Below are 115,343 nucleotides of genomic sequence, written 5' to 3'. Positions count from 1 at the left end.
CTATTCTTAAGGGTATATGCACCAACCGAAACAAGTTCATTCTTGGCCCATCGGGTTCAGGAAAAAGCTTTTTCACCAACCATATGGTGCGCAGCTATTACGAGCAGGGAACACACATCGTTCTTGTTGATGTAGGGCATAGCTATAAAGGTTTGTGTGATATGGTGGGCGGGTATTACTTCACCTATTCGGAGGAAAATCCGATCCGTTTCAATCCATTTTACATTGGCGCTGGTGATAACCTCGACACAGAGAAAAAAGAGAGTATCAAAACTTTATTATTGGCACTATGGAAAAAAGATGACGAAGAGTTCAAGCGCTCCGAGTATGTCGCCCTGTCCAATGCTATAGGCGGCTTCTATGCACATCTGGGAAAACGACCGGAACTATTTCCCTGCTTCGATACTTTCTATGAATTCTTAAAGGACGAATATGTCCAGGTGCTTACCGGTGATAAGGTGAAGGAGAAAGACTTTGATGTCAACAATTTTCTTTATGTACTCCAACCCTATTACAAGGGTGGTGAATTTGACTACCTGCTCAATGCCACAGAAAACCTAGACCTGTTGCAGGAAAGGTTTATTGTTTTTGAGTTGGACAATATTAAGGACCACCCTATTCTATTTCCAGTTGTCACCATCATAATCATGGAGGTCTTTATTAATAAGATGCGAAAGATGAAAGGCGTGCGCAAGATGATACTCATTGAAGAAGCCTGGAAAGCCTTGATGAAAGAGGGTTTCGCGGAATATATAAAGTATCTCTTTAAGACGGTACGTAAATTTTTTGGTGAAGCCATTGTAGTAACACAGGAAATAGAGGACATCATTTCATCGCCTGTAGTCAAACAGGCCATCATCAACAACAGCGATTGTAAGATACTGCTTGACCAGAGCAAATACCAGAACAAGTTCGATGCAATACAGGAATTGTTGGGGCTTACCGAAAAAGAAAAGGCCCTGGTACTATCCGTCAATAAAGCCAATGATCCAACAAAAAAATACAAGGAAGTTTTTATATCCCTGGGTGGTGTGTTGAGCAAGGTGTACCGCACAGAAGTCTCGCTGGAAGAATATTTGGCCTATACAACCGAACAGACAGAGAAAGTGAAGGTGGCAGAACATGCTGAAAAATTTGGGGGTGATATACAGAAAGGTATTGCTGCACTGGCTGCGGAACTGCGGGGCAAACATGAGTCAAAAAATGCATGATCTAGCTAGCATTGATAATCAACACACAAAAAGAAGGAGGTGAATATGAATTGGAGAAAAATGGGATTTATGGTTATGCTCTGTGCAGGTATGTTGGCTTTACCAACAAATAATGCCCATGCTGGCATTCTTGATATCATCAAAGCAGCTGTGGTCAAAGCTATCAAGGCTGCAGACCTGGCCATACAACGGCAACAGAACAAAGTTATATGGTTGCAGAATGCACAAAAGGTGTTGGAAAACACACTGTCCAAACTAAAGCTGGATGAGATAGCCGACTGGACGGAAAAGCAACGGGCGCAGTACGGCAAATACTTTGAAGAGCTGCAAAAAGTAAAGACGCTGATCAGCTATTATCAACGTGTCAAAGACATATCGGTAAAACAAAGTGCCCTGGTCAAAGAATACGGAAGGGTATGGCAACTGGTGAGTTCGGATAAACACTTCACGACTAAGGAGAAAGAATATATGGGTAAAGTTTACACCGGCATCCTACAGGAGACGCTAAAAAACATAGACCGAATCAGTATCGTGGTCAGCTCTTTTAAGACACAAATGACGGATGCAAAGCGGTTGGAGATCATCAATGAGGTGGCAGATAATGTGGATGAAAATTATGCGGACCTAAAGACTTTCAATTCTGAGAACGTGATGTTACGCCTACAAAGAGCAAAATCGGAATCAGAAATTTCAATGGTCAAAAAACTATACGGCCTACAATAAATCAATGCTTATGAAAACATGTATAACTATGGTGGTCGCTCTTCTGCTCTGCCAAGTATCGTTTGCCCAGTCCACCTGGTTCAATGAATGGTTCCGCCAGAAAGGCACACAAAGGAAGTACCTCATGAACCAGATTGCAGCACTGGAAGTATATATCGGATATGCCCGAAAGGGATACAGTATTTACAAATCAGGCTTATCAACCATCGGCGATATCAAGAACGGGGAGTTTAATCTGCACTACGATTTTTTCCTGTCACTAAAAGGCATAAACCCGGAGATAGCACGGTACGGTAAGGTTGCGGACATAATCAATCTCCAGTTGCAGACCCTTAAAATCCATAACAGCACATTAGGGTCTATCAGGACAGGCAACCATTTGAGGCAAAATGAAATAGCCTACGTAAGTCGTGTACTGGACAAAGTAGCCAGCGACTGTACCAATCTATTGGAAGACCTGATAGCCTTGACCACAGCAGGAAAGTTGGAAATGGAAGACGATGAGCGATTGCAGCGGATAGACAAGCTATACAGGGAGATGCTGGACAACTATAAATTTTCCAATGATTTCTCCAAGGGTACTTTGGACCTGGGACGTGCGCGGGAAAAAGACAAAAAGGAAATTATCGACAGCAGGATTCTTAACGATATAAAATAAAAGGTGATGAAAAGAATAGGAACAATACTGCTGGCTACTATTATGATAACATGCAGTTACAGCAAGGTTTCCGCCCAGGTTGACGAGATTGCGCAGCTGGTGCTGAACATAGAAAAATTAAGTCAGTTCAAGCGGATACTTAGCGACATGAAAAAGGGATACGAAATTTTGAACGGTGGCTATAATACCGTCAAAAATATTTCAGAAGGAAATTTCTCCATCCATAAAACTTTTTTGGACGGGCTGATGGCGGTAAGTCCCGAAGTAAGGAAGTACCGGAAAGTTGCCCTTATCATCGACCAGCAGGTTTTATTGGTCAAAGAGTATAAGGCAGCGTACGCACGCTTTTCATCCGCTGGTGCCTTCCATGTTTCAGAGCTTCGGTATATGGAAAGGGTGTACGGTAATCTTTTCAATAAGTCCCTCAAACATCTGGATGAACTGATGATGGTCATCACTGCCGGGAAGTTACGTATGGCCGATGATGAAAGGCTGCGTACCATAGACCGTATCCATGCCGATATGGAAGAAAAGTTACAGTTCCTCCGCGAGTTCAACAACAGTACCACCCTACTTTCTATCCAAAGGGAAAAGGAGTTGAAGGATGCCAATGTGGCCAGAAAAATTTATGGATTAGCTAACGATTAAACAAAAAAGCAATGAAAACAACACTAAAAGTAACAGCCATAATTACGCTGCTGATTATTGTACCGATACTTTCGCACGGGCAACAGATGGGCGACGGCATAGGTGGCTTGAATGCCGTACTGGACAACCTTTACGATGAAATGATGCCGCTATGTTCGCAACTTATAGGCGTGGCCAGGGGGCTGGCTGGATTTGGCGCCTTATGGTATATCGCGTCAAGGGTCTGGAAACATCTGTCCAATGCGGAACAGATAGATTTTTATCCCTTGCTACGTCCCTTTGCCATTGGCTTTTGCATCACCGTTTTCCCTTCTGTCCTTGGGCTTATCAATGGCGTGATGCAACCTACCGTAACGGCCACTGCTGCTATGGTACAGGGTTCTAATAAATCCATAGAAGTACTACTGGAACAAAAGGAGGAAGCTTTAAAACAGACCGATAAGTGGCAGATGTATGTGGGTGCGACCGGTGGTGGTGACCGGGACAAGTGGTATAAATATACGTACGACGAGGATGTATCCGACGAAGGGTTTACAGCTGGTCTGGGTAACGACATAAAATTTGCCATGGAAAAGGCCTCCTACAATTTCCGCAACTCGGTAAAGGAATGGATGAGTTCCGTACTGATTGTATTGTACCAGGCTGCGGCTTTATGCATCAACACCCTGCGGACATTCCAACTGGTGGTGCTCTCCATACTAGGCCCCTTAGTTTTTGGTCTGGCCGTATTCGATGGTTTTCAGCATACACTGACTGTCTGGTTGGCAAGGTATATAAACATTTTTTTGTGGCTTCCTGTAGCCAACATTTTCGGTGCCATCATAGGCAAAGTACAGGAGCAGATGCTCAAACTGGACCTGCAACAGATCGGGGGCACCGGCGATACTTTTTTCAGTCCTACAGATATTGGTTACCTCATCTTTCTGATCATCGGTATCGTCGGCTACTTCACTGTGCCCTCCGTGGCCAACTATATCGTCCATGCAGCTGGTGGTGGCGCATTGCAACAAAAAACGACAAACCTGATCGGGATGGGCAGCTCCGCTGCCAGCAGTGCGGTAGCCTTGGGAACCGGGGGTGTGCTGGCCGGTACGGCAATGGCTGCTGATGCCATGGGTAATGCAGCAGGAAAAATGAGCCGTGGAATGGATAGCCAGGGCACCAATGAACCCTACCTCAAAGATCAACTTAAAGGCAATTCTTAAACAGGCAAATTATGTTCAACAAACCCAAAAATATAGATACCGCTTTTCGGCAGATACGTCAGTTTACACTGGTGGTCGTTGCAGCTTCACTCCTGCTCTGCTGCTTCGTCACCTATAAAAGTTTTGATCTCGCACGAACGGTGCAGGAAAAAATATACGTGCTGGGTAACGGTAAGGCCCTGGAAGCATTCGCTTCCAGCCGTAAAGAGAATATACCCGTAGAAGCCCGCGAACATTTAAAGAGTTTCCATACCTACTTTTTTACCCATTCGCCCGATGAAAAGCTTATCCAGCAACAGATCCGTAAATCACTATACCTGGCCGACAACTCGGCAAAGCAGCAGTACGACAACTTGCGGGAATCAAACTATTACGTTTCGATCATCTCGGGCAATATCAACCAAACAGTGGTCATGGACAGCATACGCCTGGATATGGAAACCGAGCCCTTCCGTTTTATCTATTACGGAAGACAGGAAATCACACGTCCGACCAGTACCGTCGTACGCACCCTGACAACAGAAGGCAGATTGAGACAGGTGTCTCGTAGCGAGAACAACCCACATGGTTTTCTTATAGAACGCTGGAAAATTATTGACAACAAGGACCTGCAAATAAAAAACAGATAACATGAAAACAACGCATCGTAACAAAAGCAAAATTATTTCTGAAAAGCTCCATGAGCGGGCAGATAAAAAGCAAAGGGAACTGGCGACATGGATGCAGGCACAGAGCGGAAGACTCTCTGTGCCGATGCAAAAGAAGTTGTTCCTCCTATTTACCATTATGGCCTCCACCTTTTTTGTACTGATCATCGTTGGGGCTTTAAAGCAGAAAAATGTAGGAACCATAGGTAGTATCACAGCTCCAAATACAGAACACAATTTGCTACAGGACAGTAGCCGTGCAAATTTGAAAGCTCGTTGATGCAGCGCCATCTAACAGTAGCAGATAGTAAAGTACTTAAATTTTAAAAATCAAAACAACAAGAAAAATGGAACAGGAAAAGCAAAACAAACCAGTACGGGACAGGCGTAAATTCTTATTGGTACTTCCCCTACTCGTACTCCCATTTATATCCTTGGGATTTTACGCCCTAGGTGGTGGTAAAGGCATACAAGGTTTAAGCGGAAAAGACGCCATAGGCCTGAACGCTACGTTGCCCGATGCCCCCGGACAGGATAAGGAAATGCTGGACAAGATGTCGTTTTACGACCAGGCAGAAAAAGATTCCATCAGACGTATGGAGCTTGCAAGACAGGACCCCTATTACCTATCGTTCGAGCAGTCCAAGGAGCTGCAGGGACAGGATAATTTTGCGAACGACTATATGGGCATGAGAGGGATGAACACCAATAGCTACCAGAACCCCAATGAGGAAAAGGTATACAGCAAATTATCGCAACTGAACAAAGTGCTTGCCGATGCGGACAGGGAAGCATGGCAGCAGAATAATGAAGGTAGTAATACACAAAGCTACAGTAAAGCAGATCCTGAAATGAGGGGTGACATCGACCGTCTGGAACAGATGATGCAGTCCATGCAGTCTGGTCAAGGGCAGGCAGATCCTGAAATGGCGCATATCAATTCGGTATTGGAAAATGTGCTGGACATACAGCATCCCGAGCGGGTGCAGGAGCGGTTAAAGCAACAGTCCAAGGACAACACAGGTCAGGTCTTTGCCGTTGCTGCCACGCTTGCCCAGACGCCTATATCCTTACTGGACAATAGATCTGTTAAGGAATATAGCGAGGAGTATCAGGATGAAAAAAAGGTCGATAACAGATTCTTTGGATTGGACGGGATTACTGATATAGATGACGAGCTAACCAGCATTGCCGCTGTGGTACATGAAACGCAGACACTCGTTTCTGGGGCAACGGTAAAATTGCGATTGACACAGGATGTGTTTATCAGTGGTAGGCTGATTCCTAAAGATCATTTTATCTATGGCACGGTAGCCCTGCAAGGCGAACGTCTTCAGGTACAGGTGGAAAGTATAAGGTACGAACAGTCCCTATTCCCTGTCAAGCTCTTTGTCCATGATATGGATGGACTACCTGGCATCCATATTCCAGGTGCTATCACAAGGGATGTGGCCAAACAAAGTGGTGATCAGGCGATACAAGGAATTTCCTTGGGAACTATGAATCCATCCATTGGCGCACAGGCGGCAAGTGCGGGCATTGAACTGGGGCGCAACCTGTTGAGCAAGAAAATAAAACTAATCAAAGTGGAGGTAAAGGCAGGCTACAAAGTATTGCTAAGGGACGGCAAAAAGAAAGACCAATAATCCAATACTCTATTCAAACACAAAATATAAAACAAAAAAACAATGAAAACATTCAAAACCATATTCACAGTATTATTCTGTATGGCCCTGGCATCAGGACTTAACGCACAAGATGTAAAAACAGACATAAAGGGAAACATCGCTCCCTATACCATCGGTGTACCTTATGATAGAACCGTAAACCTCATATTCCCCTACTCCATCAAAAGTGTGGACAGGGGCAACAGCGGTGTCATGGTACAGAAAGCAAATGGTGTGGAAAATGTGCTGCAACTGAAAGCAGCCGACCAGCAGTTTGTTTCAACCAATCTTACGGTAATCACAGGTGAGGGCGCCTTGTACTCTTTTGAACTGCGCTACGACAACAACCAGCATAAGGTCAACTTTAAGGTTGCAGAAATGGCGCTACCCGTTCATCAAGAAGTACTGTTTAGTCCCGGTACGGAAAGTGAGGCAGCCATACAGGATTATGCCAGACGGATAGCCGTGAAACAAAAAAGCATGGCAGGCCTTGCCCACAGCAGGTTTGACATGGCACTGGTCATTAATGGAATCTACATTATGGGCGATGTGCTCTATTTTCAGATGAACATTGCCAACAACAGTATGGTGAGCTATGATACAGATCAGTTCCGAATGTACATAAGGGACAAGCGTAAAACAAAACGAACAGCTTCACAGGAAACCGAAATTACGCCGATATACATGGATGGCAACATTTCGAGGATTGCAGGAAAATCTGCGAATACCATTGTTGTGGCCATCGATAAGTTTACTATACCCGACAACAAATTTCTTATGGTGGAACTTATGGAAAAAAATGGTGGTAGAAACCTGAAAATAAAATTGAAGAACAAGCAATTGATAAAAGCCAAGGGGCTGTAGCTCTTGCTGGCATTGGCGTACATGTATAGCTTAGAAATAACAAACAGAAATTTAAAACAAAAAAACAGGAGGTTTGAGATGAACGAGAAAAATGTGGAGTACCTGGAAAAACAGCTACAGATGACCGGTTTCAGTGACGAGACCAAAGCTGAGCTTCGGACAAAGATTGCCGAGGAACAGGATAGTTTCCAGTTGACGGAAAAGAAGGATTATGGGCAGGACAAGGTGGAGGCCCGCCTGAACTTCAGTCGATCAGATCAGGGCAACTATTTCTTCAATAGCTACGATTTGATACTGCAAAAAGAAAAAGCCGATCAATCTAACATGCATCAGTTCAAGGTGAACTACGGCAATACCTTTACGCTTAAAGAGGCATACAACCTGCTCGATGGTCGTTCGGTGAACAAGAACTTTATCAAGGTGGACAAGGAGGACAGTAAGAACAACAAGGTGACCAATGCCTGGTCCTATATGGATTTCAAGAACACGGATGCCAAGGGTAATTTTATGATACAGCGTAAGTTCGGGTTCGACCTGGAAGCTGCACTGAACAAGCTGCCCTTGAAGAACGGACAGAACGCACAGGTAATGGAGAACCTGGTCGGTAGTCTGAACAAGGGCAACCGACAATATGTGGTGTTGGAAATAGAGGGCAAGGAGGAGAAACGTTATCTGGAGGCTGCACCCAAATATGGTAATATAAATATCTACAATGAGCAGATGGTACGACAGTATGCTTCGGTCGCCAAAGACCGGAGTCCACAACAGACGGAAGGGCAGGAAAAAAATGTTTCAGTTGACCAGAAACAGGGAAAGAAGGAACAGCAGGATGAGGAAGGTCCTGCCGGCAAAAAGAAACAGCGCACGGGACGTTCAAGAAAAGTAGTGTAAGCATCCCCTACCCTTAAAATTCAACAATTGTCATGGCTAACAGGATAAAACATTGGTGGAACGAGGTCAAGGATTGGCAGGGACGGTTTGAAAAACTGTTCCCTACCAATTTCTTAAACAGCATTGACTTCAAAAAGGAAAAACTCCGGATGTACGAGCAGGTGCTGTCACGCGATGCCCCCGGACTTACAGAAGACGAACGGGTGAGCAAAAAAGCCTTAAATCAGGAAAGAAGGGCGCTGGAAAAGGAAGTGTACCCCAATGTTTATGTACGTCTTTTTAGAAATATTTTACTCTTGGCTAAGGCTATGGTTAAAGCAACTGTTCCAGGTTTTAATAGTAGCAGTCCTTCAAAGAACCTTGGCAGTATCGATAACAAACTTGAGAAATCAGGGCTTTCGGATTGGAAAGAACCGGTACACCAAGCTATCAGAAAAGGAAAAACAGCAATGGATTTTTCAGAATCCAATACGCCTACGGAAAACATTGATTACCATTTTAAGATTGCACATGATGAGCGTAACCGTCCAATTTTGGACGGCTATACAGCAACACTTCGAGACGGCAACAATAAGCCTACAGCCAGTATCCACGTATCGGAAGAGGCTAATTTAACCAAGGAAAATGTAAGGGCGCTGTTGAGTGGCCGAGCCATAAACACAGAGGGTAATGTATGGAAAATGCCCGACCTGAACGACCGCGATGAACATGGACACATAAAGTTGAAGGAGGTGGTGGTAGCTGATTACAACGTTGAACAGGCATTAAGCAAACTGCCGATTAAAGGTATAAACGATAATACAAGAAGTGGACTAGTGGAGGCATTGCGTGCTGGGGGTCGTCCAGAAGTAACGCTGACTGTGAATGGGCAGGACAAGGTGGTTAGTCTGGAAGCCAACCCGATAAAACGGGACATCAACATGTATGCAGATGGCAGGAAAACAACTATGGACAAATTGAAGGATACTGTAATGCCTTCTAAGAAAGTGGTGCCTATTGTGCTCACTAAAAAAGAAAGGGTGGCAAATGCAAAACGGAGATAAGCTAATGGGATGTGCGGTACTGGAACGGTTTTTTGAAATGGCAAATCATGACCCTGTTATTGATGCAGGCCATATTGCTTTGTTTATGGCTTTGTATACGATATGGCAAAGTTCTGGTTCTACGAGTCCATTTACCATTACCAGTGCTGTTGTACTACCGCTTGCCAAGATATCGAGCAGGACAACCTACCACAGCAAAATGAGTGACTTGGCTGAACGTGGTTATATTGGTTACCAAGCTTCGTACTATGGCAAAACAGGGAGTAAGGTATTTATAGAAAATAGGCGTTTGGGCAATTATGATAACAATAAAGATCATGGAAGAGAGAAAGAAGTCGCAGAAAAGGAGGAACGACCTGCTGACCATCGGCGATTGGGAGGATTATAAGCTGGAACTTATTACAGAAATCAAGGAGCTTTTAAAAGAAAGAAATATAGCAAACAAAAAATGGCTCAAGACGCATGAGGTCTTGAAATTGCTTCGTATTTCTCCCGGAAACCTCCAACAGCTAAGGAGTAGGAAAATTATTCCTTACACCCCAATCGGTGGTTTGTTCTGTTACTATGAAGAGGACATGATGGGGCTACTTGAAAGGTATAAAACTTCTATTTAAGCAGCAAAGTAACTAAGTATAGATTTATAGATGGGACCGGTTTTACGGTCCCTCCTATTTATAAGCATGCCGAGTTCTACTTTATCCAGGCTGGCTCTAACTCGGTACAAGCTACCGAGTTCTATCAACTTAACAATGATAATTCTTGGCGAAAAAGCCTATAGTTTAGTTCGCCCTTGATGATATAGATAATTATGATATTTTCCGTTATCTTCCCATACTAGGAACATCTGGCAATCCTGATGATATATTTCCTTTGGATTTTCAACTTTTGCTTTTTGAAAAACGAAAACAGACCAAATCATTTTTAAACAATTATTTTTTAGCTTTGCACCAAGGATACTTTTGTCAACAATTAACATCCTCTGCTGCGCGTGATAGGCCTCTCCGATGTTACTACTGAATCCAACAATTTCATCATTATTGGCTAACAGAACTTTTCCATTACCTGTTTTTACGCCTAAGAAATCTCTTATTTCTCTTGATGGAAGCAAATAATATGTTTCTTGATTATCAACAGTTGTAACCACTTCGCAGGTTGTCGGTCTAATTCCTATCTCCTCATCTAGAGATGATGATTTGATTTCTTTAATCCAATCCATCCATATAACGTCTATAGGTGATATATAAATATCTACATCTGGCGAATAATGAAGATCAACAGGATCAAATTCTCGTTTGACTCTATTGTCTTTTTGGATCGTTTTTAATAATGAGGAAAAATTGGATTCTTCGATTAACAAAGCAGTACTTTTAATATGAACTTGTCCAATTTGTGTTTCCTCGACCATTGTTGTATAGTTATCCAACACGATCCATTCTTTTTTGTCAAAATCAGTATTAGTATATCTTTGTTCAATTTCAAGCCAAGCCCTGAAATCCCAATCTTGAATTGACTTCACCCAACTTTTCAATTTACCATCAGTTAAAGATTTAACATTACTAATTGGAGGGACCATATTCTGTGGTACAATCCAATATGAAAGTATTTCAGGGAAATTAAAACCACCTTTAATATCGTTGGCTGGGTTTTTTACTTTAAGTATCTTGGAGTATTCGTCTAAGAATTTATTGTCATCATAAGCGTCAAAAGGAACATTGTCTGCTAAATAGCCTTTTATATAATTCACTGCTAACCACGTATACTTTTCCTCGAAAGTTGAAATTTTACTTAAACTGCCATGGCTAGCTTCTGTATACCCAGCTCCTTCATCTTGATCATACCCTAGTTTTTTTATGTATGCAAGGGCAGCATACATAGCAAACTGAAATGGCTGCAGATTTTGGTCTGGATGGGTATTATACTTATTTAGAAAAACATCACTTTCATCAGAGTCATAATCTAAGAAACCATCATAACTTTCTTTAATTACGTACCATGCTAAATCGTGAACGATTGGAAATATCTCGCCTTCCCTTCCTGTAGTGTTTTTTGCGTATAGTGGAAGAGGCTCAAAATTTGTTGTCTTATAGGGCGGCCTTGCCTTATTAAGTAATGATTCACTAATTAAACCAAGATTAAAAGCTCGCTCTTGAAATGCACGGCAGCAATGTCTTACAACGGCATCCTTAATTATACTGATTTTATTTAAAGCAAAGACATTGACATCTATCCATTTAGAGAGTTTCTTGATTTCATCTGAGGGATTTAATTGTATCGAAGCTATTCCCAAAATCACTAATGACAGATCTTCGTCCATTTGGGCATCATATTTTCCGAAGAGTAAATTTAGCAATTTAATGAATTCTTCTATATCATTATATGCCCACGCCGTCAGCTGTGTTTTAGCATACTCCCTATAAATATTGTCGATTGTTGTTAGGCTCCAAGCAAATACCAGTGGCATGCCATTGAACTTTTGCCCATTTGATAATTTGTATGTGTAAAGAACATCACTTATTCTTCCTTGTTTGTGATTGTCCCCATAAGCAGGGCCTGACCAGATTTTATCCCGCTCATATTCATTTTTGAAACTTGAGAGTATCCTATGTAAGTATTCTCCATTGAATGGACTTCGAGTGTTATCAGCAGAAGGAAAAATCCATGAATCGAAAATCCTGTTTCGACCTTCGACGGAACTTTTAAATTCAAGAATACCTTTTTGCGAATAACTTCCAGCTTCTTTGGGATCTAATTCTCCTATACTCACAGTTAGAAGCTTTTCTATTTCTTTCTCTTCTATATTTCCCCACGATCCTCGGTCTCCGATTTCTATTCCATAATCTTTCAGAAGAATATTGGAAGCGATTTGTAAAACACCTAATCTACTTTGAAATTCGGCAGGCACTTCCGTCATTCCATTTTCTGATATTGATTTTGCGAGCCTTTGGGCGATCAAAAAATCTATATAGGATTGATTTGTTGACCTATAAATGATTTCATCGACTAAGGAATCATGACTTTCTATCTGTTCTGATTTTAACATTCCGTGACGCTCTAACTCACCAAGAATGTGTGAGATAAGGGAGTTGGAATATGTTCCATTCTGAGTTAATATTGTTTTTAGTTCTTCTTCAGTAACTGTTTCTTTGTACCACAAAATATCTGCAATGGTACCTACGATCTTTACAAAGATTTGTTTATCTGCACTTAATTCAATTAGAAATTCTTCACTAACCTCCCTTTGAATTTCATTCAGAATAGTTTTTATGAGACTTGTCAAAGATGTTTGGACATTGATTGCTTCATCGCGCTTATTCCTATAAATTGAACAAAATAATTTCAACGCTAATAAGCTTTTAATTGCCGTTTTAAGCCAAATATCATTAGGCGCATTGTAAAAATTCACATAATCATCAAATAGATCAACAACTTGAACATTTGATCCATGCGGAAGCTCGTAGATCATAGCCGGTAATTCCCTTTCTACGCTATTATCTAAAAAATACTCGCGACAAGTAACTATGAACTGAATTCTTGGAAATTTCTTACAATAAGTGGAAAGACCATTTATAAGATTCTTCCATTTTTCCCAATCGTTTCTTTTAGCTTCTTCTATTCCATCGATTGAAATTAAAACCTTCACGCTTTCTGATGGTTCATTATTTTTTCTTGCAACTTCATAAATGTGTGCTAATGATTCCAATGCCTGCAGTATTTCAATTTCCGACCAATTAGTAAATCCACCCAATGCACTTTGTAAAACTGTCCTTAAATCTTGTCCATCACGGTATTTAGCCTGAATAACTATTGCAGGATTTTCCTTTGATAATAATTGTTTGGTTACACTTGCAACTGCCTGAGTTTTACCTGATCCTGGCGGGCCACTAAAGATTATATACTTTGGATCTGTCTCTGAAGACAAATCTGAAAACCTTCGCTGTATACCGTTAACATCAATTTGATCGATTATTTTTGAGATTGCTACTATATTCCCATCAAATTCCTTCTCCAGAGATTTTAACTCTTCATATAATCCTGATTTATCAAATTTATATTTGGATTTAAATTCAAATGACCTTTCTCCATTCCGAACTTTATCATTCATAACATTCACTTCTAAAGTGAACTTTGTTATGAATGATAACAATTGATTTATATGAATAAATTCGCCCTTAGGCAACTTGAGAAGTAATTCTTCTAATTTAAATAGTGAACTATTGATAGTTCTCCATTCATGAACAAGTCCCTTTCGATATTCTACGGTATATAAATGTTTATTAATTTTTTCTTCGATAAATCCCTCTTTGTATAAATCTGATACATAACGAAGCCTCAGCCAACTATTAAATGATTTCTCATTGATCTCTTCGAGCGTTTTATAGTGAATTATAGAATCTTCAAACCAAAATTTTCTTATACCAATATTTTCATACTCTTGTAATTCACTGATGATTTTATGCTCCCCCCAAAACTCAATTGTTAAGTCTTTATGTTTATTTTGATAAAGAGTTTTGATAGCTTCTGTTTTGGAATAATCTGTGCTTTTGGCTTTTAACTGTTTTTCTTTATCTACAATTTTGACGTTAGTTAAATCACGAGGTATGAAAATAATATACTTAGTAATTTCTGGATGGTTGGCCATTGCAGCCTTTATTGAGTCTCCTATTTCTTTTGTTTGTGTGCTAGTAAAGCTCTTTACAAACCATTTTACTTGATTGGCAATTTTACTTCCATCCTTTAAAGTTGTATAAGCTTCTACTCCACCATCGCCTCCATCACCATTTACCACGATAAAATCTTTATATGAATTATGGTTTCTCTTTATCCAATTTTCAAATATCTGATTACAAAGAATTTCAAATGCTTTATCTTGATCAAGGTTATGGGTTTTAATACTTTTAATGTCCATGCTTTATAATATTCATAGTTTGTGAAGGAAAACCGGAAGCGATAAACCTTACTTTAAAAATTAAAGGATTTAGTTCAATATGGTTAGGCTACAAGATCAGAGCCAGGGAGTTTGATATATATCTTCGAAATTTTCAGCTTCTATCAATTCAAATCCAATAGTTTCCAGAAAATATCGTTTACCTAAATTGAATTCATCTGGCTCACTTACTTTTGGTAAGATATACCAACCCTTTTTCCTACGATTAGGGAATTTCTTGAAGTATCTCGCTCTTTCAATCAGTAACCACCTAATAAAGGTCTCATTCTCATCCATTCCCAAACCAAAAATGCAAAGGGATTTATTAAAAATTAAATGCAACCATGTTTTACAGCCCCTCCAGTTATTTACATCTTTTCCTGCGAACAATTTTCCTTCCTGTCCTTTATGGATAAGATTCCTCGCGCGCTCTACACTTCCCATATAATGCGAAAGTCCTAATCTGATACTCCTTGGATATCTGGTTAGTCCATTTATATACCAAACGCCAAAACCATCAGTTGGCAACTCTAGCTGCCTATCGCCATAATAAGTGGTCCAAGGATAAAAATCACTAAATCCTTTCGTATCGGTATAATATTGGTGAAGCGCGAGAGAGTCTGGTAGAACTGAGTCAAAATTTGTGGTTAAAACTGGTATTTCCAGTTCTCTGGCTTTCTCCATAAATATCTTGTGATGCGAAGCAAAAGGCCAATTTCCTAATAAGCTTGAAGCTTCTTTTTGAATCTGAAAATTTGAAGTAGATTCATTATCATTAGCTAAGTCTAATAAGTCATAGAACTCAGTAATAGTCATCCCTTTCGGAACCCTATTGAAAATATCAGGCGCGAACTTTTGCCATAATTTCACGAGTAGATCATCCCAAGAAATTGCACTTGGATTATTTGGATATCTATTTATACCATTTCCCACAATAAATGCAAGATCATTGGAATTATTATTAATAATATCAGTAAAAGACATTAGTCATGATTTTAGGACATTCAATTTTGGCAATATAATAAATTAAAGTATTATTTTCATTAAGTTTAAATCAATATTTATTAATGAAAAACAAGCTTGTTTAGTCCTAATAAAAAGAAAATAAATCTTATTCATTTTAAGATTAAACTTACAAGCATTAAGTGCTCTAATAAAGCAATTCTGAGATGCTAATAAAAGTTCTCATCAAATTACTCATAAAATCAATCTTTCATTGTTTTTAATTTAATTAAATCTTCCAACAATTGGTTCGAAGTAAGTCCAACGGGGAGCACTACTTAAAAAAATCCTCATCAAAAAATGAGGATTTTTCTTTTTTATAAAGCGTAATAAGTAAATAATCCTAAAAATTATCTCCATTAAACTCTGCGATATTTAGAATAATACAGGTCTTCTCATGGTTAATTATTTAAATACTTTCACCTTTAAGCAGTGATCAATTTCCAAAAATAAACTGTCGCAGAGAGACGGTAATCAAGTTTTCATCATTCAGAAGCGACTTCACATGAAGTAATAGCGACAACCTCAGTTTTTTCGTCTTTTAATTCTTTAACCATTAAATACCTCAATATACTCATAGCAACAATAGCGTAACCCGCCAAGATAGCTAAACTTAAATGATCCACGGCCAGTGTTGAGGGGAAAAGCTGACTCATTAAAGTCATAAATGACAATCCGATTCCTGCTCCCAAAAAATAGCTTGTACTGGTTAAACTTGAAGCAACACCATAATGAACGGCCTCTACATCACGAATACCTAAGATCGATAAACTTGTAAAACAAATCGTCATTCCAATCCCTGAAATACATGCTGCCCCAAATAAAACAGTTTGTAGGGGATGATCTAAATAAATGGATACCAGTAAAGATAAAGCTCCTAATAGCATAAAAGACCAGCCCAGGATACCCATTTGCGTAGGATAAAATTTTCGGCAAATATAAGGCAATATAAATTTAGCTACCAATGCAGACATAATACTGAAAGGAACCAGCATTAAACCTGCAGAAGCGGCGCTGTGATGCATATCTTTCTGAAGCATCAAAGAAATCAAAAATAAAAATCCTATAAAGAATGCGCCTAGTGTAAAAAATGCAAGATTTGAAGCCATTAATGATTTATACCTGAATAATTTGAGATCAATTAATGGCTGTGATACTGTTCTTAAACGATGGATCACAACACTCAGTAAAAGAATAGCTAACAGCAATGAACCAACTATTAATATTGGACTCTCTTTGATGTGTATGAGTTCATGTGTCCCATAGGTTAAACTTAAGAGTCCTAAGACAAGCAGTAATCCGGAAATACCGTCTGTCTTCTGAACATTTTGAGCCTTTTCATCTGTAGGTAAATAATAATATGCTAGAATTAATGTGATCAAAAGAATCGGTACATTAATCAGAAAAACCCAGTGCCAGCTTAAGTAGGTACTGATGAGCCCTCCCACTGATAATCCACTTCCCGATCCTATTGCTGCAAAAGAACTAAAAACTCCCAACGCACGGTTCCTTTCTTGGTTTTCGGTAAAAGTATTGGTGACAATTGATAAGGATGACGGCATAATAAAAGCAGCGCCAAGCCCTTGCAAAGCTCGGAATAAAGCCAGTACCTCAAAATTAGGTGAAAGCCCTGCTCCTAGTGAGGCTAACATAAAAATCATTCCCCCTAAAAGAAATAATTTTTTACGTCCTATCTCATCAGAAAGTTTACCTCCAATAATCAGAAAGCCTCCAAAAAACAACACATACAGGGTCTGTAACCACTGAACCTTTTCTGCTCCGATATTAAATTGCTCTTGAATAGAGGGAATAGTGAGATTAATAATTGCGATATCCAACGCTTCAACAAAAGTTCCTATCGATGCCAGTATTAATATTAAATTTCTCCTTGTTCCCATACCATTCAAATTTCCTGCAAAATTAAAATTATTGGAACATACTATAAAATTACTTCTTAAATTTGGAACAATTAATTAATTTAGATAAATTACAAAGAACAAATAAACTTTAAAAACTATTTAACCACCAAATATTAGAACAAATGCCCTCAGAAAATTATACTCTAGATGAAAAAGATCTTGCTATTCTGCGCTTATTACAAAAAGATGCCAAGCTTAGTGTGCGTGATCTTTCAGCACAGATCAATCTTAGCTCTACTCCAACACATGAACGAATTAAGCGCATGGAAAAATTGGGGATTATAAAAGAATACACCGCAGTATTAGATCGCAAAAAAGTTAATAAAGGAATGATGGTCATCTGTATGATTGCACTAAATGCCCACAATAAAAAAACAGCAACGAAATTTATAGAAGAAGTATGTAAATTGAATGAAGTTGTCGAATTTTACAACATCAGTGGTGATTTTGATTTTATGCTAAAAATATTGGCTCCAAATATGGATGAATTTCATGATTTTTTCGTTAATAAGCTATCTGAAATAGATGGTATCGGACAAACAAAAAGTATTTTTGTTATGAATAGTATTAAAGAGCGTACTCAGATTATCTATTAAAAGTCATTTGCATACGCACTAATTTTAGATAAAAATCTTTAAAATATCGTGTGCCATATGCGATAAGGTCATACCAAAAATATTTAGCAGTTCTATAAAATCTCAATTCCAAGTTCTCGGTATACCTGAAGCGCAGTATGATGAGGATCTGCCTCAGTAAGAATAGTATCCAGATCAGTCACAGGCCCTATACAAAAAGCTTCCGCTGTGCTGGTTTTTTCTATGGTAGACAATGCAACTGTTTTAAGAGCCTGTGCAATCATTATTTTTTTAATTTGTGCATCTTCATAATCTTTAGCTGTTATCCCAATGACATGGTGGATACTACATACGCCAAGGAAACAAATATCAGCTCGAACTGATTTCAATGTATTAATTGCATCTTCACCGATTGCGGTAAAAGAAACTTTACAGAGGCGGCCTCCGGCAAATATCACTTCAACGTTGGGATGATCTTCCAGTACACTAACTACCGGAAAACTATTGGTAACGACCGTTATTTTTAAATTTTTAGGCAGACAGGCTGCTAATGCCACAACAGAGGTCCCACCATCAAAAAATACCACATGCCCATCCCTTAAAAAGCTTAAGGCCTTTAAAGCAACAGCCTGCTTTTGTCCCAAATCGTATTTTTCACGATCCCTATAATGATGTGGACTAGGAGAATTAGCCAATGCCCCTCCTCTTACCTCTTTTAGAAGACCCTGAGATCCCAACACCTTAATATCGCGACGTACAGTATCTTCGGATACGTTTAATAGTATACTAAGCTGTTCGAGGCGAACTTTATTCTCCTTAGAAAGCTGCTTTAATATGAGCTGTAAACGTTCTTCTCTTACCATATCTCTTTATATTATATGCAAATATATAAAATAATACTTTGCAATATATTGCAAAGTATTGCAATATTTAGTATCTTTATTGCAAAACTTATTAAATATGAGAAAATCAATAGCTATTGATATGGACGGCGTCATCGCCGACACGGAACCCCATCTTATTGAATGGTACAAAAATGAAACGGGCATTTCTTTGACCCTTCAACTCATAAATGAATTAGGAGAAGATGCTGCTTTTGCTGATAAAACAGCACTGCACAAAGTACTTTATACCCAATCATTCTTTAGAACAGTACCTGTAATGGACAAAGCAATAGAAAATGTCACATTATTAATGGAAGATTATGAGATTTTTATTGTTTCTGCAGCTATGGAATTTCCCTTGTCTTTGTATGAAAAGAGAGAATGGCTACAAGAACATTTCCCTTTTATTAGCTGGAAGAATATTATCTTCTGTGGTGATAAAAGTATCATCGATACAGATTATATGATCGATGATTATTGCAAAAATCTTGATTTCTGCAAGGGAAAAGCGCTAATGTTTAACGCCTACCACAATGCGCATATCAATCATCATATCAGGATCAATCATTGGGATGAAGTGCCTAAACTGCTTAAAACACTCACTTATAGTACTGAAAATATACTGTAAAGTATATTTTCAGTTTTTGAATATCAATTAAAATTTAAGCGCTCAGCCCATTTTAATGAGGTTGGCAATACTACATTTGAAAATTCAATGTGTATTACACGCCTTTTCTTATTATTGACTGTTCTCTTCGAGCTATGTAGCAACAATGGCTTCATTAACATTACTCCACCTTGCTTAACAGAACAAGTCGTTTCAGTCTCAATATCCCAATTTATTTTTTCAGGTCGATAAATTCCCTTGACATGTGATTTAGGGATAACCTTTAAAGCGCCATTATTTTCATCGGTATCATCAAGATGAATTCTTATAGCTGTAATATTTTCTAATATGTCAATTGTCGGTTGCACTGCATATTGATTGTGTTTGGTTGTCCAAGGTCCAAAATTTTCAATTTCTATTTTCTTATCCACGGAAATAGTTAAATCTTGATGATAAGATACGTACCAGTTAGAAGTCTCAGGTTTATCAAAATAAATGCTCTTTACTACGAAAAAATTATTGCCGATCATTTTTTGCAAAAGTGACCTAAAATTATCAGTAAATATTAGTGAAATGGTTTCTGGAATTTCTTTCAGAAACTGTCTAATAGCAAATAAGTCCTTAGTTTTTCTGAATGTGTCTTTTGAAGTGTCAACTTTATTAATTGCATCAATAATATTATTTATTTCTTCTTTAGAATAGATATTGTTAATCACATTGAAACCATGATCTAAAAGATCTTGCCTATTTTTTTCAAGATCTTCCATATTACTAGCATTTTTCATTATTGAACTTTGAGATTACATAAACGCATAAAAAATTTTGCCAAATACAATTTACTAAAGATAATAAAAAACAATATCAAAGCTTTCTATTCTGGGTCTTTCGAATTTTGACCTTATACAATGAAAGCTAATAAGAAACTTTTCGATATCATATCTTAATTATTAAATAATGCACTACATCAAATTACTATTTTTTTAGTCACAATCACAGGGAGTAATAAGTTCAATTGTAGTAAAGCTTTTATTTAAATCTTGCTAGCAAAACTTGTAAAATCCAACATTCTTTTTGCTATAAGCTCAAACTCTTAAGCATTAATTTCATTTCTATAGGGATGATTAAAAAATGATCATTTTAATGAAACGTCGTTATTTATTTAAAAATCTACGGAAACTACTACGCATAAGTTAAGCTAAAAAATGCTATAATCCATTAGATTGTCACTGTTGGCATAAAGAGAAAGAGGTGATTGCTTAATTTCAGTGCAGTCTTTTTAACATGAGTTTTTCTGTCGGCAATCCTTCCTCGAAACCTTTAAAATAGGTCTTAAATCCTAACTTTTCTAATATTTTTTTTGAAGCCAGATTATGAGGATCAATAATTCCAATAATATCTAATTGGGGAAATAATCTATTTGCTGTATCTATTACCGCTTGACCAACAGCACATCCATAACCCTTCCCCCAAAACTCCTTATTTATGACATACCCGATTTCAAGGACGTTACAATCATTACTGCTATATGCTAACTTACAATATCCGATATACAGATTTCCGTTGTCAAATACTTTAAAATAACCCAGATCATCTTCATTACGATTGACTTCAATTATCGCCTCAAACTTTTCCTTAACCTGAACTTCTGTCCAGCCTTTTCCAGTTATATATTTCATAATCTCATCATCAAGGAGTAGCGGTTTAAATAGATCAAAATCATCCGATGTATACTTAACAAGTGTTATATTCATTGCAGTTTTTTCGTAAAATATACATGATCTTAACTAAATTTGACACTAAAAACTTTAAAAATCCATTCAATAAAAATTAAAGCACTTATTTTTAAAGAATTAATAGGCGTTTCCTGAGTCTTTAGTGGTGAGAAATTAGTAATCAATATCGCTTTGAATACCAATATTAAAATTTGAAATGGACTAAAAAATTTTAGAAGCGAACTTCTTAAATAATGTGAAAAAACTCGCAGATAAATTTGAGAAATCACCAGACTTTCTGCGGGATCGACCATTTGTCGATGAATAGTAAAGAATGTATTTTACGAAATACTGAAGAGATTATGGACTATAATAAGTACCCACTTGATCCAATTTTTTTTATCCGAAAAATAATCCTTGATTTTGTATAGCGTTTATATTGTATGGTAATGAAAAGCATAAGCTAAATCAATTATTAAAAAAAGGATAACGAGCTAAAAAAGTAGGAGCAACATTTTTTAATTTCCTATTTATGGTCTTCCAAAGCTTTCTTCAACAATGAGGTAAATGTTATAAGTTCATTGGCTGAAAGATTTGACGAAAATTGCTTAGTTAAATTTTTTCTAAAGGTTTCAGAATTGTCAACAATGAATTTTCCTTTATCAGTTGCAGTTAAAATATAATTTCGCCTGTCTACCTCACTCTGTATTTGTTTTAGCAACTCATTTTGAATTAAAAACTTCAACTGCTTAGAAATAGCGGCTTGACTAACATTCAATGCTACTGCAATCTGTTTAGCAGTAGCATCTTTTTTTCGATACACAAACTCTATGATGTTATAATGGGTTGCTGTAATACCAATATAATCGCCCTTATTCATGTTCGCCAAAATGAAACATTGGAAGTCTGTAAATACAGTAAAAAATTCTTTTTCAATCTTTTTCATAAAAAAACACTTAACTTAGTTAAGTAGTTGCAAAGTTAAGTAAATTAGTTATGAATAATATTATTATAACAAATGCTAGGCAGAATAATCTCAAAAATGTTTCTCTTCAAATTCCGAAGCATAAAATAACGGTATTTACGGGTATCTCGGGTTCAGGAAAATCATCACTCGTATTTGAAACAATTGGCGCAGAGGCACAACGTCAGATAAATGAAACACAGAATAGTTTTATACGTACACGAATGCAACATTATGGTATACCGGATGTCGATAAAATTGAAAATCTGAATGTCCCCATTATTATCAATCAAAAGAGAATAGGCGGAAATGCGCGTTCAACAGTTGGTACCATAACTGATATCTACGCGTCTTTACGATTGCTATTTTCTAGATTAGGTTCGCCATTTGTAGGTTATTCTAATGTTTTTTCATTTAACAATCCACTCGGCATGTGCCTAAACTGCGAAGGTTTGGGTTATGAGCAAACTATTAATATTAATACTTTAATCAATAAAGAAAAATCCCTAAATGAAGGCGGAATTCAGTTTCCCACTTTTCAACCTGGAGGATGGAGGTTAACTAGATATACCTTGTCAGGATATTTTGATAACGACAAGAAAATAAAAGATTATTCAGATAAAGAATGGGAAATATTACTTTATTCAAAAGAACATAAACCTAAAAACCCAAATAAAGATTGGGGAAAAACAGTGAAATATGAAGGGCTCATACCACGTATTGAAAAAGCATTTTTAAAAAAAGATTCAAAAGAAAATACAATCAGAAAAAATGACCTTCAACACATTACCACAAGCAGAATATGCGCAGTATGCAAAGGTAAAAGATTAAATAAAAAGGTACTCTCCTGTAAAATAAATGGTAAAAACATAGCCGATTGTACTGCTCTTTCAGTTGACGATTTAATGGAATTTATTCAATCGACAAACTCAAACACCTATGATATTATTGTAAAAGAGCTTATTAAGAAATTAAATAATATGATTAACATAGGCCTGCAGTACTTAACCCTCGATAGAAAAACAGATACGCTTTCGGGAGGAGAATCCCAACGGATTAAAATGGTAAAAAGTCTAGGCAATAGTTTAGTGGATCTACTGTATATTTTTGATGAACCGAGCATTGGGCTTCATCCAAAAGATTTACAAAATATTACTTCCATTATTGAACAAATTAGAGATAAAGGTAATACCATTCTGATTGTTGAGCATGATCCAGATTTAATCAAGATCGCAGATTTGATCATTGATATGGGACCCGGATCAGGAAAAAATGGCGGTGAAGTTATCTATAAAGGAACTTTTAAAGAACTTAAAAATTCATTAGGAAAAACGGGCTTATATTTTGCAAAGAAAACCAAAATTAAAACTGATCCAAAAATTGGAAAAGAATATCTAGAAATTAAGCAAGCGACCTTACATAACTTGAAGGGTATTGATTTAAAAATCCCTAAAAATATTATGACAGTAGTCACTGGCGTTGCAGGCTCAGGAAAAAGTACATTAATCAGCAAAGTTTTGCCGGATTACTATAAAGATGCAACAATTATCGACCAGTCCTTATTTACAGCTAGTCCCCGGTCAAATTTACTCACTTACTTGAATCTATCTGATAAGGTCAGAAAATCATTTGCTCGAGCCAATCAGGTTTCTGATAAAAAATTCAGTAGGAACAGTGAGGGCGCCTGTGAAAACTGTAAAGGACTGGGCATGGAGCGGATAGACTTAGCATTTATGGATGACATTGAGCAAGTCTGTGAAGTTTGCTGTGGTTCCGGATTTAATCCCCAGGTATTGGAATATAAATACAAGGGTAAAAATATATTTGATGTACTGAACTTTACTATACCGGAAGCTATACAATTTTTTGATGATCCGATATACCTTGAAAAGTTTGAAATACTTTTAAAATTAGGCTTAGATTATCTCACACTCGGACAACGTATGGATAGCTTTTCTGGGGGAGAAAGACAACGTTTAAAACTCACGAAAGAATTAAACAACACAAATAAAATCATCATTATGGATGAACCCAGTACAGGACTACATCCAAGTGATACGGAAAAGTTACTATCTCTTTTTGAGGAATTAATTGAAAGAAATAACACATTAATTATAGTAGAACATAATTTGGAAATTATTGCTCAGGCAGATTGGATTATCGATATCGGTCCGGGTGCTGGTAAATGTGGGGGTAATGTTATTTTTGAAGGTAACGTAGAACAACTTTTAAAAAATAAAAAATCGTACACTGCCGAATATCTCAAAAAACATTTAAAATGGAGATAAAAATAATCGACTATAATTCCCTTTTGTTTAACTCTTTGTATTGGTTAAAAACCAGATGAAATAGAAAAAATAAAAGCCGCAATAATACGGCTTTTATTTTTTGTTAAAATTTAATCCTTATTTCCCCTGTCTGCTTAGAATAGATTCCATCTCAGCCATGACTTTATTAATTTTTGCAATCGTCAAATCAAAAGGTTCAGAAGTATTCATATCCACACCTGCATCGACAAGAAGATCAACAGGATATTTTGTACTTCCCGAAGCTAAGAAATTCAGGTATTTCTTACGATCTGCATCCGTTCCACGCAGGACTTTTTCGGAAAGAGCTGTTGATGCAGTAAAAGATGTCGCATACTGATAAACGTAAAAGTTATAATAAAAATGTGGAATGTAAGACCATTCTGATTTCACATTGTCATCAACGACACAAATATTTTGATCATGACCATAATACTTTTTCGTTAGAGCCAGATACATCGTATCAAAGTCTTCTCCAGTGAGTGCCCCCCCCTTTGCTACTTTATCATGGATCATATATTCGAACTCAGCAAACTGAGTCTGACGGAACAATGTTCCTTTTGCGCCTTCAAGATAATTTCCAAGAATAGCAAGTCTAGTTTCATCGTCCTTTATCTGCTTCAGCATATAATCATTCAATAACTCTTCATTTAAAGTCGAAGCCACTTCTGCAACAAAAATTGAATAATCTGAGTTAGCATAATGTTGCTTCTTATTGGTCAAATAACTATGCATGGTATGTCCCAATTCATGAGTCAGCGTAGACATATCATTGTACTTGCCGTTATAATTCATGAGGATATACGGATGTACATCGTACCCAGAACCATTAGAATATGCACCTGACCTTTTTCCTTCGTTAGGATACATGTCAATCCATCTTTCTTCGAATGCTTTTTTGGAAACTTCTATATAATCAGTCCCTAAAGGCTTCAAAGATTTTAAAATATTCTCTTCAGCTTCTTCTACCGTATAAGATAAATCGACTTTCGCAACCAAAGGAGCATAAAGATCATAATAATGCAGTGTATCCACTCCCATCATGCGTTTACGGAGGTTTAAATAACGATGAAAGGTCTTCAAATTTCCATTTACATTTTTTATAAGATTATGAAAAACATCTGTCGGAATATTACCGCCATCTAATGCCATTTTTAAGGTACTGTCGTAGTTTCGGGCTTTTGTTGCAAACAATGCCGCATTGATATTTCCATATAACTGCGCTCCAAATGTTCTTTGAAACTCATTCAGTTTACCAAAATAAGTGGCAAATGCTTTACTGCGAACTCCCCGGTCTTCACTCGCTCTATATAATGCAAAATTAGCAGCGTTAAGCTTTACGCGTTCACCGTTCAAATCGACCTCTGGATATGGAAACTCAGCATTTATAAAGGTGCTATAGATATTGGCAGCATTACCGGACATTAAAGAAGAATATGCCAATACTTTTTCAACTTCCTCAGAACCTCTATGGGCGCGTTTGCGAAGTAAATCTGTCAGGTAAAACTTATAAGTTACCAACGCTTTTTCTTTTGCCAAAAATGCGCTAAGCTGATTTTCTTTTAAAGTCAGCAATTCCGGTTCCAGGTATGAAGTCAAAGCGCCATATTCTGAAAAAAGCTGTTGCAATTCTTGATTCATCCCTGCATACTTAGTTACTCGGGTATTTTGATCAGCTTTCATCGAAGCATAAGATGAGAGACGAGCCATATCCTTGATAAGCGAACTATTCAGCTCTAATGCTTGCAATAAAACGTTCGAAGATTGTGTAAGCTTACCTTTGTATGAAGCCGCTTCTTTCATCTTTTGTTGTAAACGTTCCTTTTCTGTTTTCCAAACGTCATCTGTAGCATAAAGATGAGACAAATCCCATTTATATTTTTCAGGTAATTCTTCGCGAACTTTCATCTGACTTACTGCAATTGTTGTTGAGAACAGCATCACCGTTGTGATCAATTGTGTTTTTTTACGCATAATGTATGTAAATAGTGTTCCCAATTTACAAAACATCTTTTAGATTTTTATAGCACCAACAAGATCAGTCCATAAATTTATAGTGTAAACCATATCAGATTATAAATAAAGACACATAACATTAGAAGACGAATAATAATTGGAAACCGTTTACTCCAGCACAGTTTTTTCAAAAACGACTTCATTACCTAGATTTCAATAAAATAAACAGATAAATTTTATTAAACCTGATTATCATCAATATGGTAGTAGATTATTTAATCAAAAGCAGTATAATTTCAGACTTGACACAAATCATCATTGTAAGTCCACGAATTTATTTTTTCTAACATAGAAGTGGGATTAGTTTTAGGAAATACGTGCACACCACCATTTCGTTTAAATTCTTTAATCTCGCAAAAATCTGTAGTAGCTGTATATCCAAAAAGCTTAATTGATGGAAATCTTGCCGATATTTCAATAGCAGCAGCTACGCCTCCCATATTTGGCATATGAAAGTCAATGATACAAACTTCAGGTAATTCATCCTCGAATTCCAATCTTTTAATCAAATCTAGTCCATCACCGCAGATAAAGAAAAGATCAAAAACAGTATCTCTTTCGATGAGTAATTGTATCATATTTTGTTGAAATATACTATCATCTGTAAAAGCGAGTTTAATTGGATGATTCCTCATGTTTGTTTTTATTTCTATTAACTTATTCACGACAAAATTACCAACGTTCCTCCAGCGATAATACCATTATATCTTCTTAAATTATCACATGAAGACCAATTTTAAATGGATTGATATTAAAAAGCTTGTGTTTTCATATCATCTTTTCAGTATAAAATATTCAGATTTAAAAAAGTGATCCTACTTTATCTGTATCTTAAACAAAGAGGGGCAGCATAGTTTTTAACTAAAAAATATTCTTTTGACCTTTTTTTAAAGACCAACTTTCCTTACCTCTGCCAACTGGGATATCAATTATAAAATGTACAAGTTTTCGCATAAATGGTACATTTTATTCAGAGCTTATTTGACTAACTTTGCTCATGAAACAATTGATTTTCAACACTTATCATCACTTATTTAATACCTATGCAACATCTTATCTTACTTTTTTCATTCATTTTCCTGAACTCCTGTAATAACGATATGAATACTCATCCACAAACGAACTTACTGGAGGCAGTCCAGAAAAATCAATTGCTATTCGTTGAAGAGGAATTGAAAAAGGGTGCAAACGTTAATTTAACTGATAAAAATGGAAAATCCTTATTACTGATCGCAACACATAATAATAACTTTGAGATGGCAAAGTTATTGGTATCTTACAAAGCAGATGTGAATCAACAAGATAAAATTCAAGATAGTCCTTTTTTATATGCAGGAGCGGCAGGACACCTAAAACTTGTACAGCTCTATCTATCTCATGGAGCTCGATTTGATATATTCAACAGGTATAATGGAACAGCCCTAATACCTGCCAGCGAACGCGGACATCTGGAGGTTGTGAAATTACTGGCCAACACAAAAGGATTTCCTATTGATCACGTCAATAGGTTAGGTTGGACCGCATTAATGGAAGCAGTAATCCTAGGTGATGGCAGTCAAAAATTTGTCAACGTAATCCAAACACTGATTGATGCAGGTTGCAATATAAATATTGCTGATCATGATAAAAAAACCCCATTAGCACATGCTAAAGCCAAAGGGTATTCGGACATTGTTCAGCTATTAGAGAAAACGTCCAAAAAATAAAAATCAGCTTATATCAAGTTTACTGAATATTAAAACAAAGAAGGGTTTGACTTTATAAATAGCCAAACCCTTCTTATATTTTACATATATAAATTGAAAAAATACGCATTAACTGTTTTTTAAATAATCCCTTAAGACGTATTGTAAAATACCATTATTTTTGTAATATTCAATTTCAATAGCCGAATCCATCCGGGCCTGAACCTTAAATTCGGTTATTTTCCCATTCCGATGTATTGCTTTCACATCCAAAAGCTTATGAGGTTTTAGATTATCCGCAATTCCTGTAATATCAAAAACTTCAGTACCATCCAAACCTAAAGTGGCGGTATTTTGTCCATCAATGAAAACTAATGGGGCAACCCCCATACCAACAAGATTGCTGCGGTGTATCCTTTCAAAACTCTCTGCAATAACAGCTTTTACACCTAATAAATAAGCACCTTTTGCCGCCCAGTCACGAGATGAGCCAGACCCGTACTCCTTTCCAGCCAATACAATCAGTGGTGTATGCGTTTTCTGATATTCCATAGCCGTTTCATAAACTGTCTTTACCTCACCACTTGGAAAGTATATACTGAAACCGCCTTCTTGATCTACAATTTTATTTTTAATACGCACATTGGCAAAGGTTCCGCGCATCATGACTTCATGATTACCACGACGGGAACCGTAAGAATTGAAATCAGCTTTATTCACACCATGTTCTGCTAAATATTTTCCTGCGGCACTATCTTCACGGAAAGAGCCTGCTGGCGAAATATGGTCAGTTGTAACCGAATCACCTAAATACAGTAATACACGAGCACCTGTAATATTAGCCACTGGATCAGGATTTACCTGAAGGTTTTCAAAAAAAGGAGCTTCTTTAATATAAGTCGAACTTTTATTCCATTCAAAACGCTCGGCTAGATTTACTTCTAAATTTTTCCAGTCTTCAGAGCCATCAAAGATCACATCATAGACTTCCTGAAAATCGCTTTGTTTGACACAGTCATTGACTGTCTGGACGATTTCCTCACGGCTTGGCCATATATCTTTCAGATACACGGGATTTCCGTTTGGATCGTACGACAATGGATCATTTATCAGATCAACATCGACCCTCCCTACTAAAGCGTAAGCAACCACTAACATTGGCGACATGAGAAAATTCATTTTTACCTGAGGGTGTACCCTAGCTTCAAAATTTCGGTTACCCGAAAGTACAGAGGCCACCACCAATTCTCCTTTATCTACGGCTTCCGCAATATGCGGAGGTAATGGACCAGAATTTCCAATACAAGAAGTACATCCATATCCCACAGTATGAAAGCGAAGAGCTTCCAGATCAGTACTCAAACCTGAACGCTCTAAGTACTGTGTCACGACTTTTGATCCTGGTGCTAGTGAAGTTTTTACCCATGATTTCGTACGCAATCCTTTTTCTATGGCATTTCTTGCCAACAATCCAGCGCCGATCATAACAGCTGGATTAGAAGTATTGGTACAGCTCGTAATAGCGGCAATAACAATACTACCATCGCTCAAAATAAATTCCTGATTTTTATATTTAATTCGAACAGCCTGCATTGTATCCTGAACAACCTCCATTGTAGAATCTGTATTTTTTGGAACTTTACCAAAAGTAAATTCTGTTCCAGAACCACCGTCAGCTAGCCATGCCGATTCTTTTCTCTGATTCGGAAGACTATAATTACGCTGGTATTCCTGTTGCAACAGATTAGCAAACTGGCTACCAAGATCCTTAGCCAAGATTTTATCCTGCGGCCGCTTTGGACCCGAAACCGTTGGTTCTAATGTCGATAAATCAAATTCAACAATTGAAGAAAAATTAATTTCTTCGTGACCAGTTCTCCACAATAGGTTTTCTTTGCTATATTCTTCTACGATCCTGATGTGTTCTGCTGTACGATTGGTTGTTTGCATGTACTCCAACGTCCTTTCGTCGATAGGAAAATAAGTAATCGTACACCCGAATTCTGGAGACATATTAGCAATAGTCGCTCTATCCGTAACTGTTAAATGGTCCAGACCATCTCCAAAAAGTTCAACAAACTTTCCTACTACACCTTTATCACGAAGTACTTTAGTAATCGATAATACCATATCGGTAGCCGTACAGATATCCGGTATTTTCCCGGTCAATTTTAATCCAATCACTTCCGGGCAAGTAAAAAATATAGGCTGTCCCAGCATAGCAGCCTCCGCTTCTATACCGCCGGCTCCCCATCCTACTACACCCAGACCATTCACCATAGGCGTGTGCGAATCCGTACCAACCAAGGTGTCCGGAAACAACCATCCCTCGCGTTCAATAATCCCCTTAGCAAGATATTCAAGATTGACCTGATGACAAATTCCCATCCCCGGAGGAACTACGGTAAAGTTTTTCAATCCATGCTGTGCCCATTTGAGCAATTCATAACGTTCCTGATTACGTTGGTATTCCAGTTCAACATTTTTTCCGTAAGAATAATCTGTTCCATAATAATCCACCTGCACAGAGTGGTCAATCACCAAGTCCACTGGAATTGCAGGGTTGATCTTTTGACCATCTTTTCCATGACGTACATATTCAGCCCGGAGCGAGGCCATATCGACTACAGCAGGAACACCAGTAAAATCTTGCATCAGAATACGAGCTGGCTTAAAAGGAATGTCCTTATCGACAGGAGCTGGTGTCCAGTTGATGAGTGTATGAATATGTTCGTCGGTAATGCTAAAACCATCGTAATTCCGCAGCACATTTTCAAGCAAAATGCGGATACTAAAAGGAAGATGACTTACAGAGCCTTCGGGAAGATTTTTAAGCGAACAATAATGATAGCTTTTCCCGTTTATACTTATTGACTTTAAAGATTTGGCGTTCGTTGTACTCATATTGACACGTTTTGTTGGTACATAAATTTACTTAATTAACTATTGAGAAGCAAAACAAATAACAATGAATAGAATATTAAGTTTTAATAGATTACTAAAGAGTAGAAATGTTACACTCATTATTTAAACTCACAGTCGCATTTTCAAAATGAATGAGAAAAATATAAGATCTAGCCGAGTAGTGAAAAACTAACGATAATGTATGTTACATACTAAAACTGTACATAGTTGGGGATAATAAGAACCAATAATCTATCCTATTCGAAATCAAGACATCAATGCTTTCAACATGATTACAACTATGAAAGGAAAATGCACGCGAATAAACCGTTAGATGTAGGACTAAAAACAGTGAAAATATTTTAATTAACCTTACACCTACAGAGAAGTCAAATACAAGTTATTATTTTATTCTTAACTTTCCGTTTTATTTGAATGACAAACCCACTTATAGATAGCTATATGACATTTGGACTATTTGAAACCCTAGCTTTTGCCTGTCTTGTTTTGATTTTAGGATTTTTTATTGTTAAAAAAATAAATTTCCTGAGAAACTACAATATACCAGAACCTGTTGTAGGAGGGTTTGTCGTTGCAATTGTCCTTTACATCTTGCATGCGACAATGGGTATCAATTTTACCTTTGAAGGTTCGCTTCAGACCACCATGATGCTTTTCTTTTTTACTTCAATTGGTTTAAGTGCAGAATTCGATAAATTAAAAAAAGGAGGAAAACCACTTTTGATATTCGTTTTTCTAACAGGATCTTTCATGATCGTTCAAAATGTTTTTGGGATATCCGTGGCATCTCTGCTAGGCATTGATCCTAGTTATGGACTTATTGCCGGATCTATTACCTTAACAGGGGGACATGGTACTGGTGCGGCATGGGCCCAAAATCTCACCGATATATTCCAAATAAATGGAGCGATGGAGCTCGCAATGGCATGTGCTACCTATGGTCTGGTCATGGGTGGTCTCATCGGTGGCCCCGTAGCAAAAGTGCTTTTAAAAAAGAAGAATATCCAACCTACAAAAATTATTCAAGAAAGAGGAGCGCCAATTGAAATGTTCGAAAACCCTGATTCAAACCGAAGAATCAATGTTCGCAATATGATTGAAACCCTGACTATGTTTACAATTTGTCTAGCATTGGGACATTTATTGTATGAATATTGCAAAGGTTCATGGTTGGAACTTCCAAATTTTGTATGGTGCCTTTTTGTAGGTGTTATTATTCGCAATACCATTAGCAGATCGTCCAGTTATATTGTAAATGATCATGCTGTAGATGTGCTTGGCAATACCGGTTTATATCTATTTTTGACCATTGCACTAATGTCCTTACAGCTTTGGCAATTACAGGGCCTTGCTTCACAAGTTTTAGTTATATTGATCTTACAAACAGTACTTATGATACTATTTGCAATGTTCATTACTTTCAGAGTAATGGGAAGCGATTATGACGCTATAGTGCTCAGTGCTGGACATTGTGGTTTTGGACTAGGCGCAACGCCGACGGCTGTTGCGAATATGCAATCGATCACCGACAAATATGGGCCGTCCCACAAAGCGTTTCTAATCGTACCCATGGTAGGTGCATTCTTTGTTGATATATTAAATAACTTGTTTATTAAATTATTTGTAAGTTACCTATCCTAAAAATTTTATTAATAATCTAACAATTCCATTCGAAGCAACATTAAATAATAATAAAAACGTAATTGCACATGATCCATGTTTTCAATTATTTATCTTCCAGTTTAGGGAAAACAGATGAGTCAGCCAATATTTCATTGGCAAAACAAATCGTCAGCGCAGAGGACAATGAAGCTATTAAAGAATTAATTCAATTACTACAAAGCAAAAACAAAAGGATCCAACACGATTGCATCAAAGTTCTTTACGAAATTGGGTACTTATCCCCTATTATGATAGCGGCATACTATTTGGATTTTATCACGCTGTTAACAAGTAAGGATAACCGTTTACAGTGGGGAACTATGACAGCACTGGATGCTATTCTTCTATTACAACATGAAGCTATTTTCCCGCTCCTACCACAACTAATTGCTATTGCTGAACAAGGTTCTGTTATCACAAGGGATAAATGTATTGCTATATTAATCAAATACTTATCACTGGAGCATGAAGATGTATTTCCGTTATTACATGAACAGTTACTAAAATGCCCGCCCAATCAGCTTCCAATGTACGCGGAACAGGCTTTAAAAGTTGTTCCAAGACAATATAAAACTGACCTAAGCAAAATGCTCACAAATCGCTTAGACGGTGTCGAAAAGGAATCCAAAAAAACAAGAATTAGAAAAGTAATCAAAAAACTCCAAGAGTAATCTAATAATACTTAACTTTCCGGACTATTTAATAATTTCAATTTATCCAACATATGAATAGTCCGGGTCAAATTCCTTTCAACAGCTTTATCAGCCTGAATAGACTGGATGAAACCTCCATTTATGTACAACTGGCACAACAAGTCATTCAGGCCATTCAGCGTGGTTTTATACCTATCGGAACAAAACTGCCCGGAAGTAGGCAGCTGGCGCAAACACTATCTATACATCGCAATACAGTAGTTGCTGCATTACAGGAGCTCGAATCACAGGGTTGGATTGAAACCAAACCAAATGTAGGATCATTTGTACTTCGAAATACGTCCAAAGCAAGGAAAAATAGTGAATTTTCGCAAACAATAATCCAGAATCAGTATGCAGACCAAACTGGTTATGATTTTGAAAAAAGTACCATATTAGAAAATCCTTTTGAAACCTCTAAATGTATCTTAAAATTTGATGACGGCATTCCTGATAGTAGACTATCTCCTTTGCAACAGCTTTCTAAGTTTTATACCGCAAATTTAAAACGAAAAAAGAACACTAAATACCTAGGATATTCAGATCAAAAGAGACCAGCCACATTTCGAGAACAGTTGTGCAATTTTTTAAATCAAAGTAGAGGTCTGCATATCCAACCTAAAAATCTATTGATCACACGGTCTGTTGAGATGAGTACCTATATCATTGCTCAAACTTTACTACAGGCAAACGATTTAGTCATTGTAGGACAACCAAGTTATTTTGCAATAAACATGATCTTCCAACAGGCCGGGGCTAGAATTAAATCCATTCCAGTAGATCATGAAGGAATTGTTGTCGAATCTCTTGAACAGATCTGTCTTACACAAAAGATCAGATTGCTTTATCTGACACCGCATCATCACTATCCCACGACAGTGACACTTAGTCAGCAAAGAAGAACGATCGTATTAGCACTCGCTTCAAAATATGGTTTTGCTATCATTGAGGACGATTACGATTATGACTTCCATTATGATGATGCCCCCCTTCTCCCTATGGCAACTGTGGATTATGATGGGATGGTTATTTATACAGGAAGCTTTGGTAAATCATTAGCGCCTGGTTTCCGTACAGGTTTTATCGTCGCACCTGAAAACCTAATCAAAGAATTACAAAAGTTATTAAATATCATGGATCATCAAGGAGACTTTGTCATGGAGCAAGTATTAAGTGATCTAATTGAAGAAGGTGAAATACATCGCTATTTAAAAAAATCAGTCAAACTGTATAAAGAAAGACGCAATTATATGAGTTATTTACTCGCCCGTGAATTACATGAATATGTCGACTTCGATATTCCTGCCGGCGGTCTTGCTCTTTGGACCAACTGGAAAAAAGATATCAACTTAATTCATTTACAGAAGCAATGCGCAAAAGCAAATCTATTTCTTCCAAAAACACTCTTATATCAAGCTAAAGATATGACCGCAATCCGAATTGGTTTCGGCAATCTTACGGAATCGGAAATGGAAAATAGTGTGACCATTCTTCGAGACTCATTAATGACAATAAAATAGAAGCATGCTATTTTATTGTCATTAAATCCCTAATTTTGATCTAAATTTTTCAATATGAGTCACCCCATTCCTGCAATTGAGTCTACTCCTGCTACGGCTTTTCAACGTTTATTGGATGTTTTATATACACTTCGGGTAGCTTGCCCGTGGGATAAGAAACAGACCATGCAGTCCTTACGTCATCTAACCATCGAAGAGTTGTATGAACTTACAGACGCTATCTTAGATGAAGATTACCCCGAAATCAAAAAAGAACTAGGAGATGTTATGATGCACCTGGTCTTTTATGCACGTATAGCAGAAGAGGAAAACCGTTTTACGATAGTAGATGTACTCAATAGCATTTGCGATAAATTAATCAGCCGTCACCCCCATGTCTATGGCGATATTGATGTAGAAAATGAAGAACAGGTTAAACAGAATTGGGAGACCCTCAAATTAAAAGAAGGAAACAAATCTGTTTTATCCGGCGTACCTAAAGGTCTGCCTGCTTTAGTTAAAGCCTATCGTATACAGGATAAGGTACGTGGTGTAGGGTTTGATTGGGAAGATAAAAAAGAAGTATGGGCAAAAGTAGAAGAAGAACTAGCGGAGTTCAAAGCTGAATATGACATTAATAAACCCGAAGAGTCAGATTTAAATAAGGCTGAGGCCGAATTTGGTGATTTGCTTTTTTCATTAATCAATTATGCACGTCACATTGGCATCAATCCTGAAAATGCACTGGAACGAACCAATAAAAAATTCATTAGCCGCTTCACCTACCTTGAGCAAAGAGCTAATCAAAATGGACAAAATCTCCAAGACATGACACTGGAAGAAATGGATATTTATTGGAATGAAGCTAAAAAATTAAGCTAATTATAAATAGAAGTTTATTTTTCATAACAGATCCCAAACATCCTGCTACAAAGAAATTAAAGCTCGATCTTGTACCGCACTATTATACAGTACAAGATCGAGCTTGCTCATGATAGCTTAAAAGCTAATATTAATTTTGTCTCTTAATTTCTTCCAAAGATTCAAGTTCATTTAAATCAAAAGGAGTCTCTTGATAAACATAGTAATTCAACCAGTTATTAAATAGCAAATTCGCATGACCAGACCACCTTACTAATGGTGACTGTGCTGGATCATTATTTAAATAATAATTATCTGGCACCTCAATTTCTAATCCTTTCTCCACATCACGCATATATTCAGTATGTAAAGTAAGTGGAGCATATTCTGAATGACCAGTTAAATAAAATTCACGTCCACCTCGTGATGATAGTATCGCAAGACCTGCTTCAGGAGATTCAGACAAAAGCTCAATTTCTGGTTTATCTTCAATTTCAGATTTTAAAATTGTCGTATGTCTACTGTGCGGGATAAAATACTCATCATCAAAACCTCTAAATAGAGGATTAGCTTTATCTAAAGTAGTATGTTTGTATACTCCAAACAGTTTCTCCGCTAATGGTGTTTTTTCAACGCCGTAAAAATGATAAAGTGCCGCTTGCGATGCCCAACAAATATAAAGTGTAGACGTCACGTGCTTTTTTGCCCAATCAAAAATACGAGTCACTTCATCCCAGTAGTTAACCTCTTCAAATGGCATCATCTCTACTGGAGCACCTGTAATGATCATCCCATCATAGTACTGATCTTCCACTGCAGAAAACGATTTATAGAACATTTCCAAGTGTTCTTGAGGTGTGTTTTTAGACATGTGAGTATCTAATCTCAAAAACTCCACTTCTACTTGCAAAGGATTATTAGACAGCAACCGGATAAAATCAGTCTCTGTTGTAATTTTCAAAGGCATTAAATTCAAAATTAGAACCTTCATCGGACGGATATCCTGTTCGTTGGCTCTAAGATCACTCATCACAAAAATATTTTCTTTTTTTAATAGCTCAATAGCTGGCAAATTATCTGGTATTTTGACTGGCATATGCTTCCTCCCTCACCTTGGTTTAGTTTGGGCATAAAGATAAAAAAATTTAAATGAGTTATCTCACCCATCGTTGATAATAGCTATAATAAATAGAATTAGAACTGATTTTAAAACAGACCGATACATCCTTAAAATTATGATTTCCATTGCTCAAAAACACTTAAAACCACTAATATTACGATAAAACACAACTCTTTAGGCGATTTAAGAGCTACCATCGAATATTAAAAACACATCTACCAGAAAAAAAAACTTGACACAGGAATGAAAATCTGCCCCCCACTCTTTATAGATCATAATACCTTCCGACATAAATTTTATTGCTTTTTAAAACCTTTTTCAGGAACGATAGTTGTATGATAAGAACAGATTAAACACTCTTGATTATGAACCTATTACAAAATTGGAAAAAAGATATCCCGGCGAGTATTGTCGTGTTTTTTGTTGCTCTACCACTCTGTTTAGGAGTCGCTCTGGCGAGTGGGGCGCCTGTTTTTTCCGGAATTATCGCGGGAATTATAGGCGGTATCCTTGTAGGACTGCTATCAAAATCTACCATAGGAGTATCAGGACCAGCGGCAGGCCTAGTGGTCATCGTCTATACCGCTATCACAGACCTAGGGGCATACAATATCTTTTTAGTCGCAGTGGTTATAGCCGGTTTAATACAGATTGTTCTCGGATTATTAAAAGCAGGCGTAATTGGATATTACTTCCCTTCATCCGTTATTAAGGGTATGTTATGCGCTATCGGTATATCCATTTTCCTAAAACAGATTCCGTTGGCATTCGGATACACAGAGAAATTTTCGTTCAAAAATTTTGATGCATCTTATATTACTACCGGAGCTATAATCATGACAATTATTTCCTTAGCCATACTTATTATATGGGATAATTTTCTTGGTAAAAAATCCAACTTCTTCAAATTGTTACCAGGCTCCCTTATTGCTGTAATTGTTGGTATTATTTACCAGATCACGATTGGAGATACAAACCATGAAGTATTTTCTATTGATCAGGACCTCCTGGTCAAAGTGCCTGTACCTGAAACAGTAACCGACTTCCTGGGACAATTTACACTACCCGATTTCGCAAATGGAATAGCAAATCCAATGGTATGGCAAATTGCATTTACCATCGCCATTGTAGCCTCTTTAGAATCCTTATTATCGGTAGAAGCTACCGATAAATTAGATCCACTAAAACGTCAGACACCAACCAACAGAGAGCTAATAGCACAAGGAATAGGTAATTCATTTTCAGGTTTAATAGGTGGGCTTCCTATTACACAAGTTATCGTTCGCTCATCAGCTAATGCGATGAGTGGCGGAGTGTCAAAACTATCAACTATTGTTCATGGTCTCTTGCTTGTACTCAGTGTCATCTCCATTCCTGCATTCCTTAATTTAATCCCTAATGCAGTTTTAGCAGCAATCCTATTGGTTATCGGTTACAAATTAGGCAACCCAAAACAATTCTTGGACATGAAAAAATTAGGAAAAGATCAATTAATTCCATTTGTAGTCACAGTAGTTGGTATACTCACTACAGATCTCCTTAAAGGTATTATTGTCGGTTTAGTTGTAGCAGTAGTTGTGTCACTTATCAAATCCTATAATAATTCCCATGTTATGCTGGTCAAGGAAGGAAACGTTTTTCATATGAATTTTGCAGAAGAGGTAACTTTTGTCAATAGAGGAGCGATCGTAAAAGAATTAGATGGATTACAGCCTGGTTCTTACTTAGAATTAGACGTGCGCAAAACCAAAATATTAGATTACGATATCATTGAGTATTTAGATGAATTTAAAGTAAAAGCAAAAAACAACAATATCAACATAAAACTTATTTCCGAACGAGGAACAGTGGACAACCCCGACTCGTTTAGAGAATTCTTCGGATATGTATTAGTTGGTAGTGCTCATTAAAACACCGCTGAATAGCCATACACGATTAAACTATAAAAGTCCATACTGATTTAGTATGGACTTTTATAGTTTAATCTTCATCCGATAAATTCAATTCCTTCTGAATAACATTTAAAAACAGATCAATTCCTGCATGATTTACATTTGCATTATAGATTAATGATAAAGTGGTTCGCTGTTCAATATGGTTTAAATCAATAAAATTTACTTTAGAAGTATATCCTTTTTTTAAAGATGCCGGTACAATTGCAATACCCAAACCCTGCTCTACAAGATTGAAAATTGTCAAAGCATTTACCGTCCGCAAAGCAACATGCGGTTCAAATGAAGCATCTCTAAAAATACTCATCACCAGATCATAATAAGAATGGCTATAATCTTTGGAAAACAGAATAAACGGTTCATTTTTAAAATCATTTAACGTTTTAAAATTTGCCGTCTGAATGGGATAATCGTGAGGAATGACCAACGAAAAGTGTTCTTTGATGATTGCGATATGACGAATCCCATTTGGAAAATTATCCAAACGCACGAGTCCAAAATCAAGTTCTTCCTTCAACACCTTCGTAATCTGCATCTCATTAGAAAGCTCCTGTAAGTCTACCTCAACTGCAGGAAAATCTTGTTTTAATCGAACCAGTACTTTAGCAAGAATAGATTGTACTGCTGAACCGATAAACCCAAGACGAAGTTCAGTGATATCGTCTGATCCCATAATACGAAGCTCACGAGCTATTTTATCCATTTGATTAAATAAAATATCAACCTCCTTTTTTAGGTAAAAGCCTGCGGCTGTAAGTCGAACATACCGTTTCCCTCTATCAAATAAAGTTGCTCTATAAATATCTTCCATCTGTTTAATCTGACGAGATAAGCCAGGTTGAGAAATATAAAGCCTTTCTGCCGCTTTTCTAAAATGTAACTCCTCTGCCAAAACTTTAAAATAATACAGATGCCTTAATTCTATTTGATAACTCATAGTAATCAATACTTGCCAAAATTGGTATTTATAATTATTAAATATAGGAGTTAAATTTGAAATAACGGAATGAGATTAACAGCTATAAGCACGATAGAACGTTTAGGAAACAAAACCAATACACAGGCAACTTTTTCTAAATAATTAAGTACGATTCATGTATAAATAGTTCAAAATGCAAAAGTGTAATAATGGTCATTTTCTCTTAAAAAGCAACGTATAAATCAAATGGAAAGGATAGACAGATTTTGACGATCCTTAATCAACATAATAATTTATTCTAATGGTAAATAAAACTAAAAAATTTCAGTACGGCGAAGATACCATGACCAGCTCGCTAGCAATCCAGATAGCGAATGGAAATATTAAAGGTCAATTAACTGAACAAACAGTAAAAAAAGTTGTTCAAAGTGCACAATATGTTCAAGAAATTGTTGATTCCGGTAAAATAGTATATGGTATAAACACAGGTTTTGGTCCACTTTGTACTACGCTGATAAATCCTGCAGATACTAAAAAACTACAAGAAAATATCCTAAAAAGCCATGCGGTAGGTATAGGAGAGCCCATCGATCAGCAATTGTCTAAATTAATGTTGATTTTAAAAGCGCATGCCTTAGCAAAAGGATATTCAGGTATTCAACTAAGCACGTTAGAGCGCATTCTATGGTTTATTGATCAGGATATCGTTCCAGTGGTTCCCAAACAAGGATCAGTGGGTGCCTCTGGAGACCTAGCCCCTCTTTCGCACTTATTTTTACCTTTAATAGGATTAGGAAAAGTCTGGTATAAAGGTGAAATTCTTCCGACAGCTCAAATATTAACACGATTTGACACCAGCCCGATTACGTTAGGAGCCAAAGAAGGATTAGCACTCATTAACGGAACCCAGTTTATGGCAGCTCATGCCGTAAAAGCGGTCGTGGAAATGCAAAATCTCTTGGATAATGCAGATTTGGTTGCCACCTTGATGATTGAAGGGCTAAATGGATCCATTAAACCTTTCTTTCCACAATTGCATGAACTGAGACCATACAAAGGAAATAAATATGTAGCAAGTACGATCTTCAACTTATTAGAAACCTCAGAAATTGTTACATCACATAAAAACTGTTCTCGTGTTCAAGATCCATATTCTTTACGCTGCATTCCACAAATACATGGAGCTTCTCGCAATGCATGGCTTCATTTAAAAGAAACCATAGAAGTTGAAATTAATGCCGTAACCGATAATCCGATCATCATCGACAGCGAACTAACCATTAGTGGCGGTAGTTTCCATGGACAGCCAATTGCACTTCCTATTGATTATGCAACATTGGCGATATCAGAAATTGGAAATGTTTCCGATAGACGTGTATATCTGTCACTAGAAGGCGATACGCCCAATGTACCAAAACTACTCCTCAAAGAAACAGGCCTGAACTCTGGATTTATGATCTTACAATATAGTACAGCAGCATTAGCAAGTGAAAATAAAGGACTTTGTTTTCCATCCAGTGCAGATAGCATACCTACTTCTTTAGGTCAGGAAGATCATGTGAGTATGGGATCCATCGGTGCCCGAAAATTATTGCAGGTCATCAATAATGTTAGTAAAATATTAAGTATAGAACTTATTTGTGCGGCCCAGGCTTTTGATTTTCACAGACCGCTACAGTCAACACCTATCATTGAGGCTGTACACCAAAAGATCAGAAAATCGATTCCACATATCAAAGAAGATCAAATTATGGAAGAGATACTTCAAGCTGCTCAACAGCTCATTTCTTCAGGAACTTTGATTACAGAAGCAAAACAAATTGCACATAAGCAAGGTATACCTTATCACGGTGTTCATCAGGAATATTTCAACAACTATTAAACTATGGGTAAAAAATTAATAGGTCCTTTCTCACAATTGTTATCATTGACAAATGTTCCGGTTAAAGGAGCGCTTTCAGATCAGCAACTCGTAATTAAAGAACAGGCTGGTATACTAACGGAAAATGGAAAAATAGCAGCTATTGGTAATTACGATGGTTTAAGGGAGAATCATGCTCATGATGCAACTTTAGTAATCATAGAAGAGGAGACTGTTTGCGTTCCCGGCTATATCGATTGTCACACACATATTGCTTTTGCAGGAAATCGAGCTAATGATTTTGCCCTGCGTAATGCCGGTGCCAGTTACCTCGAAATTGCAAAAGCTGGTGGAGGTATCTGGAGCACAGTACAACATACCCGAAATGCAAGTGAAGCTGAACTAATCACAAATATTATCAACTGTTCAAAGGCACTTATAAAACAAGGTATTACCACCATTGAAGTGAAAAGTGGCTATGGTTTATCAGTTAAAGAAGAGTTAAAAATACTGCGAGCTATAAAAAGAGCACAAGAATCCATAGCCGTTGATCTCATTCCAACTTGCTTAGCAGCACATATGAAGCCCAAAGACTATGAAGGCACTGCAGTAGACTATCTTGAAGAAATAGCATCTGAACTATTCCCTATTTTAAAAGAAGAGCAGCTTTCCAATAGAATTGATGCTTTTATCGAACAAAGCGCCTTTTCTTCCGACGATATTCAAAATTACTTTACTAAGGCGCAGAAAATGGGTTTTGATATCACGGTACATGCAGATCAATTTTCAACATCAGGATCGAAAGTTGCGGTTCAGTATAATGCAATTAGTGCAGATCACCTAGAGGCATCACATGAAACAGAAATTAAACTTCTGGCCGATAGCAATACCGTTGCCGTCGCCTTACCAGGTGCATCAATCGGAATTGGATGTGCATTTACCCCTGCCAGAAAACTTCTTGATCAAGGCGCTAGCTTAGCCATTGCCACTGACTGGAATCCCGGATCTGCTCCAATGGGACAATTAATGACCCAAGCGACGATTTTAGCTACTACAGAAAAATTATCCAATGCTGAAGTATTCGCTGCAATAACATTTAGGGCTGCATTAGCTTTAAATCTGACGGACCGTGGTCGTCTACAGCCAGGTGAACTTGCAGATTTTGCTATTTACAAAACGAATAATTATCAAAATATTACATACATGCAAGGAACACTAAAACCTGATCAGGTATGGAAAAAGGGAATTAATATCTATACGAAAGGAAAAGAATCATGATATTTAAAGAAGAAATTCTACAAGGAATACCAACTAGTCTACCACCTAAAGTTTCTTATGATAAAAACATAAGTCATGCTCCTAAGCGAAAGGATATTCTATTGGAAGATGAAAAAAAATTAGCCATTAAAAATGCATTACGCTATTTTCCAGTGCAGTGGCATGTAGAACTTGGAAAAGAATTTTTAGAGGAATTGATGCTATTTGGCAGAATCTACATGTACCGCTTCCGCCCTACCTACGAAATGTATGCTAGACCAATTGAAGCGTATCCTGGAAATAGCCTACAGGCGCGTAGCATCATGTTAATGATACAAAATAACCTAGATCCACAAATAGCGCAACATCCTCACGAACTCATTACCTATGGTGGAAACGGAGCTGTTTTTCAGAACTGGGCACAGTATTTAATTACAATGCAATACTTGGCCCAAATGAATGACGAACAAACCCTACATATGTACAGTGGCCATCCAATGGGGTTATTCCCATCTTCAAAAGATGCTCCAAGGGTTGTCATTACAAACGGCATGATGATTCCCAATTATTCCAAACCCGATGACTGGGAACGTTTCAATGCAATGGGGGTTACACAATATGGCCAAATGACGGCAGGCTCATATATGTACATCGGACCACAGGGAATCGTACATGGTACCACGATCACAGTTATGAATGCCTTCCGAAAACATTTGTCAAAAGAAGATACAATCCACGGAAAAGTCTTTTTAACATCAGGTCTTGGAGGCATGAGTGGTGCACAACCTAAAGCGGGAAATATTGCAGGGTGCATCACGGTATGTGCAGAGGTTAATCCTGCCGCTGCTCGCAAACGGCATAAACAAGGATGGGTGGACATCTTAATGGAGAACATGGACGATCTCATAGAACGCGTTCAACAAGCTATTAAAAATAAAGAAATTATCGCCATAGCCTACATAGGCAATATAATAGAAATATGGGAAGCATTCCTAGATGCTAATATTTATATTTCAGTTGGATCTGACCAAACCTCATTACACAACCCTTGGGCCGGAGGTTACTACCCGATCGGACTAAGTTTTGAACAATCAAATAAGCTAATGGCAGAACAGCCCGATGTATTTAAGGCACAAGTTCAGGCATCCTTAGTCCGTCACGTCGACGCTATTAATGCCCATGTCGCGCGTGGTACTTATTTCTTCGATTATGGAAATGCATTCTTACTTGAAAGTAGTCGCGCAGGAGCCGCTGTATTGGCGAGTAATGGTATTGACTTCCGATATCCATCTTACGTACAGGATATTTTAGGTCCCATGTGTTTTGACTATGGATTTGGTCCATTTCGCTGGGTATGTTCGACAGCAGATCCAGAAGATTTAAAGACAACAGACCATATCGCACTTGAGGTACTTCAGGAATTAAAAAAGACAGCATACCCTGAGATTAAACAGCAATTAGCTGACAATATCAAGTGGATTGAACAAGCAGATCAAAATAAACTGGTTGTCGGTTCACAGGCCCGGATTCTATATGCTGATGCAATTGGTAGAATTCGAATTGCTAAAGCATTTAATCTTGCGGTAAGAAATGGTCAACTAAAGGGGCCGATTATTTTGGGCAGAGATCATCATGATGTAAGTGGAACAGACTCACCATACCGGGAAACAAGTAACATTTATGACGGCAGTAAATTCACAGCCGATATGGCCATTCACAATGTAATCGGTGACAGCTTTAGAGGCGCTACTTGGGTTTCTATCCATAATGGTGGTGGAGTTGGTTGGGGCGAGGTGATTAACGGTGGTTTCGGCTTATTACTTGACGGTTCCGAAGATGCAGACAGAAAACTAGAAAATATGCTCTTTTACGATGTTAATAATGGTATTGCCCGCAGAGCATGGGCTCAAAATGACACCGCAAGACAGGCTATAGAAGTAGAATTAAAACGTACTACTATGTTGAAAGTAACCCTAGCAAATCTTGTTGATACAGACACGATGAACCAAATTTTCAAGGATTATGAAAACTAAAAACCAGAAGCATTATACTCCGGCAGATCGAAAAATGTGGACAGGACGTATAGATGGGACAAGCGAAGAACATTTGCGTTGGCATCAGGTAATCACATGTATCGATCTTAATGATGAACAGGATCTTACGGGTTGCTATGTCATACTGGGTTTTGCTTGCGATGAAGGTGTTAGAAGAAACCTAGGAAGAACAGGTGCGGCAAAAGGACCAGAAGTTTTAATAAAAGCATTGTCAAACCTGCCAGTATTTCGAGATAAAAAAACGAAACTCGTTGATGCCGGGACCGTTTATTGTTCCGACCATCAACTGGAAAATGCGCAAGAATCTCTTGGCTATTTTATCCAACTTATACTGCAACGCGGAGGCTTTCCAATGGTATTAGGGGGTGGTCATGAAATTACTTTTGGTCATTATCTAGGACTCAAGTCGTATTCCCGCAATAAACTCGGGATCATTAATTTTGACGCCCATTTTGATATCCGAAAACCAGAACAGGAAATTGCAACTTCCGGTACAGGTTTTTACCAAATTGCACAGCAAGAAGAAAAAATCAATTACCTCCCTATCGGAATACAAAAAATCAGCAATACACAAGCTTTATTTGATGCGGTAAAAGATTATCAGATAAACTGGATAGAAGCTCAACATTTTCACGAGTCAAATAGCGAGGCAATTATCCAACAAGTTGAGTCATTTATAGCAGGAATAGATTACCTCTACCTAACCGTCGATTTAGATGTTTTTGCTGCAAGCTGTGCACCAGGAGTTAGTGCATTGGCCCATAACGGAATCCAGCCTGATGCTTTTTTCTTAGAAATTTTTCAACTAATCATTTCTTCAGAAAAATTAATAAGTATGGATATCGCAGAATTTAATCCAGCGTACGATATTGACAATCGTACTGCTAAATTAGCAGCGGACCTACTCTTTCATATTGTTAACCGTTAAATCTTTTGCTATAATTTAATTGCTAGCAATCCATTTTTTAATCGCAAAAAAAAAGCAAAAGAAAAAATTCCTAGAACTATATTTAGGGAATTTATCCGTAAATTCGCAAGCAATATGGAAACTGTTGTCAGTGGTATTAGAAGTACCGGAAAATTACATTTAGGAAACTATTACGGCGCATTGAGCAATTTTGTGAAAATGCAAAATGAATATAATTGTTATTTCTTCATAGCCGATTTACACTCTTTAACTACGCACCCAACTCCTCACGGTCTGCAAAGCACCGTACGTCAAGTGATTGTTGAATATCTTGCTGCAGGTATAGACCCTGAAAAATCAACGATATATGTCCAGTCTGACGTACCAGAAGTAGCAGAACTTTATTTGTATATGAATATGAACGCATATCTGGGAGAGCTGGAGCGCGCTACTGCTTTTAAAGATAAAGTGCGCAGCAATCCTGATAATGTGAATGCAGGACTGTTAACATACCCTGTTTTGATGGCTTGCGACATTTTAATTCACCATGGCACAAAAGTTCCTGTTGGTAAAGATCAAGAGCAACATTTAGAAATGACCAGAACATTTGGTAACCGTTTTAATCGTTTATATGATGTCGATTATTTCAAAGAGGCATTTGCTTTTACCTATTCAGATAAATTAGTTAAAATCCCTGGTTTAGCGGGACAAGGAAAAATGGGCAAATCCAATGGTGAGGCAGATTGTATTTACTTGTCCGATAGTGCAGATGTAATTCGTAAAAAAGTAATGCGTGCTGTATCTGACTCTGGTCCAACGGAAATGAACCAACCTAAACCAGAAGCTGTTCAAAATCTTTTTGATTTGATGAAAGTTGTGTCAGCACCCGATACATTAGAACATTTTAACGATCTATATAACAATTGCGCTATTCGTTACGGTGATTTTAAAAAACAGTTAGCAGAAGATATGGTCATTGCAACAGAGCCTGTACGGTCACGCATTGAAGATATTTCAAATGATGATGCGTATATTGCTAAAGTAGCGAAATTAGGCGCTGAAAAAGCGAGTGAATCAGCACGTAAAACATTGAAAGAAGTACGTGAAATCATTGGCATTAAAAGATTTTATTAAGATTTAAAACCCAAAAATATGCATATTGCTATTGTCGGAAATATTGGTGCCGGAAAAACAACCTTAACAAAACTATTAGCGGATCATTTCAAATATGAACCTCAATTTGAAGCGGTAGATAACAATCCTTATTTAGAGGATTTTTATGCTGATATGAAACGTTGGTCATTCAATTTGCAGATCTTTTTCTTAAATAGTCGTTTTCGACAAATTGTTGAATTGCAAAAAACAAATATTGATATGATCCAAGATCGTACAATTTATGAAGATGCATACATCTTTGCCGAAAACTTGTACGATATGGGCTTAATGAGTGCGCGAGATTTTGAAAATTATAGCAATATTTTCCAGAGTATCATCCATTATATCAAACCTCCAGATCTATTAATTTACTTGAAGGCTTCCGTTCCAACACTTGTTAATAATATTCAAGTGCGTGGTCGTGATTATGAATCCGGAATTCGATTGGATTATTTATCTAAATTGAATGAAAAATACGATAAATGGATTGATAATTATAAGGATGGTAAATTAATGGTTCTTGATAAAGATAATTTAGATTTCACGAAAAACCCGGAAGATTTAGGTACTATCGTTGAAAAAATTGAATCGCAATTATTTGGTTTGTTTTAATCAAAAAATTTAGATCATTGAAAGGCCAGTTTTAATACAAGACTGGCTTTACTTTTAAAACTGAAAAAATGAAAGTAATCGGTATTATTCCAGCACGCTATGCCTCTTCCAGATTTCCTGGTAAACCATTAGTTGATATTGGTGGTAAATCCATGATTCAGCGTGTCTATGAGCAAGTTAAAAATACGAGCTGTTTACATGAAGTAATCGTTGCGACAGATGATGACAGAATAGCTGAACATGTAAAGTGCTTCGCAGGAAATGTCATCATGACCGCCTCTTCGCATCAGTCAGGAACAGACCGCTGTGCAGAAGTTATAGCCAAGGTAAGTGGATTTGATATCGTCATCAACATACAGGGTGATGAACCCTTCATCAATCCGTTACAGATCGAGTTGCTAGCATCCTGCTTCGATAAGGAAGAAACACAGATTGCCACACTCGTCAAAAAAATCCATACAGAAGACGAACTGTTTAATGTAAATATACCAAAAGTGGTTCGCAATATTGCCGGACAAGCAATCTATTTTTCAAGACAGACCATCCCCTATCTAAGAGGAATCGAACAGAAGAATTGGTTATCAAAACATAGCTATTTTAAACATATCGGAATCTATGGCTATAGAACTGATGTTTTAAAAGAGTTAACGCAGTTGCCTATCAGTATTTTAGAAGAAACAGAAGCTCTTGAACAACTGCGCTGGATAGAGCACGGATACACTATTCAAACAGCAGAAACAGAGCATGAAACAATCGCTGTAGACACACAAGAAGATTTAGAACGTATTATACAAACGTACTTCACATCCTAGATTAACGGTGTTCTGTAAAATACAATGCACGAACACCGCTTAGTAACTCTATTTTCTCTGCTCCTGTTAAAGAACGGACTTGCTCTTTAATCTGTATCAATTCCGTTAATTGCAAGGGTGTATTTATACCCAGTAAAGCAGCAGTAACCGCCTCATTCGAAAGAACAAAAGAAAGTGCCACAGTCAGATTATTAACATGGTGTTTTTTTGCAAATGCATGTAGATTGCGAATGATATGCTGTACTTCACTTGAGCTATATTGCAGAAAATTCTCAGCTTGTTTATTGATCAACATCCCTTTAGCTACTGCACCTCTTGCTAGAACAGAAATACGATGATGCAATAAATAAGCTCCCATTTCTTCCTCTAAACGTCTATCCAATAAACTGTACTGCATCATAACGGCACTGATATTAGATTTTGCTACGTACTCGCGAATAACATTAGAACGAATCGAAGACAAACCGTAAGTTCGAATTTTGCCCGCACTAACCAGTAAATCGAAAGCTTCGATAATTTCATCAATAGGATCTTCAATGGTACCACCATGCAGCTGGTAAAGATCAATATAATCTGTTTTTAATCGAGACAAAGATGACTCAACAGTTTTCACGATATAACTTTTTGACGCTTTCCAATCCCATCCATTTCCATCGGCTCGCCAGCTATTTCCAACTTTTGTAGATAAAACAATGCGTTTTCTAAAGTCCTGTACCGCTTCCCCTACCAGCATCTCGTTAAATCCTTTTTCATATAAGTCAGCAGTATCAAAAAAATTGATACCGCTGTCAAAAGCTTTACGAATAATTTCAACCCCCTGCTTGTGTTTACTACCTTTCAAAGACATGCACCCCAAGCCGATACTGGAAACCTCGATTGCTGATTTACCTAACTTATTATACTGCATCCTTCACGAAATCCAATAACTCAATATCAAATATCAAAATGCTATTTGGAGGAATAACACCCATGTTTTGACTTCCATATCCTAATTTACTTGGTACATAAAAACGATATTTTGCTCCTTTAGACATTAAAGGAACACCTATTTTCCAGCCTTCAATCACGCGATCTAATTTCATTTTTAGAGGTTCATTACGATCTAATGAACTATCAAATTTCTTTCCATCCAATAAAGTTCCTGTATAATGTACTGTTACTTCGTTTTCTCGGGTCGGTTTTTCCCCAGTGCCTTCTACCAATACTTCATACTGCAAACCCTCTTCCGTAGTTTTTACAGTTGTTTTTTTAGCATTTTCTGTAAAAAAAGCCTGCTCTTTAGCAAGATTTTCTTTCTCCTTTATTTCTCTCGCTTCGGTAACTGCGCTTTGGATAACCATGCGCAATTGATCTTCTTCAATCAAAGAATTTTGACCATCAAGAGCACTAACTATTGCTTTACCGATTAACTCTTTATTCCAATTCGTAATCTCCAAATTTTTCAATGTACCACCAATGTCACGTCCAAAAGCATATGACACGGAGTCTGTTTTAGTCGCTAATAATGGTTTTACAGCTGTTGTTTTCTTTACAGTTTTCTTTTTTTGTTGTGCCGTTACAGATAGTGTAGCCAAAGACAATAATGCCAAAGCAATATATTTCATATAATTTTAAGTATGTTTTGACACAATATTAGTAATAATTTCTTGAGTATTGTTTTTATAATCGACAACAACTCGCGATTTACTATTTAGCCAAGCCTCTATAGATAGCATATTTTTTTGTTTTAAGCTCGAAATAACGGGTACACCCATCTCCTCCAGTGCCGCAGCATTCAAATGTTGCTCATACTGATTTTTCATTGGAACCACCAACAATTTCTTTTGAAGGAACAATGCCTCCGCTGGGGTTTCAAATCCAGCCCCACATAGCACTCCCGAAGAACTTGCCATACTAGCAATAAATGCATCATTGTTAATAGGACGTATCGCCACATTCTTCATATCAAAAGCCCGCGAATTATGCTTACTGAAAACCTGCCAACTGATATCTGGAAATTTCATTAAATGTTTCAACAGATGTGCATCATCATATGCCGGTAAATAAACAGTATAGTGCCCCTTATCCTGAACATCCAGCTCGCGCACGGAATTACGAATGACAGGAGTGTAAATATTCTTATTATAGCTTTTAAAATGAAAACCGTAAGCATGCGCCGTGGGGGCATAATTCTTCATAATAAATTTACCCAGCATATCCGTCTCATCTGGTTTGGGACTGGAAGCATCTAACGCAGCGATCTGATGACTCAAACCAATACAGGGAAAATCCTTCATATGAGCAGACCAGGCAGATATGGGTTCAAAATCATTAATAACAAGATCATACTGATCTATGGGAAGTGATTTGATTTCTTGTGTAAATTTACGAACAGTAGAACTCATAAATGTCTTCCAGAGATCTACCCCTCCTGATTTCCCAAAAATAAAACTCAAACCATGCAGGCGATATTTCACTTCAAACGGTAAAACTAAATCCGCTTGGATTCCACTCACCAAAACATCAACCTCTCCAAAATTACGTAAACAAGGCACAACATCCATCGCTCGACTGAGGTGGCCATTACCTGTACCTTGTACCGCATAAAGTATTTTCATAAACTTCGCGATTATTTATCGGCAAAATAAAAATTTTTCATGACAATAAAGTTAAATTTAGGTTACGTTTTTTGTTCTTAACAAAGAATACATTTAAAAATGCGAAGGATATTTTGTAACTTACTATTTATTAACCAATTGTTTCAACATGAAAGGATTATCAATTATAATCTCTTTATTTATTATATTTATAATATGTAGCTCATGGGGATTTTTTGCACATAAAAAAATTAATGAATATGCCGTTTATACCCTTCCTCCAACATTAGCTTCCTTTTATAAGAAAAATATTCTCTTAATTAGTTCAAAAGCCGTAGACGCAGATAAAAGATGCTATATAGATAGCCTTGAATCGCCCCGCCATTATATCGATATTGATGATTATAACGAGCCCTCGATTGACTCGATCCCCATTCACTGGACAAAAGCCAAAGAAAAATATCAGGAAAAACAGCTCTTGTTAAATGGAATTGTCCCTTGGCAAATATCATTTTCCTACCATAAACTCGTCAAAGCATTTAAATTCAAAGATATTAGACAAATCATCCGTCATTCTGCAGACCTGGGGCACTATATTGGTGATGCTCATGTTCCTTTACATACAACCAAAAATTATAACGGACAATTAACCAACCAAATTGGAATACATGCATTTTGGGAAAGTCGTTTACCCGAAATGTTTGTCAAAGAGTATTCATTTATAAAAGGTCCAGCAAAATTTATTGAAGATCCATTGCATACCTCCTGGAATATCGTCAAACAAAGTAACTTGCTTGTTGACTCAGTACTTGCACTTGAAAAACAACTGGATAAATCTTTTTCAAAACATCAAAAATATTCCTTTATAGAGCGAAATAATCTACTGATCAGAACCTATTCCGATGAATATGCCAGGGCCTATCATACTGCCCTCAATGGCATGGTTGAAAAAAGAATGGCTAGTGCTATACAACAAGTGGGGTCATTCTGGTATTCTGCTTGGGTTGAGGCCGGACAACCAGACCTCAAAAATCTACAAAAAGTAACGATAGATGACCAGCCCCTTGATATCAATAATAAAAAAAATATGGGCAGAGAAGAACTATAAAACAACCGGACTATATACTTATTAAAAACTGGCACCCTGCAATTAAACAATACATACCTACTTTTGTCCGGTAAATTTTAAGAAGAGCCATAATGAGTAAGAATTTAACGCTATTAGCATTATCCTTAGTTGGATATTCTTATGCTTTTAGTCAAGAAGTAACTAATAATAAGACGTTAACTTTAAAAGATACTACAAATTTAAATGAAGTTATCATTAATCAGAACCGTCTACAGATTCCATTCTCTAAGCAGACCAGAAACATTCAAATTATAACGCAAGAAGATATTAAACGTCTTCCCGCAAAGTCTGTTAATGAACTTTTAGCTTATATTAATGGTGTGGATATCCGCCAAAAAGGTCCTTTCGGTTCACAGGCAGACGTCACAATCGATGGCGGATCATTTGAACAGACCTTGATCCTACTAAATGGAGCAAAAATATCAGATCCACAAACTGCCCATCACTCCCTTAATCTTCCCATTCCTACCGACGCTATTGAACGGATCGAGATCATTAAAGGACCAGCATCCCGTATTTATGGAATCAACAGCCTAACCGGGGCTATTAATATTGTCACAAAAACAGTCTCAGAAAATCTGATCAGTGCACAGGCGTATACCGGCACTTCTTTTAAAAACAGTGAGGATACACAAAACGGAAAATATTACGGCAAGGGTTTTCAATTGGGATTTACCCATAAAATTGCACAATTCAGTCAGCAGCTGTATTTAGGCCATGAAGATTCCAATGGTCAACGCTATAATACAGCTTCAAAAAACAATAAAATCTATTACCAAGGAGCGTATGCACCCGACTCTCTAAATAATATATCGACCTCATTCGGGTATATTGACAATCAATTTGGAGCCAACGGATATTATGCTGCCCCCGGAGACAAAGAATCCTACGAATTGGTGAAAACAGCTTTTGCAACTATACAGTCCAAACATAAACTATCCAATGCACTAACGATATCTCCTAGAATTTCGAACAGATACAACGAGGATGATTACCGTTATTTCAGACATGACCTGAGCAAAGCAAGAAGCCAGCACTACAACAATGCCTTTATGGCCGAATTAAATGCCACATACGAACAGAATTATGGCTCATTCGGCCTTGGAGTTGAAAGCAGATTCGAAAATATCAACAGTTCAAACATCGGTAAGCACAGCCGCGAGAATTATGGTGCTTATGTCGAATTTAAAACTGAAATGATCAAAAATTTATTTATTAATGTAGGTACCTACCTCAATTATAATAGTGACTACAACTGGCAGGTTTTCCCTGGAATAGATCTTGGATATGATATCAATAATCATTGGAAATTGATTTTTAATGCAGGATCGAGCCAAAGGATACCCTCATTTACAGATCTTTACTTAAATCAGAGACCTGCAAACATTGGAAATTCTTCACTTCAAGCCGAAAGAGCAAAACAAGTTGAAGGAGCTATAAAATATACCAGTGGAAATGTTATTGCACAGGCAGGGTATTTTTATAGAACAATTAATGATTTTATTGATTGGACACGTAATCTGAACACTGAGCCTTGGCAGCCTCAAAACATGGACAATAATGAAGTCCAGGGATTTAACGTCAATTTCCGTATTAATATTAATCCTCAGAATTCCATTACAAAGTATTATGCTGTTATCGGATACAGCTATTTGAATCCCAGAATAAAAAATAATACTACAGAAAATAATTTATCAAAGTACACTATTGAAAGCCTAAGAAATCAGGCAAACCTAAACTTTACTATAAGTCACAGGGATTGGAGTTTTACCACTGCCAATCGTTTTAACGAACGTTTATCTTACAAATCGTACTTTATTTCAGACGTACGTTTAGCACGTCAAATCGACAAGTTAAATCTTTATGTTGACGCGCAAAATCTATTTAATGTCAAATATATAGAGGCCGGAGCTGTACCCATGCCAGGTACCTGGTATTCCTTAGGTGCCAAATATACAATTGCTTATTGAAAAAAATAGGTCAGCCTAACTAGACTGACCTATTTTTATTTCTTTTTCAGGACATATCGGAGACCTCCCAAAACATGGGTCTGAAATTTTTCCTCATCAAAAGCCTCTAAGGTGTGACCTAATCCCGTATAGAATGATCGGCCTCCATCAAATTCCTGATACCACGCAATTGGATGAAATTTCCCCATCTTTCCCCCTTTGTAACTTGTTTCATCCAAATCCATCAAAATATGAAGCCCCTCCTTTACCGATTTAAAATCATACCATTCATCGCGGTGAAACCATATCTTTGGTAAATGCTTTGTCGCAAGATGCTTCTGGTTTACAACCCGGATTTGAGCATCCTGAACGGCCGGATGTGAAGAAAAATACCCCCCCACAAGTTGTCCGTACCAAGACCAGTTAAATTCCGTATCACTTGCAGCATGTATACCTAAAAAACCTTTACCTGATTGAATAAAACGGACAAAAGCAGCTTTTTGACTTTCATTAAAAATATCACCCGTTGTACTCAGAAAAACTAAAGCATCATATCGCGAAAGAATAGAATCCGTAAACAATTGACTGTCCTCAGAATGATCTACTAGCATATTTTTTGAAGATATCAATTGCTTTAAAACAGCAACCCCATGCTCTATACTTTCATGTCTAAATCCAGTAGTTTTTGAAAAAATCAAAATTCTTTCCTGCGCACTCAATTGGGTAACAAAGAAAATAGTGAAGAGAAATGATACTCTTTTAATTATGCTGCACATCATGTTGTTAGGTTTATGCGATTAAATTACGATAAAAATCTAAACTTTCTATAATTAAGTCTTCCGTAACAAAAATATCATAATCACAAGAACCAATTTTATTCAATAAAGCGAAACCAATCTGATTAGAATGATTTTTCTTATCATTATTCATTAAACTCAACAATTCATGATCAATAGAATCATCAAATTGATAATCAGCAAAATTCTTTCTAAACGTTGTTATTAAATCCTCTAATTCTTCTAATGAAAGACCATTCAATTTATGTGACAGATAGCCTTCGCAAATCATACCGACAGCAATAGCCTCGCCATGTAGCAACGAATGTTCATCATGAAGTAAAGAATAACCTTCTATTGCATGACCAATAGTATGCCCAAAATTTAAGATTTTCCGTAAACCCTTTTCTGTTGGATCCTGGGTTATGACCGTGTTTTTAACCCCAACGGAATGTCTCACATGCTCGGTCGTTATAGCCGAAACATCCAAATTTTTAACCTTATTATAGTACGCCCCATCAAAAATTAATCCGTGCTTGATAACCTCCGCAAAACCAGAAACCAACTGTCTTCTTTCCAATGTTTTCAAAAACACACTAGCGATAAAGACAGCCTGTGGCTGCGTAAAAGTCCCGATTATATTTTTATAATTATCTAAATCTATTCCCGTCTTACCACCTACAGATGCATCCACTTGAGACAATAATGTTGTCGGAATCTGAATAAAGTCAATACCACGTTTAAAAGTAGAAGCCGCAAATCCCCCCATATCCGTGACCACACCACCACCTAAGTTAATCAACAGACTATGTCTGTCAGCCCCAAAGTCAAGCATTGTTTTCCATACACCGATACAGAAATCAATATTCTTATTTTCTTCACCAGGATCAACCTCAATCACATCGTAGTTTCCCAATTCAGCTAAAATTGGCTGTACAACAGGCATACAGTTATCATTGGTATTGCGATCAACTAAGACAAAAATCTTTGAGTAATTTCGTTCCTGTATAAAGGTTTTTAGAGACTGTAATGAGTCATCAAAGACTACTTGATAGCCTAAACTTTCTATAAATTGCATTTCTAATGGATTCAGTTTACGTTTTTTATAAACAAATTTTGTTATATCTTATACCAATTTTACTTGTTGACCCTCAAACTCGACGATATCATCGGGTCTAACTTTCATTCTTTTCCTATACTCTACCTGACCATTAACGGTCACCATCCCCTCAGTAACAACTAACTGAGCCATAGCACCATGCTCTACCCAATTTAAAGCTTTAAGTAACTGAATTAACGGAATATATCCTCCTTCGATTTTGAATGTTTGCATAAAGCAAAAATAAGTTAATATTTCAGGAATCTCCTAATCAATAAGTGGTAATATTTTTGAATTTAGTACATTTGTGTGGATTAGATTAAAATAATGACACAGATTGCTGAACCCAGAAAACTATCTTTTGATAATACAGAAATTGCATTCAAAAGTAAAACCGATAAAGATTTAGATCGTGCTTATTTACTGTATAAAGTAATAGCAAGTAATTTCTTAGTAAAAGTCGGACCTCCAATTACTAATTTTGCTCTAAATATCGGACTACCTATCCAAGGAATCATTAAGTCAACCATTTTCAAACAGTTTTGCGGTGGCGAAACAATTGAAGGTTGTACATCTGCAATCAATCACCTAGGAGAAAACAATGTGGGTACAATCCTGGATTATTCTGTAGAAGGAGAAGATACTGAGGCCGCATTTGATGCTACTTTTAAAGAAACATTACGCACAGTAGTTGCTGCAAAAACAAATAAATACATCCCTTTTTCAGTATTCAAACCTACAGGGCTTGGCCGTTTCGAATTATTTGAGAAAGTAAACGCAAACGAAACGTTAACAGAAGCAGAGCAAGCAGAGTACAACAGAATGTACGATCGATGTGATGAAATCTGTAAAGCCTGTTACGAAGCTAATGTTAAAGTATTAATTGATGCTGAACACTCTTGGATTCAAGATGCCATTGATGACATAGCCCGCGATATGATGGAAAAATACAATAAAGAACAACCTATTGTATACAACACCTATCAATTGTACAGACATGATAAATTAGCCTCTTTAAAAGCTGATTTTGATTATGCAAAAACACAAAACTTCTTTTTAGGTGCAAAAATCGTACGTGGTGCCTATATGGAAATTGAAAGACAGAGAGCAGCTGAAAAAGGTTACCCATCTCCTATTCAACCTACAAAAGAAGCAACAGACAAAGATTACGATGCCGCTATTCATTTCATACTGGATCATATCGATCGCTTTGGTGTTATGGCAGGCACACACAATGAAGCAAGTAGTCTTTTGTTAGCAAATGAGCTTGACAGACGTGGAATAGATCATAGAAGCGACCGTATATTTTTCGCACAATTGTTGGGTATGTCAGATAATTTAACATTTAATTTATCTGAATCAAACTACAACGTTGCAAAATATATGCCTTACGGACCGATAAAAGCTGTTATGCCTTATTTATTCCGTAGAGCACAAGAAAACACATCAGTAGCTGGTCAAACAGGTCGAGAGCTGGGGTTAATCATTAAAGAGAAACAAAGAAGAAAAGCTAGTCGTTAAGACTAGCTTTTTTATAAATTTGTACCTTCAATAATCAGATATGTCACCCGAATCAATAGAGAAATTCAATAAACTCAATAAAATAGCAGAACCATACGACGTCTTACTTTTTGATGTCGATGGAACCTTAGCTGACAATATAAGTGCGCATAAAGCAGCCTACGTAGCTACAGCAGCAGAATACAATGTCCTGTTGGATGATAGTCTAATCGACGAAACCGCAGGATGGCCAACCATAGCTGTTGCAAAAGAAATCTGTATCCGCTATAACACCACTTTTGATGTTCATGAATTTTCAAAAAGAAAATCAGCCATCTTTATAGAACAGTTCATCCAGCAGACACAACCTATTGATTATGTTGTCGAACATCTAAAATACCAGATTGGAAAGAAACGTATTGCGGCTGTTTCTGGAGGAACCAGATCAACATTAAACATCACACTAACCGTCCTTGGAGTACTTGATAAATTGGAAACCTTGGTGTGTGCCGGTGATACTCCTAATGGAAAACCATCGCCTGAGCCATTTTTATTAGCGGCCGAGAAGCTTCAGGTTGACCCTGCTAAGTGTTTAGTTTACGAGGACGGAATCCCAGGAGTACAAGGAGCTTTGGCTGCTGGAATGGGTGCTGTTCGTATTGATCTGCTTTAAAAACTCGTTACAACCTTTAAACCTCCATTGGTATAATTAAAGTCAGTAGATTTAAGACCCCCAACAGGAAGTTTGACAAATGGCTCTACGGCTATGGACAACTTCTTACCTACTGTCATCTTTTTTCCAATGGAGAGATTAACAAATCCATTAAAATCATTCGTATTTACAGCACTTCCTTTAAATGTTTGTTTAACGTTTTCAGGAGAAGATACCGCCTGACCATTATTAGCCGAAGTATTCTCATTGATGCCATTTACAAAATAATTTTCTTGTGTCTGATCCAAAACCCCCACGTAGGACACCCCAACGGAAGTGTAGAATGATTTACTTACATGATAACGCACATCTACCGGAATATCAATCGTTAAAAGTTTATTATTAACAGCACTTAATTCTTTATCGACAGTTTGTCTAGCCAAAAGTAAAGATTCATTATTTTTCATGACAGGACTATTAGAAACAGCATCATTAAACGCCATGCCAGCTGACTGCACTGCTCCTAAGTTATTTTGTCGATCTACTCCGGCCCCATACTGCTGCATAGAAACGCCTGAACGTATACTGATCTTATCGGTAATTTGGTACGCTAAACTTAATCCCCCCCCCATACTCATCTTATCGACTGTTGAAGACGGAGCCACAAATGCGCCTACCTCCCACTTCTTTATGGCAGATGCAAAATCATGTTTATCGGAATTCAAATTGAATATAGAACCCAGTTTTTCCAATTTCTGAGCAATAGAACTGTTTCCTTCTCCCTCTTTTCTAACGGTATTAGTATTTTGCGCTAGATTATTATTTTTAACTTCTTGCTTCTTAACCTCAACAAGTTCGTTACCACTTTTAGAAGTCATATCAACTGGTTCTTGTTTTACATCATTATCTGTGAAAATTTGCGTAGTCGCTTCCAAAAGATGATCGATAGAAGCAATAGCATGTTCAATTTTGTCTTTGACTATGCTACGTTGATCAGAAGAAGCATCAATAAGCTGTTTCGGTGAATGATCTAATTTCAAAATAGGGGTATCATCCTTATTTGTTTCAACAGTATTTGTTTCAACAGTTAATTTATCTGTATCCAATTTTGTCTCTACCGGTAAGTTTGCAACAATTGCCCCATGATTGACAGCGGACTGATTTAAATACAAAAATGAAGCACTAGCAAAGAGCAGCACAGCAGCAGCTGCACTCCAATACTTCCAGTTCGTTTGCTTCTTAGAAACAAGAGATACATCATGTGACGCAAATTTTTCCCATGCACCTTCCGAATAAGGAAGCTCATGAGCTTTCATTTTGTCGACGATATGGTCTATTAATTCCTTATTTTTTTCTTTTGCCATTTTACACGCTACTTCTTGTTATTTAAATTCCTGTCTTATCTTATGTTGTTCCAAATAAAGCATCCTTAACTTTTGCTTTGCTCGAGTAAGATAAGTACGGGAAGTACTATCCGGGATATGCAACTGCTTTGCAATTTCATCATGCGAAAAACCCTCGATCTCATAAAGATTAAAGATGACACGCTGCAATTCTGGTAAAGAATCGAGCAACTTCATAATATCATCAACCTCTAGATTACTGGAGTTATATACCCTTGGCACATCAAGACTGCCCTCAGCTACATCTTCTAAAGAAGTCATCTCCTTTTTTGAGCGCAGAAAATCAATTGAAATATTAGCTGCAATTCTCCCTATCCATGACCGAAATGATTTCTCCAAAACATCATCCTCAACCAAATGGTTAAAAGAATCCAATCGTCTAAAAATCCGAATAAAAGACTCATTCGTTAATTCTTCAGCATCCACATCAGATTTAACATAGCGAATAATAATAGCCATCAAATATCCATAGTACTTTTTATAGACAAAAGCCTTCCCCTGCTCACGATTTCGTAAACAATCCTCCAGTGCACTTTTAAGTGTTACTTGTTTTTGCTTTTTTAAGTATGTTTGAATAATATTCACTCAATAAGACTATATTAATCCTTAATCTTCATCTAAAATAATACTTTCTGAATTAAGATTATGAAAGTCTTTCTTTTAATTTCTGCCATGCTGTTTTTTAAGTACATCTTCATAACGATACCGTATTACAAAACGCTACACCGTATTTTATAAATATTATATTGTTTTCACCTCTCATAAATGCAAAAAAAAAGCTATTTTTGTTCGATTTTTATATTATTTAATCCTTACCAATGAGTACTGTATTATCCGAACAGGAACAATTAAGAAGACAGGCATTGCAATCTCTAATAGATTTGGGTATCGACCCATATCCAGCTGAAGAGTTTGAGATCAATGCAAATGCTACTGATATATTAGAAAATTACGATAGAGATAAGCTTAACTATAAGAATATAAGCATTGCAGGACGTATCATGAGCCGTCGTGTTATGGGAAATGCGTCGTTCTTCGAAATTCAAGATAGTTCAGGCCGTATTCAAGCTTACATCAAACGTGATGACATTTGTCCTGATGAGGATAAAACGATGTATAATATCGTTTTTAAGAAATTATTAGATATTGGTGATATCGTTGGTATTAAAGGCTATGTTTTCACAACCCAGACAGATGCCATCTGTGTACATGTTGAAAAACTGACTGTATTATCTAAATCATTACGCCCTCTTCCAATCGTTAAAACTGCAGAAGGAAAAAGATATGATGCATTCACAGATCCCGAATTGCGTTATAGAATGCGTTATGTCGATCTAGTAGTTAACCCGCAGAACAAAGAGATCTTTGTAAAAAGAACAAAATTGTTTAGTGCAATGCGTAATTTCTTTAATGACGCAGGTTATATGGAGGTTGAGACTCCAGTATTGCAATCCATCCCTGGCGGTGCTGCGGCCCGTCCATTTATCACACATCACAATGCTTTAGATATGCCTTTATATTTGCGGATTGCAAATGAGTTATATCTAAAACGCCTAATTGTGGGCGGTTTTGATGGTGTTTACGAGTTTTCAAAAAACTTCAGAAATGAAGGTATGGACCGTACTCACAATCCAGAATTCACAGCAATGGAGATCTATGTAGCTTATAAAGACTACAACTGGATGATGAAATTCACAGAACAATTGCTAGAACATTGTGCAATTGCTGTAAACGGCACCACCAAAGCGACATTTGGAGAACATGAAATCGACTTCCGTGCACCTTATAAGAGAATCACAATGGCCGATTCGATTAAAGAGTTCACAGGTTTTGATATTACAGGAAAATCTGAACAAGAAATTTTCGAAGCAGCCAAAGGAATGGGAATTCCGGTCAATAATACCATGGGTAAAGGCAAGTTAATTGATGAGATTTTTGGCGAAAAATGTGAAGGTAAATACATTCAGCCTACATTTATCACAGATTACCCTAAAGAAATGTCGCCATTAACAAAAAAACATCGCGACAATCCCGAAATCACAGAACGCTTTGAGTTAATGGTATGTGGTAAAGAAATTGCAAATGCATATTCGGAGTTAAATGATCCGATCGACCAACGTGAGCGTTTTGAAGCACAAATGGCCTTATCAGCACGTGGCGATGACGAAGCCATGTTTATCGATCAAGATTTCTTACGTGCATTAGAATATGGAATGCCTCCAACATCAGGATTAGGCATTGGTATGGATCGTTTAATTATGTTCCTGACCAACAATGCCTCTATTCAGGAAGTATTATTTTTCCCGCAAATGCGACCAGAAAAAATAGTAACAGTAGCTTCGACAGAAGATTATGTTGCATTGGGTATTCCAGCAGAATGGGTTCCTGTTTTACAAAAAATGGGTTTCAATACTATACCGGAATTAAAAGAAGCTAATCCTAATAAAGTATTCAATGACCTTGGGGGTATGCGTAAAAAAATGAAATTAGAAATCACCATGCCAACAAAAGACGAGGTCTTGGCATGGTTTGCATAAATAATTAGTTTGTACAGAAGCTGGCTATCCAAAAGGTAGCCGGCTTCTGTTTTTGTAAAAAACGTGTAAAGAATTGTTTACACAGCTCGCTGTGCCTACCAACGCGCATTATCCTAACCACAAAAACAAAGAGTCATCAATTTTTTAATTTATTTAATACTACTTTTAAAGTATAAACATTAAAAAATGAAAAATATACTTTCCATAGATGGTGGTGGAATAAGAGGTATAATACCTGCTCTAGTATTGGTCGTTTTAGAAGAAATTCTTCAGAAGAAGAGCAATGACCCGGATGCACGAATTGCAGAATATTTCGATTTTATTGCAGGAACTAGTACTGGAGGTATCTTAGCCTGCATTTTATTATACCCAAGTGAGGAAAATCCTTCAAAACCTAAGTTTTCTGCTAAAGAGGCATTAGATCTGTACGTATCCCACGGCACTGATATTTTCAAAACAACAAGATGGAGACGCTTTCTAAGTGAATTCGGGCTGGTGAGTGAATTATATTCAGCTACCGCATTAGAGAATGTATTACATGAATATTTTGGCGACACCAAACTAAGCCAACTAATAAAACCCTGTATTATAACAGCCTATAATATTGAACTCCGGAAAAATCATTTTTTTAGACAGCAAAAAGCTATTACACACGGAATAGCACGAGACTTCTATCTAAGAGATGTCTGCAGAGCGACCTCTGCCGCACCTACCTATTTTTCTGTTGCGGAGATTTATTCCATTGCAGGTACAAGATTTCCATTGGTAGACGGTGGTATGGTGGCTCAAAACCCATCCATTTGCGCTTTGATTGAAGTGATGAAAGCTTTTGAAGATACAGAAATAAACGATCTGTTTATGGTCTCATTAGGCACCGGGGTTGCAAAAAAAGCTTATAACTATGAGCATTTTAAGAAAAAACTGGCCATTACCATTGGTCCAGCTTTAGTCGATATTATGACAAGTGCCTCTGCAGAGAGTACCGAATTTTTTATTGAACAACTGTTTCAATTCAATAGAAAATCCAAAAACTACATCCGACTAGAGCCAACAAATATGTCAAGTGTTGAGTCCTCCATGGATGCGGCATCCAAAAACAACATCCAAAAACTTATCTCGCTAGCAGATAGACTGATGAGCGAAAATGAATTTCAACTCACCAAGATAGTGGATCATCTAATAAAAGAAAAAGAGGCAAAAAACAAGAAAAATCCGTGGTCTAAGTTGATGGATAGGTTGTAAAAGTTTACATTTACGCATATTTTAAATCTATATGGCACTGAATATCGTTTGGATCTCATTTTTTGTAATTGCGTTCATCGTTGCTTTGATCAAGCTTATTTTCTTTGGAGACACCGAAATTTTCATGAAAATTATCAATGGCATGTTTGACAGTGCTAAAAACGGTGCAGAAATCTCCTTAGGTCTCGTCGGCATGATGACATTCTGGTTAGGCATCATGAAAGTGGGTGAAAAAGCAGGAATGATTACCTTATTTGCAAAAGCTGTAAATCCATTTTTCAGCAAGCTCTTCCCTGGAATCCCAAAAAACCATCCTGCAAACGGCTCTATTATTATGAATTTTTCAGCCAATATGCTAGGTTTAGATAATGCGGCAACACCGGTCGGACTAAAAGCAATGCAGGAACTGCAAGAACTTAATCCAGAAAAGGATACCGCGACGAATGCACAAATTATGTTCTTAGTGCTCAATACCGCTGGAATAGCACTTATTCCAACATCGGTAATTGCTCTAAGAATGGCCAATGGAGCAGCAAACCCCGCAGATATTTTTATTCCAGCTTTGATAGGAACCTTTATTTCGTTTATATCAGGGATGATCGCTGTTGCATTCTTTCAAAAAATAAACCTCTTTAAACTACCCATCCTGATATTCCTAGGCAGTTTCATTGTCATGATGGCTGGCCTATATTTTGGTTTAAATGGCCTGCCTCCAGAAAAAATTGAAATTGTAACCGGACTAATCGGTGGTGTTTTAATTTTTTCCATCATCATCCTATTTATCGTTTACGGCGCGTTTAAAAAACTAAATGTTTACGATGCCTTTATAGATGGTGCAAAAGACGGATTTAAAACATCCATCATGATCATCCCCTTTTTAATCGCCATACTGGTGGCTATATCTGCTTTCCGAACAACAGGATGTATGGACTATATTGTGAATGCAATCGGTTCTTGTTTCGCTTATTTTGGCTTGGACACACGTTTCGTACCAGCTCTTCCAGTAGGATTAATGAAAACATTAAGTGGTGGTGGCGCTAGAGGACTTATGGTCGATGTCATGCAGGCATATGGAGCAGATTCGTTTCAAGGACGACTTGCCAGTGTTATCCAAGGTTCCTCCGAAACAACTTTTTACGTTCTAGCAGTATATTTTGGCTCTGTAGGCATTAAAAACACTAGACATGCGCTTATATGTGGCTTAATTGCCGATCTTGTGGGACTAATTGCAGCTATTATTTTAGCGTACATCTTTTTTGGTTAAACTTTAATCTTTCAATAACATGAAAAAAACAATTGCTTTAATTGCACACGATGGTAAAAAACCAGAAATGGTTGCCTTTGTAAAAGACCATATTGAATTCTTAAAAAAAGCTCATCTAGTCGCGACAGGCACCACCGGTTCTTATGTAAAACAAACAGGACTCGAAGTCGAATTAAAGTTAAGCGGACCTATGGGCGGAGATGCACAGATTGCAGCATTAGCTGCAGAAGGTAAAGTAGATGGAATCATTTTTTTCAGAGATGCATTAGGTAAACATGCACATGAACCCGATATTCAGATGCTGATGCGGGTTTGTGATTTGTACAACGTACCATTAGCAACCAATCCCGCAACTGGAAGCCTCATTATCGAAGGTCTACTGGAAGATGAACTATAACCAGGAATTTAATATTCACTTCATAAATTCCTAATCCCCTTATTATTTTTTATATTTAGAGATATGAATGATAATGAAATCTTAGTAACAATAGGTAATACGCCATACACAACAACAATCAAGCATGGAAATAATACGCTAATTGCAGATGAACCTGAAGAATTAGGAGGTCAAGATGAAGGATTCAATCCGCCTGCCCTTTTACTATCTTCATTGGGTTCATGTAAAGCAATGACAGTAAAGATGTATGCTGACCGCAAAAAATGGGATTTACAGGAGGTAAATATTAAACTTTCATACGAAATTTTAAAAAGTGAACTGCAACAGACCACCTATATCAAATGTCATGTTTCTCTTAAAGGAAATCTAGATAAAGATCAAAAAGACAGACTTCTCCAAATTTCAGAAAAATGTCCTATTCACAAAATTCTTTCTAATCCGATTATTATTTCTTCCAACCTGATCTAAAAAAATCAATTAGAATTTTTGATTATATCCACGAGATGCTATATTTGTCGCCACAAAGAATCATGAACATGCAAAATGAACAGCACACTCCTATTGACTCTCCTTTTACTTCAATAAAAAGAGAAAATTGGAAAAAACTGAACGGTCACTTTAAGCACACATTTTCGCAACACGACTTGGATCAATTGCATGCACTTAATGAACCATTGAATGCAGAAGAAATCGAAGATGTCTATTTCCCTTTAAGTCATCTCTTGGGTATTCATATTGAACGGTTTCAAGATTTACACAGAAGCACAAATCATTTTTTCGAAAAAAATGAAAGTACGCTTCCCTTTATTATTGGTATTGCTGGCTCTGTAGCTGTAGGTAAAAGTACAACAGCACGTGTATTGCAACGCGTCCTGACTTTATTGCCCAGTAAACCAAAAGTAGATTTAGTAACGACTGATGGATTTCTGTACCCGAATCATATCCTGAATGAAAGAGGCATAATGAATCGTAAAGGTTTTCCGGAAAGTTACGATGCTAAAAAATTAATACAGTTCCTTTCCGCTATAAAATCAGGCATGGGATCACTTTCGGTACCCCTGTACAGCCATTTAGAATATGATGTCTTACCTGATGACCAGCAACAGCTGATCCATCATCCTGATATCTTAATCGTCGAAGGCATTAATGTACTGCAGGTCAATTCGCAAAGACCACGAAAAGGACATAGTGTATTCGTGTCAGATTTTTTTGACTATACCATATATGTTCATGCCAGCGAAAAAAACTTATTAGAGTGGTATACCAACAGGTTTGAATCTTTAAGACGTACAGCATTTCAAAATCCGGCCTCATTCTTTCACAAATATGCCGACATGAATACTGAAGAAAGTATCCAGATGGCACATCAGATCTGGAATGAGATCAACAAACCAAATCTGGTCCAGAATATTTTACCAACACGGTACCGCGCTGATCTAATTTTAGAAAAAGGCAGTCATCACTTTGTTAAAAATGTAAAGGTCCGTAAGATTTAATCTTCCCGCGTACGAAATAATAAAATCTCATTTAAAATTTCATTCTGAATCTGATAATGTAATTTATTGCTACTCGATATGGTATTGAGCTCAATCTTATATTTCACAAAGTCCTTACCGATTTCGGCAACTTTTATTTTAAATAAATCGTCCCAGATAATATTCTTATTTATTTTCAGGATAGGTCTTAAATGATTTTCAACAGATTGGACATGCAACGGTTTTTCTAAAGGAAGTTCAAATTTAACGATCAGTTTATTCGACTTTTGAGAAGATTTATTGACCATCGTTGATGTGAATATCAAATTATTTGGTATTAGCACAACATCATCATCTTCATCACGAACGACAATATTTGCCAAAGTAATATCAACAATTTTACCCTGATAATTACTAATTTTAATATGGTCTCCAATGGAAAATTGATCAGAAAACATAACCAGCAATCCACTGATCATATTGGTAATATACTCCCTAAATATAACCGCAATAGCCATCGCAACGATGGTCATGCTGGTTATAAACTCCTTAGGATCAATTCCCAGCGCAACCATCAACGTAATCACAATCATACCAGCATTCAATACTGTAGCAACCCGGGAAATACCCAGTACAAAATTTCCTCTCACATCATGGTTTGCATGTTTACGGTTATACAGCGAAACAATCAAGAACCGGCCGATTGAGATCAACAGATTGGCGGTCAAAAAAGTATTTAAAGCATAAGCAAAGTGAAGAATAATCTTGTTTTTCTCGTAAAAAGAGGCTAAACCGACAAAAGAATAGCTTAAAGCTATCCACACAGCACAACGAAATACAAAAGATAGGGATAATTTATTTTTAACCATTGAAATCTAATTTTCTTTAGGAACTAAACTAATCATTTTTCATTCAATACAAAAAAATGATACTCCTAAAAATAAGTATATTTGCAAAAGACCAATGGTCGAAAAATATGAACGAAGAAACAACAACAGTAGAGCTTACAGTTACAGGAATGCATTGTACAAACTGTGCAATTGCTATTCATCAATATTTAGAAAAAAAAGAGGCAAAAGATATATTTGTCGACTTTGCATCTGATGAAGTTAAATTCTCAGGAATAACGGCAAAAGAACTTCCCGAAATAACAAAAGGGATTGAAAATTTAGGTTTTCAGGTCCTGACTGATGAAAGTCCAAAGGAATCATTTTATAAAAAAATAGAAACCAAATTTTGGTTCAGTCTATTTTTTACGCTTCCTCTCTTTGCACATATGTTTATACAACACCCTTTGTTGCATGACCCATACATCCAGCTCGGACTCTGTGCTCCCGTATTTCTGCTCGGTTTTTTTCATTTTGGTAAAAGTGCGTTTTACTCCCTTAAAAATGGCATGCCAAATATGGACGTGCTCATATTTATAGGTGCAACAGCTGCATTCACGTACAGCCTCATCGGCACCCTCAATCACCTAGGCCCAGATTATATGTTCTATGAAACTTGCGCAACAATCATCACGCTCGTTCTATTGGGAAATCTATTTGAAAAAAAATCCGTAAAAAAAACAACATCTGCAATCGGAGACCTTATTAAGATTCAAAATGTAACCACAACAAAAATCACAGCAGATCTAGAAGAGATCATCCATACAAGAGATGTTAAACAAGGCGATGTTTTACTGATCAAATCAGGAGATCTTATTCCAGTTGATGGAGATATTATTGAAGGAGATGGCTTTGTCAATGAATCCATGATTACAGGAGAAAGCCTACCCGTTTTCAAAGATAGATATGCAACCGTCATCGGCGGAACAACACTAACAGAAGGCAATATAAAAATCACGGCCACCAAAGTTGGACGTAAAACCGTCCTTTCCCAAATTATCGCACTGATCAAGGAAGCACAATCAAAAAAACCACCTATTCAAAAACTCGGTGATAAAGTTGCATCATACTTCGTACCCTTTGTGGTCGTCATCGCCATTTTCACCTTTTTTATCACTTACTTTATAGCCGAAATATCACTACAGCAATCATTAATGAATGCCATTGCAGTACTTGTCGTCTCCTGCCCGTGCGCGATGGGTCTAGCGACCCCAACTGCTGTCATGGTAGGTTTAGGAAGAGCCGCTAAAATGGGAATTTTAATTAAGGGAGGTGATACAATTGAAGAGATGTCGGATCTTAAATATATGGTATTCGATAAAACTGGCACTTTAACTACCGGAGATTTCAATATCAAAGCGATCCAAACGTTTGGAATAGAACAAAAACAAGTAGAATCAATCATTGCACAATTAGAAGGCTATTCAAATCATCCTATAGCAAAGTCCATCAGACAGCACATGAAAGAAGTAAAAGCCTACCGCATTGTCTTTCAAGATGTCAAAGAGATTAAAAGCGAAGGACTTTACGCTACAGATACAAATAGTAATGTGTATAAATTAATCAATGCACGTTTAGGAAAAGTAGATTATTCAAACCGCTACGACTTAATTCTATCCATTAATGATGTCGTAGTTGCAGGCTTAGTGATTGAAGATCAAATAAAACCTTATGCAAAAGAACTCATTCAAGCCATTAAAGGCAAAAATATAACCCCAGTAATATTAAGTGGTGACCGAAAAAGTAAATGTGACCTAGTCGCTCAAAAACTTGGAATAGCAGAAGTTTATTCCGATCGCAATCCTGAAGAGAAATTGAATATTATCAACAAACTTAAAAAAGCAGGTATTACAGCAATGGTCGGCGACGGTATAAATGATGCTCCTGCCCTGACAACAGCCCACGTCGGTATCTCTCTAGGTGACGCAAGTCACATTGCGATACAATCTGCTAAAATAATTCTTTTGAATTCCGATCTAAAATCGATTGAAAATCTATTACTTATCGGAAGGCACACACTGCAAACGATCAAAGAAAATCTTTTCTGGGCATTTGCCTATAATATCATCGCAATACCGCTCGCAGCAATGGGATTTTTAGGCCCCATGCTCGCCGCCTTCTCAATGGCTTTCTCCGATGTTATTGTCATCGGCAATTCACTTCGTCTTCGTTTTAAAAAACTGCGGTAACAAGCAATTGACCGCATTTAAATCTTTTTTAAATCAATAAAAAAATAGACTATTTTTTTCACTATCTTGAACCTCAAAACATTCGCTTTTGAGGTTATTTTTTTGTAACTTCGCATGCGTAGCAATCCGTGTAAACGGGATTGTTTAATAGTTTTATCGAAACCAAATTAATATGGCTGAAGAAACAGAAAATGATAATAATTTAGTACCTGCAAACGATCGAATTCTTTCGGTAAGTATCGAGGATCAAATGAAAACTGCCTACATTGATTATTCAATGACAGTTATTGTTTCTCGTGCATTACCAGATGCTAGAGATGGTATGAAGCCTGTACACCGTCGTGTTCTTTACGGTATGTTGGATTTAGGTGTTACAAGCAGTAAGCCTTACAAAAAATCTGCCCGTATTGTTGGTGACGTATTAGGAAAGTACCATCCACATGGTGATACTTCCGTATACGATGCAATGGTACGTCTAGCACAAGACTGGAACATGCGCTACCCTTTAGTGGATGGTCAAGGTAACTACGGTTCTGTCGATGGAGACCCTCCTGCGGCAATGCGTTATACGGAAGCAAGATTGAAAAAAATTGCGGAAGAAATTTTATCGGACATCAATAAAGATACAGTAGACTATCAATTGAACTTTGATGACTCTTTGGAAGAACCAACAGTATTACCAACACGTATTCCCAATCTATTGGTAAATGGTGCTTCAGGTATTGCAGTCGGTATGGCAACCAATATGGCGCCACACAACTTAACAGAAGTTATCAACGGTACAGTTGCATATATTGACAACCGTGATATCGATGTACCCGAATTGATGCAATATATCAAAGGCCCCGATTTTCCTACAGGAGGTTTGATATATGGTTACTCGGGTGTTCAGGATGCAGAGAACACTGGCCGTGGTCGTGTCGTGATGCGTGCTAAAACAGAAATTGAAGTATCAAAATCAGGTAAAGAGTCTATTATAGTTACAGAAATTCCTTATCAGATCAATAAAGCGAATATGATTGAACGTACCGCTGAATTGGTTAATGAAAAAAAATTAGAAGGAATTTCAGCAATTCGCGATGAGTCAGATCGTACGGGTTTACGTATTGTATACGATATTAAACGCGATGCTAACGCAAATGTCGTTCTAAACAACCTATTCAAGTACACAGCATTACAAACCTCATTTTCAGTAAACAATATTGCTCTTGTAAAAGGTAGACCAGTATTGATGAACCTGAAAGATATGATTCAGGTATTCGTGGATCACCGTCATGATGTTGTCACGCGTCGTACACGTTTTGAATTGGCTGAGGCTGAAAAAAGAGCACATATTTTAGAAGGATATTTAATCGCGCTTGATCATTTAGATGAAGTGATCAAGTTGATCCGTGCCTCTTCAACTCCTGAAGATGCCCGCGTAGGATTAATGGAAAGATTCGGTCTATCAGATCTTCAAGCACGCGCAATTTTGGATATGACGCTTCGTCGTCTAACCGGACTGGAGCACGATAAGATTAAAGAAGAATATGCTGAGCTAATGAAAACGATCGATTACTTAAAATCTGTATTAGCAGATGAAGGTCTTCGCATGCAGATCATTAAAGAAGAACTGATCGAAATCAGAGAGAAATATGGTGACGAGAGAAGATCTATAATCGTCCATTCAGCAGAAGACATGCGTATGGAAGATTTCATCGATGATGAAGAAATCGTGATCACAATATCTCATAATAGCTATGTAAAACGTACTCCTCTAACTGAGTATAAACGTCAAGGACGCGGTGGACGTGGATCTATTGGTTCGACCACACGTGAAGAAGACTTTACAGAACATATTATTACTGCTTCGGCACATAATTATATGTTGCTATTTACAGAATCTGGTCGTTGTTTCTGGTTACGAGCATTTGAAGTTCCTGAAGGAAGTAGAACTTCTAAAGGTCGAGCGTTGCAGAATATCATCAATATTCCGAAAGACGAAAAAATTAAAGCATACATTTTAGTGAAGAACTTAAAAGACCAGGAATACCTGGAAAATAACTTCATCATTATGTGTACTAAAAAAGGTACAATTAAGAAAACGTCATTAGAAGCTTATTCACGTCCTCGTGCAAATGGTATCAATGCCATCAACATTAATGAGGGAGATCAGCTGTTAGAAGCTTGCTTAACAAGCGGAACAAGTGAAATTGTAATGGCATTACGTTCTGGACGTGCTATTCGTTTCAACGAGTCTACTGTTAGACCAATGGGTAGAACAGCAACTGGTGTTCGTGGTATTACTTTAGGTAGTGAGAGCGATGAGGTTATTGGTATGATTAGTGTAGATGATCCAGAGACTACGGTGCTTGTTGTATCTGAAAAAGGATACGGTAAACGAACAGATATCGAAGATTACCGAGTTACAAACCGTGGTGGTAAAGGTGTAAAAACAATTAGCGTCACTGAGAAAACAGGTAAATTAGTTGCTGTAAAAGGTGTTAACGATACTGAAGATTTAATGATCATCAATAAGTCAGGTATTGTCATTCGTATTTCAGTAGAAGGATTAAGAGTAATGGGGCGTGCAACGCAAGGTGTCCGTTTAATTAATCTGAAAGGTGAAGATGAAATTGCATCAATTACTAAAGTAGATAGAGAGGAAGAAGTGGAAGAAACGGAAGAAGAAATTCTTTCAGGTGAAGAAGTAGAAGATGCGTCAGAAAGCACTGAAACCGATCAAGACGATAAATCTGAATCTAACGAAGAATAAAAAAAGAATGAGAGCATTATTGACATCATTAATACTGTCAGCTACAAGTTTAACTGTTGTTGCCCAATCCAATATCAAGGAGGGCAACAACAGTTTTGCGCTTTATACACAAACTGGAGATATTAAAAATTTGGAGAACGCACGCAAATTTAGTGATGCAGCTTTCAAAACCCGTAAAGATTCTTCTTCAGTTCGTAATAATGTTTTGAGAGGACTTGTTTACAGTTCTTTAGCAGTTGTAGATTCCACCCGGAAACAAAAGTATACCATAGACCCTATTGATGAAAGTTTAAATACCTTAAAACTCATTGATAAGAAAAAAGCATATCGCAATTTCCCTGTAGAAGTTGATTATATCAAGCAAAATTTAGCAACTGCATTAATCTATAAATCAAATGTTGAGTTAAAAAATAACAAGTTTGAAGAAGCGTACAAAGGATTTCTGAAAGTAGACTCCCTTGGTTTCAAAAATGCCGATTTAAAATTTAATTTAGCAACTTTAGCTGTAAGCAGTAAACGATATCCTGACGCGATTAAATATTACAAAGAGTTAATCAAGCAGGATTCAAAAAAACCGCAATATTATCTAGAGCTCGCAGCTGTATATGAGAAAATCGGAACAAAACAAGATGAACTTAATACACTATCTGCAGGCCGATTAGAGTTTCCTCAGAACAAAGATATCCTCTTCAAGCTGATCGATATCTATGCTAAAAATGAATCTTATGACGCCATCTTAACGATAATTGATGAAGCGATCAAATTAGAGCCTGAAAATGTTGAATTAAATTACTTGGCGGGTTATGCATACGAAGACGCGAAAGATATTCGAAATGCAAAACAATATTATAATAAAGTTCTGCGTTTAGATGCTAATAACTACCCATCAAATTTAGCTTTAGGCCTTATTTATTTAAAGGATTTTCTTAAATCTAAATCTGACGAAGACAAACAATATGCGCAAGCTTATCTTTTGAAAGCAAATGAAATTAAACCATATGATGTGAATGCACTTAAAGCACTGTCTACTTATTACAATGCAATAGAAGATTATGTGCAGTTAGATCGTGTGAATATATTATTAAATCAATTAACAGTTAATTAGAGATGAACATTAAATCATTATTATTATTGGCAGCTGTTGCATCAGCAAGTACATCTGTTTATGCACAAAAAAATAATGTTAATAAGGCAAAAACAAGTATAGCAAAATTCGAAGAGCTAAAAGGTGCAGGTACGCCACAATTGGCACTGCCAAATTTGAAAACTGCACAAGAAGCTATTGATTTAGCTGTTGTTCATGAGAAAACAAAAGATAATGCAGAGGCATGGACAATCTATTCATTGGTTTATGCAAACTTAGCTAATTTAGATAAGTCTGCTGATGAGGCTAAAAAAGCTGAAGATGCAATTGTTAAAGCTAAAGAATTGGATAAAGATGGCGCAAATAAGGATAATATTCGTGTCTCTGAACAAGTATTAGGTCAATTCAACTTCAATCTTGGTGCTGAAGAATATCAAGGTCAAAAATACAAGGAAGCATATGACTCTTTTGAAAAAGCATTAACATATTTGCCAGGTGATACAACATTAATCTATTATGGTGGTATTTCAGCTCTTCAAAGTAACGATTATGCCAAAGCAATTGCGAAATATAAAGAGCTTATTCCTTCAAAAGAATTTTCTTCACATAAACAAATTGTTGTAGACTTACCAAAGTTATATTTATCTGCTAAAGATACCGCTTCTGCATTGGATTATGCAGCAAAAGCAGTAGAAATGTATCCTGATGACAATGCAGCTGCGGTTCAAAATATTGAATTTAATTTGATTGCTGGTCGCGAAAAAGAAATTTTAGCGGGCATCACTGCGCAATTGGCAAAAGATCCAAATAACAAAAGCTTAAATTACTATTTAGGAATCGCTCATTCAGCAAATAAAAATGATGCTGCTGCAATTGAAGCATATAAAAAGGCTTTAGCAGTAGATCCTGATTATTTTGAAGCAAATACAAATATTGCAATCACAATGATGAATGGTGTACGTGAAAAATTAAATGTTTTAAACAACGATAGATCATTGAGCCAAGCAAAATACAACGAAGGAGTGGCTAAAATTAAGGAAGAAATTAAACCTGCTTTAGTTTATCTAACAAAAGCGGTACAATTACAACCTAAAAATATAGATGCTTTGACAAACTTGAAAAACTACTATGTTTTCATGCAAGATGAAGCTAAAACAACTGAAATTACAGCTCAAATTAACGCTTTAAACTAAGTTTACTTAATCTTTAATAAGAAGGGGATTGCATGTATTGCAATCCCCTTCTTGTTTTTCATAGAGATCCACAAAGAAAACATGTTTTGAATCGCCTCAGACCTTCTAAAAAGCTGGGGTTGGGCTATAATTAGTTTTTAAAAGCTTTAACTTAAATTAACATCATTAAAAAAAATATTTGTTATCTTTATAAAAATTATAATTTAAGCTCTGTATGTAAACCTAATTTTTACTATTATTTTTTAACAGAGTTAAACGATCTCAATGAAAACAACAATAAAATTTAATAATGTTAATACATTATTTTCTAAATCTTTAAAGGAAAGAATTAACGATTATTTCAAAACTAATAAAATCCAAAAAACAGGAGAAAAAAGAGTACTAACAAAAGCAATCATCCTGTTTGTAACCGCTATATCTTTCTACATCACATTAATTGTAATTCAACCACACTGGTTAATCAGTGTTGTTGTATTAATTTTACTTGGAATAAATTTTGCCGCAATCGGATTCAATGTGATGCACGATGCCGGACATGATACATTCTCTAATAGTAAGAGACTAAACAGTGCCCTATCCTACAGTCTTAACCTAATGGGTGGAAATATCTATTTCTGGAAATTGAAGCACAATATTGCACATCATACTTATACCAACATTGAAGGTGAAGATCATGATATTGATATCAAATTTATGCGTGTGCATAAAGACCAAGAATTAAAAAAGCATCACTCCTACCAGAAATATTATTTTATGGTTCTATATAGCATCTCCTACTTAGCTTGGATTTTCTATCAAGATTATGAGAAATATTTTCTTGAAGCCATGGGAAGCAAAAAGAAATCATTCGATTTCCCTTTACGTGAAAAAGTGATCTTTTGGGTAAGTAAAATTATTCACATCAGTATTTTCATCGTTATCCCAGTTTTAGTGGTAGGATGGTTACCAACATTAGTTGGGTTACTAATTTCAGGTATCGCTTGTGGTATCTGTTTAGCAACCGTATTCCAGCTTGCGCACGTCGTAACTGAAACAGAATTTGTTGCCATAGAAGAGACTGCAGACCCAACAAAAATGGAAAATGAGTGGATGATTCACCAATTGAGCTCTACAGCTAATTTTGCTACAAAAAACAAATTTCTAACTTGGATTCTAGGCGGTTTAAATTATCAGGTTGAACATCATTTATTCCCTAAGATAAGTCACATCCACTATCCCGCGATTAATAAATTGGTCAGAGAAACCTGTCTGGAGTTCAATGTTAAATATCTTGAATACAAAACATTCAATTCAGCATTCAAATCACATGTGAGTGTGATTCAGTCCATGTCAAGATAGATATAACATTAAAAAATATAGAAAGGCTAAGCAGTTGATGTTTAGCCTTTTTTTTGCTTCCTATAATAACATCAAGGAAATTACATTAATACATCCTTATTTTATACCACCGAAATCCCATTATGGCAATAGCATTACACCACTACCCCACAAACTTCACAATACCAATACAACAATTCCATCGCATTATCCCTATAATCTTACACATGCTTAAAGGTTTATCAATCATTACTAATTACACCAAAGAAATAAAGAATAGATTTCCAAAATTTCAGCTTGTAGGATAAGCACATTGATCAGGAGCCTTAAATAATGACAAAGTAAAGGGCAAGCAAGCATTGGTGGTAATGAAGCCGAAAAATAAAAAAGCCATTGCAATAAATTGCAACGGCTTTTAAGAAGTATAATTATGTTTTGTTTTTGTACTCGCTTAGAATGTGAATTTCACAGAAGCATTCCATGTACGTCCCCATCCCATTAACACTTTGTTAGATGTGTCAATACCTTTCCAGTATGTAGCATTCGCCTTCGACTCGACATTTGAAGTAGCTTCAGAGATATACAATTTGTCTAATACGTTGTTCATATTAACACGGAAACTGATCGCATTCTTATCGCTCAATACAACTTTGTAAGATACACCAGCATCTAACAGATCATAATTTGGCAATTTCATTGTAGGTCTATTAGCAGGTAATGAACTATACAGATCTTCATAACGTCTATAATCAGCATCTACAGAAAGACCTTTTAAGACTTTGTATTTAGCACCTAAACCCCAACTTGTCTGAGAAGCATCACCAACTTTTACACCTGTTAAATCTCTCGTTGTAGTTTCTAATACTTCACGATTTTCATTACGAACAATCGTTATAGCATCACCATCATATTCCCATTTACCTAAGGAAGCAAAACCTTTTAATTCAAAGCCACGGAATGGACGAGCTAATAACTCTAACTCCACACCTTGGTGATCTTGTTTTACACCATAGTTCGTGTTATAGATTAAACTTCCGACCTGTACTTTGTCAATACCATATTTGTCAACTTCTTTTTGAGCAGCTGTAAAAGAATTTCCTGTTGTACGGTCAGCCCATGTCGTGCGGTATGCATTTACGCTAACATCAAAATATTCAGAGGCAAATTTGTAACCAGCCTCTAAACCTAAAATTTTCTCATTAACAGCATATGGATTAACATCGTTCATGTAATTCATGAAGATATTGTTTTGGTATGGCTGGCGAGAATAATAACCCGCATTACCAAAGATGGTATGGTTACCTAATGTATAACTTGCACCGCCTTTTACATTGTAGCCTAAATTGTTCACATCTTTAGATTTACCTTCACCTAATTTATAAAGGAAATAATCTTGTCTACTGTTTTGCTGACCAGAAAGGGAACCTTGGAAGAAAGCTGTAAAACCATCTTTCGCAAACTCTAATTGTCCAAATAAACCAGCATATCTAATCATTTGTTCATAATCCCAACCTAAACGGTCCTGACCTGTTTTTGGTTTATCTCCAAAAGATTTCCAAGGACTAGTGCTGTAAGTATTAGAAGTAGTCATGATCCCGTAGTTCACATTTTTTTCATGGGAAATCGATTCTTGACCTAATTTATCCGTTACTTGAATATAGTGTTCACCTTTATAGTCACGTAAATCAAAACCAACATTAAAATTTAAATAATCATTCAACTTACGGTTATAGTTAGATACTACACCAAACCATTGGTGATTATTAACTTGAGATGCTAAAAATGGTGTTGGATTTACTTTTTCAGTACGTTTGGATTGACCGCCACCACTAGCAACAGAAGCATATACAACAGTAGATAACGACGATTTATCATCAATTGTCCAATCCCAGTTTAAGTTAGCAACCGGTTTATGATAGTAGTTTTTACGTACATTTCTTTCCACCCCATTAATCATCTCCACGTTTGCATTAAATTTTCTTCCATCTCTCAAGAAATTTGATAGTTCTGAAGTAAAACCTTGGTTATGCCATTGTGGAGCACCTGTAACCATTAAGTTTAAGTTGTGCTTCTCGTTTACTTTATATCCAACAGATAAGAAATAGTTTTGGCCAGCACCTTCAGTACCTTTCATGTAACCATTTCCTTGCCACCCAGTAACCATTGCAGATACTGCAAATCCACTTTTCATTAAACCGGTGTTGTAAGCAATCGTAGATTTTACAAACATATCGTTACCGATAGTTGTTTTAACAAAACCACCTTGTTGCATATCTGTAGATTTAGTCACAAAATTAATCGTCCCCCCTACTGAAGAGATCGCTAATTTTGAAGAACCTAAACCACGTTGAATTTGTACTAAAGAAGCAATATCTGACAAACCACTCCAGTTAGACCAAAAAACACGACCATTGTCCATACCATTAATCGGTTGGCCATTTAATAAGAAAGCTGTGTTAGATTGATCAAAGCCACGTGTTGTCATGGAAGATTCACCAAAACCTTTTGATTGACCAGATACGTATACACCAGGTGTATTGACCATGGAAGCAGTGATATCCATTGCACCCACTTTTTCTTCGATGATTTGTTTCGAGATTGTAGAAACAGCAATCGGAGTTTTACGATCTTCCGCGATATCAATTAAACCACGACCTACAACAACAACTTCTCCTAAATTTGTTTCAGATGATTCTGCAAAAACAGGATCTAATTGTAGTGCTTCACCGGCTTTCAAGAAGACATTATCGTAAACAACTGGTTTTTGACCGATGTAGGTAACTTCAATTTTGTAAGGTCCGCCCTCTTGAAGATTTGCGATGTTAAAACGTCCATTCGAATCTGCCGATCCGCTGAAGGTGGCTCCGCTTGACTGATGCGTAATTTTAATAGTTGCACCTGTCGTTGTTTGTCCAGTAGATTGTTTTACAATCCCTGTAACACTGCTTGTTGTTGTTTGTGCATGGATAGTTCCATAACTCCCGACAGCAAGAGCAAAAAAAAGTAGAGACTTTTTCATGTAAGATGTGTTTGATATAGTTTTGATGCTGCAAAAGTAAAACTCCCATATCTATTTAACTAATTTTAACATGAAATGAATATGTTAAAACATCCTTTTTAGCACCTAAAATTTTGATAAAATAACACCAAACAAACAAATATATTTTAAAGTCATAAAAACACAAGGATATATTTTGAATATTTAATCACAAAAACTAGTCTAAATTACCACATTGGCAATTCTAGTAAGAATAAAACTTTGTCCTTTTTGAATAAATGAAAGGCAGGCCTTCTTAAACTATATTTTACAGCAGTAGCATGGGAATGCCAAACATGAAGATCAAGGTTATTTTAAATAAAAGAGGTGATGCCCCCTTAATTAAAATCGATCTAAAGTAAATATATACAAACTTTATTAAAATAGCAATAGAGAAAACAAAAAAAAGGCTTAAAATTAAATTTAAGCCTTTTCTTATTTTTGATACAATATCCTATTTTTTAGGAATTTCTTTTAAAATTTGTTTCACAAATTCCCAATATTTCTGAACAGAAGATATAGATACCCGCTCTGCCGGAGAGTGTGCACCCAAAATAGTTGGTCCAAAGGAAATCATATCCATTTCAGGATAATTCGTTCCCAAAATTCCACATTCCAGTCCAGCATGGCACGCAACCACCTTTGGCTCCTCTTCATGCTGTTCAATATAAATACGTTTCAAAACCTCTAAAATTTCAGAATCAGCATTTGGTGTCCATCCAGGGTAAGATCCTGAAAATACAACATCAAATCCAGCTATTGAAAAACCAGCTTCCAAAGATTGGGCTAAATCTATTTTAGAACTTTCAACAGATGATCGTGTCAAGCATTTAATACTCATTTTTCCATCGCCAACACTCACTTTGGCAATATTATTAGAAGTTTCCACAAGATCTTCAAAGTCTGCGCTCACACGGTAAACACCATTATGTGCCGCATAGATTGCATTGATCAACAACTCCTGATCTTGAGCAGAAAGAACAGCAGCAGGAACAGTAGTTAATTTTTCAATTGATATTGTCAATCCACCATCTACTGTTTTAAACTCAGTTTTAATAGCTTCAATAAGAGGAGCTAAATCTGACGCAAAATTATCCTCATGTTCAGAAGAAACAATTACCGTTGCAGTAGACTCACGCGGAATTGCATTTCGTAGACTTCCACCATTTAGAGTTGCAAGCTGTAAACCAAACTCATCATAAGATTTATACAAAAGGCGGTTCATGATTTTATTCGCATTCCCCAAACCTTTATGAATTTCAATTCCTGAATGACCGCCATTAAGGCCCTTGACAACAATTTCAAAAGCAACAGCTCCAGAAGGACTAGCCTCCTCTTGATAAGACTTAGTAGCTGTTACATCAATTCCACCTGCACACCCGATATCAAGTTCATCATCCTCCTCCGTATCCAGGTTTAATAAAATATCTCCAGTCAATACACCACCTTGCAACCCCATTGCTCCAGTCATACCCGTTTCTTCATCAATCGTAAACAAGGCTTCGATTGCAGGATGCTCCAGTTCTTGGGAAGCTAAAATGGTCATAATTGTAGCAACGCCAATTCCATTATCTGCACCTAAAGTCGTGCCTTTTGCCTTTACCCAATCACCATCCACAAACATATCGATACCCTGCGTATCAAAATCAAAAATAGTATCGTTATTTTTTTGATGAACCATATCCAAGTGGGATTGCAGGACGACCGTTTTACGGTCTTCCATACCAACAGTTGCCGCTTTTTTAATCAGGACATTGCCAACATGATCTTCAGTAACCTCAAGACCCAAGCTTTTACCAAAATCTATCATAAATGCGATAACACGTTCTTCTTTCTTCGAAGCACGTGGAACTGCATTCAATGCAGAAAAATTCGCCCATAGCTCTTGAGGAGCTAAGGCATGTAAATTATTATTTGCCATAATTTTTTCTATTTCAACAACAAAGTTAGTTTTTTTGAAGTAATTTCGGCCCATGGACAATAAGAATCTAACGAATCAATATTATCGTGAATCTGGAAAAGAGCTTTTCGAGAAACGACTCCATGCAAAAATGCAGTTAAAGAAATTTAATGATGCCGAACCAAAATCTTTTAAAGAAAGACAGATCATCATTAAAAATCTACTTAACACGAAATCCAACCGTTTTTTTATTGAACCTCCTTTTTATTGCGACTATGGTTTCAACATTTCTATAGACGACAATTTTTTCGCCAATTATAACTGCACTCTGCTAGATGCTGCTCCGATTACAATTGGTAAAAATGTCTTATTCGGTCCTAATGTTTCATTATTTACGTCCACTCATGCGATCCATCCTGAAGACCGCGCAAAAGGATGGCAATGTTCTAAACCGATCAACATAGCAGACAATGTCTGGTTAGGAGGCAATGTTATTGTTAATCCTGGCATAGAGATCGGTGAAAACAGTATTGTTGGTTCCGGCTCCGTGGTCACCAAAAACATACCGGCCAATGTCATCGCCGCAGGAAACCCATGTCAGATCATTCGGCCAATTACGGAAGCAGACAGACTGGATCTGACAAAAGCAGGCTCAGAATAATCAAACTTAAGTCAAGATTGATTGCGTAACAGTAATATTTTTCCGATTAAGTTTAAAACTATTTAAGTTTATTACTTGTTTAAGAAATTAAGCCTGAAGTATAGATATGATTACAACAACGAAGCGCGCTTCTCTTTCCTTTTTTATCTTGCCCCTCCTATTATTGGTTATCACTATTGCACGACCTCTTTATGCACAAGAATATATACAGGAATATCGAGATACCGTAAACAAATTTAAACCTTTAAATGAAAAATATAACACCGATACGGTCATCAGCAACACTCAGGTCACTCCTTATTCAAATAACTCTGTAAAGCAAAGTTATGTAAATAAGAGCTATCAGATTCCAAATTACCAGGATACCATCAATCACAACCCTCGGAAACACTTTGCAAGAGCGGCGACCGAATGGTTCATGTTTCAGGCATTACCAGCTTCTTTCAACTACTTCATCAGAAAAGATCCCTACTCGCACATCACATTAAACAACTGGTTCAAACATCTTAAACCAAGTGCATGGGCATGGGACGACAATGCATTTGCTACAAATCAAATTGCCCACCCTTATCACGGTCAACTGTATTTTAATGCATTCAGATCCAACAACTATAGCTTTCTTCAATCCTCCCTTGCCACTTTAGCAGGAAGCTTTATCTGGGAAACTGCAGGAGAGACACAGGCCCCTTCAATCAATGATTTAGTAAACACAACCTATGGCGGCATTATATTGGGGGAAATCACACACCGTATTTCACAAAATGTACTGTCCAGACCGACCAGTTCCTTAGCCGAGCGGCAAGGAAAAGAAGTATTAGCTTTTTTCATTAATCCAGTCAACGGGCTAAATCGTTTATTGGATGGCCGTTGGGGAAGAGTCGTAAAAGGAGCTGTTATTGATTCTTCTAAAGTCAAAGCCGAGGTCGATTTTGGTTTCCGCCGTTTTGACACAAAAGACCTAGACATTATCACAAAAGGAAAAACAGATTATTTTGTTCGGTTAAGCTTGATCTATACCAATGACAACATTGAAAACAAAAAACCGTTTGATGATTTCTATGTCAATCTGGAGGTTGGCGGAGACGACAGCTCATTTGTCAACACCGTAAACGTATATGCGTCACTCTACGGAAAACGCATTATCAAAAATCTTCCGGGTAGACATCTCGGCGTACTCTCTGCAAATTATGACTTCTATCATAATGAAGCCTTCTTCTACGGAGCACAAAGTATGAATTACAACGTCATATCAAACTTTAGTTTAGGAGGCAAGAATCGCTTAACAACAACTATAGGTGGTGGTCCTGTCATACTGGCCGCAGTTCCTGATCCCTACCTCCTCTTTGGAGAAAGCCGTAATTACAATTACGGACCAGGTGTCGATGTCCGCGGTTCAGGAGAAATCAGTGTGCTGAACAGATTTAAATTCGGAGCACAATACCATGGTGGTTATTTTGTTACCTTAAGTGGCAATGAATCCCATTATTTTTTACATACAGCATCGATTAGTGGCAGTCTACGTCTATTGAAAAACTTCTCTTTAAACATGAATTCTGGTTATTTTAGATTAGAAGGTAATTTCAAAGACTATCCTGATATCAACAAAAGCTACCCATTTGCACGTTTCTCATTGGGATACAATGTTTTATTTTAACAAAAAAAAACACATGAAGATCTTATACCTCATTTATGTCCCCTTTGTCCTCATCAGCTGTACAGCATCATCCAATCAAAATAAATCTCAGGATAAGCCCAAACAGTTGCATGTGGTTGATGGTTATAATCAAAAATTGATAGATCCCCAGGGTAAAACCATTAAAGACAGATTCACCCCCCCGGTTGGCTACGAAAGAGAAAACTACAAAAAAAATGAATTTGGTTATTTCTTACAGCAACTCCCTCTCAAACCTATTGAGTCACTTGTGACTTATTATAATGGAAGAACAAAAGATAGAAGAGACATCTACGCAAGTGTAATCGATCTGCCCATAGGAAAAAGAGACCTACATCAATGTGCAGATGCTGTCATGCGGTTGCGAGCTGACTATTTATACCAAAATAAGAAATACAAAGATATTCATTTCAATTTTCTGTCCGATGGTAAACCTCGTTATTATGAACAATTTGCCTCTGGAGATTACACCTATCCCAAATACTGGAAATACCTAGAGAATATTTTTGCTTATGCCAATACAAGCTCCCTCCACGATGAACTGACAACTGTCAAATCCATGGATGATGTCCAAATAGGTGATACCTTTGTCCAAAAAGGAAATCCGATTGGACATGCTATTATTATTGTCGATATAGCCGTAAACCCTAAAAATGGTCAGAAACTGGTTTTAATGGCTCAAAGTTATATGCCTGCACAGGAATTGCAGATTATCAATAATCCCGTTAACAAATCTTTAAGCCCTTGGTACGTCTTGTCTGGCGATGTAATCAGAACACCTGAATGGAAATTCTACCCCCAAAACTTAAAAACTTGGAATTAGCACATCGTTACGTTCGCGGCAAATAGCGCTTTAGATGCGATACGACTTCACTCAACCGAATCACTTTATATATCAGTTTGATGTCTGCTCTGATTAAATAAACCGATTTCCATGCGAACATATTCAAGTTCTTTCTTGAAAAAGTGCTCTCCCTTAATATGCATTCCTAGTTTTTCATAGAAAGGAACAGCTGCTATCCGTGCATCACAAAAAAGCGAAACACCATTCCATAACCGACAAAAGTCAACAACAGATTTGAATAGTGCAGTACCTATACCATTTCCCTGAAAATGAGGAAGAACCGCAAATTTTCGAAACTGATAGTGCCCCTCTTCTATCTTAAACACAGAGATTACCCCTATCAGCTCCCCTGCTATGGTCGCCGCAAAGTGCGTCCCGTCAAAATCCGCATCAATCATCACATCCTTTAACGAGCCTTCCGGATACAGTACCTGCTGACGTAATTTCCAGGTCCTCGTTGCAATAACCTGTTCAATATATAAGCTATCCATTTCCATACTATTCTTACTGAAGAATTTAATTCCAAAACTTCGTACATGCACATCCCCTTAAAAATTCAGATACAAGGTAGGAAATTTAAAAACACCTTAAAAATATTGATCGCATCGTAAGCTACAAAATCCGAGTAACCTCCTTTATTTCTGATATCATAAATAAAATAATTTGCTATAAATTATCGCAATTGACATAGATAACTAATAATATTAGTATATTTACTAAAATTAACAGCGTTATGTCAGATCGTATAGTTCAAAAACTTAATATTTTAGCCGATGCCGCCAAATACGACGTAAGTTGCAGTTCGAGCGGAAGTAATCGAGCTAATAAAAATAAAGGAATCGGAAATGCCAATCAAGGCGGCATCTGTCATTCTTATACCGAAGATGGACGTTGTGTTTCCTTGTTGAAGATCTTGTTAACCAATCATTGCATTTATGATTGTGCTTACTGCGTATCACGAAAGAGCAATGATATCGAACGGGCGGCATTCACCGTACAGGAAGTCGTCGATCTGACGATCAACTTTTATCGGAGGAACTACATAGAAGGACTATTTTTAAGCTCAGGTATATTTAAAAATGCCGATTATACGATGGAAAGATTAGTGTCCATCGCTAAAAAATTACGTTTGGAACATAAATTCAATGGCTATATCCACCTAAAAACCATTCCTGGAGCAAGCGATGAGCTCGTCCATGAAGCTGGATTGTATGCCGACCGTTTGAGTATCAATCTCGAGATACCTACAAAAGAAGGACTCAAACTTTTAGCGCCCGATAAAAGCCGGGAAGATATGATCATTCCTATGCGCTATCTAAAAAATGAAATTATCAGAACAAATGAGGAAAGAAAGATCATCAAATCTACACCGACATTCGCTCCAGCAGGACAAAGTACACAAATGATTATTGGCGCTTCCGGCGAATCAGATAAACATATCATCCAAACAGCACAGCATTTTTATAAAAATTATCATTTAAAACGTGTCTACTATTCCGGCTACGTACCCATCTCCTACGACAAGCGCTTGCCCGAAATTGGCACTGCAGTTCCTATGGTACGCGAAAACAGACTGTATCAGTCCGATTGGCTCATGCGGTTCTACGGCTTCAGGGCAGACGAGATTGTCAATGACAACCATCCCTTGCTAGATCTCGATATCGATCCAAAACTCAGCTGGGCATTACGCAATCAACATGCCTTCCCTGTCGATATCAATAAAGCAGATTATCATTTTATTTTGCGGGTACCAGGTATTGGTGTACAGTCTGCTAAAAAGATCATTCTGGCTCGACGCTTCGGTCCATTACGCCTCGAAAACCTGCAAAAGCTAGGAGTAGCCACCAATCGGGCAAAGTATTTTATTAATTGTCTCGGTTTTCAACAACTCTATGCGGACAAGCCCGGATCCCATATCAAACAATATATTCTGGCACAATCCAGCAGTAAGTACATTAAAAACGACAGTCAACAATTAACCCTTTTCTAAGATGTTAAAAACGCTGAACTACGATGGTACCTGGTCAGGACTAATGACATGTGTCTTTTGCTCCTTTGAGTACAAATGGCAGGTCGGCGCTATACAGCAACATGCTTCATCTAGCCAAACGGGCCTCTTTACTGCTCCAGAATTGATCAGCACAGATAATGAAAAAGCCAGACGCGTACTCCTCGGTCTTGAAAAAAAAATAGGTCTTCAGGGGATCCAAGAACTTTATTATGTCCATCTTTCAGAAATCAAAGATCGAGAACTTTTGATATTGCGAAGTATTATTTACTATTTTAGATCAGAATCCAAAGCCAATCAAAACTATGGCCATGACGATATCTTACAGATAAAAAAAATTGTTCGCTCTGTTTCCAGAGAAAGACACCGGGTAAAAGCATTTGTCAGGTTTCAAAAAATGAAAGATGGTTTATATTTTGCTAATCTAGAACCTGATTTTAATGTCCTACCGCTAATTGTGAAGTTTTTCAAAGAACGCTATGCAGACCAAAAATGGCTTATCTATGATCTGAAGCGAAAATATGGTATCTACTATGATTTAATGGAAGTAACAGAAGTTAAATTCAGCGATACTTTAGCTAAAAATCAAATCGAAATTCACTTAGACGAAGAAGAATCACGCTACAGTGATCTCTGGAAAAACTACTTTGAATCAGTCAATATCAAGGAACGAAAAAACACAAAACTACATGTTCAGAGTCTACCAAAACGTTATTGGAAATATTTAAATGAAAAAAATTTGTTATAAAAATCTTATTTTTAAAAAACCAAAGGCAGAAATTAGCTGTTTATTAAATTAAAAAGAGATGACTATAAAAAACATTGAAAACGAAAAGAAGGGTCAAATAATCGCAGAAATCGATGGTAAAGAAGCTGGTTTGATGGAATATACCTGGGCTGGAGAAGACAAATTCATTATTGATCATACCGAAGTACACCCGGAATTTAACGGCAATGGTGTCGGCAAAAAGATGGTACTCGAAGCAGTTGATTATGCCCGCAAAAAAAATGCGAAGATCATGCCCCTTTGCCCTTTTGCAAAATCTGTATTTGATAAAACTGAAGCATTTCAAGATGTATTGTTTTAAAACCTGCTTTCAGGTTTCAAGACAGTTCTGGTTATAAAGTTAGAAATATCGAACTGAAAGTAATCAAATGCGAAAAGTGCCTATACCTTGATAACCGAATCTGGCAGTGTAAGAGCAAGAGCCAGAATAAAAATTCAGCGATCATAAACGATAAAGGAACAATAGTATAAAACATAAAAATGCGCTTTTGAATAAATCAAAAGCGCATTTTTTATATGATTATAGCGTTTTTAGATTAAACTACAATATTGATAATCTTCCCTTTAACAAAAATAAGCTTTTTCAATGCTTTACCGTCCATATAGCGCTGTACATCTTCATTGGCCAGAACAACTTCTTCAACAGCTTTTGCGTCTAGATCCAATGCCAACAATAAGTTCATTTTCATCTTACCGTTTATCGATACCGGATATGCAAATTCCGATTCCACTAAATAATCAGCAATAAATGTCGGATAAGTCGCATACGAGATCGATCCAGCTTCTTTACCCAATAACGACCACAGCTCTTCCGAAATATGCGGTGCATAAGGCTGAAGTACAACAACCAGCTGTTCTAAAATAGCACGTTTATTACATTTAAGATCAGTAAGCTCATTCACACAGATCATAAAAGCTGAAACCGACGTATTGAATGAAAAACGTTCAATATCATCCTCCGCCTTTTTTATAATCTTATGCAAAGCTTTATATTCCGCTTTTGTAGGTTCCACATCCGATACATTAAAGTTACCTTCAGCATCATGGAACAAACGCCATACTTTCTTTAAGAATTTGTAAACACCTTCAATACCATTCGTATTCCAAGGTTTTGCCTGTTCCAACGGACCCAAAAACATTTCATACAAACGTAGTGTATCTGCACCATAAGCTTCGATAATATCATCAGGATTGACAACATTGAACTTTGATTTAGACATTTTCTCCACTTCCGTTCCGCAGACATATTTACCGTCTTCCAAAATAAATTCAGCAGCGGCATAATCTGGTCTCGACGCTTTAAATTTCTCCAGATTCAGCACATCGTTAACCACAATATTAACATCTACGTGTAATGGAATCGTGTTGTACTGATCTTTCAAACCATAAGAAACATACGTATCTGTTGCTTTTCCTTCATCGCCTAATAAGCGGTATACAAAATTAGAACGTCCCTGGATCATCCCTTGATTGATCAGTTTTTTGAAAGGCTCTTCCTCATTGTGGAAACCTAAATCTTTCAAAAATTTATTCCAGAAGCGTGAGTATAGCAAGTGACCTGTAGCATGCTCAGAACCACCGATATATAAATCAACAGCTTTCCAGTAATCTACCGCTTCTTTCGAAGCAAAAGCTTCTGTGTTCTGAGGATCCATATAACGGAACCAGTACCAAGAAGATCCGGCCCATCCTGGCATTGTACTCAATTCATACTCGTACTGATCTTCGTATTTCCAGTTTTCCGCACGTCCCAAAGGTGGTTCACCTGTTTCAGTAGGTAAGTATTTGTCCACCTCAGGCAATAACAAAGGAAGCTCTTCTTCCTTTATTAAGTAAGGCAATCCATTTTTGAAATAAACCGGAACCGGTTCACCCCAGTAACGCTGGCGACCAAAGATCGCATCACGCATCCGGTAGTTAATTTTAGCTTTTCCTAATTGTAATTCTATCAACTTTGCAATTACAGCAGCCACACCTTCCTGGTAGTTCAAGCCGTTCATAAAATCAGAGTTGATATATTTACCATCCTTATTTCCATCCGCTTCCTCTTCAATCTGCTGCGAGTCAGAAATCTTGAAGATCGGTAGATCAAAATGCTTTGCGAACAGATAATCACGTTGATCGCCCGAAGGAACAGCCATTACAGCACCTGTACCGTAACTCGCCAATACATAATCAGCAATCCAGATCGCAACATCCTCTCCCGTAATCGGGTGTTTGGCATATGAACCTATAAACGCACCCGACACCGTTTTTGTATCAGACATTCGGTCCAGTTCCGATTTTTTACTTGTTTTATCAATATATGCAGTAACTGCAGCCTGCTGATCAGCAGTCGTTAATTTTGAAACCAATTCATGCTCCGGAGCCAATACCACAAATGAAACACCAAATATTGTATCGACACGGGTGGTGAATACTTCAATATACGTCTCCAGCTGTGGAACTGGAAATTTCACTAATGCACCCACAGATTTACCGATCCAATTACGTTGCATCTCCACCAAAGGCTCTGGCCAGTCCACAAGCTCCAGACCACGCAACATACGGTCAGCATAGGCAGTGATACGCATCGACCATTGCATCATTTTCTTCTGCTCCACCGGATGCCCCCCACGCTCAGAAAAACCATTGATCACCTCGTCATTCGCCAGCACTGTCCCTAATGCTGCGCACCAGTTCACGGTACTTTCACGTAAGTACGCAATACGGTATTTCAACAACTCACGCTGTTGTTTTTCTTCGTCAAAGGCAAGCCATTCCGCTCCTGTAAATGTTAATACATCATCATCAGAAACAGCATTAATTCTCTCTGAGCCAGTTTTTTCAAAACGACTAATTAAAGTATCGATTAACTCTGCTTTATCCGAATCATTGTTATACCAAGAATTGAACAGTTGCATGAAAATCCATTGCGACCACTTATAGTAAGAAGGCTCGGAAGTACGTACCTCTCTGCTCCAATCAAAAGAAAAACCAATGTTATCCAATTGTTCACGGTAACGGTTTATATTTGCCTCAGTCGTAATCGCTGGATGTTGTCCCGTCTGAATGGCATACTGCTCAGCAGGTAAACCGAACGAATCATATCCCATAGGATGCAAAACATTAAAACCTTTTAAACGTTTATATCTTGAAAAAATATCCGAAGCGATATAACCAAGTGGATGACCGACGTGCAGTCCAGCTCCAGAAGGATAAGGAAACATGTCTAAAACATAATATTTCGGTTTTTCATGTGTATCCGCAGATTTGAATGTTTCATGATCGGCCCAAAATTTTTGCCACTTTTTTTCTAACGATTTGTGATTGTACTCCATTTTTGTATTGAGGAATTTTGTAAGACTTGCGAAATTACGATTTTAATAGCGAATTGTAAGAAAAGTTTTGTAGTTTAAACAATAAATGATAGTATTGAAAAGTTAATTACAAAGGATATAGCGAATTTTCATACTTCCGCAAGAAAGTTATTACAAGAATAATTCGAATAAATCCCCTCAAATCATTACTTTCGCAAATAAATTTTTATTGCTTATTATGTCAGAATACGAATCAAGCACGCAAAAAAGAAAGACAAAATCAGTTTACGTCTCTACTGTTATCAGTATAGCTCTAGTCCTTTTAGTGACTGGATTGCTAGGTTTATTACTTGTTCACGCAAAGAATCTATCGAAATACGTAAAAGAAAACATCGTACTCAATGTCATCGTTAACGATGGCACCAATGAAGGAGATGTACTTTCACTGCAAAAGGATCTAGAAAAAGATAAGTATGTCCTACGTACAGAATATATTAGCAAAGAACTAGCTGCAAAATCATTGAAAGAAGATTTAGGCGAAGACTTTGTACAGTACTTAGGCCACAACCCACTGCTTCCTTCTATTGACGTATACATGAAAGAAGATTACGCCAATTCGGATAGTATCAAAACCTTTATAGACAAAATATCACGCAACACCCGAATCAAAGAAGTGGTTTACCAAGAATCGCTTATCGATATGGTCAATAAAAATGTACGTATTATCAGTATTGTAGTATTGGCGTTTGCCGCGATCTTATTAGTGATAGCAGTAGCCCTCATCAACAATACCATCCGTCTGGCGATCTATTCACAGCGGTTCCTGATCAAAAGCATGCAATTAATAGGAGCAACCAAAAACTTCATCCGTAAACCATTCATCACCTACGGTATTATTCATGGACTATTGGGCTCGCTTATCGCCATCCTATTATTAATATTCACACTGAAGTTTGCACAGCAGCAGATTCCAGAACTGGTATTTTTAAGAAACTGGTACGAATTTGCCGCGATCTTTATCGTGGTCATCGCAATCGGAATTCTAATTTCTGGCTTAAGTACATACTTTGCCGTAACCAAATATTTAAAAGCAAAATCTAACGATTTATACAGTTAAAAATGGCTCAAATCAAAAAATCTGAAACGACAAACAAAGGTGCTTTTGTTTTCGGAAAATTGAATTATCAATTATTTATTGTTAGTATCATTATCGTTATCATCGGTTTCCTGCTTATGAGCGGTAATACAGATATCTATAGTTTTACTAAAATCACGTTAGCTCCCATCGTCATAGTACTTGGTTTTGCATTGGGTTTTGTAGCCATTCTTTACAAACCAAAATCTAAATAAAAGTAGAATTACACTATGTCCTTATTTGAAGCCATCCTTCTAGCGATTGTAGAAGGATTAACTGAGTATCTTCCGATTTCATCTACAGCCCATATGGGCTTTACTGCAGCCTTAATGGGTATGCAGGAAAGTGAATACCTCAAAATGTTCCAGGTGTCTATCCAATTTGGCGCCATCCTGTCCATCGTAGTTCTCTACTGGAAGAAATTTTTCGACATCAAAAATATCCAGCTGTATTACAAACTAGCTATTGCTGTTATTCCGGCACTGGTTTTAGGAAAACTACTGGACGATAAAATCGAAGCCGTATTAGGCAATCAAATCGCTATTTCAACCGTCTTGGTATTAGGTGGTGTTGTCCTGCTATTTGTTGACAAATGGTTCAAGAATCCAACCATCTTAGATGAAAAAGAGATTCCGATTAAGAAAGCATTAATTATAGGTTTTTGGCAATGTCTAGCCATGATGCCAGGTACTTCCCGTTCAGCAGCATCTATTATCGGTGGTTTGACGCAAGGATTAGACCGTAGAGCAGCAGCAGAATTTTCATTCTTCTTAGCAGTTCCGACTATGCTTGCTGTAACAGTTTACTCCGTATTTGTAAAAACATGGGGCGAAGGAACAGCACATGCGCAGAAAGGTTATGAGATGATATTTGCCAGCAATGAAAATATCATCGTCTTTATTGTCGGCAATGTTGTCGCATTTATAGTCGCTATGATCGCAGTTAAATCATTTATTACCGTCTTAACGAAATACGGATTTAAATTCTGGGGCTGGTACCGCATTATTATTGGTATTGCTTTATTAGTATTCTTCTGGAATAACTAATACTTTGACGCTACGCTTACTTTTACCCGCTATGGTGAAAAATAATATGAGTACCTTTGCAAAAAAATACAAAATCAGCTTGACTTTGTTTTACTAAAATCTTCTTTTAACGAGATTCAGCAAATAAAACAAAATCAATGATCTAGTGCAATTGAACTAATGAATGGAAAATAACGAGAAAGATCAAATAGAAAAGGTATTTTCATTTGCCGAAGGACAAATGTTACTGATAGATAAGCCACTGACCTGGACTAGCTTTGATGTGGTGGGGAAAATTCGTAACTCCATTAAACCATTAAAGATAAAAGTAGGCCATGCAGGTACATTAGACCCGCTAGCTACCGGTTTACTAATTGTATGTACAGGTAAATTCACAAAAAAAATAGACAGCTATCAAGCTGAAGATAAAGAATACACAGGAACGATCACCTTAGGTGGTACTACCCCTTCTTACGACCTGGAAACAGAAGTTGATGAAACCTTTCCGATCGATCATATTTCGGAGCAGATGATCCACGATGCAGCGAAAACCTTCGAAGGAGATATCGACCAATATCCACCAGCACATTCAGCAATCAAGATAAACGGAGAACGTATTTATGAAAAGGCTCGCCGTGGCGAAACAGTCGAGTTAAAAACACGTAAAGTCTCCATTAACAGCTTTATCATCGAAAAAATAGAAATGCCGGTCGTTCATTTCAGAGTATCATGCAGCAAAGGAACATATATTCGTTCCCTGGCGTACGATTTCGGAAAAGCGCTTAGCAGTGGTGCACATTTAAGTTCACTAAGAAGAACGAAAAGTGGCGATTACCAAGTTGAAAATGCTTGGAACCTAGAAGAATTAATTCAAAAAATAAAGGCTCACAAAGAAATTAGTATCACAGAACCTCAATTGTAACGATTGATTTCTATTGATTAATTTCTCGAAAAATATTTCATTAAATGAAAATTTATAGAAGTTTAGATGATTTTAAAGCATTGGAAAATGCAGTTGTTACCATCGGTACATTTGATGGTGTCCATATCGGTCATCAAAAAATATTAACTCATCTAAAAGAATGCGCTAAAAAAATTAACGGTGAGACCGTATTGTTAACCTTCTACCCTCACCCTAGATTAATTATCAATCCGGATGATGACAGTTTACGTCTTATCAATGATATAGAAGAAAAAGTGAGCCGACTATCTGAATTGGATATCGACCATTTAATCATCACACCGTTTTCACGCGATTTCTCAAACCAGACACCTGAAGAATACATCAGCAATGTACTGGTCGGAAAACTCGGCACAAAGAAAATAGTGATCGGATACGATCATCATTTCGGGAAAGATAGAAGTGGAAGCTTAAAAGATCTGCAACAGTACGCTGATATTTTTGACTACTCGGTGGAACAAATCCCCGAACAGGACATCAACGACGTTGCAGTATCGTCAACACGTATACGCCTTGCACTGATTACCGGCGATATCAAGACCGCAAACCTTTACTTGGGCTATCCTTTTGAATTAACAGGAACAGTGATCCGCGGGGACCAAATCGGCCGTACAATCGGTTTTCCGACTGCCAACCTGCAGGTGCACGAACAACACAAATTAATTCCTGCATACGGTATCTATGCTGTTGAAGTTCATATTTTCGATCATTTACAAAATATTACCACAGGCGAATACGTAGAAATACAGCCAATCAAAATTGCTAAAGGAATGGGTTACATTGGTACCCGACCAACAGTAGATGGAATGAACAGAAGCATTGAAATAAGCTTATTTGATTTCAATGATGATATATATGGGAAGACATTACGCGTAAAATTCCTGCATTTCATCCGTCATGACGAACGTTTTGACTCCTTACAGGAAATGAAAGATCAGATCCAGGAAGATGAAAAACAGATCCGAGCATTACTTTTTTAAAAAGTTACTTAACTAATAAGTGAGATGGCTAGAAGACTCAGAAGTCAAAAAAATTCTAGCCCTCTTAACTAAAATAATAGAAAAGCCCTTACAGGAATCTGTAAGGGCTTTCTATTTTAATCTCGATCTTTCCTATACAAATAAGAACTACCAGATCACAATTCTATCCGTTTTAGGGACAAATAATTTATCACCTTCCTTCGTACCGAATGCCTCATGAAAACCATCTAAATTGATGATCGGCGCAAAAGCACGATATTGAGCTGGCGAATGCGGATCTGTCTTCACTTGGTTCACAACAAACTCATCCGTTGTTTTAGTTCTCCAGATCGTAGCCCACGATAAAAAGAAACGTTGTTCTTGTGTATATCCATCAATCAGACCTGGGTTACCTTTATCTTTCAGGTACATTTTCAAGGCATCGAAAGCAACAGAAGAACCACCTAAGTCACCTATATTTTCACCTAAAGTAAAACGGCCATTCACCTTCACACCCGGTACCGGTTCATAAGCTTCAAACTGTTTTACCAATGCATCAGCAGAAGCTTCAAACTTCGTCTTATCCTCTTCGGTCCACCAGTTGTTCAAATTACCGTTTCCATCATATTTAGCTCCTTGATCATCAAAACCATGAGACAGCTCATGACCGATAACCGCACCGATACCACCGAAGTTAACTGCTGCATCTGCCTTATAATCATAGAATGGAGGCTGTAAGATCGCTGCAGGGAATACAATTTCATTAAACAAAGGACTGTAATAAGCATTGACAGTTTGTGGTGTCATACCCCATTCCGATTTGTCGACAGGTTTACCTTGCTTATCCAAATTCTTTGCAAAAGCCCATTTACGCTCGCTCAGGATATTATCAAATAAAGAAGTACCCACATTTAACGTAGTGTAATCTTTCCATTTATCCGGGTAACCGATCTTCACATTGAATTTCGAAAGTTTCTCTAAAGCCTTTACTTTCGTATCGGCCGACATCCACTTCAGATCATTGATATGCTGCTGGAAAGATTTGATCAGGTAACCGACCAATTCCTCTGCCTGCTCTTTTGCTTGTGGCGGGAAATTCTCTTTCACGTAAAGTTTACCCAAAAGCTCACCTGCCACACTGTTGACAAATTCAACTCCTCTTTTTTCCAACGCACGTTGTTCTTTTTGACCCTTCAATTTTTTACCCCAAAAATCAAAATTAAGTTGATCCAGGTCCGCTGTTAAATATGCCGCAGCATCATTCATCACGTTAAATTTCAAGACCTCCTTAATCGCTTCTAGGTTTTCAGGCTTCAATACCTTGTCTAGGTTCTGATAATAAGCCAGTTCTGAAACAATCACGGTATCCGCCTTAAAACCCGTATCTTTCAGATATTTGGCAATATCAATGTTTTTGACCATTTTCTTCAGATCAGCAACAGCAACCGGATTATAACGCTTTTCAGCATCACGGGACTGCTCCACTGTTTTCAGGTTTTTAGCTAGTTCTTTTTCAAAAGCAACAATCTTCGGACCCTTTAAGTCACGCGTACGCTGACCGACTTTACTATAAAGCGCCGAGATAAAATTAGAATAATCACCTAAAGTTTCCGTATTCTTAGCATCTACAACCTGATAGTAAGAACGCCCCAGACCTAAACTTGCAGCACCTAAATAAACCGTATTGACGTTACTATTTTTTAAGTGTGCATAGACATAAGCACCGAAAAAAGGATTGCCACCGATTGGCGTCACCTCAACCAGATAATTGTACAGACCGTTAAAATCCTTGATCGCATCGATTTTATCCAGATAAGGTTTAATTGGAGTTACGCCCAATTGGTTACGTTTATCAAAATCAATATAAGAGCGATATAAATCACCGATCTTTTGACCGTCAGAACCTTTTGCAAAGGTGGTACTTAAAGATTCTTTCAAGATCTTCAACGTCGCAATGTCTGTGTTTTCACGAAGCTCGTCAAAAGATCCCCATCGCGCTTTATCCGAAGGTATCGACACTGTCTTCATCCATTGACCGTTTACAAAATTGTAAAAGTCATCCTGAGGACGAACACTCTTATCCATAAAGGCTGTATTGATTGCCGGCTGCTGCTGTGCAAAGAGCATTCCTCCGCACATCAGTAAAGCGGCAAGAACTGAATGTTTTTTCATATTACCGTTTATTTGTTTTAATTTAATGACAAACTTAATAAAAGTTAGTATTATGTTTACAAGGTCGAACATTTAATTTCAGTATGCAAATCGAAATAGCTGGAAAAAACTATCAAATCATTACAACCGATTCCAAAGAAATCCGCTTGGAGCAACATCCGGGCATTGCGCGCATTTTTGCTCCCGTCGACTTTGAAATCAGCACCTTAGAACAGTTTATTAAAAATAACAAGAATAGCCGAACAGTTTCTGAAGAAGTCGAGTATCAAGAACATCCGGTACGTCTCTTTCAACAAAACTATTTACTCAAACTCATCAAGAATACCACCTCGAACAAAATTCTGGTTAAAAACAGAACCATTACCTTGTACTGTAAAGGGACAACTTATCAAAAACAGCTACATGACTGGCAGAAACAATTTATACTCCAGCAGCTAGCAGACGAAATCGGCTATTGGGAAGAAAAATTAAATGTGCTGGTGGGTAAGATCAAACTTAGGGCATTACCAAAGAGTCTCTACAGCCTGCAGGCAGAAAATAACATTACTTTTAGCACATCGGTCACGTGCTTATCGGTCTCGGAACTCCATTACCTGGCCTTTAAAGCCATTTCTTCACAGATTTCATTAGATCCGAAGATCAGAACAACATATTTTCCAGACCAACAGCAGCTCGAACATCAACTAGCTTATACACTAAAAACATGTCAACAATCACATTAAACATACCGGTTACAGATACAGCATTACAGAAAATCAAGCAAAATTTCACCTTATTGCTCGATCAGATCACAGCCGAAGACCGCAAACAGCTGCAGGAAGCGGTATTCGACAGCCTATCCGACAAAGATGGCGCACCGCAGATCGGCGATCTTAGCGTCTCGAGTTTCACTTTCAACGATATCGAAAAGAAAGGTAGATTTCGAATCAGCTTCAACATCGACCGCCAATTTTGCTGCAGTGATACGATCTCCTGCCAGTCCGATTACGTTGATTTCGATTTCTCCTATACATCTGGGAACATCGTTGCTACAGGCAATTTTATGAATTGGGATATAGACAATTAAGATGGAAATACCGAGCCGATTCAAAACAAATACCTCCTCCTTTCATCATTATTGGACCGCAGGTGCCGGAGTAGAACTGTTAAAAAAACTGCCAAAGCAGCCCGACCTTCGGGAAGCAAACAAGTTGGTTCCCTACCTCTTCAACTGCGATGAACCGGCAGACGAATTGGTCAGAAAGCTCCATCAGCAAGTTGGTTTTGGCAAGGGACAGCAATTACTACGTGCGTATTTAGTTGCTCCGGAAAATGTCGATGAGCCCTATAGAGAAGCACTTGACACTTTTTTCTCTTCGATTGAGAGCTCACCGTCCTGGTTAAACTGGGAACTGCTGGAAAGTGGCATCGCAGTAAGTCAGCGCGCAGGATTAAGCGGTCTGATCGTCTTGCGCGACTACTGCCTCATGGGTGGTTACGAATCGGCAGCAATCAATAAACCACTTATCTATACCGGTGCACTAAAAAAAGGAGCCGTGAAGCGCCTGGCAGATACAGTAGACTTTTGGGTAGACATCATGGAAAATGGATCTTTAAAAAGCGGGCAGATCGGTTATCAAAAAGTAATGGAAACCCGCATTATCCATGCTTTCTCACGGATCAATATTCTGGCGAAGACGGATTGGGACAAAAATGAATGGGGCCTACCGCTCAATCAGTGGGACATGCTTGCCACCAACCTGGGATTTTCGCTGGTCTTTATCGTCGGGTTACAGCGCATGAAATTTCAGATCCTTCCAGAAGAAATAACAGCAGTACTTCACCTCTGGAAATATATCGGTTACTTGTTAGGTATCCCCTTGCAACTACTTCCTGACACGGAACAACAGGCTATTGAAGCGCTCTACTACTGGACCATGACACAAAAAGAAGGCGATGCCGATTCCAGGTTATTGGCCCAGGCCCTACAGGAAGAGCCTATAGCCGCGTATTATCCGGAATCAGCGCTGGGACGTAAAATGATGCGCGAAATTCATCTTTATTATAACCATTTTCTCCTAGGCAGCTATTCCTGTAGACTTTTAGGCCTCGACACCACCAGAATTGGTGCCATAGCCTATCTCAATGTTTTAAAAAACAAAATGCGTAATAACAAGTCCAGACTTACCCAACAACGTCAGCTTCTCATCAATAAAGGAAGAGCCGAGCAAATGGAAGTCAAGAGAATCTACTTAACCTACAACAACCGGGAGAACAACAAGCAACACTAACACTATTTCGCTAAAGCAATGCCATTTGCTTTTAGCATCGTTTTAAATTTCGGACTGCGAATATAGCTATTGAATGCATGGCTTTCCATACCCGAGAAGTCTGTTTTATCAAAGCAGGTATACTGCTTCACCAGCTCATTGTACACATTATCTTTATAGCCCAGGTCGGTCGGATTAAATTTATCGGCAAAAAAACCGAAAAACTTCTTCAGCATCTTATCTGTATTATTGATTGTAATGTGCATTTTTTTCACCTGTGGACTTATCGTACAGAAGGAGTCATTGCCTGCCTCCTGCGATTTAAAATCAGCTAATCCGATTGCCGGAGCTAGCATAATACAGGTAATCCGGTTTTTATTCTCCAAGAGTTCTTTCGCGTTTTCCACATCAACATTATGAATTTCCTTGATGTCTTTTACAAACTTCTCATTGAAATGCGGTTCCGCCAATGCACTCAGTACCACAGAAGCACCTCGACTGTGTGAAATGATATAGACATCTTTATTTGAAATCGTATTCAGCACACGCCTTAAACCAAACTCACCGGCCATCTGACTAAAGGAAGTCGCGGTAAACCAGATTTTTGCCCCGGCAAAAGGATTGCTCGTCCATAGCCCGTCCCAATAAAAACGCACAATCTCATCATCCTTAGCATTGACCTTAATAAGCTTCTGGATATAACCGTAACTCTCATTTACTTCTTCATTGTTTGCATTAAAGCCGTGAACAAACACAAAAACACGCTTCTTCGTTTTCACACGCTCTTTAAATTCCCTTAGTTTTTTCACTTCAAATCCCGTCAGCTCATCCGTGATACCTTTGTCTGCCGCGATTTTCATTAAAGAGTAAGCATCTCTTTTTCCATTACTAGGTGGGCTGCCGTACGTCTTACGCCAATTATCAGGATAAAAATTCCCGTTTTGATCCACAAAAGAATTGGAAATATTGGGTTTATCAAACGAATTCGGCTTCTGTGAAAGAGGCACATTGTGCATAATCCCACAGGACGATATAAATACAAGTATTATTAAGTAACGTAAGTTTGAAATCATATACATTAAAAATAGCAGAAATTATTGATACAACCTCATCATTATAAAATTGTTTTACTGCCATTCAATATATAGTCGATAAATGAAAAATTTAACTCTTACTATTCCGCGAGCAGCTTGTATCTTTAATCCATCCATGTAAATCTCGGCACTATGTTTGGTAATGAAATCATTCAGAAAAGGGGCATCGATACAATAATGTACCTTTTCTCAACAGTAAAAATCTTAATGAGCCCTGTTTTATGAAGCATTTGTACATTAAAAACATTTTAATATATAGTTTTTTCGTTTCCTTTTTGTTTATTTCTTGCCAACAAGGACAATCAAAAAATGATCCGGAAGAAAAGAAAAAGGAGAAAACAAAAGATTCAATCGATGCGATTAGAAAGAAAGAAGAAGAAATCGCGAAGGCCAAACCAAAAACAGCGGCAGATATTGAAATTACCAAAGAACTCCAGTACACCAAGTATACATTAGAAGACACTTATCCCTATAAAGATACAGTAAGGCAATTTCAATGGGATAAAATAAAAGAAAAACTGGCTTTTGTTGAGAATTTCCAGAACGGCAACGCTATTTATGGTGTGCTGCAAAACTATCAGAATTCAAATGGTGAGGCACCTACTATTCCACATTTCAAAAGAGATTCCTATAAACGTGTTGCTGACTCCCTAGGAACAGAACGCTACCAAGCGAGTCCCTTATATCGTGAAGGCGAAACCAAATTACCTTCCATTTATGGTAGAGATGGCTGGCTGGTTAAACTGCAGAGTAGCGATACGTTACAACGTGTCAAAGTGGAAGGTGTTTCCTTCGAAGGAACTTGGGAAGTACCAAAAAGATACCTCAAAACAATAGGCGATTCTGTCAGATTTGACAAAGTAATCGTCGTGGATGTTACAAACCAAAATATTTGTACACTGGATAAAACAGATAAAGGATGGGCAGTAAGAAGCATGAATCCAGCCACTACAGGCCGTCACAAGCCTCCTCATGCACAGGAAACTCCTACTGGAATCTTTGTTTTACAGGAGCATAAATCCAAGATGTTTTATTTCAAAGATGGCACAAAATCTATCGAAGGTTACGCCCCATTTGCAAGCCGTTTTACGGCCGGAGCGTACGTACACGGCGTTCCTGTCAATAATCCGAACGGTAAAGTGATCGAATACAGCTGGAGCTTAGGCACCATCCCGAGGTCACATATGTGTGTCAGAAATGCGTCATCACATGCACAATTTGTTTATAAACGGTCAAAAGACTTCCAGACTTTGGTAATAGTTATTGATTAACGATAATTAAGATACTGATTAACAATTTTTTACACTTTTTAACTATCTTTAGTTCTTAAATTTGCTATCGAAAAACAAATAAGGGATAAAGTATGGAGAAATTAGTGTTCATTTTATTTATGGGTTTGTATGCAGCGTTGTTCTCAGAATCTAAAAATGTAGTACCGACAGAAATTCATAAAAAAGAAATTACAGTTAAAAAGAAAATATCAAAAGTAGATGCACTCTACGAAAGCATGAATCTCAAAGATGTAGTCAATTATAAAGCATTTAAAGAAGCGATGGAAGGCTATAGATTACTTCCCGCCAAAAACAAAGATGTATTATCAATCATTGACTTCACTTTACCATCTACCGAAAAAAGGCTTGTCGTCCTAGACCTTAAAAACGAAAAAGTCCTTTTTCATTCGCTCGTTTCACACGGTAAAAATAGCGGTAGTAATTACGCTACTTCTTTTTCAAACACGCCGGAGTCATTCCAAAGCTCATTGGGCTTTTATGTAACGGAGAATACTTATCAAGGTTCAAATGGTTACTCTTTGGTTTTAAATGGACTGGAAGAGGGCTTTAATGATAGAGCCAAATCAAGAGCTGTAGTAGTTCATGGCGCAGATTATGCAAATCCACGCATCGTAAGTTCATTGGGACGCTTAGGACGAAGCTACGGCTGTCCTGCGCTGCCTAGAGAGTTAGCGAAGCCTATTATCAATACCATTAAAGATGGATCATTACTATTCATCTATGCCGACAACCAGGAGTATATAGCCAAATCAAAAGTGCTGAATCACCGGGATGATCTTACCGCCTACTATGAGAAAGATATGGCCGGAGATAAATTCGGAAAAATGAATTAAACATAAAAAAATCCCTCAACACTTGTTGAGGGATTTTTTTATTCCTTTTATTTCTCTTTATCCCAGAACTCCGCATTCTTAATTCCCAGTTCCTTAGCACTGAATGTTGGATTCATATCCCCTCTTTTACGCTTCACTTTATAATCCTGCCATACCTTGAGCGCTGTTTTACTCATCAGTAAGATCGCGATCAGATTGACATAAGCCATCAGCCCTACACCGATATCACCGATTGCCCAGGCAATCTCCGCTGTTTTCACAGAACCATAGTATACCGCCGCAAGAAATACAATACGCAATATCCAGGTGACCGCCGGACTTACCTTATTAGAAAAGATATACGATAAGTTGGTTTCCGCATAGTAGTAATAAGCCATAACCGTCGTAAATGCAAAGAAAAACAAAGCGATGGCCACAAAGCCATTTCCGATCAATGGAAAATGATGCGACACCGCCGCCTGTGTAAAGGCCGTGTAATTGACCCCTGGTATATGCTCCGATATAAAACCGACCAGTTGACCGGCTCCATCAAATTGCCCCACATTATACTGATTGGTAAATAAAATCATAAGTCCTGTTGCTGTACAAACGAATATTGTATCCACATACACCGAAAAAGCCTGTACCAAACCCTGCTGTGCAGGATGACTAACATCCGCTGCGGCCGCAGCATGCGGTGCGGTGCCCTGTCCGGCCTCATTACTATAGATGCCACGCTTGACACCCCAGGCAATCGCCATGCCCACAACGCCGCCAAAAGTGGCATTCAGGCTAAATGCAGAACTGAAGATAAGACCAAACACATCCAGAATCTGTGTATAATTTAAAGCGATGATCACTAAAGCCATTAAAATATACGCTCCCGCCATAAACGGCACCACTAGTTCAGCCACTCGGCCAATACGCTGTACACCGCCGAAAATAATAACAGCCAACAAAACCACCACTCCAATCCCCGTATAAGCAACAGGTATTTCAAATGCATTGTGCATCGAAGATGCAATAGCATTACTTTGCACGCCGGGAAGTAAAAAGCCTGTACTTGCAATGGTTATTAAGGCAAACAGAACCGCATACCACTTCACACCCAGACATTTTTCAATATAATAGGCAGGACCACCTTTAAACTCATCTCCGACCTGCTGTTTGAACACCTGTGCCAGCGTAGACTCCACGAAAGCAGATGCAGCACCTAGGAAAGCAATCGCCCACATCCAGAAAATTGCACCCGGACCTCCCATATAGATCGCCGTGGCCACTCCGATGATATTTCCTGTACCCACGCGGCCCGAAATTGCCAATGCAAAGGCCTGAAAAGATGATATACCCTCGTCCGACTGCTTTTTCTGAAACAGCAATCGCAGCATATCTTTAATATAGGTCAACTGCAGAAATCCAGTCCGTACAGAAAAATACAGACCCGTCAACAGACACAGGTAAATAAAAACATCACTCCACACCAGCTCCGATGCGATTTTTACAAAATTTTCAAAATTATTATCTACCATAATCTAAGCTTTTACAAATAATTGGTGTACACATCCTAATAACAAGCCCTGAAAATATAAATTTTTATTCAGGATGGCACAAAAAATATAGCAGAAAATACAAAAAGCCAGATTAATCAAGATTAATCTGGCTTTGACCATAAAAAATATAAATCTGGACGCTATCGGCTAATGCACGATAATATCCAGCAGATAGAAAACTGCAAAAATAACAGATGCGATACCATTGGTCGTCATAAAAGCGCGATCTACGCGGCTAAGATCTGTTGGACTCACAATCCGGTGCTGATAGATTAGCAAACTGCCATAAAAAACAACACCCAGATAATAGAACCATCCCACCTCCATATACAGAACCGGCAAGAGCACAAATATAAACGAACATACATGCAGGATTTCGGAAAAACGTAGCGCTCCTTTAGTACCCAACAATACTGGAATGGAATTCAGCTTATGCTCACGGTCAAACGCCTCATCCTGCAGAGCATAGATAATATCAAAACCGCTCACCCAGCACAATACGGCAAGGCCGTAAAGTACAGGAACAATATGAAACTGACCCGTTACCACAAGATATGCACCCACCGGAGCAAGCCCCAAACCTAGACCGAGCACCAGATGACATAAAGCCGTAATACGCTTAGTATAAGAATAAAAGAGCACGACAAATAAAGCAATAGGTGACAACATAAAGCATAAACTGTTGATAAAGTAAGTCGCAACGACAAAAAACACACAGTTTATGATTGTAAATAGCAATGCCCCTCTAGCAGAAATCCGCCCCGCAGGTATATCGCGCATTGCTGTCCGCGGATTCAAAATATCGATATCACGGTCCAGGTAACGGTTAAAGGCCATAGCCGCATTACGTGCGGTCACCATACACACCAGCATTAATACGAGTAACTTCCAGTCAAAAGTATGATTGGTGGTATGTAAAGCCAGGAAAAAGCCAATAAAAGCAAAAGGCAATGCAAAAATACTGTGCGCAAACAGTACGAGGGACAGATACTTCTTCATGGACTACTCCTCTTCACCAGCGTGACGATAACGATCTGGATCCACATCACCATATTTATCTTCATCCCCTTCTTCATACCCGACTTCATCACTAGGAGCCGTTAAATCAGGCATAACAAAACGGGTATTGATATCCCCGATCGTCTCTAAAATAGCATCACAGCCCGACTTCACTTCAGCAGAAGTTAGGAAACACTTTGGAATTTCCTCAAACCACTCCGCTAATGCTTTTCTAAATTTAGACATATTCACATCAGACTTCACGTTAGACTGCTTATCAGCTTTCGTGAATACTAACATAAAAGGTAAACCCCGCTCACCTAACCAGTAACAGAATTCAAGATCTATTTTTTGAGGCTCATGACGGCTATCGATCAAAACAAATATACACTGCAAATTATCGCGATGCGTCAAATAACGGCGAATAAATTTCTCCCAAGCTTCACGGTTGGACTTCGATGTTTTTGCAAAACCATAACCCGGTAAATCCACTAGAAACCAATCGTCATTGATGATAAAATGGTTGATCAGTTGCGTCTTACCCGGTTTTTGAGAAGTTTTAGCTAAACCTTTCTTACCAACCATAGCATTGATCAGTGATGATTTACCCACATTGGAACGACCAATAAAAGCATACTCAGGGAGTTTGCCTTCTGGCAATTTATCAACTCGTGTATTACTACAGATGAATTCGGCTTTTTTAATTTGCATCTTGCAAAGGTAGCATAAAACTATCCTTTTGACAAATTGAACTCCGATCCGTTTCATTATTTAAAAACAAAAATGGAGGCAAAAGTGTAACGTTTCACAGATCAGCTTTACTAATGATAAAAATATGCTGGTAAACATGGCCATCTAACGCGCATCGGTATAAATAAATACCGAAATACAGCAGGAGAGCATTTTGCTATAACACATGAAAGCACCAGGAATACCATGCCAGATAACCGATTAAAAAAAATAGATTAAACACATATGACTAACCAAAATAATACATGCTTTTAGAAATCAAAAATGTTGTAAAAGACTATGCCAGTCATAGAGCGCTGGACCATGTCTCCCTCAGTATTCCCAAAGGAAAAATATTCGGACTTTTAGGACCCAATGGGGCCGGCAAAACCTCTCTGATCCGGATCATCAACCAGATCACAGGACCGGACTCGGGCGAAATACTATTCGATGGAGAGCCATTAGCACCCAAACATATCGAACGAATTGGCTACCTCCCAGAGGAAAGAGGCCTTTACAAGAAGATGAAAATAGGAGAACAAATGCTTTACTTATCACAACTTAAAGGACTGAGTAAGAAAGAATCAAATGATCGAATAAATCATTGGTTTGAGAAGCTTGACATTTTGTCATGGTGGGATAAAAAGATTGAAGACCTTAGTAAAGGTATGCAACAGAAAGTACAGTTCGTTGCGACCGTACTCCACGAACCTGATCTTATTATCTTGGATGAGCCCTTCTCCGGATTTGACCCTGTAAACGCCAGTTTAATCAAAGATGAAATCCTTGAATTGAACCGAAAAGGGGCTACAATCATCTTTTCGACGCATAGAATGGAGTCCGTCGAAGAACTTTGCGACCACATTGCACTTATTAACCGCTCCCAAAAGATCCTTGACGGCAATATTCATGACATCAAAAACAACTATAAAAATCAGACCTACAAAATCGAATTACAGGCCGTTAATGATGAAAAATCAATACGTATAGAAAATCTATACCATTTAAAAAATATAGAACAATCTGAAAACAAAATAATTATCACTATTAAGTTAAATCAAGACATTAGTATCAATCAAGTACTCACAAAGCTCTTACCTCTGGCCGAAATCCATCAAGTATTAGAAATAGTACCCTCTATCAATGACATTTTCATCGAGCAAGTGACCCTATCCAACAACGCTAAAAAAGAAACCGACCATGCATAAGATACTACTCATAATTCAGCGCGAATACTTTTCCCGTGTCAAAAAGAAATCATTCTTATTGATGACTTTTCTAGTCCCATTATTTTTCATTGCGCTTTACGGAGGGATATTTTATCTGACCAAGAAAAGTTTCAAAGACGCCCATGCACATGTATATATTCTGGATCAGCAGGGCAGTTTTGCAAAGCAGCTGAAAAGCGACCCTAACATTACTTTTACTGTCAGCGACCGCTCATTGCAGGATCTTAAAAAGCAGATTAAAGACGATGAGCAGAACAGCTCCATCCTGGTCATTCCGAAAGAAATTTATCAGCAGTCTACCATCGAGCTGATTTCAGCAGATAAAGCCAATATCACGATCCAGAATGCAATAGCAAGACAGCTTGAAGGCATCATCCGCATCGGCGAATACAAGAAGCTAGGTATCGACCCAGAGCTGTTACAATCGGTGCAGCCTCATATCAGCGTCAATGCCAAAGAGCTAACAGAAGGTGGCGAGGAGAAAAACAGTAACACAGGTATTGCTATGGGTATCGGTGTAGGTTTAGCCGTATTGGTTTACTTATCGCTGTTTCTTTATGGTGTACAGGTGATGCGTGGTGTAATTGAAGAAAAGAGCAATCGCATTATCGAAGTTATCATCTCATCGGTCAAACCTTTCCAGCTTATGATGGGCAAGATCATCGGTATCGGAATGGTCGGGCTCACCCAGTTCCTACTCTGGATCATCTTGACCGGAGGCCTGGTTTTTGGAGCCACCAAACTGATCAATAAAGAAACCGTAGAACAGGCTGCAATGCAACAAGGAGGTCCCGGCATGAACACGGTCAGTCAGGCACCGGCTTCAGGTCTTGGATTTGGCATTTTACAACATCTGGAATCAGTCAATGTCACCGAAATTATCGTTTGCTTCTTTCTGTTCTTCCTATCCGGTTATTTACTTTACAGCGCCATCTTTGCTGCAGTAGGATCGGCAGTGGATAGTGAAACAGAAGCCAACCAATTTACCATGCCCATTACCATGCCTTTGCTATTGACCTATGTCTTGTCGTTTGGAGTCATTATTAACGATCCTAACGGCCCCATTGCAACATGGCTAAGCTTTATACCTTTCACCTCCCCTATTGCCATGCTGGTCCGCATTCCGTTCGGTGTACCCACCTGGCAGATTGCTGTATCGCTGGCATTGTTGGTAAGCACCTTTCTACTGGTCACCTGGTTAGCAGCCAAAATATACCGTGTAGGTATCCTCATCTACGGAAAAAAGGCAAACTGGAAAGAAATCATCAAATGGATGAAGTACTAAACCCTTTTAAACGTAACAAAAACAGCTCTTTATTAATCCTAAAGAGCTGTTTTTAGTTTTAATTACCGTAAAACAAACATTTTAATATTAGGGACGATTTTTCACAATTTGTAGTGAAACCCAAAAAAAATATATCAGACGCATCTTACGACACGAAGTACATCAATACTGTTTGATCAAATATAAATCTCGCCTTTCATATAAAGCACCGCATTTCCTGCCAGCTCTACCCTGTCGCCCAGCAGACGGCAGTATACTTCACCCGTACGTTCTGAAAGCTGAAATGCCCTCAATTCAGTTTTATTGAGTTGTCCTGCCCAATAAGGCGTCAGCGTCGTATGTGCCGAGCCACAGACAGGATCTTCATTAACACCGACCACAGGTCCAAAAAAGCGGGAAACAAAATCATGGTTTTCTCCCCTCGCCGTTACGATAAATCCCCTTGCAGCCATACCAGTCATCAAAGGTAGATTGGGTTTTAAAGCCTCGATATCATTTTGCTTCTCGAAAACCAGCATATAATCAGTCTTTCCGCGATAAGCTGCAATCGGTTTTTTATCCGTTACTGCCAGCAGTGCATCGGTCAATTCAGTTTCCGAAAACTGGTCTGCAGGAAAATTGAGCACAAATTTATCCTGCTGTACGCTTACGGGAAGTTTGCCACTTCTTGGCGAATAAAAATTAATCGTTTCCTTTACTTGCTTTTCACAATGGGCCAAAACGTAGGCCGTGGCAAGAGTTGCATGACCACAAAGATCTACTTCCGATGCAGGTGTAAACCAACGGATTTCATAACCATCACCTTTAGGCACATAAAAAGCGGTTTCCGATAGATTATTTTCTGCGGCGATCTTTAATAGAATATCGTCCGCCAGCCACTCCGTTAAGGGACAAACGGCCGCAGGGTTTCCTTTGAATACCATATCCGTAAAAGCATCTACCTGATAAATTGTTAATTTCATATTCTTATTCCTTTTAAACAAAGTTATCATATAAGTCTTAATGGATACAGATACAGCAACACGATTTTTATAGGATACAGCACAAAACACAGTTAATGCAATTAGGCAAAGCAGAACCCTAAAATCTTACCCTCATTTCCCCTTCAAATCTTAATTCTTCGCTGCACTGTTCCAAAAATCATCTTCCACTTCAATTCTTTCTGAAAACAGCCAGACTTCTTTTATTTTGTCATATTCGATCCGCAATAGATCGACACCTTTCATCGCAAGTGTCCCCTCACCTTTTGCTGCTTTGAAATGAATTGAAGCTGCCACAAGATTTCCATTATCACTTGTATATTCAATATCATCAATAGCAAAGGTACCGTTGCTCCATTGCATAAAGTTCCCCAAATGAGCAAACACCGCAGCTTTTCCGGTATACGTTCCAGATTGAACACCTTTTCCCGGCTGATGCCATACAATATCATCTGCAAATAAACTTCCGACTGTATCAAAGTCTCCTGTTGCTACCGCATTAAAATACGACTGCACTATTTTTACGTTTTTTGACATCCTATTTAATTTTATAAGTAAGTAAATTATATGACAAATTTCTACATTTGCAGTACAATAGTCAAGTACCTACCTAAAAGTAGGGTACTTACGTTAAAGTAATAATTACTGATTTACAGCACAATGAATATAAATATAAATATTTCTGACGAAAACTGTCCCCTAAGGAAAACACTTGAAATCATTGGCGGAAAATGGACCATGCTCATTATTTTCCAGATTAACGAACGCACCATCCGTTACGGCGAACTGAAGCGCTGTATTGTCGGAATCAGTGAAAAAATGCTGATCAGCCAATTGAAGTTTTTATGCGATAAAGATATTGTCCATAAAAAGTCCTTTGCCGAAATCCCGCCAAAGGTCGAATATACCTTGACCGAAAAAGGAAAAGAATTGCTACCCATTATTCAGACCATCATCCAGTACGGCCTCAAGCATGACATTTAACCATACAAAAATACCTTATCCTGTAATTTTCAATGATTGTACCTGCTCATTAACAATCCGAACATGGTAAAACAGTACAACAGGGCTTCCAGTAAAATTTCCAGAAACTACTGCTTTTAATATGCTTTCGGTTTCTCCTTTTTTATAGCTCAATGGCTTCATGACGGTTTTATATTGCTCATTTGCTGCGACAATCCAATTTTCAATTTCTTTTCTCCCCCTGTATGTATTACTCTTGTCAACAATCAGGGCTGTTTCGGAAAAAAAAATTGCATAGGAGACACAATCAAAATTGTTCTGCGCACGAACTAATGCGGCCATTACTTGTGGTATGTTCATTTCAAGTGTTTTTTTAAGGTTTTTAAATTGTTGGAATTGTACCTCCGTCAATAATAAATTCTGTTCCTGTCAAATAAGCCGCTCTTGGTGACACTAAAAAACCGACCAATTCGGCCACTTCCTGAGGTTCTGCCGGTCGGCCATAAGGAATACCCCCCAAACTTTCCATGACCTGCTGCACCGCTTCATCAACAGAAATACCAGTTCTTTTCGCGATTTCATCCATCATCCCTGTAGCACCATCTGTTTTGATCCAGCCCGGAGAGACTGTCAACACCCGAATACCTTTTGGTGAAACTTCATTTGATAAGCTTTTACTATAATTCACCAATCCTGCTTTAGCCGCTGCATAAGGTAATGTGGCATCATACAAAGGCAATCTAGCCTGAATAGAAGCTATATGAACGATAACGCCGTTTCCGCGAGCTATCATCTGAGGCAAAAACCCTCTATCCAGACGAACCGGAGCCAGCAAATTTGTATAAAACGTCTTTTCCCAATCCTCATCACTCAAAACAGCAAAGCCTCCTCCTTTCGTTTCAGAACTGCCCATATTGTTTACCAAAATATCCAGCCTGCCAAATTGTTGCAGTATTTCACCTACGACCTTTATCGTACCAGAGGACGTACTTAAATCGGCCGGAATAAAGTGTAATTTTCCATTATCCTGCAGAGGTTCATTTCTTGCTGTAATGATTACGGTCGCCCCGGCATAAAGCAACCGCTCCGCAATGGCCCTACCTGTTCCCTTTGTACCGCCAGTTACCAAAGCAATTTTGCCCGATAATTCATCATTAAAATTAAATTCCTGTTCCATGTTCTAAAATATTTAAAACAAAGGTCTGCGACACAGCCGGTTTACACAAGTACGGAAAAACGAATTGCATAGGGATAAATTTTTCCCCTATTGCACATTTTGAAACATAGCCATAGCTTTGTCGTATGTATGAAAAAAAAATACCCCTAGATCTAAATTGTGGTCTCGACCTCATCGGTGAAATACTGTATGGCAAATGGAAAATTCGTTTACTTTGGTTTATAAATGCAGGACATCAACGCCCAAGCGAACTCCAGCGCAAAATTCCCGGAGCCTCCCGCCGCGTATTGCATATACAGCTAAAAGAATTAGAACAGCACGAATTGATTGTAAAGAAAATATATCCGATTGTCCCTCCAAAAGTGGAATACAGCCTGACCGAATTTGGTAAAACTTTAATTCCAGTAATCGCGGCTTTAGGACAATGGGGCGATGATCATGAAGAGCGTTTACGAAATATCATTACGAAGCTTCAATAAATTAAAAATCACGAAGATACTGATAGATAAAACAACACTCTTATTGTTTTAAGAGACAACTCCTGTAGAATAGACAAGTGAGAATCGCCAATTTCAGATCATAGCAAGATAGGCAAATTGCTTTGCGACAAATAAAACTCCCGTTTACCGGATTTTTTACCGAGCTTTTCAAATTCACAAAAGATTCACCGAATCCTCCCCTCCATTTACCGAGTTTACCCGACTGTTCACCTGATTACCATTCCGACTTTTAGCCCCCTTATATACCTTTGATTCAATCAATTAAATAATTCACAAATCAAAAAAACTTAAAAAGCTAAAAATCATGAAAAATTCACTAAACTCAATCTTTATCGTATTTGCATTAATCGGAGCATTAGTCGCAATGACGAGCATGAGTTTTGCAAAAGGAAAGACTCCGAGAAACACAAATCCCATAACGGTAATTGACAGTTACGTACAGATCGCTGCAGATGGTAATACAGAAGGTATACAGCACTTGTTCTCCGATGACTTCAAATGGACCCAATCATCCAATGCAAAAACAAAAACATACAGCAAATCAGAAGTTGTCAATTTTTTAAAGTCAAGCAAAGGACTAAAGCAGAACTGTAAAACAACCTACACCATCATGGAGAAAAATGAGAACTGTGTTATGGCCAAAGTAGAAATGAAGTATGACAATTTCACAAAAGTTGAATGTATCACCCTATGTAACGTAAATCAAGAATGGAGAATCAATCAAATCATCGAATCTTACAAATAGCAACGAGCCCACGCAACGAAAAAAGGTCTTAAAATTGAATTTTAAGACCTTTCCTATTTTATATAAATCTGTATAGACTATTTCATTAAGAAGCCACCACCGATCAAATCATTGCCTTCATAGAAAACAGCCGATTGACCAGGAGCAATACCTTTTACATTATGTACAAAGTCGATCTTTACCATGTCCCCCTGTTGTGAGATTGTAGATAGAGCACCAGCATCTTTATAACGCACCTTAGATATCGCTTCCATAGGCTGCTCCAAAGAAGCATATTTAACCAAATTTACATTCCGCACATAAGCGAATGATTTTTCAAGCTCATGTTCTTCACCCAGCACCACGGTATTACTCTCCGGAAGGATCTCGACTACAAACATCGGTTTACCCAATGCGATACCAAGACCTTTACGCTGTCCGATCGTAAAATAAGGATAACCGATATGCTGTCCTACCACAGTACCATCTGTTAGGATAAAGTTACCAGGACCGATCTGTTGATCCAAAGTAGGCACTTTATGTCTTAAGAATGCACGGTAGTCATTATCCGGTACAAAACAGATTTCATAGCTTTCCGCTTTATTAGCAAGCTCCACCTGTCCCATATCCAATGCCATCTGGCGAATTTCTTTTTTCGTGAACGATCCCAATGGAAATTGCGTACGTGCCAGGTTTTCCTGTGCAACACCCCAAAGTACATAAGACTGATCTTTGTTTTCATCCTTACCTTTCGAAATCACGTAACGGTTATTATCGTGAAGACGAATATTGGCATAGTGACCTGTAGCAATAAATTCGCAGTCCAATTTATTGGCGCGTTTCATTAAAGCCTCCCATTTGATATGGGTATTACACAATACACAAGGGTTTGGCGTACGGCCGGCAATATATTCATCAACAAAGTTGTCAATAACAAAATCGCCAAACTCATCTCTAATATCCAGTATATAATGTGGGAAACCATAATTCACCGCCAAAGAACGTGCATCGTTGATACTATCCAAGCTACAGCATCCGGTCTCCTTAGACGAGCCACCAGAAGCAGCATAGTCCCAAGTCTTCATCGTGATCCCTATGACTTCATATCCTTGTTCATGAAGCATGACAGCCGCGACCGAACTGTCAACACCCCCACTCATAGCAACTAATACTCTTCCTCTTTTACTCATTTTATTTTATTGAAATGCAAAGATAGGCTATTTGAAATTTTTACGTGTTAATTTCTTGTAAATTTTATCTGTATCAAAATCAAGTCTTTCAAAAAAATACATGAAATAAATGGGTGAAAAATTTTAGAATTCGAATTATCGGGGTATATTTGCATCGCATTCAAAGTTAAACGGGGATGCAGGTTAAGGTGCCATAGCTCAGTCGGTAGAGCAAAGGACTGAAAATCCTTGTGTCGCTGGTTCGAATCCAGCTGGCACCACCAGATCTGAAAGTAACAGATTTAAAACAAAAACTTGGAAGGTGCCATAGCTCAGTCGGTAGAGCAAAGGACTGAAAATCCTTGTGTCGCTGGTTCGAATCCAGCTGGCACCACCAAATCTGAAAGTAACAGATTTAAAACAAAAACTTGGAAGGTGCCATAGCTCAGTCGGTAGAGCAAAGGACTGAAAATCCTTGTGTCGCTGGTTCGAATCCAGCTGGCACCACCAACAAAGTCCATCTCAAACGAGATGGACTTTGTTATTTATACCCCTACTTCACTTATCACTACATTACTGATTTCTCCGTCACTACATTACTGGTTACTCTGTCACTCATTACCGGTTACTCTGTCACTCATTACCGGTTACTCCGTCACTCATTACTGGTTACTCCGTCACTCATTACTTCGTCACTTGTCACTCTATATTGAATATCAATAAAATGATAGTATTTCTTTTTGAGAAGCTCTATTTGTTACATAAACAATACCGGGGTCAAATGATCTAATTCCCTCATAACAGAGCTCCAGGCATCATTTCTAGGATTGATGTAAAATATTTTTTCCCAACATCAAGAATTTAACACGATCTACTGGTTTTTCCAAAAGAAATATTACATCTTTAAGTGTAAGAAAATTAATTTAAACCAAATTATAGCAGCTATGAACCGAGTATTACTTAAGCTGGAGAGAGTCATACTATATTATGGCATTCCACATTTAAATGAAGAAGAACATGTTAAAGCCGATCAAAACCTTCTTGCTATCATCTTCCAGTTAGAACAAGAATTTGTTCTACGACATGGCAACAAAGAAATATTATTACTAACACGCAAATCATTCAGGCTGTTCTATAGACAGTTATGCAATTTGTTGGATGAGCTCTACCGTTATAAACATAAACAGGCCGATGAAACAATTCTCAAATACTACCAATTCCTGATCCATATTGAAACCAGCTATAGCAAGGATATGGACCCACAGGCATCGCTTACACAATTTCACCTTCATGTCTTAAAAACAGAAATCATGGAGCAGTTTCCTGCTCTAAAAGCTACTTTAATAGAAAAAGATGTTTCCGAATGCTTTCTAATTGAGATTCAGCACGTATTGGAAGATCAGTTCCGTGCGCCCGGACGGAACCTCAGCTATGAACAACAATTATTCTTCATCAAACTTCTAAGGGTACTCAGACACATTGCCCACGATACGTGGGACAGGGATTATAACCATTGTTTTATTAAATTTATGATCAGTATAAATTTCAATCACATCGGTTTTCTCAATCAATGTTTCGATTTGCTGGATAAAACATTAGAAGATATAGCCGACATAGATAAACAACGGAACTATCTGAATGATATCCTGTTCAAATTGAAACAGGTGGCACGCTATTCTACGGTACAATTTGACAGCAAAAGTAATAGTTTATCTAAAAAACTGATCCAATATGTCAAAAAAAAGATCAGCAGCACAGGCGAAATACCCGCATCCAGCAATTACGACAGCGATGAGAACAGGAGTATCTTTAGTAATTTAACCGCGGGAGGACTTACCGTATACCACCACTATTTTCAAAAAGTGAAATTTTCAAAAGGGGAAACTAAAAAACTGGGGGGACAAAACTTTGTAAATCCTATTTATACAGCCAATGGGATAAAGATGACCGAAGCACAGCACCTCAAGTTTGACAAAACCAAACTTCATCATGAGATTCGTATTCTGAAAAATAAACTGATGGCTATTATCGATCAGCTCAATAAGGATCTGGATGATTCGGCAACATCATCTAAAAACAAGCCTAACACAGCTAGCAACCATTGATTGGCCTACCCTCAAAAAAGGGTAGGCTAAAATAAACTGCAGATCGCCCTATCTCCTTCCAAAACAGGGACGCTAAATGAATCAAAACCACTTCGGTTCACACTCGTTTATCTGATTTACTCCCCTGGGCTTACCTTTTATATCCTCATATCGCATATCACTG

The 115,343-nt window shown here is 37.6% G+C and carries 101 protein-coding genes and 3 tRNA genes (1 of these 104 only partly in view); 69 read left to right on the top strand and 35 right to left on the bottom strand.

The features are described from left to right. The 13 genes from WH188_RS04855 to WH188_RS04795 form a co-directional block, all read left to right on the top strand. On the top strand, positions 1 to 1,211 hold the 3' end of the coding sequence (locus WH188_RS04855; protein WP_339423381.1) for a TraG family conjugative transposon ATPase. The gene continues 1,273 nt to the left of window position 1, outside the view; only the last 1,211 of its 2,484 coding nucleotides appear in the window; its start codon lies beyond the left edge, outside the window; it ends in the stop codon at positions 1,209 to 1,211. A gap of 45 nt (positions 1,212 to 1,256) precedes the next feature. Then, positions 1,257 to 1,934 carry a conjugal transfer protein TraI gene (locus WH188_RS04850; RefSeq protein ID WP_339423380.1) on the top strand — a complete coding sequence of 226 codons (678 nt, stop codon included), beginning with the start codon at positions 1,257 to 1,259 and terminating at the stop codon, positions 1,932 to 1,934. Positions 1,935 to 1,944: 10 nt separating this feature from the next. Continuing rightward, entirely contained in the window at positions 1,945 to 2,592 is a 648-nt protein-coding gene (locus WH188_RS04845) for a hypothetical protein (RefSeq protein ID WP_339423379.1), read from the top strand. 6 nt (positions 2,593 to 2,598) lie between these two features. Further along, positions 2,599 to 3,240: a TerB family tellurite resistance protein gene (locus WH188_RS04840; RefSeq protein WP_339423378.1), complete on the top strand. Its 642-nt coding sequence runs from the start codon at positions 2,599 to 2,601 to the stop codon at positions 3,238 to 3,240. An 11-nt stretch (positions 3,241 to 3,251) separates the two neighbouring features. Continuing rightward, positions 3,252 to 4,445: a conjugative transposon protein TraJ gene (gene traJ / locus WH188_RS04835; protein WP_339423377.1), complete on the top strand. Its 1,194-nt coding sequence runs from the start codon at positions 3,252 to 3,254 to the stop codon at positions 4,443 to 4,445. Between the two features lie 11 nt (positions 4,446 to 4,456). Next, positions 4,457 to 5,074 carry a conjugative transposon protein TraK gene (gene traK / locus WH188_RS04830; protein WP_339423376.1) on the top strand — a complete coding sequence of 206 codons (618 nt, stop codon included), beginning with the start codon at positions 4,457 to 4,459 and terminating at the stop codon, positions 5,072 to 5,074. A gap of 1 nt (position 5,075) precedes the next feature. Next, positions 5,076 to 5,372: a hypothetical protein gene (locus WH188_RS04825; RefSeq protein WP_339423375.1), complete on the top strand. Its 297-nt coding sequence runs from the start codon at positions 5,076 to 5,078 to the stop codon at positions 5,370 to 5,372. A 67-nt stretch (positions 5,373 to 5,439) separates the two neighbouring features. Beyond that, entirely contained in the window at positions 5,440 to 6,738 is a 1,299-nt protein-coding gene (gene traM, locus WH188_RS04820; RefSeq protein ID WP_339423374.1) for a conjugative transposon protein TraM, read from the top strand. Positions 6,739 to 6,780: 42 nt separating this feature from the next. Then, positions 6,781 to 7,623, top strand: coding sequence for a conjugative transposon protein TraN (gene traN / locus WH188_RS04815; RefSeq protein WP_339423373.1), 843 nt, complete (start codon positions 6,781 to 6,783; stop codon positions 7,621 to 7,623). A gap of 78 nt (positions 7,624 to 7,701) precedes the next feature. Beyond that, the gene (locus tag WH188_RS04810; RefSeq protein ID WP_339423372.1) at positions 7,702 to 8,514 is read left to right on the top strand and encodes a hypothetical protein; all 813 of its coding nucleotides are present in this window, start codon (positions 7,702 to 7,704) and stop codon (positions 8,512 to 8,514) included. A gap of 32 nt (positions 8,515 to 8,546) precedes the next feature. Further along, entirely contained in the window at positions 8,547 to 9,557 is a 1,011-nt protein-coding gene (locus WH188_RS04805) for a hypothetical protein (RefSeq protein ID WP_339423371.1), read from the top strand. Next, positions 9,541 to 9,945, top strand: coding sequence for a hypothetical protein (locus WH188_RS04800; protein ID WP_339423370.1), 405 nt, complete (start codon positions 9,541 to 9,543; stop codon positions 9,943 to 9,945). Before WH188_RS04805 ends, WH188_RS04800 begins: the two co-directional genes overlap by 17 nt. Continuing rightward, the gene (locus WH188_RS04795; RefSeq protein ID WP_339423369.1) at positions 9,875 to 10,171 is read left to right on the top strand and encodes a DNA-binding protein; all 297 of its coding nucleotides are present in this window, start codon (positions 9,875 to 9,877) and stop codon (positions 10,169 to 10,171) included. The genes WH188_RS04800 and WH188_RS04795 overlap by 71 nt, the downstream gene beginning before the upstream one ends. A 158-nt stretch (positions 10,172 to 10,329) precedes the next feature. Here WH188_RS04795 and WH188_RS04790 read toward each other — a convergent pair whose 3' ends face one another. The 3 genes from WH188_RS04790 to WH188_RS04780 all read right to left on the bottom strand — a co-directional run bounded on the left by WH188_RS04790 (position 10,330) and on the right by WH188_RS04780 (position 17,381). Further along, positions 10,330 to 14,463 carry an ATP-binding protein gene (locus WH188_RS04790; RefSeq protein WP_339423368.1) on the bottom strand — a complete coding sequence of 1,378 codons (4,134 nt, stop codon included), beginning with the start codon at positions 14,461 to 14,463 and terminating at the stop codon, positions 10,330 to 10,332. 96 nt (positions 14,464 to 14,559) lie between these two features. Further along, the gene (locus tag WH188_RS04785; protein ID WP_339423367.1) at positions 14,560 to 15,465 is read right to left on the bottom strand and encodes a hypothetical protein; all 906 of its coding nucleotides are present in this window, start codon (positions 15,463 to 15,465) and stop codon (positions 14,560 to 14,562) included. 503 nt (positions 15,466 to 15,968) lie between these two features. Beyond that, the gene (locus WH188_RS04780) at positions 15,969 to 17,381 is read right to left on the bottom strand and encodes an MFS transporter (protein ID WP_339423366.1); all 1,413 of its coding nucleotides are present in this window, start codon (positions 17,379 to 17,381) and stop codon (positions 15,969 to 15,971) included. Positions 17,382 to 17,524: 143 nt separating this feature from the next. On the opposite strand from WH188_RS04780, the gene WH188_RS04775 reads away from it, so the two are divergent. Then, positions 17,525 to 17,998, top strand: coding sequence for an Lrp/AsnC family transcriptional regulator (locus WH188_RS04775; protein WP_132841647.1), 474 nt, complete (start codon positions 17,525 to 17,527; stop codon positions 17,996 to 17,998). A 92-nt stretch (positions 17,999 to 18,090) separates the two neighbouring features. Here WH188_RS04775 and WH188_RS04770 read toward each other — a convergent pair whose 3' ends face one another. Further along, the gene (locus WH188_RS04770) at positions 18,091 to 18,840 is read right to left on the bottom strand and encodes a DeoR/GlpR family DNA-binding transcription regulator (protein ID WP_132771392.1); all 750 of its coding nucleotides are present in this window, start codon (positions 18,838 to 18,840) and stop codon (positions 18,091 to 18,093) included. A 97-nt stretch (positions 18,841 to 18,937) separates the two neighbouring features. Between WH188_RS04770 and WH188_RS04765 the strand changes: the two genes are divergently transcribed. After that, on the top strand, positions 18,938 to 19,489 hold the full coding sequence (locus tag WH188_RS04765) for a 5' nucleotidase, NT5C type (RefSeq protein ID WP_168126047.1): 552 nt from the start codon (positions 18,938 to 18,940) through the stop codon (positions 19,487 to 19,489). A 23-nt stretch (positions 19,490 to 19,512) separates the two neighbouring features. On the opposite strand, the gene WH188_RS04760 is transcribed toward WH188_RS04765, so the two are convergent. The 3 genes from WH188_RS04760 to WH188_RS04750 form a co-directional block, all read right to left on the bottom strand. After that, on the bottom strand, positions 19,513 to 20,235 hold the full coding sequence (locus WH188_RS04760; RefSeq protein ID WP_132841643.1) for a phytanoyl-CoA dioxygenase family protein: 723 nt from the start codon (positions 20,233 to 20,235) through the stop codon (positions 19,513 to 19,515). Positions 20,236 to 20,730: 495 nt separating this feature from the next. Continuing rightward, complete coding sequence (locus WH188_RS04755) at positions 20,731 to 21,219, bottom strand: GNAT family N-acetyltransferase (protein WP_168126046.1); 489 nt, start codon at positions 21,217 to 21,219, stop codon at positions 20,731 to 20,733. Positions 21,220 to 21,706: 487 nt separating this feature from the next. Then, positions 21,707 to 22,126, bottom strand: a complete 420-nt coding sequence (locus tag WH188_RS04750; RefSeq protein WP_168126045.1) for a MarR family winged helix-turn-helix transcriptional regulator — start codon at positions 22,124 to 22,126, stop codon at positions 21,707 to 21,709. 50 nt (positions 22,127 to 22,176) lie between these two features. On the opposite strand from WH188_RS04750, the gene WH188_RS04745 reads away from it, so the two are divergent. After that, complete coding sequence (locus tag WH188_RS04745; RefSeq protein WP_168126044.1) at positions 22,177 to 24,432, top strand: ATP-binding cassette domain-containing protein; 2,256 nt, start codon at positions 22,177 to 22,179, stop codon at positions 24,430 to 24,432. A gap of 117 nt (positions 24,433 to 24,549) precedes the next feature. On the opposite strand, the gene pepF is transcribed toward WH188_RS04745, so the two are convergent. Beyond that, a complete protein-coding gene (gene pepF, locus WH188_RS04740) occupies positions 24,550 to 26,460 on the bottom strand; it encodes an oligoendopeptidase F (protein ID WP_339423365.1) in 1,911 nt (636 codons plus the stop codon). A 242-nt stretch (positions 26,461 to 26,702) separates the two neighbouring features. Further along, positions 26,703 to 27,101 carry a response regulator gene (locus WH188_RS04735; RefSeq protein ID WP_262887320.1) on the bottom strand — a complete coding sequence of 133 codons (399 nt, stop codon included), beginning with the start codon at positions 27,099 to 27,101 and terminating at the stop codon, positions 26,703 to 26,705. 408 nt (positions 27,102 to 27,509) lie between these two features. Here WH188_RS04735 and WH188_RS04730 point away from each other — a divergent pair, with 408 nt between their 5' ends. Continuing rightward, positions 27,510 to 28,172, top strand: coding sequence for an ankyrin repeat domain-containing protein (locus tag WH188_RS04730; RefSeq protein ID WP_031287579.1), 663 nt, complete (start codon positions 27,510 to 27,512; stop codon positions 28,170 to 28,172). A 108-nt stretch (positions 28,173 to 28,280) separates the two neighbouring features. Here the strand turns inward: WH188_RS04730 and acnA are convergent, their stop codons facing one another. Beyond that, the gene (acnA, locus tag WH188_RS04725) at positions 28,281 to 31,055 is read right to left on the bottom strand and encodes an aconitate hydratase AcnA (protein WP_132841634.1); all 2,775 of its coding nucleotides are present in this window, start codon (positions 31,053 to 31,055) and stop codon (positions 28,281 to 28,283) included. 462 nt (positions 31,056 to 31,517) lie between these two features. On the opposite strand from acnA, the gene gltS reads away from it, so the two are divergent. From gltS to mazG, 4 genes are all read left to right on the top strand, one after another. Beyond that, a complete protein-coding gene (gene gltS / locus WH188_RS04720) occupies positions 31,518 to 32,717 on the top strand; it encodes a sodium/glutamate symporter (RefSeq protein ID WP_168126041.1) in 1,200 nt (399 codons plus the stop codon). A 68-nt stretch (positions 32,718 to 32,785) separates the two neighbouring features. Further along, positions 32,786 to 33,409, top strand: coding sequence for a hypothetical protein (locus WH188_RS04715; RefSeq protein ID WP_168126040.1), 624 nt, complete (start codon positions 32,786 to 32,788; stop codon positions 33,407 to 33,409). 53 nt (positions 33,410 to 33,462) lie between these two features. Beyond that, positions 33,463 to 34,950 (top strand): aminotransferase-like domain-containing protein, encoded by a 1,488-nt coding sequence (locus WH188_RS04710; RefSeq protein WP_168126039.1) that lies wholly within the window; start codon positions 33,463 to 33,465, stop codon positions 34,948 to 34,950. 54 nt (positions 34,951 to 35,004) lie between these two features. Then, positions 35,005 to 35,811 carry a nucleoside triphosphate pyrophosphohydrolase gene (gene mazG / locus WH188_RS04705; RefSeq protein WP_132841626.1) on the top strand — a complete coding sequence of 269 codons (807 nt, stop codon included), beginning with the start codon at positions 35,005 to 35,007 and terminating at the stop codon, positions 35,809 to 35,811. Positions 35,812 to 35,941: 130 nt separating this feature from the next. On the opposite strand, the gene metA is transcribed toward mazG, so the two are convergent. Next, positions 35,942 to 36,886, bottom strand: a complete 945-nt coding sequence (metA, locus tag WH188_RS04700) for a homoserine O-acetyltransferase MetA (RefSeq protein WP_132841624.1) — start codon at positions 36,884 to 36,886, stop codon at positions 35,942 to 35,944. 389 nt (positions 36,887 to 37,275) lie between these two features. Between metA and WH188_RS04695 the strand changes: the two genes are divergently transcribed. Next, complete coding sequence (locus WH188_RS04695; RefSeq protein ID WP_132841622.1) at positions 37,276 to 38,820, top strand: SulP family inorganic anion transporter; 1,545 nt, start codon at positions 37,276 to 37,278, stop codon at positions 38,818 to 38,820. 70 nt (positions 38,821 to 38,890) lie between these two features. Here WH188_RS04695 and WH188_RS04690 read toward each other — a convergent pair whose 3' ends face one another. After that, positions 38,891 to 39,799, bottom strand: coding sequence for a LysR family transcriptional regulator (locus WH188_RS04690; RefSeq protein ID WP_132841621.1), 909 nt, complete (start codon positions 39,797 to 39,799; stop codon positions 38,891 to 38,893). Between the two features lie 283 nt (positions 39,800 to 40,082). Here WH188_RS04690 and hutH point away from each other — a divergent pair, with 283 nt between their 5' ends. From hutH to kdsB, 7 genes are all read left to right on the top strand, one after another. Then, complete coding sequence (hutH, locus tag WH188_RS04685) at positions 40,083 to 41,663, top strand: histidine ammonia-lyase (RefSeq protein WP_021188751.1); 1,581 nt, start codon at positions 40,083 to 40,085, stop codon at positions 41,661 to 41,663. A gap of 3 nt (positions 41,664 to 41,666) precedes the next feature. Continuing rightward, the gene (hutI, locus tag WH188_RS04680) at positions 41,667 to 42,920 is read left to right on the top strand and encodes an imidazolonepropionase (RefSeq protein WP_168126038.1); all 1,254 of its coding nucleotides are present in this window, start codon (positions 41,667 to 41,669) and stop codon (positions 42,918 to 42,920) included. Next, positions 42,917 to 44,932 carry a urocanate hydratase gene (locus WH188_RS04675; RefSeq protein ID WP_168126037.1) on the top strand — a complete coding sequence of 672 codons (2,016 nt, stop codon included), beginning with the start codon at positions 42,917 to 42,919 and terminating at the stop codon, positions 44,930 to 44,932. The genes hutI and WH188_RS04675 overlap by 4 nt, the downstream gene beginning before the upstream one ends. Beyond that, positions 44,922 to 45,881 carry a formimidoylglutamase gene (hutG, locus tag WH188_RS04670; protein ID WP_339423364.1) on the top strand — a complete coding sequence of 320 codons (960 nt, stop codon included), beginning with the start codon at positions 44,922 to 44,924 and terminating at the stop codon, positions 45,879 to 45,881. The genes WH188_RS04675 and hutG overlap by 11 nt, the downstream gene beginning before the upstream one ends. A gap of 114 nt (positions 45,882 to 45,995) precedes the next feature. After that, positions 45,996 to 46,994, top strand: a complete 999-nt coding sequence (gene trpS, locus WH188_RS04665) for a tryptophan--tRNA ligase (protein WP_132771374.1) — start codon at positions 45,996 to 45,998, stop codon at positions 46,992 to 46,994. An 18-nt stretch (positions 46,995 to 47,012) separates the two neighbouring features. Further along, entirely contained in the window at positions 47,013 to 47,627 is a 615-nt protein-coding gene (locus tag WH188_RS04660) for a deoxynucleoside kinase (RefSeq protein ID WP_021188747.1), read from the top strand. Positions 47,628 to 47,695: 68 nt separating this feature from the next. Further along, the gene (gene kdsB, locus WH188_RS04655; RefSeq protein ID WP_168126035.1) at positions 47,696 to 48,439 is read left to right on the top strand and encodes a 3-deoxy-manno-octulosonate cytidylyltransferase; all 744 of its coding nucleotides are present in this window, start codon (positions 47,696 to 47,698) and stop codon (positions 48,437 to 48,439) included. Position 48,440: 1 nt separating this feature from the next. Here the strand turns inward: kdsB and WH188_RS04650 are convergent, their stop codons facing one another. From WH188_RS04650 to WH188_RS04640, 3 genes are read right to left on the bottom strand one after another with little or no spacing between them, the layout of a single operon-like run. Next, entirely contained in the window at positions 48,441 to 49,346 is a 906-nt protein-coding gene (locus WH188_RS04650; RefSeq protein ID WP_021188745.1) for an aldo/keto reductase, read from the bottom strand. Then, the gene (locus WH188_RS04645) at positions 49,336 to 50,043 is read right to left on the bottom strand and encodes an FKBP-type peptidyl-prolyl cis-trans isomerase (protein WP_132771371.1); all 708 of its coding nucleotides are present in this window, start codon (positions 50,041 to 50,043) and stop codon (positions 49,336 to 49,338) included. Before WH188_RS04645 ends, WH188_RS04650 begins: the two co-directional genes overlap by 11 nt. 6 nt (positions 50,044 to 50,049) lie before the next feature. After that, on the bottom strand, positions 50,050 to 51,036 hold the full coding sequence (locus tag WH188_RS04640) for a glycosyltransferase family protein (protein ID WP_021188742.1): 987 nt from the start codon (positions 51,034 to 51,036) through the stop codon (positions 50,050 to 50,052). Positions 51,037 to 51,184: 148 nt separating this feature from the next. Between WH188_RS04640 and WH188_RS04635 the strand changes: the two genes are divergently transcribed. Then, positions 51,185 to 52,123 carry a zinc dependent phospholipase C family protein gene (locus WH188_RS04635; protein WP_132841612.1) on the top strand — a complete coding sequence of 313 codons (939 nt, stop codon included), beginning with the start codon at positions 51,185 to 51,187 and terminating at the stop codon, positions 52,121 to 52,123. Between the two features lie 92 nt (positions 52,124 to 52,215). Beyond that, the gene (locus WH188_RS04630) at positions 52,216 to 54,114 is read left to right on the top strand and encodes a TonB-dependent receptor plug domain-containing protein (protein WP_339423361.1); all 1,899 of its coding nucleotides are present in this window, start codon (positions 52,216 to 52,218) and stop codon (positions 54,112 to 54,114) included. A 35-nt stretch (positions 54,115 to 54,149) separates the two neighbouring features. Here the strand turns inward: WH188_RS04630 and WH188_RS04625 are convergent, their stop codons facing one another. From WH188_RS04625 to WH188_RS04615, 3 genes are read right to left on the bottom strand one after another with little or no spacing between them, the layout of a single operon-like run. Continuing rightward, positions 54,150 to 54,872 carry a ThuA domain-containing protein gene (locus WH188_RS04625; RefSeq protein WP_168126034.1) on the bottom strand — a complete coding sequence of 241 codons (723 nt, stop codon included), beginning with the start codon at positions 54,870 to 54,872 and terminating at the stop codon, positions 54,150 to 54,152. 10 nt (positions 54,873 to 54,882) lie between these two features. After that, positions 54,883 to 55,947, bottom strand: a complete 1,065-nt coding sequence (gene aroB / locus WH188_RS04620; protein ID WP_132841607.1) for a 3-dehydroquinate synthase — start codon at positions 55,945 to 55,947, stop codon at positions 54,883 to 54,885. A 48-nt stretch (positions 55,948 to 55,995) separates the two neighbouring features. Beyond that, the gene (locus WH188_RS04615; RefSeq protein WP_168126033.1) at positions 55,996 to 56,202 is read right to left on the bottom strand and encodes an RNA-binding S4 domain-containing protein; all 207 of its coding nucleotides are present in this window, start codon (positions 56,200 to 56,202) and stop codon (positions 55,996 to 55,998) included. Between the two features lie 93 nt (positions 56,203 to 56,295). Here WH188_RS04615 and WH188_RS04610 point away from each other — a divergent pair, with 93 nt between their 5' ends. Both WH188_RS04610 and WH188_RS04605 read left to right on the top strand, forming a co-directional pair. Then, positions 56,296 to 57,489: a proline dehydrogenase family protein gene (locus WH188_RS04610; protein ID WP_132771365.1), complete on the top strand. Its 1,194-nt coding sequence runs from the start codon at positions 56,296 to 56,298 to the stop codon at positions 57,487 to 57,489. 40 nt (positions 57,490 to 57,529) lie between these two features. After that, positions 57,530 to 58,141 carry an HAD family hydrolase gene (locus tag WH188_RS04605; protein ID WP_168126032.1) on the top strand — a complete coding sequence of 204 codons (612 nt, stop codon included), beginning with the start codon at positions 57,530 to 57,532 and terminating at the stop codon, positions 58,139 to 58,141. Here the strand turns inward: WH188_RS04605 and WH188_RS04600 are convergent. Then, entirely contained in the window at positions 58,138 to 59,484 is a 1,347-nt protein-coding gene (locus tag WH188_RS04600) for a hypothetical protein (RefSeq protein WP_168126031.1), read from the bottom strand. The two genes, WH188_RS04605 and WH188_RS04600, sit on opposite strands and share 4 nt — an antisense overlap. 18 nt (positions 59,485 to 59,502) lie before the next feature. Then, a complete protein-coding gene (locus tag WH188_RS04595; protein WP_021191668.1) occupies positions 59,503 to 60,108 on the bottom strand; it encodes an RNA polymerase sigma factor in 606 nt (201 codons plus the stop codon). Between the two features lie 233 nt (positions 60,109 to 60,341). On the opposite strand from WH188_RS04595, the gene lysS reads away from it, so the two are divergent. The 6 genes from lysS to coaA all read left to right on the top strand — a co-directional run bounded on the left by lysS (position 60,342) and on the right by coaA (position 66,459). Further along, positions 60,342 to 62,060 (top strand): lysine--tRNA ligase, encoded by a 1,719-nt coding sequence (gene lysS, locus WH188_RS04590; RefSeq protein ID WP_339423360.1) that lies wholly within the window; start codon positions 60,342 to 60,344, stop codon positions 62,058 to 62,060. Between the two features lie 186 nt (positions 62,061 to 62,246). Next, positions 62,247 to 63,302: a patatin-like phospholipase family protein gene (locus tag WH188_RS04585; protein WP_132771361.1), complete on the top strand. Its 1,056-nt coding sequence runs from the start codon at positions 62,247 to 62,249 to the stop codon at positions 63,300 to 63,302. Positions 63,303 to 63,333: 31 nt separating this feature from the next. Continuing rightward, complete coding sequence (locus WH188_RS04580; RefSeq protein ID WP_132771360.1) at positions 63,334 to 64,566, top strand: nucleoside recognition domain-containing protein; 1,233 nt, start codon at positions 63,334 to 63,336, stop codon at positions 64,564 to 64,566. A gap of 19 nt (positions 64,567 to 64,585) precedes the next feature. Next, a complete protein-coding gene (locus tag WH188_RS04575) occupies positions 64,586 to 64,963 on the top strand; it encodes a methylglyoxal synthase (protein WP_021191664.1) in 378 nt (125 codons plus the stop codon). A 63-nt stretch (positions 64,964 to 65,026) separates the two neighbouring features. Further along, entirely contained in the window at positions 65,027 to 65,431 is a 405-nt protein-coding gene (locus WH188_RS04570; RefSeq protein WP_132771359.1) for an OsmC family protein, read from the top strand. Between the two features lie 62 nt (positions 65,432 to 65,493). Further along, positions 65,494 to 66,459, top strand: coding sequence for a type I pantothenate kinase (coaA, locus tag WH188_RS04565; protein WP_232789220.1), 966 nt, complete (start codon positions 65,494 to 65,496; stop codon positions 66,457 to 66,459). Here coaA and WH188_RS04560 read toward each other — a convergent pair. Beyond that, positions 66,456 to 67,307, bottom strand: coding sequence for a mechanosensitive ion channel family protein (locus WH188_RS04560; RefSeq protein ID WP_132771358.1), 852 nt, complete (start codon positions 67,305 to 67,307; stop codon positions 66,456 to 66,458). The genes coaA and WH188_RS04560 overlap by 4 nt on opposite strands. A gap of 107 nt (positions 67,308 to 67,414) precedes the next feature. Between WH188_RS04560 and WH188_RS04555 the strand changes: the two genes are divergently transcribed. The 5 genes from WH188_RS04555 (at position 67,415) to WH188_RS04535 (ending at position 75,884) form a co-directional block, all read left to right on the top strand. Further along, the gene (locus WH188_RS04555) at positions 67,415 to 69,514 is read left to right on the top strand and encodes a heavy metal translocating P-type ATPase (RefSeq protein ID WP_168126030.1); all 2,100 of its coding nucleotides are present in this window, start codon (positions 67,415 to 67,417) and stop codon (positions 69,512 to 69,514) included. 172 nt (positions 69,515 to 69,686) lie between these two features. Then, positions 69,687 to 72,269, top strand: coding sequence for a DNA gyrase subunit A (gene gyrA / locus WH188_RS04550; RefSeq protein WP_132771356.1), 2,583 nt, complete (start codon positions 69,687 to 69,689; stop codon positions 72,267 to 72,269). Next, positions 72,211 to 73,374, top strand: a complete 1,164-nt coding sequence (locus tag WH188_RS04545) for a tetratricopeptide repeat protein (protein ID WP_232789218.1) — start codon at positions 72,211 to 72,213, stop codon at positions 73,372 to 73,374. Before gyrA ends, WH188_RS04545 begins: the two co-directional genes overlap by 59 nt. A gap of 2 nt (positions 73,375 to 73,376) precedes the next feature. Beyond that, on the top strand, positions 73,377 to 74,546 hold the full coding sequence (locus tag WH188_RS04540; RefSeq protein ID WP_132771355.1) for a tetratricopeptide repeat protein: 1,170 nt from the start codon (positions 73,377 to 73,379) through the stop codon (positions 74,544 to 74,546). 264 nt (positions 74,547 to 74,810) lie between these two features. After that, complete coding sequence (locus tag WH188_RS04535; RefSeq protein ID WP_132771354.1) at positions 74,811 to 75,884, top strand: fatty acid desaturase family protein; 1,074 nt, start codon at positions 74,811 to 74,813, stop codon at positions 75,882 to 75,884. 430 nt (positions 75,885 to 76,314) lie between these two features. Here the strand turns inward: WH188_RS04535 and WH188_RS04530 are convergent, their stop codons facing one another. Together WH188_RS04530 and WH188_RS04525 are read right to left on the bottom strand one after the other, a co-directional pair. Further along, complete coding sequence (locus WH188_RS04530; RefSeq protein ID WP_168126029.1) at positions 76,315 to 78,882, bottom strand: TonB-dependent receptor; 2,568 nt, start codon at positions 78,880 to 78,882, stop codon at positions 76,315 to 76,317. 472 nt (positions 78,883 to 79,354) lie between these two features. Continuing rightward, the gene (locus WH188_RS04525) at positions 79,355 to 80,821 is read right to left on the bottom strand and encodes an aminoacyl-histidine dipeptidase (RefSeq protein ID WP_339423359.1); all 1,467 of its coding nucleotides are present in this window, start codon (positions 80,819 to 80,821) and stop codon (positions 79,355 to 79,357) included. Between the two features lie 52 nt (positions 80,822 to 80,873). On the opposite strand from WH188_RS04525, the gene WH188_RS04520 reads away from it, so the two are divergent. From WH188_RS04520 to WH188_RS04510, 3 genes are all read left to right on the top strand, one after another. Continuing rightward, positions 80,874 to 81,461: a sugar O-acetyltransferase gene (locus WH188_RS04520; RefSeq protein WP_132771351.1), complete on the top strand. Its 588-nt coding sequence runs from the start codon at positions 80,874 to 80,876 to the stop codon at positions 81,459 to 81,461. A 106-nt stretch (positions 81,462 to 81,567) separates the two neighbouring features. Continuing rightward, entirely contained in the window at positions 81,568 to 83,115 is a 1,548-nt protein-coding gene (locus WH188_RS04515) for a DUF3943 domain-containing protein (protein WP_132771350.1), read from the top strand. 13 nt (positions 83,116 to 83,128) lie between these two features. Then, positions 83,129 to 83,956, top strand: a complete 828-nt coding sequence (locus WH188_RS04510) for a DUF4846 domain-containing protein (protein WP_132771349.1) — start codon at positions 83,129 to 83,131, stop codon at positions 83,954 to 83,956. 65 nt (positions 83,957 to 84,021) lie between these two features. On the opposite strand, the gene WH188_RS04505 is transcribed toward WH188_RS04510, so the two are convergent. Next, positions 84,022 to 84,468, bottom strand: coding sequence for a GNAT family N-acetyltransferase (locus WH188_RS04505; protein WP_165905942.1), 447 nt, complete (start codon positions 84,466 to 84,468; stop codon positions 84,022 to 84,024). A 242-nt stretch (positions 84,469 to 84,710) separates the two neighbouring features. Between WH188_RS04505 and WH188_RS04500 the strand changes: the two genes are divergently transcribed. Genes WH188_RS04500 through WH188_RS04490 form a run of 3 tightly spaced genes read left to right on the top strand, consistent with a single transcriptional unit; the run spans position 84,711 to position 87,073 of the window. Next, on the top strand, positions 84,711 to 85,967 hold the full coding sequence (locus WH188_RS04500) for a putative DNA modification/repair radical SAM protein (RefSeq protein WP_339423358.1): 1,257 nt from the start codon (positions 84,711 to 84,713) through the stop codon (positions 85,965 to 85,967). Position 85,968: 1 nt separating this feature from the next. Continuing rightward, on the top strand, positions 85,969 to 86,733 hold the full coding sequence (locus WH188_RS04495; protein ID WP_132771346.1) for a TIGR03915 family putative DNA repair protein: 765 nt from the start codon (positions 85,969 to 85,971) through the stop codon (positions 86,731 to 86,733). Positions 86,734 to 86,791: 58 nt separating this feature from the next. After that, positions 86,792 to 87,073 carry a GNAT family N-acetyltransferase gene (locus WH188_RS04490; RefSeq protein WP_132771345.1) on the top strand — a complete coding sequence of 94 codons (282 nt, stop codon included), beginning with the start codon at positions 86,792 to 86,794 and terminating at the stop codon, positions 87,071 to 87,073. Positions 87,074 to 87,308: 235 nt separating this feature from the next. Here WH188_RS04490 and leuS read toward each other — a convergent pair whose 3' ends face one another. Next, positions 87,309 to 90,092 carry a leucine--tRNA ligase gene (gene leuS, locus WH188_RS04485; RefSeq protein WP_339423357.1) on the bottom strand — a complete coding sequence of 928 codons (2,784 nt, stop codon included), beginning with the start codon at positions 90,090 to 90,092 and terminating at the stop codon, positions 87,309 to 87,311. A gap of 217 nt (positions 90,093 to 90,309) precedes the next feature. On the opposite strand from leuS, the gene WH188_RS04480 reads away from it, so the two are divergent. The 5 genes from WH188_RS04480 (at position 90,310) to WH188_RS04460 (ending at position 94,172) form a co-directional block, all read left to right on the top strand. Further along, on the top strand, positions 90,310 to 91,188 hold the full coding sequence (locus tag WH188_RS04480; protein WP_021191641.1) for a cell division protein FtsX: 879 nt from the start codon (positions 90,310 to 90,312) through the stop codon (positions 91,186 to 91,188). A gap of 2 nt (positions 91,189 to 91,190) precedes the next feature. Then, a complete protein-coding gene (locus WH188_RS04475; RefSeq protein ID WP_021191640.1) occupies positions 91,191 to 91,421 on the top strand; it encodes a DUF3098 domain-containing protein in 231 nt (76 codons plus the stop codon). A gap of 15 nt (positions 91,422 to 91,436) precedes the next feature. Next, positions 91,437 to 92,252: an undecaprenyl-diphosphate phosphatase gene (locus WH188_RS04470; RefSeq protein ID WP_045754414.1), complete on the top strand. Its 816-nt coding sequence runs from the start codon at positions 91,437 to 91,439 to the stop codon at positions 92,250 to 92,252. 163 nt (positions 92,253 to 92,415) lie between these two features. Continuing rightward, a complete protein-coding gene (gene truB, locus WH188_RS04465) occupies positions 92,416 to 93,153 on the top strand; it encodes a tRNA pseudouridine(55) synthase TruB (RefSeq protein ID WP_132771343.1) in 738 nt (245 codons plus the stop codon). A gap of 44 nt (positions 93,154 to 93,197) precedes the next feature. After that, complete coding sequence (locus tag WH188_RS04460) at positions 93,198 to 94,172, top strand: bifunctional riboflavin kinase/FAD synthetase (RefSeq protein WP_132771342.1); 975 nt, start codon at positions 93,198 to 93,200, stop codon at positions 94,170 to 94,172. Positions 94,173 to 94,319: 147 nt separating this feature from the next. Here the strand turns inward: WH188_RS04460 and WH188_RS04455 are convergent, their stop codons facing one another. After that, positions 94,320 to 96,323, bottom strand: coding sequence for a M13 family metallopeptidase (locus WH188_RS04455; protein WP_031287693.1), 2,004 nt, complete (start codon positions 96,321 to 96,323; stop codon positions 94,320 to 94,322). An 83-nt stretch (positions 96,324 to 96,406) separates the two neighbouring features. Between WH188_RS04455 and WH188_RS04450 the strand changes: the two genes are divergently transcribed. The 3 genes from WH188_RS04450 to WH188_RS04440 are packed head-to-tail and all read left to right on the top strand — an operon-like array spanning position 96,407 to position 98,593. Continuing rightward, positions 96,407 to 97,045 (top strand): DUF45 domain-containing protein, encoded by a 639-nt coding sequence (locus WH188_RS04450; RefSeq protein WP_132771341.1) that lies wholly within the window; start codon positions 96,407 to 96,409, stop codon positions 97,043 to 97,045. Then, positions 97,027 to 97,389, top strand: coding sequence for a hypothetical protein (locus WH188_RS04445; protein WP_132771340.1), 363 nt, complete (start codon positions 97,027 to 97,029; stop codon positions 97,387 to 97,389). The genes WH188_RS04450 and WH188_RS04445 overlap by 19 nt, the downstream gene beginning before the upstream one ends. A 1-nt stretch (position 97,390) precedes the next feature. Continuing rightward, positions 97,391 to 98,593, top strand: coding sequence for an oxygenase MpaB family protein (locus WH188_RS04440; protein ID WP_168126028.1), 1,203 nt, complete (start codon positions 97,391 to 97,393; stop codon positions 98,591 to 98,593). Positions 98,594 to 98,595: 2 nt separating this feature from the next. On the opposite strand, the gene WH188_RS04435 is transcribed toward WH188_RS04440, so the two are convergent. Further along, positions 98,596 to 99,645 carry an alpha/beta hydrolase gene (locus WH188_RS04435; protein ID WP_132771338.1) on the bottom strand — a complete coding sequence of 350 codons (1,050 nt, stop codon included), beginning with the start codon at positions 99,643 to 99,645 and terminating at the stop codon, positions 98,596 to 98,598. A gap of 242 nt (positions 99,646 to 99,887) precedes the next feature. Between WH188_RS04435 and WH188_RS04430 the strand changes: the two genes are divergently transcribed. Further along, positions 99,888 to 100,937: a L,D-transpeptidase gene (locus tag WH188_RS04430; RefSeq protein ID WP_132771337.1), complete on the top strand. Its 1,050-nt coding sequence runs from the start codon at positions 99,888 to 99,890 to the stop codon at positions 100,935 to 100,937. Positions 100,938 to 101,029: 92 nt separating this feature from the next. Then, positions 101,030 to 101,791 (top strand): murein L,D-transpeptidase catalytic domain family protein, encoded by a 762-nt coding sequence (locus WH188_RS04425; protein ID WP_021189035.1) that lies wholly within the window; start codon positions 101,030 to 101,032, stop codon positions 101,789 to 101,791. Between the two features lie 47 nt (positions 101,792 to 101,838). Here the strand turns inward: WH188_RS04425 and WH188_RS04420 are convergent, their stop codons facing one another. From WH188_RS04420 to yihA, 3 genes are all read right to left on the bottom strand, one after another. Further along, positions 101,839 to 103,299: an alanine/glycine:cation symporter family protein gene (locus WH188_RS04420; protein ID WP_132771336.1), complete on the bottom strand. Its 1,461-nt coding sequence runs from the start codon at positions 103,297 to 103,299 to the stop codon at positions 101,839 to 101,841. Between the two features lie 168 nt (positions 103,300 to 103,467). Beyond that, positions 103,468 to 104,319: a UbiA-like polyprenyltransferase gene (locus tag WH188_RS04415; protein WP_132771335.1), complete on the bottom strand. Its 852-nt coding sequence runs from the start codon at positions 104,317 to 104,319 to the stop codon at positions 103,468 to 103,470. A gap of 3 nt (positions 104,320 to 104,322) precedes the next feature. Then, complete coding sequence (yihA, locus tag WH188_RS04410) at positions 104,323 to 105,030, bottom strand: ribosome biogenesis GTP-binding protein YihA/YsxC (RefSeq protein WP_132771334.1); 708 nt, start codon at positions 105,028 to 105,030, stop codon at positions 104,323 to 104,325. Positions 105,031 to 105,314: 284 nt separating this feature from the next. Here yihA and WH188_RS04405 point away from each other — a divergent pair, with 284 nt between their 5' ends. Further along, on the top strand, positions 105,315 to 106,256 hold the full coding sequence (locus WH188_RS04405) for an ABC transporter ATP-binding protein (RefSeq protein ID WP_132771333.1): 942 nt from the start codon (positions 105,315 to 105,317) through the stop codon (positions 106,254 to 106,256). Next, complete coding sequence (locus WH188_RS04400; RefSeq protein WP_132771332.1) at positions 106,249 to 107,562, top strand: ABC transporter permease; 1,314 nt, start codon at positions 106,249 to 106,251, stop codon at positions 107,560 to 107,562. The genes WH188_RS04405 and WH188_RS04400 overlap by 8 nt, the downstream gene beginning before the upstream one ends. A gap of 176 nt (positions 107,563 to 107,738) precedes the next feature. Here the strand turns inward: WH188_RS04400 and WH188_RS04395 are convergent, their stop codons facing one another. After that, positions 107,739 to 108,524 carry a PhzF family phenazine biosynthesis protein gene (locus tag WH188_RS04395; RefSeq protein ID WP_021189041.1) on the bottom strand — a complete coding sequence of 262 codons (786 nt, stop codon included), beginning with the start codon at positions 108,522 to 108,524 and terminating at the stop codon, positions 107,739 to 107,741. A 150-nt stretch (positions 108,525 to 108,674) separates the two neighbouring features. Continuing rightward, positions 108,675 to 109,079, bottom strand: a complete 405-nt coding sequence (locus WH188_RS04390) for a nuclear transport factor 2 family protein (RefSeq protein ID WP_132771331.1) — start codon at positions 109,077 to 109,079, stop codon at positions 108,675 to 108,677. A gap of 123 nt (positions 109,080 to 109,202) precedes the next feature. Between WH188_RS04390 and WH188_RS04385 the strand changes: the two genes are divergently transcribed. Beyond that, a complete protein-coding gene (locus tag WH188_RS04385) occupies positions 109,203 to 109,526 on the top strand; it encodes a winged helix-turn-helix transcriptional regulator (protein ID WP_021189043.1) in 324 nt (107 codons plus the stop codon). A 15-nt stretch (positions 109,527 to 109,541) separates the two neighbouring features. Here the strand turns inward: WH188_RS04385 and WH188_RS04380 are convergent, their stop codons facing one another. Both WH188_RS04380 and WH188_RS04375 read right to left on the bottom strand, forming a co-directional pair. Further along, on the bottom strand, positions 109,542 to 109,865 hold the full coding sequence (locus WH188_RS04380; RefSeq protein WP_031287704.1) for a hypothetical protein: 324 nt from the start codon (positions 109,863 to 109,865) through the stop codon (positions 109,542 to 109,544). Between the two features lie 22 nt (positions 109,866 to 109,887). Further along, a complete protein-coding gene (locus WH188_RS04375) occupies positions 109,888 to 110,682 on the bottom strand; it encodes an SDR family oxidoreductase (protein WP_168126027.1) in 795 nt (264 codons plus the stop codon). A gap of 125 nt (positions 110,683 to 110,807) precedes the next feature. Here WH188_RS04375 and WH188_RS04370 point away from each other — a divergent pair, with 125 nt between their 5' ends. Together WH188_RS04370 and WH188_RS04365 are read left to right on the top strand one after the other, a co-directional pair. Further along, positions 110,808 to 111,161 carry a winged helix-turn-helix transcriptional regulator gene (locus tag WH188_RS04370; RefSeq protein ID WP_021188877.1) on the top strand — a complete coding sequence of 118 codons (354 nt, stop codon included), beginning with the start codon at positions 110,808 to 110,810 and terminating at the stop codon, positions 111,159 to 111,161. Between the two features lie 325 nt (positions 111,162 to 111,486). Further along, the gene (locus WH188_RS04365; protein ID WP_132771330.1) at positions 111,487 to 111,927 is read left to right on the top strand and encodes a nuclear transport factor 2 family protein; all 441 of its coding nucleotides are present in this window, start codon (positions 111,487 to 111,489) and stop codon (positions 111,925 to 111,927) included. A 77-nt stretch (positions 111,928 to 112,004) separates the two neighbouring features. On the opposite strand, the gene mnmA is transcribed toward WH188_RS04365, so the two are convergent. Beyond that, a complete protein-coding gene (mnmA, locus tag WH188_RS04360) occupies positions 112,005 to 113,096 on the bottom strand; it encodes a tRNA 2-thiouridine(34) synthase MnmA (RefSeq protein ID WP_132771329.1) in 1,092 nt (363 codons plus the stop codon). Between the two features lie 187 nt (positions 113,097 to 113,283). Here mnmA and WH188_RS04355 point away from each other — a divergent pair. From WH188_RS04355 to WH188_RS04340, 4 genes are all read left to right on the top strand, one after another. After that, positions 113,284 to 113,359: transfer RNA gene (locus tag WH188_RS04355), tRNA-Phe, on the top strand. Between the two features lie 37 nt (positions 113,360 to 113,396). Then, positions 113,397 to 113,472 (top strand) — tRNA-Phe (locus WH188_RS04350). A gap of 37 nt (positions 113,473 to 113,509) precedes the next feature. Further along, positions 113,510 to 113,585 (top strand) — tRNA-Phe (locus tag WH188_RS04345). Positions 113,586 to 114,019: 434 nt separating this feature from the next. Then, the gene (locus tag WH188_RS04340; RefSeq protein WP_132771328.1) at positions 114,020 to 115,180 is read left to right on the top strand and encodes a hypothetical protein; all 1,161 of its coding nucleotides are present in this window, start codon (positions 114,020 to 114,022) and stop codon (positions 115,178 to 115,180) included. Positions 115,181 to 115,343 lie beyond the last annotated feature (163 nt).

Origin of the sequence: Sphingobacterium sp. MYb388, from assembly GCF_037479535.1 — a bacterium.
Taxonomy (GTDB): domain Bacteria; phylum Bacteroidota; class Bacteroidia; order Sphingobacteriales; family Sphingobacteriaceae; genus Sphingobacterium; species Sphingobacterium anhuiense.
This window is presented reverse-complemented; position numbering and strand designations above follow the sequence as displayed.

Coding starts and splice junctions, on each gene's coding strand:
- WH188_RS04425 (WP_021189035.1), top strand. CDS start 101,030: ATGGAGAAATTAGTGTTCATTTTATTTATGGGTTTGTATGCAGCGTTG.
- WH188_RS04690 (WP_132841621.1), bottom strand. CDS start 39,799: ATGAGTTATCAAATAGAATTAAGGCATCTGTATTATTTTAAAGTTTTG.
- gyrA (WP_132771356.1), top strand. CDS start 69,687: ATGGCTGAAGAAACAGAAAATGATAATAATTTAGTACCTGCAAACGAT.
- WH188_RS04810 (WP_339423372.1), top strand. CDS start 7,702: ATGAACGAGAAAAATGTGGAGTACCTGGAAAAACAGCTACAGATGACC.
- WH188_RS04475 (WP_021191640.1), top strand. CDS start 91,191: ATGGCTCAAATCAAAAAATCTGAAACGACAAACAAAGGTGCTTTTGTT.
- WH188_RS04790 (WP_339423368.1), bottom strand. CDS start 14,463: ATGGACATTAAAAGTATTAAAACCCATAACCTTGATCAAGATAAAGCA.
- WH188_RS04795 (WP_339423369.1), top strand. CDS start 9,875: ATGGAAGAGAGAAAGAAGTCGCAGAAAAGGAGGAACGACCTGCTGACC.
- WH188_RS04785 (WP_339423367.1), bottom strand. CDS start 15,465: ATGTCTTTTACTGATATTATTAATAATAATTCCAATGATCTTGCATTT.
- WH188_RS04435 (WP_132771338.1), bottom strand. CDS start 99,645: ATGATTTCAAACTTACGTTACTTAATAATACTTGTATTTATATCGTCC.
- WH188_RS04415 (WP_132771335.1), bottom strand. CDS start 104,319: ATGAAGAAGTATCTGTCCCTCGTACTGTTTGCGCACAGTATTTTTGCA.
- WH188_RS04770 (WP_132771392.1), bottom strand. CDS start 18,840: ATGGTAAGAGAAGAACGTTTACAGCTCATATTAAAGCAGCTTTCTAAG.
- WH188_RS04405 (WP_132771333.1), top strand. CDS start 105,315: ATGCTTTTAGAAATCAAAAATGTTGTAAAAGACTATGCCAGTCATAGA.
- WH188_RS04535 (WP_132771354.1), top strand. CDS start 74,811: ATGAAAACAACAATAAAATTTAATAATGTTAATACATTATTTTCTAAA.
- WH188_RS04530 (WP_168126029.1), bottom strand. CDS start 78,882: ATGAAAAAGTCTCTACTTTTTTTTGCTCTTGCTGTCGGGAGTTATGGA.
- WH188_RS04575 (WP_021191664.1), top strand. CDS start 64,586: ATGAAAAAAACAATTGCTTTAATTGCACACGATGGTAAAAAACCAGAA.
- WH188_RS04660 (WP_021188747.1), top strand. CDS start 47,013: ATGCATATTGCTATTGTCGGAAATATTGGTGCCGGAAAAACAACCTTA.
- coaA (WP_232789220.1), top strand. CDS start 65,494: ATGAACATGCAAAATGAACAGCACACTCCTATTGACTCTCCTTTTACT.
- acnA (WP_132841634.1), bottom strand. CDS start 31,055: ATGAGTACAACGAACGCCAAATCTTTAAAGTCAATAAGTATAAACGGG.
- WH188_RS04370 (WP_021188877.1), top strand. CDS start 110,808: ATGTATGAAAAAAAAATACCCCTAGATCTAAATTGTGGTCTCGACCTC.
- aroB (WP_132841607.1), bottom strand. CDS start 55,947: ATGCAATTTATAGAAAGTTTAGGCTATCAAGTAGTCTTTGATGACTCA.
- yihA (WP_132771334.1), bottom strand. CDS start 105,030: ATGCAAATTAAAAAAGCCGAATTCATCTGTAGTAATACACGAGTTGAT.
- WH188_RS04675 (WP_168126037.1), top strand. CDS start 42,917: ATGATATTTAAAGAAGAAATTCTACAAGGAATACCAACTAGTCTACCA.
- WH188_RS04805 (WP_339423371.1), top strand. CDS start 8,547: ATGGCTAACAGGATAAAACATTGGTGGAACGAGGTCAAGGATTGGCAG.
- mnmA (WP_132771329.1), bottom strand. CDS start 113,096: ATGAGTAAAAGAGGAAGAGTATTAGTTGCTATGAGTGGGGGTGTTGAC.
- WH188_RS04560 (WP_132771358.1), bottom strand. CDS start 67,307: ATGGTTAAAAATAAATTATCCCTATCTTTTGTATTTCGTTGTGCTGTG.
- WH188_RS04750 (WP_168126045.1), bottom strand. CDS start 22,126: ATGAAAAAGATTGAAAAAGAATTTTTTACTGTATTTACAGACTTCCAA.
- WH188_RS04480 (WP_021191641.1), top strand. CDS start 90,310: ATGTCAGAATACGAATCAAGCACGCAAAAAAGAAAGACAAAATCAGTT.
- lysS (WP_339423360.1), top strand. CDS start 60,342: ATGAGTACTGTATTATCCGAACAGGAACAATTAAGAAGACAGGCATTG.
- WH188_RS04845 (WP_339423379.1), top strand. CDS start 1,945: ATGAAAACATGTATAACTATGGTGGTCGCTCTTCTGCTCTGCCAAGTA.
- WH188_RS04365 (WP_132771330.1), top strand. CDS start 111,487: ATGAAAAATTCACTAAACTCAATCTTTATCGTATTTGCATTAATCGGA.
- WH188_RS04645 (WP_132771371.1), bottom strand. CDS start 50,043: ATGAAATATATTGCTTTGGCATTATTGTCTTTGGCTACACTATCTGTA.
- kdsB (WP_168126035.1), top strand. CDS start 47,696: ATGAAAGTAATCGGTATTATTCCAGCACGCTATGCCTCTTCCAGATTT.
- WH188_RS04625 (WP_168126034.1), bottom strand. CDS start 54,872: ATGATGTGCAGCATAATTAAAAGAGTATCATTTCTCTTCACTATTTTC.
- WH188_RS04600 (WP_168126031.1), bottom strand. CDS start 59,484: ATGGCAAAAGAAAAAAATAAGGAATTAATAGACCATATCGTCGACAAA.
- hutH (WP_021188751.1), top strand. CDS start 40,083: ATGGTAAATAAAACTAAAAAATTTCAGTACGGCGAAGATACCATGACC.
- WH188_RS04715 (WP_168126040.1), top strand. CDS start 32,786: ATGATCCATGTTTTCAATTATTTATCTTCCAGTTTAGGGAAAACAGAT.
- WH188_RS04450 (WP_132771341.1), top strand. CDS start 96,407: ATGCAAATCGAAATAGCTGGAAAAAACTATCAAATCATTACAACCGAT.
- WH188_RS04420 (WP_132771336.1), bottom strand. CDS start 103,299: ATGGTAGATAATAATTTTGAAAATTTTGTAAAAATCGCATCGGAGCTG.
- WH188_RS04610 (WP_132771365.1), top strand. CDS start 56,296: ATGACACAGATTGCTGAACCCAGAAAACTATCTTTTGATAATACAGAA.
- WH188_RS04730 (WP_031287579.1), top strand. CDS start 27,510: ATGCAACATCTTATCTTACTTTTTTCATTCATTTTCCTGAACTCCTGT.
- WH188_RS04775 (WP_132841647.1), top strand. CDS start 17,525: ATGCCCTCAGAAAATTATACTCTAGATGAAAAAGATCTTGCTATTCTG.
- WH188_RS04710 (WP_168126039.1), top strand. CDS start 33,463: ATGAATAGTCCGGGTCAAATTCCTTTCAACAGCTTTATCAGCCTGAAT.
- WH188_RS04540 (WP_132771355.1), top strand. CDS start 73,377: ATGAACATTAAATCATTATTATTATTGGCAGCTGTTGCATCAGCAAGT.
- WH188_RS04585 (WP_132771361.1), top strand. CDS start 62,247: ATGAAAAATATACTTTCCATAGATGGTGGTGGAATAAGAGGTATAATA.
- traJ (WP_339423377.1), top strand. CDS start 3,252: ATGAAAACAACACTAAAAGTAACAGCCATAATTACGCTGCTGATTATT.
- WH188_RS04780 (WP_339423366.1), bottom strand. CDS start 17,381: ATGGGAACAAGGAGAAATTTAATATTAATACTGGCATCGATAGGAACT.
- leuS (WP_339423357.1), bottom strand. CDS start 90,092: ATGGAGTACAATCACAAATCGTTAGAAAAAAAGTGGCAAAAATTTTGG.
- WH188_RS04555 (WP_168126030.1), top strand. CDS start 67,415: ATGAACGAAGAAACAACAACAGTAGAGCTTACAGTTACAGGAATGCAT.
- WH188_RS04735 (WP_262887320.1), bottom strand. CDS start 27,101: ATGAGGAATCATCCAATTAAACTCGCTTTTACAGATGATAGTATATTT.
- WH188_RS04500 (WP_339423358.1), top strand. CDS start 84,711: ATGTCAGATCGTATAGTTCAAAAACTTAATATTTTAGCCGATGCCGCC.
- WH188_RS04765 (WP_168126047.1), top strand. CDS start 18,938: ATGAGAAAATCAATAGCTATTGATATGGACGGCGTCATCGCCGACACG.
- WH188_RS04390 (WP_132771331.1), bottom strand. CDS start 109,079: ATGTCAAAAAACGTAAAAATAGTGCAGTCGTATTTTAATGCGGTAGCA.
- WH188_RS04445 (WP_132771340.1), top strand. CDS start 97,027: ATGTCAACAATCACATTAAACATACCGGTTACAGATACAGCATTACAG.
- WH188_RS04515 (WP_132771350.1), top strand. CDS start 81,568: ATGATTACAACAACGAAGCGCGCTTCTCTTTCCTTTTTTATCTTGCCC.
- traK (WP_339423376.1), top strand. CDS start 4,457: ATGTTCAACAAACCCAAAAATATAGATACCGCTTTTCGGCAGATACGT.
- WH188_RS04755 (WP_168126046.1), bottom strand. CDS start 21,219: ATGAATATAACACTTGTTAAGTATACATCGGATGATTTTGATCTATTT.
- WH188_RS04395 (WP_021189041.1), bottom strand. CDS start 108,524: ATGAAATTAACAATTTATCAGGTAGATGCTTTTACGGATATGGTATTC.
- WH188_RS04340 (WP_132771328.1), top strand. CDS start 114,020: ATGAACCGAGTATTACTTAAGCTGGAGAGAGTCATACTATATTATGGC.
- WH188_RS04505 (WP_165905942.1), bottom strand. CDS start 84,468: ATGGATAGCTTATATATTGAACAGGTTATTGCAACGAGGACCTGGAAA.
- WH188_RS04635 (WP_132841612.1), top strand. CDS start 51,185: ATGAAAGGATTATCAATTATAATCTCTTTATTTATTATATTTATAATA.
- traM (WP_339423374.1), top strand. CDS start 5,440: ATGGAACAGGAAAAGCAAAACAAACCAGTACGGGACAGGCGTAAATTC.
- WH188_RS04695 (WP_132841622.1), top strand. CDS start 37,276: ATGAACCTATTACAAAATTGGAAAAAAGATATCCCGGCGAGTATTGTC.
- hutI (WP_168126038.1), top strand. CDS start 41,667: ATGGGTAAAAAATTAATAGGTCCTTTCTCACAATTGTTATCATTGACA.
- WH188_RS04470 (WP_045754414.1), top strand. CDS start 91,437: ATGTCCTTATTTGAAGCCATCCTTCTAGCGATTGTAGAAGGATTAACT.
- pepF (WP_339423365.1), bottom strand. CDS start 26,460: ATGTTTTGTAAATTGGGAACACTATTTACATACATTATGCGTAAAAAA.
- hutG (WP_339423364.1), top strand. CDS start 44,922: ATGAAAACTAAAAACCAGAAGCATTATACTCCGGCAGATCGAAAAATG.
- WH188_RS04400 (WP_132771332.1), top strand. CDS start 106,249: ATGCATAAGATACTACTCATAATTCAGCGCGAATACTTTTCCCGTGTC.
- WH188_RS04460 (WP_132771342.1), top strand. CDS start 93,198: ATGAAAATTTATAGAAGTTTAGATGATTTTAAAGCATTGGAAAATGCA.
- WH188_RS04440 (WP_168126028.1), top strand. CDS start 97,391: ATGGAAATACCGAGCCGATTCAAAACAAATACCTCCTCCTTTCATCAT.
- WH188_RS04605 (WP_168126032.1), top strand. CDS start 57,530: ATGTCACCCGAATCAATAGAGAAATTCAATAAACTCAATAAAATAGCA.
- WH188_RS04375 (WP_168126027.1), bottom strand. CDS start 110,682: ATGGAACAGGAATTTAATTTTAATGATGAATTATCGGGCAAAATTGCT.
- WH188_RS04650 (WP_021188745.1), bottom strand. CDS start 49,346: ATGCAGTATAATAAGTTAGGTAAATCAGCAATCGAGGTTTCCAGTATC.
- WH188_RS04430 (WP_132771337.1), top strand. CDS start 99,888: ATGAAGCATTTGTACATTAAAAACATTTTAATATATAGTTTTTTCGTT.
- WH188_RS04745 (WP_168126044.1), top strand. CDS start 22,177: ATGAATAATATTATTATAACAAATGCTAGGCAGAATAATCTCAAAAAT.
- WH188_RS04495 (WP_132771346.1), top strand. CDS start 85,969: ATGTTAAAAACGCTGAACTACGATGGTACCTGGTCAGGACTAATGACA.
- WH188_RS04630 (WP_339423361.1), top strand. CDS start 52,216: ATGAGTAAGAATTTAACGCTATTAGCATTATCCTTAGTTGGATATTCT.
- WH188_RS04385 (WP_021189043.1), top strand. CDS start 109,203: ATGAATATAAATATAAATATTTCTGACGAAAACTGTCCCCTAAGGAAA.
- WH188_RS04525 (WP_339423359.1), bottom strand. CDS start 80,821: ATGGCAAATAATAATTTACATGCCTTAGCTCCTCAAGAGCTATGGGCG.
- WH188_RS04490 (WP_132771345.1), top strand. CDS start 86,792: ATGACTATAAAAAACATTGAAAACGAAAAGAAGGGTCAAATAATCGCA.
- WH188_RS04800 (WP_339423370.1), top strand. CDS start 9,541: ATGCAAAACGGAGATAAGCTAATGGGATGTGCGGTACTGGAACGGTTT.
- WH188_RS04840 (WP_339423378.1), top strand. CDS start 2,599: ATGAAAAGAATAGGAACAATACTGCTGGCTACTATTATGATAACATGC.
- trpS (WP_132771374.1), top strand. CDS start 45,996: ATGGAAACTGTTGTCAGTGGTATTAGAAGTACCGGAAAATTACATTTA.
- WH188_RS04850 (WP_339423380.1), top strand. CDS start 1,257: ATGAATTGGAGAAAAATGGGATTTATGGTTATGCTCTGTGCAGGTATG.
- metA (WP_132841624.1), bottom strand. CDS start 36,886: ATGCCAGTCAAAATACCAGATAATTTGCCAGCTATTGAGCTATTAAAA.
- WH188_RS04520 (WP_132771351.1), top strand. CDS start 80,874: ATGGACAATAAGAATCTAACGAATCAATATTATCGTGAATCTGGAAAA.
- WH188_RS04615 (WP_168126033.1), bottom strand. CDS start 56,202: ATGCAAACATTCAAAATCGAAGGAGGATATATTCCGTTAATTCAGTTA.
- WH188_RS04580 (WP_132771360.1), top strand. CDS start 63,334: ATGGCACTGAATATCGTTTGGATCTCATTTTTTGTAATTGCGTTCATC.
- WH188_RS04545 (WP_232789218.1), top strand. CDS start 72,211: ATGCGTCAGAAAGCACTGAAACCGATCAAGACGATAAATCTGAATCTA.
- WH188_RS04455 (WP_031287693.1), bottom strand. CDS start 96,323: ATGAAAAAACATTCAGTTCTTGCCGCTTTACTGATGTGCGGAGGAATG.
- gltS (WP_168126041.1), top strand. CDS start 31,518: ATGACATTTGGACTATTTGAAACCCTAGCTTTTGCCTGTCTTGTTTTG.
- WH188_RS04380 (WP_031287704.1), bottom strand. CDS start 109,865: ATGAACATACCACAAGTAATGGCCGCATTAGTTCGTGCGCAGAACAAT.
- WH188_RS04760 (WP_132841643.1), bottom strand. CDS start 20,235: ATGGAAGATCTTGAAAAAAATAGGCAAGATCTTTTAGATCATGGTTTC.
- traN (WP_339423373.1), top strand. CDS start 6,781: ATGAAAACATTCAAAACCATATTCACAGTATTATTCTGTATGGCCCTG.
- WH188_RS04640 (WP_021188742.1), bottom strand. CDS start 51,036: ATGAAAATACTTTATGCGGTACAAGGTACAGGTAATGGCCACCTCAGT.
- WH188_RS04570 (WP_132771359.1), top strand. CDS start 65,027: ATGAATGATAATGAAATCTTAGTAACAATAGGTAATACGCCATACACA.
- WH188_RS04510 (WP_132771349.1), top strand. CDS start 83,129: ATGAAGATCTTATACCTCATTTATGTCCCCTTTGTCCTCATCAGCTGT.
- truB (WP_132771343.1), top strand. CDS start 92,416: ATGGAAAATAACGAGAAAGATCAAATAGAAAAGGTATTTTCATTTGCC.
- WH188_RS04825 (WP_339423375.1), top strand. CDS start 5,076: ATGAAAACAACGCATCGTAACAAAAGCAAAATTATTTCTGAAAAGCTC.
- mazG (WP_132841626.1), top strand. CDS start 35,005: ATGAGTCACCCCATTCCTGCAATTGAGTCTACTCCTGCTACGGCTTTT.